Source organism: Amphibacillus xylanus NBRC 15112, from assembly GCF_000307165.1.
In the GTDB taxonomy this organism is placed as follows: Bacteria; Bacillota; Bacilli; order Bacillales; family Amphibacillaceae; genus Amphibacillus; species Amphibacillus xylanus.
Genome location: NC_018704.1, coordinates 403,700 through 519,042, shown reverse-complemented (window position 1 = coordinate 519,042; position 115,343 = coordinate 403,700). Strand labels below are relative to the sequence as shown.

Sequence of the window (115,343 nt, the reverse complement as noted above, 5' to 3'; positions counted from 1 at the left end):
TTCATGCCACCCACTCCTTCATAGCAACTTTTGTCAATTTTACTTTCACTAAAATTGTACCATAGTTTTCTTTAACCAATCATGGTCAACTCACAGTGATTAATCGTTACCGTTTCCCGAAGGTTAGCTATATCATACCAACCAATTCTTATAGATTAATCAATGAATTTCTTAAGAATTTCTTAACATTTAAATGGTGTCTAATCACAAAAAAAGCACCCATTATGATAAAATGAGTGCTTTCAACTGATACTGTTCTTGAGCTAGCAGTAGATTTATTATGAATAAACTGTTGCCAGCATTTATGCTTTTACTATCGGCAGCCAAATTTCACAATAAAACTCGTTACTGTCTACACCGGTAGTTGGTGCGTATAATTCTATATTATAGTTTCCACCAAGTTTATATTCCTTAACGTTCGGCAACCATTCCTGCCACATTTTCGTATTTACGTCCTGTAATGTCTCCAATGTACAAGGAAATACTGCCCATGTCCCTGCAGGAAGAGTTCTAGTTTCATAGCCCTCCGGAACTTCTTGCCACGGTAAATAATTATCTGCAATAAGATAATCAAAGTTCGATCCATCCGAATCGATACAAAGTCCAAACATACCAGCAACAAGCTCTTTTTCTTCACCACTTAAATGTTCTTCCCAAAACTTCGGAATCTCTTGATAAGAGGTTTCCATATTAAAGCTTCTTTTTCTCCCCAATACAGTAAATGCAGCTTTTTCTTCAATTCGATAATCCATTAGCGTTCCACCTTCCAATGATAATATTATTTTAAGCGGTGCAAAATCACGTAATAATACACCTTTTTCCTTTGCAGCAGATGGTGTGATACCATGAAACTTCGTAAAGGCCCTTGCAAAACTATCTGGTGAGTCGTAACCATATTTTATCGCAATATCAATGACTCTTGCATTACTTCCGATAAGATCTCTTGCTGCTAATGCTAATCTTCTGTTACGGATATATTCTGCAACGCTAAATCCACACAACATTGAAAAGATTCGCTGAAAATGGAACTCTGATACGTGGGCCTTATCAGCAATATCTTTTACTTTAATATTCTCAGTAAGATTGTTTTCCATATACTCAATAGCGTTTTGCAAGCCTTCTGTCCAAGTGCTCATATCATCACTCCTTATTGACTGCAAATCTATTTTAATACTACCACTCTTCGTCTTCCCGACTTTTCTTGCTTTGTTCTGTAGGATACGAATGATAACAGAATAATCTATGAACTTTGACTTGCTGGATTCAGATAAATTATCGCGAAGTCCACTATATTTTGCTATATTGCTATTCTCTTTATATCATTAATGAATTCTATCTGCAATCCACTATATTAAAAATAACAGGGGTAATCCGAAATTAACTGGATATCCCCTGTTATGACATCTTGTTGTTTTATTTAATTTAAATCTAGTTAATTGCGCAAACATCATCATTCAAATCACATACTATAGACCTATTAATACTTATATTTTAACAACTTCCTAATTGCGATTTCTATAATACACGAACTTCTCTAATACTATATTAACTTCCAGAATTGATTGTCTGGCATATCCATGACCGAACCAGATATACGTTCAATAACTTGACCTGAAGGGAACTTGCGGATAATAATCTCTTCTCGATAATCAGGATCTTCATACCAAGCACTAAAATATAATTTATCATCGACTCTACCACAAAAGCTTTCTGTTACACCTACTTCAAACGCTACTTTTTCCGGCCAAATAATTTGAAACAAATGATCACCTGGTTGTCTTGTCAACATTAAAGGTTTTGTGTGCAACAATAAGTTATAACAGTCTGCCACTTCTGAAAGCGGAATTAAAGCAACTCTAGAAACCTTATTTTTTGCGTCTTCGTATTGTAAGATCTCGATAATACCTTTTGGAAAATTCACTCGGATAAACTTGATTTTGCCGTTATAAAAGATTGGACTACCAAAATAGCATCCTTCTTTAGCTTCAACTGGTTCCACCACATTTCCATCAGGGTAATGAACGAAAATAAGGCGGTTACTTTTCACAGGATGATTCATGTAAAAGAGTTTCTCCGCTTCATACAAATCACCATGAGTATAATCATTGCCCCAATACCACTCACGTGTTCCACTTAATGGCTCAAGATAATATATTCCGTTTGTCTTTATTTCTTTCATACACTATAGCCCCCTAAAAAAGCTCCATACAGCAATCCACGATATCTGAATAATTTTTTGTCACTTTCATAAAATTCCTTTTTACTTCACCTATTATACAGTTGTATAATCATATTATCATTACTTTTTTAAAAAACAGGAGGTTAACGCATGTGGAAAAGTAAGCGATTGAAACAGTTTGGAGGAACATGTGGTTATTTTGCTCTCGCTAATGCGCTAAATCACGTCGCACCTAATGACAATCTACTTAAATTCAAAGATGTTGAAAAAATCATCAAAGCAACCATTCAAAAAGGCTATTCAAATATTGGTGAAATCTTTCGCTATGATGCATTTGAATCGATTATGCTAGAATTTAAGAATTATAACAAACAATTATGCTTTAACTATGAGTTTGTCGATTTTAACAAAGAATTAGTTGATTCACTAAGTGAAAACCAAGCCATTGTCGTTAATTACTGTTCTTTTCCACAAGAAAGAGGGGGAGCATTTGCCAACAGTCACTGGGTCGCTATAGTCAAAGCAAGAAAGTGGCGATTTATAGGTAAGAAAAATAAAATCATGATTATTAATAGCTCCAAAGCAAAAAAGAAAAAAATTGATGATATATATGTTAGCGCTGCTGAATTAAAAGGTAAGCAGTTTGATTGGATAGAATTTCTAGAATCAAAAGGTTTTAAGAAGTATTACTTGAAAAATAGAAAAATCAATAGACGGTTAAATCGATATATTTATCAGATAGGAATAGATTTTAAAACAAAAATGAATGACGAACAATATCAAAAAGATCATGCTATTATTCAACATGATCATTCTAAATGTTTACTAATAACTTTTTAACATCATAATGGGGAGCCAGTTTAAATTATCTGGCTCCCGACTACTTTATCCGCTTCAATTCTGATCACCCTAGATTTATAATTTGCGGCAAAATATAATCGAGTTTTTAGAGCAATCGATAGTCAAATTAGCAAGGATTAGAATATATATTCAGCCACTGAAAGTTTTAAATGATCTTCTCGTTGATACTCATACTCCTCAATGATAAGAAATTCATCATTCCCAATATAATTGTCCGTCATATTGATCCATTTCATGCTCACTTGTAAAGAGTGAAATAGAATCAACTAATTCTAGATCCTTATTAATCACGTAAATATTATAGTCAGAAACATCTACTAAATAAAAATAATCTTGATTTACTGGAATAAAGAAATCGAAAATATCCCTTTCAAATGGTAGATCTTTGTCATATGCACCATCATATAACGGTTCGCCAGTCTCAATATCTAAACGTTTATATCCGTCATCCTCGTAATCATAACTAAAATAATAGCCTTGTTTTAAATCGATATACTTACTATCATCTGAACCAAGTACAAGCTCATATGCATCTTTTATGATCATTTCTTCTCTGTATTATTATTTAATTGAATCACTTGATACTCACCAATATTTTCTGAATTCTCTTGAAAAACAAATGATGATCCCTCTGATGTATTGATGATTTCACCATAATCATATCTTTCTTCCTCAATAAATCCAATCATTTTATGAACAGCAATTTCTATTTCATATTCTTTATCTTCACCATTTAAAAGATTAGTCATATCTAATGTTTCAACCGTTACATATTTTGATTGATTATCATAGTCATCATTATATTCATACTTCAATACAAGTACATCATCAATGATCTCTCTAGTAACATAATAATCTGTACCTTCTGCAATTAAATCTTTATAAGTAGGAGAATAAACCTTACTTACAACCTCAGCACGGTTATTTTCATCAAAAGTAAATACTTCATAAATCATTCCAGCTTCTTTATGGTCAAAACTACTGAAATAATAAATCGTTCCATCCTCTGCTTTTATAGAGTGGGAAATATTCCCTAAACTCCAAGTTGATGGATCGTCCTCTTCATTATAACTATACTCATAATATACCGATGCAAAAGTTTCCTCATCCATCACAAAATCATTTATTTCTTCAAAAGGGGAAAAACCTGTTACCAAATCAAGCTCAGCTTCTACATCATTGGCTGAATCTACATCTTCAGTTATTTGCCTCTCAACCGAGTCAGTTGTCTCTGGCCTAGTTTCTTCTTGTTCTTGGCTACAACCGAAAAGTATTAATAGCAAAGTTGCAGTAATCATTAATAAATTATTCATATGTACGTCCTTCTGATGTCTGTTATTAATGTGTAAAAATTATATCTGTTTTTTTGTGTGTAGATGAGAGAATTGAGTGGTTGATAAGAAATAGTCAATAGAGGAAAATTAACAAGAAAAATTTTATATAGTTTTTGACTATTTTCTAAAAAATGATCTCGATAAAGAGTAGGAAAATCTTTACACTGCCAATTTAAAAGAGACCGGGACAAAACACGCTTCTGATCAAGATAAAATTACCACTTCTTTGTTCTATAAGAGGAAGTTGAGTGTATTTTTGAAAACTTGTGTGCATTTCGCAGAACTTGTGTGTATTTCGCAGAACTTGTGTGTATTTCCGAAAACTTGTGTGTATTTCGCGGAAGTTGTGTGCATTTCCGAAAACTTGTGTGTATTCTCGCGAACTTGTGTGCATTTCCTAAAACTTGTGTGTATTCTCGCGAACTTGTGTGCATTTTCGAAAACTTGTGTGTATTTCCGGGAACTTGTGTGTATTTCCGGGAACTTGTGTGCATTTCCGAAAACTTGTGTGTATTTCCGAGAACTTGTGTGCATTTCCGAAAACTTGTGTGTATTCTCGCGAACTTGTGTGCATTTCCTAAAACTTGTGTGTATTCTCGCGAACTTGTGTGCATTTTCGAAAACTTGTGTGTATTTCCGGGAACTTGTGTGTATTTCCGGGAACTTGTGTGCATTTCGCAAAACTTGTGTGTATTTTGCAAAACTTGTGTGTATTTCCGGGAACTTGTGTGCATTTCGCAGAACTTGTGTGTATTTCCGAAAACTTGTGTGTATTTTGCAAAACTTGTGTGTATTTCCGGGAACTTGTGTGTATTTCCGAAAACTTGTGTGTATTTCCGAGAACTTGTGTGCATTTCCGAGAACTTGTGTGCATTTCCGAGAACTTGTGTGCATTTCGCAAAACTTGTGTGTATTCTCGCGAACTTGTGTGTATTTTTTAAATGATAAATCAAACAAACAAAAATGGCTTTGAACACTTTTTTTGTTCAGAGCCATTTTTATACTTAATTGACTAGTTTTGTCCCAGCTTCTATTAAAATAGATGATTAGTTTACCAAAACATCTTTGCCAACTTATTTTTCATTCTTAAAATACTGTTTAACTAAAAACTTCATTAGATCATCAGGCTGTTCTTTAACGAATTCAGCTCGATCTCCAAATACCATTCCATATGGAGCGTCAGAACTATATGGCTCCCACTTCGGCATATCTTCGCCAGTAGAATCCTTTCCATTAGGATCTCCACTACTAATAAAGTTAGCTAAATAGTTTGTCATTTGACGGGCAAGATCATAATGTTTACCTACAAAAGGTCTCCAGCACTTGGCTAGTGTTTCAAAGAAGAACCATAGATCCGCCGAATGGAATGTTCCCGGGTTATCCCAACCAGGTATTTCCGGATCAAAGTTATAGTAATAAAGTGGCGTATTAGCTCCACTATCAGAATTTGCCTGTCCAGCAATTCGTATCGCATATTCAATCGTTCTTATAGAGGCATTTTTTATCACCTCTTCTAAACTATTTGATTCAACGTTACATAGTTTTAAAAATTCATCTGCATCTGAACCAAATAGCTGAACCGCCATTTGCTTAAACTCATCCAGATTAGAAACCTTCGGAACACTATAGAATTCATCTGATGTATGACCTAACATGACTGGAACCATCAAGCGCTTATTTTCCATAAACAGCTTAAGTGGATCTCCCATAACAAACTGGTTATCTACTACTGGACCCCAGAAGGCTTTATATTCTAGCATTTTTTGACGAACGAATTCACCATCTAGTGCACGGGCTTCCGTCAATGAAGATACTCCTAGAAAATCAAAAAACTTAACGCCAGCTTCTTCCACCTCTGCTAAAGTTCTACCGCCACCCGGTATCCTTTCATCTCTGTAAACGCTTGCAAAAACACCACTTAGAACGACAGCATTATTAAAGAGCCCTTCATTTTGAGGTGAGGTTAACTGGAACATGACACTTCCTCCACCTGCTGACTGACCACCAATCGTAATGTTGTCAGGGTCACCACCAAATGCTGCGATGTTACACTTAACCCATTTTATACCAGCCTGCTGATCTAGTAAACCAAAGTTTGTAGGTGCATGTGGTGCTTCAGCAGTTATCTCAGGGTGTCCGAGAAAACCGAATACATTCAGACGATAATTCACCGTAACAACAATTGCACCCCTACGAGCAATTCTCTCACCATCAAATTCCATTTCGGCTGTATAACCATACTGGAACCCACCACCAAAGAACCACACATAGACTGGTAGCTTTTCATCAGTGCTAGTTGCCGGTGTCCATACGTTAAGATATAGGTTATCCTCATCCATTGGAATCTCCGGATCCACATGCCATTCACGAGCATAAAAGTCTTCTTTATTTAAACCTGGAGTAGCCTGCATAGATATTGGCGCAAACTCAAAAGCATTTAGCGTACCTTCCCAATTAAGAGCTGGCTGTGGCGCACGCCAACGATTTTCCCCAACAGGCGGAGCTGCGAATGGTATACCTTTAAAAACTGTTATCCGAGGATCTGCCGCTGGTAAGCCTTTAATCAAACCGTTTTCTACTTTTACCTTTCTTAACATCATTCAGTTCTCCTCTCAATTGTTCCTTGTCTAAAAGCTCAGTTCACACCACAATCCCATGAGGAAAAAGTAAAGGACCATAGATTTTATCTTTGACTGGTTTTCTATTGCATACAAAGGTGTCAATATGGTATGACCCAAGAGCTACATAAGGATTTTCCTTAATGTCCTAAATGTAGCACTGGATTTATATTGAGTCAACAGGTTAAAGCTTATGTCTTTTAGTACTAATAGATTAATAAAACCAAGACATCTTATGATATGCTCCCCCTAAAGTAGACATCTAAAAAACAAAACTACTTTAGGGGGGTTTTTATGCGTTCTAATAGTAAATATTCTGTTGTTTTATACACCTAAAGTATAAATTTCCATAGTTCAATTAATAAATAATGCTAAAATCAATCTTTACTTTTCTTTGTTTTTTATTTTTGAACACACCTTATCTGTACTTTATAGAAATAATTAAAAAGTTTAGGCAAAAATAAAAGATATAAGTCTTTAATTTGAGTACTCTTCAACAATCTTTTCAACATAAGCTAACCTTCCACGACCTAGGGCGGCATAATAAGTAGCATGCTTTCTACAAGCATCAATAGCTTTTTTAAAAGCTAACTCTCCATAATCTTCATAAATCGCCTTTAAAAAATATCTAGTAGAGTATTCATTAAGAGTTCTTGTATATCTTTCGCCATTCATCATTGCATAAAAAGCTGAAATATAATCTCCAGCTGATCCAGAATTCATATTTACTCTATCTGCAATTTCATCTCTACCTTCCGTTCTTCCTAACTTTCCTTCAAATACCTTTTTAGAGATATCATAAGCGTAAGCTACCATTTCACTAGTAATGCTAGAATTATTGGCATTATCTACAGATAGAATAGAAGCTGTATCAATTTCTTCTAATGTCGATTTTAATTTATCATATTGGGAGATTAGCCAGTTGAAATTTTCTAAATATAGCTCTGGGTTAAACACATCTGTTTCTATAGAATGAAGTATCCTTTTTGCGGTGCTAGTTTTACGGCTTGTATACCACTCAAGTTCAGATCCATACATGCTTTCTATTTCATTCCTTAAGAGCTCTAGCCTTTTAAATGTCTCAGGTTGATGAACATAGATACCAATCCGTAAAATATTTTGTTTCATAATTTGAAAAAAGATATAGTATTCACTATTTCCAATAGCTACATCATACCAATTTACATGAGCGGGTTTTTGTGAGGCTATATCCTTCCCTCTATCAATTGACTTACAATAATCAACAAAGCTCCTCCAAAAATCGAGTCGTCGCTGTTGGAGATCTGTTAACCCCTCCTTTAAAAATGAAGAGCTACTATCTGTTTCAGGTAAATCATTTGTTGTAGGCTCTGGAATTTCTGGCACTTCATCTCTCTCTTCATTAACAAAGTCAATATGGAGCAACTCATTTTTTTGTTCTACTGTAAAGTCGAGACCCCACCTATTCTCCATAAATTCTAAAAGCTTTAAACCTCTATTTAAAATAGCTTTAGGAGTCCAGTCTTCTTCTATAGCCACTTCTATCTCTGAATGTGATCCATTAATGTAACCTCTTCTTTTTGATGAAGGATTCTTCTTATCGGGGAAACTATCATTTTGCAAAGAAGAATTTATGCTCTGTGCAAGAGGTAATAGATTACCTAAACTAGCAGACAAAATCTTTATTTCCTCTTCATTAAAATGACGGAATTGATTACGCCAATACCATTTAGTTGGTGTTTGAGGCAAAATATGTTCAATTGTAATTTTGTCTTTTTCAACCTTAGAAAACATCCGCCAGTCTATTTTTTGAATATTGTTTTTAGTAGATAAGTGGCTTTCATATTCGTATAAAAAATATCTTAAATCTCGCCAACCATAAAAGCCTAAACCCGAATCAAAGCGTCTATCTGTTCTAGCTATAAAGTTTGTTATAATTGGATTTAAATCATTATCTATTGTCTCCATTAAATCATCTGCCACAGATTTCAAACTTGTTTTTCTCTGTAAAACATCTCTTGCCTTATTATAATAATAGCTACTTTTATAGCTGGCATTATATCCCGCCATTCTAAAGCAAAGAAATATGAATCGTTCTATTTCTTTAAAAAGTAAAACACGTTCCTCCGCTTCAACTTCATTTTTGAGAGACAAAGATATAGCAACTAGTGGTCTAAAATATCCGATTCCAATTCTATTTAATTTATTTATCCATTGCTTTTCTTCAGCAGATAATTCATCACTATCATGAGGAAAATAAGTGTAATACCAGTATTCTGCGATTTCCTTAAGACTACTTACATAAGCATTTATCTCACTTGGAGATAATTTGCTTACTAGGATAGTTTCCTCTTCCGTAGATTCAATCACATCCTCATCATCAAAATCTTCATCCTCAGTTTGAGGTTCAGCTATTTCATTATCAATTGTAACAGGATGCTTATCAAATACATTTTTTGAAGAAAATTTATTCAATAAAAACTTAATATAGTCATCGCCTTTTCTTCGGGTATACTGAAAGTAAACTGTCCAATGAGCCCTTAAAAATTCATCATCAGCTAAGGGGTGGTTTTGATTTCTTCCTAGCTGATAATATACTTCTTTCCAAGCATCATTGATATTCTTTCTTAATTGTCCTTTATCCTTATCGTCTAACTGTTCATCATCAAACAAAGTTGTTAAATAGATAAGTCTGTTTTTTAAAAGTTCTAAGTTACTAAGTTTTTTTCCTCTATTATTCATTGTCTCAAAGGCCACAAAAACATCGTAATCATCCTCAATTTCATGTAGGTTAAACATTAGTTTTAATGTAAGCCTTTTGTATAGTTTTTCAATCCCATCCATGCCTTCTGCTTCAAATAAAGACTCAAGGTTTCTAGCAAAGAACTTTTTTGCATACATAAGATTTTGAGTATAATAAGTCTCAACAATTGTTCCACCAAATTGTTCTTCAAATATTTTATGTTTTAAGTAATTATAGCTAGGATTGTCTAGCTCATATCCAAACATATATGTTTTAATCATGTTTTCTGGTGGCCGACTCTTCATTATGTACTTTTCTGTAATCGCTTTGACGGATTCAAATCCTATGAATATCTTATCATCCGATTTTTCTTGATTTTCATCTAACCGCTTAATAAAAGATATTATCTCATACATAAGTATAGAAAACGTGGTTAATCTTTGCTGACCATCTACAACATGATATGCCTTATAGCCAATATCAATTAACCAGCTATCTTCTCCCCATAAGCGTAAACTTTCTTTATTAACAGCTTTTAAAGATAAAAGTCCAGTATAATGGTATCTATCTTCATGAAGATTTAATAAATCCTCCCAAAAATCTACTAGCTGTTCTTTCTTCCATGCATATCCCCTTTGATAATCTGGTATTCTAAATAGTCTATTTTGAAATAGTGTTGATAAAGAAATTAATTCATTTGACATTTAGGCACTTCCTCCTTCCAGAGACATTAATCTTCATTGCTTTCTATTTCTTTTAAAGTTCTTCCCTTTTTATCTAACCACATAATCATGCCATTAGCACTGGCATATGTTACAAAACCTGCTGCAGAAGGGCTTGTAAAAAGTATATCCTCTTGAAGCATGCCACATTTTATCCTATCACTATATCGCTCTCTCAAATTATTAATAGTCTCTGGGCAACTTTTAGTAGGATTAATAGAAACTAACGCACCTTTGTAAACAACAAATCCTTCATTAGTTCTTCGGCCTTTGGCTTCAGCTTTAGAAGTTTTCAAAAATAATAAAGGCTCATCATCAATTTCTACTTCCTTAATTTCTTTATTAGTTGGCTTTTCTTCAAGGGATTCAAATACTCGATGACCGAATGTCCCCATAACTATTTCAGCATACTCTATAAACTCCTCCAACTCACTTTCTTTTTCTTCAGTTACATTACCTGACGTTGGATCGCTATTGTTTTTAACACTATATCTTCTTGCGTTTTTAGCTAAATTAAAAAATCTATTTTCTAAATAGCTTATTTCAGTTGGCCCAAAAGAATTGTTTGAAGTAGTAAAGACAACTGCTTCTGTCCAATAATCTTTGCTATCATCTCTTTTATGTTCCTGCAGACGATAAAGTAAGCCCTCACCATTTTTTCTTGCCCCTGCTTGACCAATGTAGACAATATTTTCTCCCGTTTCATCAGATGTCCCAAATAAAAAGTAAACGCCACTTTGCTTAAGATCTTCCCGCTCTTTACATTTATCAAGTTCTGTTCTAGGTATTTTATAAGCAACACCCGTCCAATTAGCGAGAGTACATTTTATCCTCCCAACAGCTGTCCCATCCATCAGAAATAAATTTATGCTTTTACCCCGCACCGCCATCTTTCCACCCCCTCTTAATATATTGATATAAAAATCCTTTATATTAAATACTGATTGATCTATTGAAAAGGTTTATTCACCAAAAACTTCGAGTTCGAACATTCTTTTAGCATCTTCCCTTAGCGACTTAATATTTAACCTTAATCTCTTTATCTCTCTTTTCTTAGAAAATATTCTATCACATATTTCTTCTTGTTTTTTTATAGAAGGTAACGGAATAACAAAGTTTTCAAAGAAATTAGCACTTACTCTTTGTTGCCCTGCCGAACCAGTAAAATAATAGTGTGCCGTTTTCTTATACTGCGTGTTCTCAAGAGGCAATATCTATATTTAATAGTTTCTTGCTATCTGTTCTAATCACATGGTATTCTGTAGAGCCATAACCAAAGCCATTTTTCAATTTTTTTGCTACTGCACATTTTCCATTTTGCATAGACGGAGTAATTTTTGCCCAAAGTACATCATCTTCCATGAATCTAGTATAGCCCTTAGAAGCTGATACACTCCCTTCATATCTATGAATAATTTCACCATATATATCTGAAATACACTCCATTGGTAAAAATGAGATTAGAGATTCGTCACTAATGGTTTCATAATTAGTTCTTGGATTAATATGAGCAGCACTACTTAACCTAACATTTTCAAATAAATTTGATAAAATGATTTCATCTGGCCCACCTAGTGCTAAGTTAAATTCAACTCCCCATTTTATGAGCTTTTTAAAGTTGGTAAATTGAAGTTTACTTGTTGTCTTATTAGATTCTTCAATTTTCTTAATTCCCAATTCTTCAAATAGAGCACTGTCTAAACTATCTTCTAGCTCTTTAACATTGTTCTCTAATAATTTTGATTTATCAATTACGTTATTTAGGTTTTGCAATTTTTTCTTCCGGGTTTCTATATCGGGTATTGGGATTTCTATATCTGAAAGGTTTTTATGAAAGTGTTTGCCTTACAGAGCCCGTCGTTCTTGCTTTAATTAATTTTTAGTTTAGTCTGTCAAATTAAGCGAGACAACATACCTTTCTCAAATGCTTGATCAACAAGTTTCATGAAATACTCAATTGGTGTTAAGTATCCCAAGGACTTTCTTGGAATATTATTTCGCCAGTTGAAAACTTTGGATATATACGCCTGTGGAACTGGCTTGAAATCTATCTCTTTTGGTAATCCGTTCCGTCTCATTAGGCCATTTGAATGTTCATTTAATCCACGTTGAGACGGTGTGCCTGGATCCATAAAGTATATGTCAATACCTTGTTCATTGCTGACTGATTTTATGACACAATAAATTGCTTCATGACCACGTTTAAGTTTTTCAGCAGTCTTTCGGCCTGAAAGACTGAAAGACTGCTATTCCTCTATGAATACCAGTTCTGTTTTAGTAAGATGGGTGTAGGACATGTCAGATACACCCTCCTTAACTTTGGTAGGTTATAGATGAGTATATCATGACATGTCTTTTTTTGGTATCTCACTTAATATTACAATTCAAGATTGTAAATAATATGCTATACTTATATCTAACTACTGCTAGTTGCATATCAGCAGATAAATATTCAATTAAAACAAAAATATAATGGAGGCATAGATATGTGGTTAATATTAGGGCTTATTGCTATAGTAGCAACTTTTATAAATCTTTATATGTATAAAGTAGGAAAAGACTATAGACTTGCTATGGCAATGGGGTTATCATTTACGGCATTGACACTCTGTGCAGAACATAGCCTTATATCCAATTGGGTAAAAGGTGAAGATTGGTCGGCTTTATTAGATGTTGTACCTACTATGGAAAAGACGTTATGGATTCTAACAGTTGTTTGCATTTTACTAAATATAGCACCTATATTTTTAGAACTAAAAAATAAAAAAATAATTACTTAGTTTCGCTGAACTGAACCCTATTTTGTAGACAGTTTAATAAAAAGCGATAAGTTGCTCTTATGCTGCGATTAGATGACTTCGGTAGGTTGCCGGGGTCATCTTATTTAATGTCCATTACTTTCTTGTATGATTGTAATGATTCATATACTCTACGACTAGTGTATGGATAGGTTACACTTAGTTGGACAGATTCGTTAAGGTCATCTAAACTTAATACAATAAAAGTCGGAGGAGTGTCTAGAATGACCAGAAGACCAAGAAGATCATTTACAAAAGAATTTAAACAACAAGTTATCCAACTTTATTTGTCAGAAAAAACCACGAGCTGAAATGATAAAAGAATACGAATTAATGCCTTCGACGTTCGATAAATGGGTTCGCCAGCACAAAACAAGTGGATCTTTTGAAAAAAAAGATAATCGAACATCTGAACAGGAAGAGCTGATTCGTCTTCGTAAAGAAAACCAAAGACTTGCGATGGAAAATGATATGTTAAAGCAAGCCGCGCTGATAATAGATTGATGCGTAAATGTGATTCGAAATAACAAATACAAATACTCGATATCAGCAGTCTTTTTATGTACCGAGTAACCGCAGGTACAATGTGTGACGTCCTACAAATTCCACAAAGCACCTACTATTATGAAGCTAAAATACGTGATAATCAAGACGATGAATTATCCGAATTAATTGTTAAAATCTTTAAAGATAGTCGCGACATTTACGGTCAAAGAAAAATTAAAAAAGAACTATAAAAGCTAGGCTCTAAAGTTTCACGCCGCCGAATTGGTAGAATTATAAAAGCGCAGGGACTTGTCTCTAAATACACGGTAGCACAGTTTAAACCTAATAAATCATAAGTAAATGAATCTGAAATCGGAAATAAGTTGAACCATGAATTCACTCAAGATACAGAGTTAAAAGTTGTTGTCAGTGATTTAACATATGTGCGGACACAGAATAATTGGCATTATATTTGCGTGTTAGTCGATCTATTTAATCGAGAAATCATAGGTCAAAGTTCTGATCCACGAAAAAGATTTAGCTCTAGTTCAAAAAGCGTTCGCTTCGGTTAAATACAATCTAAATCACCTTCAATTATTTCACACAGATCGTGGGAGTGAGTTTAATAACCAGTTAATTGACCAAGCCTTAGAAGCATTTGGCATTGAACGATCATTAAGTGATAAAGGTTCTCCCTATGACAACGCAGTAGCTGAAGCAACATTTAAGACGATCAAAACAGAATTCGTGAATGGACGAATATTTACAAGTCAAGAAGAGCTAGAATTAGAATTATTTGATTACGTCAATTGGTTTAACAATATTCGCATCCATGGTTCACTAGATTATTTAACACCAACAGAAACCAAGCACAGTTACAAGCAAACTAATATGACAAGCACCACTTTACTTGGAGAGGCGGGCTGTGATAGCCTTTTACGCCATAGCCAGCGTTGTTTGTTTAGATTGGCTGACAAGGCTATCGAAATCATGCCCGCAGAGGCTCCGAGTCAAGTGATAAAATAAAATTACTATTTTCATGAAGAACACTAATCGTGCGCGGTAAAACAGATCAATACACCTTATAAAATTTGTTCAGTTTAGTGTTGACATACCAAACTCATTAAAAACTAAGTTATGGTTCAATTGAAATAATAAGGTCATCAATATTTGGTACCTCATCAATTAATCCATATTCTTTTAGCCATTTTGCTGTTACCTCCCACGATTCCTTTTCTTGGTTAGCAAAACCTGCTTCGGATTTCATTTTTGGGAGTAAAATGTTCATACTTTCAGTTTCGACCTCTTTATCCAGAGGGAAATTTGCCTTATCTTGGTTGCTTAATAAAATATCTAAAGCTTCTTCTGGATTATCTATCATATCGTCAAATCCTTTACGAGCAGCCCGCCAAAAGGCTTTGATTGTTTCTTGATTATTTTCCCACGTTTCGTCACTCGTTACCGCTACAACTTCATAGTAACTAGGCACTCCGTAATCTACTGGGTTTATATAATCAACCTCGTATCCTTGACTACGCAATAAAGGCACTTCATGGTTGACGAACATTCCACTAACGGCGTCGACTTGTTCAGAGATTAAAGAAGAACCTAATTCGAATTCAACGTTAATCATTTCAAGCTCATCATAGTTCCCACCATCATGTTCAACGATCGTTTTGACTAACGCTTCATTAATTGGAATACCAGGGTAACCAACTTTTTTATCGACTAATTCTTTTGGTGAATGAATTGGATTATCTTCTCGATATACGACGTGGTTTAATGGTTCACGAACGACTGCCGCAACAGCTTTAATTGGAATATCTTCATTCGCCTTCGCCATTATAACATCTGGCTGATAATAAAGGCCCATCGTTACTTTTCCAGAAGCGGCCAAGGTTAATGGATCTGTCGGATTCGCTGGGAATTGAAATGTAACAACGATATTTTCTTCCTCAAAATATCCTTTTTCCTGGGCTACATATAAATAACTATGTACAGCATTTGGATACCAATCTAACATAATCGAGACGGTTTCTTTTTCATCATTTGTTGTTGACTCTCTAGCATCCTTGCTCTCTGTTTCATCTTCAGTGCAAGCAACGAGCATCAATATTGTTATTAACATAAGGGAAAATAGCATCACTTTACTTCTCATCATAAACCCTCCATTTCATAAAAATTTTTTCTAAAAAAACGACAATAGCAAATAACAGCATACCTATTAATGATAAGATGACAATCGGAGCAAATACACCGGCTCCATCAAATTGAGCCATCATTCGACGGCTAAAATAACCTAACCCTGCTTGAGCTCCTAGCCATTCACCAATAGCAGCTCCAATCACACTCATCGGTACGGCAACTTTCATACCTGAGAAAAATGAAGGTAAAGCAGAAGGTACTTCAAGTTTAAAAAAGATTTGTCTTTTATTAGCTCCCATGGATTGTAATAATTCTTTTAATTGATAATTCGTTGAACGAAAGCCATCGAAAGTGCTGACTGTAATCGGGAAAAAGGTAATAATAATTGTGACGACTACTTTACTCCAAATCGAATAGCCAAACCATAAGACGAAAATTGGAGCAAGTGCAATGATCGGAATCGTCTGAGACGTTATTAAAATTGGATAAAACATTTTTTCTAAACTTTTAAATAGATTCATACTAATTGCTAAACTAATACCTAATACAATTGAAATAGATAGTCCGATTGCAATGACGCTTAATGTAATAGGCAGGTGATGTAACAATAATACTTCTTTCAGTTCCCACAAGGTCCATACAATATCTGTAGGTGTAGGTAAGATGAAACTTTTATCCACCATTCGTGCACCGATTTCCCAGATCGTTAGCAATATCAATATAAATATGAATGAACTGATATAATTTCGCATCATGACATCCTCGTTCTGAACTGTTCGATTAGTTGATTTTTTAATAATATGACTTCTCTTTTATCTAAATCATTCCTAGTGCGTGGTCTATTTAATGGAACTTCAATCGAGTGTAATGAAGTAATCGGGGTTTCTTTTACGATATAGACTCGATCTGATAAAAACAACGCTTCGGATATATCGTGTGTAATGAATAAGATGGTCGACTGTTGTTTTTCCCATTGTTCTAATAACCATTCTTGCATATACATCTTTGTCATTGCATCTAGGGCGGAAAATGGCTCATCGAGTAAAAGAATATCAGATCCAGATAAAGTTGCCCGCAAAAATGAAACCCGCTGTTTCATACCACCAGATAATTCGTGGGGGTATTTGTCTTCGTATCCTTCTAGTCCAAACTCTTTTAGAAGTATCTGCACTTGTTTATCGTCACGTTTCCTTTTAATTTCAGGAACGAGCTGGGCATTTTGTCTAATAGTTCTCCAAGGCATTAGCAAATCTTGTTGTGGCATATAGCCGACTTTTCCAAATCGAGATTGTTCAATACGTCCATTTAAGTAAATATCGCCCTCATTAGGTTGTTCAAGACCGACGATTAATCGGAAAATGGTGGACTTTCCTGAACCACTAGCTCCAACGATGCTGACGAACTCTCCTTTTGGAATCGAAAAAGTCAGTTTATTTAAAATAGGTCTTTCATCGTGTCCTCGTCCATATTGAAAAGATACTTCGTCAAATTTAATTGCAGTTTTATTTTCTTGAGACATATATTTACTCCTTACATGAAGGCGGAGATGTATTGAAGTCTTCTCCGCATCAATCGTTTATCAATTAAACGTTAGCTAATTTTGATACTGGCCACATCGAAATATTTTCTGCCATATCCCAAAACATATACTCAAAGTAGCTCGTTTTAATAAATATGTCTTCTAATTTATCTAACTCATGTTCGGGCTTACCTTTAGCAATTTCATTGATTAAATGGATACAATCATCAGCAATTTTCGTAAAGCCTTCTGATGAGTACATTTTTACCCAGTTGCCATACAATTCATGATCTAATGCATCTGGCCACTTAGCTAATTCCTTTCCGATCCAGTTGTAACTCCAAGCACACGCAAGGACTGCTGCGACTGCGTTTTCAACTCCACCGAGTTGTGCTTGGCTAATCATATAACTTGTATAAGCTGTCATCGTTGATGAGGGTTTCGTTGCTTCTAATGCTTCATTAGAAATACCAAATTTCTCAGCATATTCACGGTGTAAATCCATTTCAAAGTTCATTGTACCGTGTAGCAAATTAGCGAAAATTGTCATCGTTTTCAAATCGTTTGCTTTCGTAGCACCTATAGCAAAAACACGTGAATACTCGATTAAATAAACATAGTCTTGCTTCATATAATGAATAAACTTTCCTTTGTCTAACGTACCTTCTCCAATCCCTTTAACGAAAGGGTGCTCTAAATAACTGTCCCAAACGGGCTTTACTTTCTCAAATAAACGATCCGTAAATTGCATGTATATTCTCTCCCTATTTTATTATTTGAATAATGAACCAAAAAAACCATTCCTACAAGCGTAAGGAATGGTTTACAATACACAACAAAAATTAAGATAGTTGTTTTGTCCGCCATCACTTCCCTACGCTAGTATGACCTAGATCAGGTTCAAAGGGTCAAGACATGTCTTTCTCAGCAATATTGCTCCCCTAGTGATTCATTTATTCAGTTACTCATAGACAACCATAAAGTAAAGGTATTGTCAAGTGTCTATGTTTTTTAAGCGATCAAAATCACGGTTATTCATCAATGATTCGTCTATTTCCTCTAAAAATGAACATCAACACAGACAAATTGAAACGAATCCAAATGTGGCATCTGTTTCAGATCGCTCAATTCAATATACAGCTGAGTTTAAATTTAAGGCTGTTCAGGAAAATTTAGCAGGAAAAGGCCCAGTTCAAATCTTTAGAGTAGCTGGATTTGATTTAGAAATCATTGGATTAAAGAGAGCTCAGAGTGCATTGAACCGTTGGAGGTCTACCTATAAAACATTTGGTGAACAAGGTTTTCTAGAAGGGCGTCGTGGGAAAGGCAACACAGGTCGTCCGCGTGCTGAAAAACTATCAGCTTACAAAAAATTAGAGAAGGCTGAAGCACGTATTCGACTTTTAGAAGCTGAGTTAACACTTCTAAAAAAGCTCGACGAAATGGAAAGGGAGGCGAAGAAGAGACAGTTCTAACACCAAGAGAAAAATACCAAGCAATCAATGAAACAATTCGTCTGTATCAACTAAAAAATATGACACGCTATTTATGCCAAGTCGCGAATATCAGTCCAAGCGGCTATTATAAATGGCTTCAAAATGCAGAAAAATGATGCACTTCGTGAAGAATCAGATTATCAAGATTATTTATTACTGAAATCGATTTATGATAAAGCGAAAGAGAAAATTGGTTATCGAGGATTTTATATGGCGTTAGTTGATGTATTAGACCAACCCATGAATCATAAAAAGATTCTTCGTTTAATGCGTAAATTCAACTTATACGCAAAAGTACGTCGTGTGAATCCTTATCGCCATATAGCAAAAGCAACAGCGTCACACCGCCGTATACCAAATCATTTAAATCGCGAGTTTAACCAAGATGAGCCAGGGAAAGTATTCTTAACCGATATGACATACTTACAATATCGAGGTGGTCAAACAGCTTATTTATCTTGCGTAAAAAATGTCGCTACAAGAGAAATCGTCGCCTATGCACTATCAACAACACTTAAAATGTCGATTGTGTATGAGACACTTGAACAATTAAATATGCATCTAGATGGTAATCTTCATCTGGAAGCAACGATTCATTCCGATCAAGGGTTTCATTATACGCCTCCAGCAATTCAGTAACTTATAAAAGAATTGGAGCTAAAACAGTCGATGTCACGCCGAGGAAACTGCCTTGACAATGCGCCAATGGAGTCGTTCTTTGGTCATTTTGAAGATGAAGTGGATTATAAGGAAGCTGAAAACTTAGCTGAATTACATACGTTAGTCGTAGAGTATATGAATCATTACAACCATACAAGAAAGCAATGGACATTAAATAAGATGACCCCGGCAACCTACCGAAGTCATCTAATCGCAGCATAAGAGCAACTATATCCCTTTTTATTAAACTGTCTAGAAAATAGGGTTCAGTTCAAGTTACTGCTTTCAGTTTTTTTAAATAGAATTTCATTTATTCTGTCAACTCTCCAATTGGAAATCTATTCCATCAACTCAACCCCTATTTTTAGCACTTCTCACTCCAATAACAAAAAGGATTCCACCTGTTTATTCATATAAAATAAACATAGGTGAAACCATATAAACCTTATTCTATCAACACTTCAACTCTTCTTATCCGTCCACTCTTGACATCAATGCAACCAACTCGATGTGGGACGAGTTGATAGAATTGATGTATTTGCGTTTTTTAATGAAATAGTCGTATGCGGGAACATATCCACCATTTGTACCATTTACGAAGACTATTAACTTGGGTTTTATGGCATTTCAATCTCATTTATAAATTTATATTCTTGTGTGTATGCACCTTTGGCGAGTACTTTCAAGAGTGTACCTTCCTCAAGTCTAGTACTGGTCGTAAATACCACTTGTTTAGTCTCTCCTTTTTCAGTGACACCCTCCTCCTTATATTTATATCTTCCGTTATCATCTGCAGGTTCATTTTGAATCTCAATATAGACATATTCTTGTTCAAGCAATGGATTAAAACGATCGAATGGCTCGCGAAAGAAGAAATATAGGCTTCCAAAAACAACGACTACAACAATACAGGATATTAAGAACTTTTTCATAACTTTTCTTCCTTTCTATAGAGCATTTGTGACAATGCTTTTGTAATATTGAATAGTAAACACGGCAAACGTAAGATAGATGACAATATACGCTGCCATACTAATGATGATTGGGGTAATCATGCTTGCAGCCATGAGAACAGAACCTACGTTAAGAGCAAAAGCAGCATGAATTAACCCAATTCCCAGAGGAATTAAATAAACAAAGAGCTGTTTACGAATGATCCCTTTCATAATATCATTTACTCGAAATCCTAGTTGCCTTAGGGTTCGATAATGGTTCTTTTCTTGTTCAGCCTCTGTCATTTGTTTAAAGTACAAAATACTTCCTGTTGAAAGGATAAATACAAAGCCTAAAATACCGGCGATGAAAATAAGTATACCAAAGGTTTGACGGGATCCCTCGTATGTGGAATAAAAGTCAGTGATATATAGGTCACTATCCACATTCCTTAGAAAGATGTTAGAAGCCATATCTGATTTCTCAGTATCTAGTAAGTGAAACACATCAAATATCAACAGTTCTTTGTGCTCGTCCTCTAGGATGCTTTCCCTCATTTTCTCGAAGGTTTCATTAGAAACAAGTAATTGTTCGCCATAGAATCTGTAATTCATCACATTTTCAAGCCTAAACTTGGAGACTGTTAGTGAATTTGCTTGATGTTTTGATGCAAACTGCACTTTTTTTGGAAATGAGGTATCCATTCCCTCTATAATGGCTCGTGTATTATAGTAGATTGCTTCACCATCTTGGGGAATCTGAACATCTAATCCAGCCTGGTCCATTTGCTCTGCTGAAAAAAGCATAAACCTTCTATGGCGATTATCTACACTTGAATCCTGCTCTACCCATGTGCCATTAAATCGCATGGCTTCTAGTTGATAATGTTCGAATCCAATTTGCTCCTCCTCTAACCTACTTGATATAATAGCGGCTTCCTCCTGCATATTTTCCACTGCAAAGTCAAAAGGCATAGCCAATCTCACATCTTTTTCCGTTGAATAGTATAAGGAATATGAAAGTGAAATCATCGTAATGGTTGCAGCAGACAATACAGTGATTAAGGTTAAGGAATTGGCGTGACCTTTCATTCTGTGCATTAATGGGGCAACCGACAGGCTATTATACAAGCCCAGATTCCCATTTTTCTTTTTTCGAAAAACATTTAATATCCAGCTTATTGTCGTATGGAAGACTAAATAGGTTCCCAGTATGGTACTAGCTAGGACTACTAACATAAGAAACATCAGCAAATCTGCATGCTCTACAATCAAGGTAGACACATAATAGCCAAACCCTATTAAACTTAATCCTGCTATCCCTAAAATGCTTGAAAGGATAGTTGGACGCTTGACAAAGTAATCATTTTGATTATTTGCTTTAAACAATTGTATTAGTGTTCTGCGATAAACTGTCAATATAATTTGTAATGATGTGACAGCAATTAAGCAAGTAAAAACTGCAATTGTTTGGATGACTGCTTGGCAGGATAAGGTTAAACCAACCATAGCTTCAAGACCTATCAGGTTCATAAACAGTAAAAGAAAGAGTCGCGAGAGCAAAGCTCCAACGATCATTCCAATAAGTAAAGCTCCTAAAGCAAGAATAGTGTGCTCCAAGATTAGTACCCGAGCTACCCAAGCCTTAGACAAGCCAATTAACTGATACAATCCAATTTCTTGACTACGCCTTCTAATAAAGATGCTCGTAGCGTACATCGTAAAAACAATGGTAATGAAAATAAGTAATAATCCAGCCACTTGAAAGGCCGTAGAGAAGAGGGTACTATCATTGGCCATATTCATAATAGTTCGGTCATTCTGCAGGGTAGCAAAGATAAAATACAAACTTATACTGAAAATCATCGAGAAAAAATAGAGATAATACATTTTGATGTTCTTTCGCATGCTGCGAGTCACTAATTTTTTTATAGTCATTTCTAGCTACCCCCTCCAAGAACAGCTTGCATATCGAGAATATCCTTAAAGAAGTATTCTCTCGTTTTCTCTCCCCGATACAATTCAGAAAAAACTCTTCCATCCTTTAGAAAGATTACCCGATTACAATAGCTCGATGCCAACGGGTCATGAGTAACCATAACTATAGTGACTTGGCGTTTTTTATTAATCTCACATAACTTTTCTAATAAATTAGAAGCTGCTTTTGAGTCAAGGGCTCCAGTAGGTTCATCAGCAAAAACAATTGCAGGTGAGTGAATTAACGCTCGCGCTGCAGAAGTTCGTTGCTTTTCACCTCCTGAAATTTCGAAAGGGTATTTATTGGCCAACTGCTTGATTCCTAACATCCCCGAAATTGCATTAAACTCTTTTTCGGCCTCATCTTTACTTATTTTTGTTAGAGAAACAGGTAACAATATGTTTTCTTTTACCGTTAATGTATCAAGCAAATTGTAATCCTGAAAAATAAAGCCTAGATGCTTTCGCCTAATATTTGATAGTTGGGTATCTTTCATTTTTGAAATCTCTTGATCATTTATAAAAATATTTCCTCCTGTGGCACGATCAATTGTGGCTAAGGTGTTGAGTAGTGTTGTCTTACCAGAACCCGAAGGACCCATGACACCAACAAACTCACCTTCTATAACACGAAGATTTATTCCTTTTAAGACCTCTTGAGTATTTCCCTTTGTGCCATAAGATTTACGTACATCCTCAGCTAGTAAAACGGTCTGCAATGTATTTTGCTTTTTCATCATATCCACTCCAATAAAGTTATATGTATATTGTAGTATGTTTGTGGATCTATGTCGTAAGCTTTAGGTGATAAAACGAAAGCGAATGTGATATTTCTGTCACCTAATAAAATAAATAGTAGTTAGGTTTTCAATAACCTAACTACTTCAGTATGTCTGATTTATATGATCTCCTAATACGTTCAAATGGATTCTCACTAGTAAATATCATTGAAATAGATGTGCCTTCACCAACAACTGAATCAACCTCAAGTTGAATATTCAACTTCTTGCTAACTTCCTTTGCAAGGTAAAGCCCCATTCCAGTAGATGAGCGTTGGATTCTTCCCTGTTCTCCAGTAAAGCCTTTATCAAATATACGCGGCAGGTCATGTGCTTGAATACCAGGCCCTTCATCTTTAATTTTTACCATAACGAGTTCATTTTCATAGAGGCCAATGTTAATGAATATATTTCCATCTATTGGACTGTACTTAATTGCATTGGTTAAAAGCTGTCTTATAACAAACCCACACCACTTGTTATCAGTATACGTATACCTTTTATCACCTAGTAAATCAATGGCTATATTTTTTTCCATACACCAGGTTGATAGCTCACGAATCTCTTGTCTTATCAGAGCGTTGACTTCTAGTTTTTGTGGCAATAGGTCTGCTTCTAGGGTATCTAATCGTGAAATATAAAGCTGTCTATCTAGTAATAAGTGTAACTTTAACCAATTTGAATCAAGTCTTTGAGCTAATTCATTGGAAGGATGGGCATCTATGGTAATCTTCATGGCTGTAAGGGGAGTTTTCATTTCATGAACCCATGATGAAAGATCGTTATGGTCCATTTGTTGAGAGTAGTGATCCTCGAGACGTTTGTTTTGCTCAAACTCATGGATTGTTTGTAAAAGTGTATATACAATACTGTCTGGAAAATGGACATGAGGAGGAGAAATACTTTCAAACCAATCATCGTCCAAATCTCTAAAAAGTCTAAGCAGAGATTTATAATAGGAGGTCTCTTTTTTGTATCTCCAAATAAAAAAAACAGCAAAAATTATTAGAAACAACCCATTTAAATAAATAAGTGAAGAGGGCTCCACATTAATCCCCCCATCAAATATAATTAAAACATTAGTAAGTATAAGAAACAGCATAATTAGAGCAATCCAACTTTTTTTATAAATAAGATAAGTGATAAACAATTTGCACCCTCCTAGAGTGTAATGGCCATATACCCTTGTCCCTTTTTTGTCACAATTCCTTCTTCTAAATTAAGTGCAGAAAGCTTTTGTCGTAGTCTTGTGATATTAGCTGTTAGGGTATTATCATTAATAAATTGATCATCGTCCCAGAGTATTTTCATCAATTCATGACGGGAGATAATGTTATTATTTGATTTGACTAACACCGAGAGAATTAAAAATTCATTTTTCGTAAGTTCGACAGTTTTATCACCCTTACGAATTCCTCCACTCCTTAAATCAATAATTGCTTCATTCCATTCAATTATATCGAAGGATGCTTCTTCATAGGTATAGGTTCGGCGAAGAAGCGCCTGTACTTTTGCCAGAAGAACATCCATATTAAATGGCTTCTGTATGTAATCATCTGCTCCTAAATTCATGGCCATGACCATATCCATGGCATGATCTCTTGAAGAAAGAAAAATAATAGGAACTTTAGACACTTTACGTATCTCTCTACACCAGTGAAAGCCATCAAACTTAGGAAGTTGTATATCAATAATGACTAGATGGGGCCTGTGCGCTACAAAGTCTTCCAGTACATTAGAAAAATCACTTGGAAAACTTACCTCATATGCCCATTGGCTTAACCCCTCATTTAAAGCTTCTAACAGAAGAGGATCATCTTCAATAATAAAGATGTTCATATTCATTTGGATATCTCCTTCCTATTCACAAAAGTACCTTATTTTCATATTGAAGACATTATAAATTATAAACTTCAATATTAGTGTACATGATATACAAAAACTATTTAAGTATAAAAAATGAATTATTGATAAAGCATTCATTAAACCCTTATTTGATTTGCTGTGATTCTCTTTACTTTTCTTAAATATTTTTTTAAATAAACTCATAGTGTTTCTCCCCTAAAAATAAACTCGTCACCAAAAGTTCGTACGGTTAGCTTTCTTATTAAACAATTTTTCTTTTTCGTGTTCGGTTAACAACTCATCAGGATGTTTTTCTGAATCCCGAATCCAGTTAGCCTTTTCTATCGCCCATCTGTATTCCTCTGATTCTTCATCTATTTCAGCTGCAACATATTCCTGAACTAATTTAGAATAGAAGTAATTCAAGGAATTGTTTATGAGTTGCTGTGTTTTTGTGTATTCATTGTCTCGCTTTTCCTGTAAGATTAATCTTTCTTCTTCCTCTTTTAGCCTTTGCTTTTCTCTAATTATATAAGCCTTTTCTTCTTCATCTATTATCTTAGGCAAGGAGAATATATATACAAATACTTTTCTTAAAAGATCTTCTCTAGTCATTCTTTTTGTTTGATTTATATTTTTTTCACTTCTCCCCCAACTATACCAATATAACTTATAACCAACTTCTACATTTATTATTCCTTTAGTTTCATATTCAAATGTACGATATGTAGAATATCTTTCATCTTCTGGTGATAGGTTAATTTTTCTACATGGTAATTTAAAGTTCAAAGTAATAGTATATTTATCTTTCAATATAACTTCTGTTTCATCATATTTGGGGACAATCTTAGCATCTGCTTTTTCAAGGGCTTTAAATAAACTATCAATAAACGGTAAAACTTCTGGAAATATTTCTCCAGATGCCGATTTAATTCTCAATTTATCTTCTCGATAGGATTGAGCCTTTTTACGATACCCTACTATCGCCTTATGTGGTTTTGAGGATAGATTTTTATTTATTTTTAAATTATTATAAATATCTATTAACCTATCTTCATCTTGTTTAAAATAAGAAAAATAACTTTTTTCTTGTTCTGATAATTTGCCGTGATTTGTTTTTAATGGTGGTAATTCTTGTTTTTCTTTTGTGGACTTAACAATCTTTTTTGGAGCTAATTTAACTTGATTCTTTTTCGCTTTTTTAATTGTAATCACTACATTATCTTCCGCATTCGGTAATTTTGGCTGCGATGGCTTTTCATTCCCCATGTATAATTGACTCCAGTAAGATTGGGTCGGCAATGGTATGTCATAATCAACACAAGCCTTTTCAGATTATGATAAGGTATATCAAGTTTCTTAGCTGCCTTTGTCATTCCAACAGACCAAACTTCATCATATAAATCTTTCCTAAAAATTGATAACAAATATATCACCCCACCTAGTATCGTTTACTTTTATTCTATACTATTAAAGTTTTCAGTCAATTTAACACTAGTAAAAGCCCATGCCTTTTCCAGCATGAGCTCATTAAGTATTCATATTATATTTCTTTTGCAATTTCAATCCCTGACTTAAATTCAATTGTTAATTGTCTTTCATGAATCGCTATCTTTTCAACCAAGCGCCTCACAAGTAAATCGTCATACACTTCAAGTTTCTGCGGTTGCTCTTTTAAAAATTTTGTCATTTCTACAATCTACCGTATAAGTCCTTCCCTTGCTACATTTTTCATCATGACTTCCTGTTTCAATTCCCGTAACCGGTATATTTCTTCTGTCACGTCATCATAATCTTCTTTTGAATTTGCGAGCCTCAGCAGTTCCATTTGGAGTTCTTCTAACTTTTCGTCAATATCAGCTGTTGGTTTATCCGCATTTTCATTCAAAACTGTTTCAATATTTTCTATTAATATCTTCAAATAGTTATCCTTGTTTCCTAACACTTCATTAATGAAAAGCATCGAACATTCATCTCTGTTTTTGATCTGTGTTGAACAGCACCAAGCAATATATTTTCTATGCGTAGAAGTATGAATTCTCCTTTTAAATGTATCGCCACATTCTGCACATTCAATCTTTCCTGAGAAAGGATAACGATTTAAATATTTTCTACTCCCAACCGCTACATTCTTTTGACTTGCTTGATATTCTAGCATCCGATTAGCCGCTTCAAAATCAGCATGTGTGATAATCGCTTCATGGTGATTTTCAATTAAGTATTGATCAAGTTCACCTTGATTTACCTTTCGATTAAAATGCTCATCAGTAAAGGTTTTTTGAAGTAGCACATCTCCCTTATATTTTTCATTCTTAACAATTCCACGTATCGTAGAACCTGTTCAATTGCCATTTCGCTTTGTTGGTATTCTTTCTTCGTTTAGCTGCCTGGCAATTCGTTCTGTTCCTATTCCTTCAAGTACACTATTGAATATTCGCTTGACAACTTGTGCTTGTTCTTCATTTATAACAACTTGTTCATCCATATAATCGTAACCGTAAGGCGGATACGATAATTTGTACGTTCCACGTTTGAATCGTTGCCTAATCGACCACTTATTGTTCTCCGATAAAGATACGGACTCATTTTCCGCAAGGCTACTTAAGATTGAAAGCATAAGTTCACTTTCCATCGAATTCGTATTGATGTTTTCCTTTTCAAAATAAATGTGCACACCCAAGTCCATCAATTTTCTGACTAACTCCAAGCAGTCAATTGTGTTTCTCGCAAATCGACTAATGGATTTTGTTAAAATGAAATCAATTTTTCCTTTTTCGCAGTCGGATATTAAGCGAATCAGTTCAGGTCGTCTGTCTTTTTTCGTTCCTGTAATACCTTCGTGCTATAAATATCAATAAGTTGCCATTCATCATTCTTCTCAATTAAAGTTTTGTAGTGTCGTCTTTGCGCTTCTAAACTAATCAATTGATCCTCATTCGATGTTGACACTCGTATATAGGCAGCGACCTTTTGTTTCGGTTTTACTACTGAAAATGTTGTCATATCAAGTGTTGTTATCTTCCTCATCCACTCACCCCCATTTCTTGTATGTGACATATTAGCGTTAGACCACTGTTATATCAAGGTTTATCGCACACTAAAGGGCCTAATAAGGGATTGAATTTTTGACGATTTAATTTGCTTATTTGATTGAGTTCTTCATGGGAAATAAGCTCCTCTTCACGTAGTTTCATGAGCATATTTTCAGCAAGATGGAAATAAAGTTCATTTTGAAGTTGATCTTCAGTTGGTTTTGATTGTTTATGATTTGGTGTTTGATGATTAGGTGAGAGTTGTGTCATTCGCATATAGGTTTCCTCCTAAATAGTCTTCTACCTATATGCGAATAAAAAAACGGAGATTCGAACCCTTATTTCTGTAATATGTTGATTAATAGTTGATATGTAATTGAAGTTCTAGATATAATGAAAGTAGATTATTCAACAAACGGGCCATTATGTAGAATAGTTACCTAGTATGCAATTCGGATGGAGGATAAATATGCAAGTTATTATAAAGGAATACGATAAAACAGAAGAAGTGCAATTAAAAAATCTGTTAGATTTATCCTTTGAAGATAAAGGTTTATTAAATATTGTAAAGAATTCCAAGTCAGAATTTGCATACTCGGCATTTGTTGAAAATAAATTAGTAGGTGTAATATTTGGATGGGTAAGTAAATTTCATCCGCATTGTACTTACTTTCGAATTTTAAGCAATCCATTTTATGAGATGTATGGAGTAGAAGAAAACTTACTAGCCAAGGTTGAAAGCTTGGGAATTATCGAAAGTCCGTTGCAAACATCTATTTGGGAAACCGCGATTAACTTGAAAAATATTTATGAGAGAAATGGATTTAAGGAAATTAGAAGAACGTATATGCCGACGCTTCAGGTAACTGACATCAAAGAGGAAGTGCAATTTAGTGATAAAAACAATCATATAATCAAAACATTAGCGGATATCACATCAAACAATAGGCTGATGGAAAAATTATCGCTTCTTGTTAGAAGAAACTATGAAGAAACACATAAAGTGAATCCAGTAGTAGATGCAAACCTTGATGAATGGAAAAAGCTGATTTTAGCAAATGACACAGTCATTAATGGGAGTTATGTTTTTTTGGACAAAGATGGAAAAGAGATAATAGCATATTCTTTTCTTCACGAATCAGACAGTGAAAATACATATGAATTAGGCTGGTGTGGATGTTCGGATAAGCAATTCAAAAGATTAATTCCACGACTAATACTCCAACATATAAAATATTCTATTAATCAAAACGTAAGGGCTATTGTAGGTGAATTTGATACAACCGATATTTACGCAATGGAAGTATTAAAAAGATTCCCTTTTGCTCCTTGTCCAACTTGGATTACTTATCAAAAGAAGTAGAATCGAAGAAAGAGGTCTATTCCATTAACGGGCGCGATTGTGGAAGAACAAATAGTCATTTAAGTTACAACCGAAGAGTTTAACTACTCCTCGGTTGATTTTATTTATTCATACTTCACAAACGCATCTTTAAATCCAGCTTTCTTTGCTTTTTCCAGTTGCTTATCAGCATTCTTTTTAACACTATAGGCACCAATCTGTACACGATATAGTTTCTTTCCACCAGTTGATGGATTAGACGTTGAGGTACCTTTCGCTAATTCTTTCTTCACATCAGCTCTGAACGTATCCATAGATTTACCATGCTTTGAAAACCAATGACGTGGGTCACCATGATTACTAGCAATTTTCTTCTGATAGCCCTCATAATGGCCGATGATATTTTTCTCCGTCAGTTTGTATTGCCTACAAAGATAAGCAGCAAGTTCCACCGCTTCTTTATAAACTTTATTAAAGTAAGTTTTGTCGGTTAAATTATCTTCACAGATTTCAAAACCAATATGTGTATTATTCGCATCTCCACCCGCATGCCATCCACGGTGATTCCAGGGTAACGTTTGGTAAGTGGCAATCGATCCATCTTTTAACTTTCCGATAAAAGCATGAACACACACCTGTCTGCCATCTGGTCGTGGCTGATTCCAGTGATTGTTGTATTGATTCTTTCCTAATAAACCATCATCTGGACCAACGTAACGCTTTAAATTCGGATTGTTTGCCCCTGTGCTATGGACCATAATTCCTTTTGGAGTAATCTTTCTTCCCGCCTTATAGCACTCATCCTTTGTTAAATATAATTTTTTAATTCATGAATCATTTCTATTCCTTTGCGCTTCTCCATTCACAAGTAATGGAAAATATTCCGTCATGTAATTGCCCTCGGATGTTTCCATTCATTTTTTCCATTAAGCTCTTTGCAATCGATAGTCCTAATCCAGTACTTTTTCCGGAACGTGATTGATCCGCCATATAAAACCGATCGAAAATATGTTCAACATCTTTCTCTGTTAAAGTATTCGTATGATTTTCTACTTTCAGTTTGACTACATGATCTTTATCCTCGATCGACATTTTAATCTCCCCATCTGAATGGGTAAACGCATTAGCAAACAAATTTTCTAACACGCGTGTCAACGCAGACTTATCAGCAATAATATATATTGCTTCGTCTGGAATACGGGTGATTGGGGTAATCTCTTTTTCGTGAAATTGATCATAAAAACTCATTAACACTTCAATTGCGATATTTTTCAAATTGATTCGTTCCAATGTAACATGAAGTTCGTTCGACTCGATGATTGATAGTTCATAAAAATCATTTAATAAAGTTTCCAATCTTTTTGCTCGCTCGTACGCAATCGACAATAATTCTTTCCGTTCATCAGGTGGAATATCTTCTTTCTTAGCCATTTGGATATAGCCGACGATCGACGTCAACGGAGTTCTGAGATCGTGCGAAATATTAGCAATCGCTCGTTTATGCTCATCTTCAAAATGGACACGTTTCCTATTTTCGGCGATATGTAGATCAATTAATTTATTTATTTCCATTCCTAAGTTTTCCATATTTTTATCCATTAACACCATGTCGATCTTCTTATTCGTTTCTCGTTGATTGTACTTTTTCAATTGGTGAACTATTTTTCTCATCTCTTTATGTAAAGCAAAAAGGCGAGTGATTAAAAATATCGTCACAATAATGAACATGATGATAAACAAATATAACAATATTTTTCACCCGCCTTCCTGCTATTTCACTTCTTTTTTATGAAACGTGACTATTCCAAATAACATGATCAGTATGAAAGACACAACTCCGATGACGATCGATTTGACAATTTCATCATCCGTCATCGTATATTTAAACGATTCGGTGAACTGAGAGAAAAATGTATTTTCATAAATTGTTTTCACAAATTCGTTCGTAACAAACTTTTCCACTAAAAACATCGCAATGGATAGGACTAACGTGAATAAAATCGTCCTGCCACTATCTTCTGTCCATATCGCGAACAACAAGACGATCGCGGTAAAGCTTAAAAAATGAATCGTAAACAAACTGTATGATTTCCCTAAATATATCAAACTTTCTGCTGATAATACATCGTTCGTGCCGACTAATTTTACGACGACAATCGCTGAGACTAACGGAAGTACGATCGTCGTAATTAGTGCTCCAACAGTGAAAACGCAATATTTCGCAATAAATATTTGTGATCTTTTGTTTCCGCTAATCATTTCGTTTTTTATCGCATTGTTTTGGGTAAATTCAGTCGCGATAAAAAACCCAGCTAACGTGCTGACGATAAAGTTGAAAAACAGTGGAACAGTGAAAAAAATCAAGACATTCAATTCATTCAAATTCGCCAATTCAAATGGAGTTCCAGTCATATACCACCATTCTGTAACAATCAAAGAATGAAGCAATGTACTTAATCCGAAGATAAATAACATTAAAACGATAAACGTCTTATTTCGACGTAATTTAAAAAGTTCCGCTTTCATTAGATTACTCATTTTCAACGCCTCCTATGAGCTTCGTAAAATAATTTTCAAGACTGTCGCCATTTTGAGATAAATGTTCGATAACAAGGCCGTGTTCTGTCAAAGTGCGAGACACTAAGTGTACATCATCGAGATAACTGTAAAGTTTGATCGTCCCGTCTGATAAAATCTCGAAATCATGTGCAGATAATTTCTCTTCTAAAACATTTACGCCTTTTGCAGGTTCATCGACTTTAATGCGCAAGTATTGACGACATTTATCATTCAATTCACCGGCAGATATTTCTTCCAACAATTGCCCTTGATGAATGATGCCGAACTTCGTAGCCAATTGATAAAGTTCACTTAAAATATGACTCGAAATTAACACAGTGAGTCCTTTTTCACGATTTAATTTCTTCAACAATTCTCTCATTTCAACGATCCCCATCGGGTCGAGTCCGTTCGTTGGCTCATCAAGAATGATGAATTCGGGATCACTCAATAATGCGATCGCTAATCCGAGGCGTTGTTTCATTCCTAATGAAAAGTTTTTCACTTTTTTCTTACCAGTACCTTCAAGTCCGACAAGTTTCAAAGCTTTCTCGATACACTCTCTTCCTGGAATTCCTCTTTGCAGTCGCTGGACTTCTAAATTTTCATAGGCGGTCATATTCGGAAAAAGAGCCGGGTTTTCAATGATCGCTCCCATTCTTTTATGCGCTGCAGTCATTTCTCTTCGATCATTATTTTCGAACAATTCGATCGATCCGTTTGTAGGAAATGCTAGCCCGGTGATTAAACGTAGCATCGTCGTTTTACCTGCCCCATTTTGACCAATCAATCCATAAATTTCTCCTCTTTTGATCGTCACATCAACATTTTTTAATGCATAATCATTTTTATATTTTTTTGTTAATGCGTTCGTCCGTAAAATATATTCTGTCATACTAATGCTCTCCTTTCATCGTATTACCATTAGTATGATTCTTAAAGTATAAGAAAGGCTTAAGAAATACCTTAAGAAATCTTTAAGATTTCATCCGATACCCCATTCCCCAAATCGTTTCAATATACTCTTCATTCGGATTTGCTTGGGACAATTTATTTCGTAAGTTGCTTATATGAACGTTTACGGTGTTGTCATCCCCATAGAACAGTTCGTTCCACACACTTTCAAATACATTCGCTTTCGAAAATATCTTTTTAGGAGAAGACATGAACAGTTTTAAAATGTGATATTCTCGAACGGTTAATGAAATTTTTTGTCCATTTACATAAACGGTTTTTTCTTCCGAATTTAATTGAATATCTTTATGGGTAAGCACTCGTTCTGTAGCTTTATTCGTATAGCGATATCTACGAAGCAGTGAATCGATACGTGCAGAAACTTCATCGATATCGAACGGTTTCGTAATAAAATCATCTGCGCCAGATCGTAACGTACTTACTTTCGTTTCTTTTTCATTTTTTGCAGAAATAATAATGACCGGCATGACTCCTTGTTCTCTAATTTTTTCAAGAACTGCTTTCCCATCCATCCCTGGAAGCATTAAATCAAGTAAAATTAAATCCCAATTTTGTTTTTCTAAATACATGATCGCTTCTGTACCAGAGTATGCAGATTGCGGATAGTAGCCGCTCTTTTTAATAATTTTGCATAACAATTGATTAATGTCTTCGTCGTCTTCTACAACTAAAATATCGATTTTACCAGGCATTTTTATTCCTCCATCCTTTCGTATATTCATCCGCTTTAAACGAAAACAGAAGGAAGTGTCATTGAAATTTCACCACGATCATCTTGAAGATACGTGTTCAATTTTCCTTCATATACTAAATCCAATAGTGTTAGTCCCTGAAAGTCATGTGGAGCGGTTAACGCAAGAGGTTTATCGAATTCAATTACTTGATTTTTCTTTAATATCGTCGCGACAAATTGTGAACAGAAGTAAGCATTTTTTCTTTGAATAGGTTTATTTACAAGAAACCCGAACAAACCAAAAATGATAACGATAAATTTCTTTACTTCTTTTCATTGCAAATATATAACGTTTCAACTTTTTTAATTGACGTTCCGTTACGGTAAGAGAATAAATGACACAATCAGCATTTTTAAATAACCCTCGTTTCATATCTTCTCTTACGAATCCTCCACTAAATGAATTCCCAACTTTTTTCCTCCCAAAACTATAAGCTTCTAATAACTGAGAATCAAACGATATTGATACATAGATTATAGCGTTTTTTTGTATATAGTTTAATCAATTTAGAAACAATTGAACTTGTATCGGACAAAACGATATATACTTTTTCTTTTTTCATCATCATTCTCCTCTTATATCCTCGAAATGAATATACATCCGAAAACATAAGAAACACGTGAACTACCCTCCACTTATCAATCTTACGGTTTGATTAAAGTGGGGGCTTCTCGGGTAATCCCGTCTAATGACAGAAAATTGACCGAGCTAACCCTCTCGTTCCGAAAGTTATTATTCTTTATGCCAATAAGCGTAATCCCTCATTTTTGACATTGATTGCTGAATTGTGATCACGATCTAATACAAAGCCGCAAGAACATTTATATACACGTTCAGATAATGGGATTTCTTTTTCCTTGCCGCAACATGAACATTTCTTAGTAGAAGGAAACCACTTATCAATTTTCACAAGTTGCTTCCCTTGTTCTTTTAGCTTGTATTCTAAAAAATTCGTGAACATACCCCAGCCGTTATCATGAACGCTTTTTCCAAAATTGAGGGCTTGAGACATACCTTTCATGTCTAAATCCTCAATAATCACGGCGTCATAGTTTGTTGCTAATTCTTTTGACTTATGATGAAGAAAATTTCTGCGTTGATTCGCTGTCTTTTCATACAGCTTAGCTACTTTTAGACGTTGCTTTTCCCATCGTGCAGAACCTTTCTTCCTTCGAGAAAGAATTCGTTGTGCTTTTGCTAATTTGTCTAAAGCTTGCCGATAGTAACGTGGATAATTGGCTTTCTCACCCCGTTCACTCTCAACATATAGACCATCCATAGCAAAATCTAAGCCAGCAACTTTCTGGATTTTTATTGACTGAATATCTTTCTCGTATTCTGTCAAAATAGAAATATAGTATTTGCCTGTCTTTGTTTTAGAAATAGTACAAGATTTGATTTTATGATTAGCAGGTATTTCTCTATGCTGTTTTATTTTTATTGGCTTTTTGATTTTTGGCAGTTTGATATGACCATTTTCTAGCTTAATATTGCTATTAACCATGTTGGTTGTGTAAGATTGTTTCTTTTTCTTGCTTTTGAATTTAGGAAACTCCGCACGACCTTCAAAAAAGTTCTTATAAGCATTTTGCAAATGGATCTGTGCGTTTGCTAAAGCTAAAGAATCCACTTCTTTTAGGAATGGAAATTCATCTTTATACTTTGCTGGTGTCGGGAACTTTTGTTCTTTAAGCTGTTCTTTGTCGTCTTTGAATTTCTCGTACGTTTCTTTACGTTCTTCCAGCATCTTATTATAGACAAAGCGAACACAACCAAATGTTTTCGCTAAAAAACCTTGCTGTTCCTTATTTGGATATAGGCGAAATTTGAAAGCTTTATTTAGCTTGGTCATATCAATTCACCTCATTTTAATAACGAACACTAGTTCCCTTTTTTATTTATTGTACCATAAGTTTTGGCTATCTCCAACCGAAATTCATCGCCCACCTACTCATTTCATTCCTTGAGGATGGGAGACTTCTTTCGGAAAATACGTTAAAAAGTTCGCACAATTGCCCTAAATAAAAGAAGAGGACTCTCATATCAATAATATCCCGATATAAATGTCAAGATAAGAATGCTCACTTTTGATTGTTTAACGATGTACAAGTTTGGGCTATTGAGTATGGCGGAAGCCATACCTAATAGCTTTATGAACTTACGACTTATTCTCCGTTTGAATATGATCTTTGAGACGATAAGAATCTCCTACAATATTAACAACCGTCGCATGGTGAAGAATCCTATCCAAAATGGCATTTGCTAGTCTAGGATCTTGAAAAATTTCGCCCCATGATTTAAAGCTCGCATTCGTTGTAAAGATGGTGCTTTTCTTTTCATAACGCATATCAATTAATTGAAAGAAGAGCTTTGCGTCATCTTCATCAATTGGAAGATAACCGATTTCATCGATGATGAGTAATTTATATCTTGCGTAATGTTTTAAGCGTGTTTCTAATCGGTTTTCAAGTTTCGCTTTCTTTAAGTTTAATATTAAGTCATTGCACTTAATAAAATACGTACTGTTTCTCTTCTTTGCTGCTGCGATTCCTATCGATGTTGCTAAATGGGTTTTACCTACTCCACTTGAGCCTAAAAAGACGATGTTTTCCTTTTGTTCAATAAAACGTAGCGATGTAAAATCTAGTATTTGTTCTTTGTTAATCGATGGTTGAAAGGAGAAATCAAAGTCTTTTATTTCCTTTAAATGCGGGAAGGCTGCCACTTTTACCATCGATTTAATCATATTAAATTCTTTCATATCAATCTCATAATCCGTTAATTTAATGAGGGCATCTACAAAAGATAAATCATTGTTGTTCATAAAATCGATTGTTTCATCTAAATGAATCATCATTTGATTTAATTTTAGGTATTTTAGATTTTCCATAAGTTTCGTATAGCTACTATTCATTTTTATACACCTCACTAATTGCGGATAAATTTCTTATTGCTAGTTCTTCAATGTCATCCTTATAGTGAAGTTGCTTGGATAAACTTTCAATATAATGTGTTTCTTTGAAGTTCATCTTTTGATTACTTATGGGATGTTCCGCAATTAAATCCGTGTTATAATAAACATGAATTTTATTATCGTATACCTGTAAACCTACGGTTTTACCAACGTATCCTGGTGGTACAGAATACAAATTGGACTTAAATGAAACCATATTGGAAGTGTTTACTTTTACAGGTATGTGATCTATCTTATAGAAATCTCTTATTTTCCTATGTGGTAATGGGTTTAAGAGGTTTCTTTCTTTTTTAAGATGTAATATCGGTATTTTACCTGTTCCTTGATGATATTGACTGTTTACTCGATTGCTTAGTTCCTGTACAAAAGAGTGTAATTCCTCATAATTAAATTTCCCTTGATAGGCATGAATCTCATCTAATAGCTTCATAGGTGCTTCTACTTTAGCTTTTGTTCGTGGTCTTCCTGCTATACAAGGCCTAACTTCAAACCCACAATCTTTCGCGAATTGATAAAATCGCTCATTCACTTTACCTGGGTGATAAGCCGTTCTTGGCTCATCCATAACTGTTTTCATATTATCTACTAAAAGAGTTTTAGGCACACCACCGATAGATTCGAAACTTTCCGTAAGGAAAGATAATAGCACACTTTGTGATTTAGAAATCGACAATAGGTAAGTCCGGAATCGCGAGTAAGATAGAAGAAATACACAAACATTCACATACAATATTTCCCCATCTCTAGTGATGTACTTTATGTTTTCTTTCCAATCGACTTGAGCTTGTTCAGCCGGAGGAGTTTCAAAGCGGATGGTTTCCTGGTTGTCTGATCTCCCTTTATGAGAATCAAAGTATTGTTGGAATTCGGGCTTTCTCGAAATATACGCTCTGAAACTAGAATCCGCACAGTCTAGTCCATGATTATCTTTTAAATACTGCCAAAGTATTCGCTTATAGTAAAACTTCTGTGGTGATTCATCTGAGAGAAGCAATTTGATAACATCATAAAAATCATCGATTTTCGACTTTCTTTTCCTTGTATGACTTGGTTGAAAACCGTTTAAGTATTTATCGATTGTTCTACGATCAACATTCAGATCTCTCGCTAATTTACTTTTATTAATTTTCATGTTCAGACTCTCCATAAATAATTTTAATTTTGGTAAGTCTGTAAGCTCTTTTATTTCTATTTCGGTATTTACATCAATTTTTATATGCATCATATTCACCCCAGAATATTATGCAATAACCGAACGAAACTGTACATGCTTATCTAATCATTTCTGTACATTCTTAAGCTATCATTTATATCCCGACTATTAAAGAAATGGTACAAAATTTGTTTCAAGAGCTTCAAATTGTATATCAAAATATTTTCATTTCACTTTTAGATGAATTGGATGAGTGGCTGATGAATAACCGTGATTATAAACGATTCAAAAATAGGGAAATGCAGAAGTGTACAATTGCCACGATGTTTGGTGAGGTTACAATTAACAGAAGTAAATACTTTGATAGGGAAGCTGGTCACCGTGTCGCAACCAATCAACCAGCGAAACTGATAACCAAAAAAAGCCGAAAAAGTTTCCGTCCTTTGCGAAGTTGCCCACATAGAAGACAAGGGAGTCGATAGACGCCATTCAAGGACATTTACCAGCATTGACCAGAGATGAACAGCGAAAGCCTTATACAAGAACGTTGCGAGGATTGGTAGGCTTTTAAATGGTATGATGTGTTTTTTGAATGAAGTGGAGAGTAGTCCCATGCATCATCGTTTGAACTTTACATGGAGAAGGGAGCATGATATCCTGGCGAACTTAGCCAAGCCTTTCTATACTTGGCTCCTTGGCTGACTACTCGTGCTCCCAGAGGCTCCATGTCAACTTACAACAATACGAGGGAAAGGGGATTCCATTATTTAAAGAGGGAGATTATCAATTGGATCTTTCGTTGAAAGGAACTAGGGATTTCAATCAATTTGTTGAACTACACTACGATGTCAAAAATTAATGGAACACTCTTCAACTAAAGGGCGCAGTTGTTGAATAAACAGCGTGCTGTTAAAGGGCCGTATAGTGATAGAAATGCTTTACTGGTGGAATGAGTAAATAAAGAAAGGAGTGTCTGATATGACTATGACTCTTATTATAATTGCATCTATGTTTATATGGATTTATGCAATTAATGAGCTAATCAAGCCTTCAAAGAAGCAGAATAATCGTAAAATCATTACTTTAATTTCTTTTGGCTCGTTATCAACATTGATTATTACTGTTTCACTTTTTCAGAGTCTTCCATTTTTCAATTAACGGGTCAGATTGTGGCATAGCAAATACTAGTTAAAAAATAACCGAATCGAATAATCACTCCTCGGTTATTCTTGTTATTCTTACTTCACATAAGCACCCTTAAACCCAGACTTCTTTGCTTTTTCCAACTGCTTATCAGCATTCTTTTTAACACTATACGCACCAATCTGTACACGATATAGTTTCTTTCCACCTGTTGTTGGCTTTGATGTTGACGTACACCCATTTCACCGTGTAGACAAAATAGATGTTCCGTCCTAAACCCTTGTTGCATCAAAGCTTACTTTCTAGACATCAATGCTACCAACTCCACATGCAACGAGCGGGGTGGATTGATGTCTTTTACATTGTCGGTAGTCGGAAACAAGTCAAAGGCACTTTTTGCACTATCGGTAGGCGGGAACATATCGACATATATAATTATAACGCCAACTACTAGATTTGTAATTGGCGTTATAATTATTATGACTTTAGTTTTGCTTTTAACTCTTTTATTTTTGTTTCTATTGTTGATATTACTTTTTTAAATTCCTCATCACTCTTACCTGTAGGATCATCCAACCCCCAATCTTCCCTGTGTTTACATGGAAGGTAAGGGCATTCCACATTACACCCCATTGTAATAACAATATCTACTGGAGGTATTTCATCAAGCAACTTTGAATGTTGAGTTTTCTCCATATCTATATCATAAAGCTCTTTCATTAGGCGCACAGCATCCTGGTTAATTTGAGGTTTTGTTTCTGTGCCAGCAGAGTAGCTTTCAAATATATCTCCTGCAAAGTGCTTACCAAGTGCCTCGGCTATTTGGCTTCGACATGAATTATGAACACATATAAATGCGACCTTTAGTTTATTACTCATTGGCCATACCTACTTTCTTGATTTTTCTGGAAACCAGTGTCTTGTATTATTCGCTATCTTTACTAATATCAGCATAACAGGCACTTCTGTTAGAACTCCTACAATGGTAGCAAGTGCAGCTGGGCTTTGTGTTCCAAACAATGCAATCGCAACGGCAACTGCCAGTTCAAAAAAGTTAGAGGCGCCAATCATGCCAGCAGGCGCTGCTATCTCATGAGGTAGTTTTATAGCCTTGCTTGCTAGATATGCAATGAAAAAGATTAGGAAAGTCTGAATAATTAATGGTATAGCAATTAAAACAATATGCAGTGGATTATTCAGAATTACATCGCCCTGGAATGAAAAGATTATTATTAATGTTAGCAATAGACCTATGGTGGTGACATTCCCAAACTTCGGTATAAAGCTATTCTCAAAGTAATCGAGTCCTCGCTTTTTTGTGATGTAATTACGGGTAATTATACCACCAGCCAGCGGGATAACAACAAACAATACTACAGATAAAACAAGAGTGTCCCAGGGTATGGTTACACCGCCCACACCTAGAAGAAACGCAACTATAGGCGTGAAAGCTATGAGAATTATAAGATCATTTGTTGCCACTTGCACGACGGTATAAGCCGCGTTGCCTTTGGTCAAATAACTCCATACAAATACCATCGCTGTACACGGTGCAGCTCCAAGAAGTATTGCTCCCGCAAGATAGTCTTGTGCCAATTCTGCCGGAATTAGAGATTTGAAAATTACAAAGAAAAACAGCCATGCAATGCCGAACATGGTAAAAGGCTTTATCAACCAGTTGGTTATCCATGTAACAAAAAGCCCCTTAGGATTTTTGCCTACATTTCTTATGCTTTGAAAATCTACTTTTAACATCATTGGATATATCATAAGCCAGATTAAAATAGCCATAGGTATTGAAACATTTGCATATTCAAAACGCCCTAAAAACGCTGGGATTCCGGGTAAAAACTTTCCAATCAATACCCCTGCAAACATACATAAAATAACCCATACGGTTAAGTACTTTTCAAAAAATCCAATTCCACTATTTTGTTCCTTACTCATGTTAAATCAATCCTTCTTTCTTTTTAAGCTATCAAAAAATGTAATTAAGTTTTGTGGGATTTGTTGGGTAGCTTTTGGTTTTTACAATTTCACCATCTGCCAGTGTTACAGGAAGAATATCTGCTCCTTCCTTTTGTAGAATTTCACTTATAACTTTATTGGAGATAAAATCCTGAGGTTCACTTGACAAACCATGCCTTTCCTGAGGTTCACTTGACAAACCATGCCTTTTTATAATAATCCCTTTTTCTTTAAGCGAATTAATAACAGTTGCTACTCTTAACAGCTCTGGGTCAATAGATGGTCCACAAACTCCTGTCGAGCAACACATTGCTGGGTCAAAAATCTCAATATTTTTCATTACTAAATCCGCCTTAACAACATTGATTATCAGATTTTTTATTTTTGCTCTTTTTACAAATACAATCTTCTTTATCGTTTGTTATGCATGTAAAGAAAGCTATAACCTCATCCGTTTTTTCCTTGTTTAATGTATATCTCATCCAAGCCCCATCACGTACTGCATTTACAAGACCGCTTTCAGATAATATCTTCATATGATAACTAAGAGTGGATTGAGAAATACTGAATTCTTCTAATATATCGCATGCGCACATTTCTCCACACGATAGCATATCTATAATCTTTAACCGTGTTTCATCTGACATAGCCTTAATTGCAGGAACATAATCTGCATATGAATGTTTCATAAAATTACCTCCTATATATTCATATGTATCAATGACATCGAATGTTCTCGATATCTTATAACAAGAATATCCGGCATATCGATAGTTGTCAATATGGTTTTATAATAAGTTAACGACAAAAAGCGCCGACTAAGATGCCACTGCACCTCAATCGGCGGTCAAATTCGTTTTATTTTTCTATATCAATTTCTATACCAGATTTAAACTCAATAGTTAGTTTATCATCATAGACCGTTATTTTCTCTATAAGTCTCCTTACTAGTTGCTGATCATACTCCTCAAGGAGGATGGATTGTTCATTAATGAATTTTTCCATATCTTCTAGCCTTTGCTTGGAGCCCTTTTTGCCAGCTTCTTCTGCTAAAGCCTTATGCCTTTCTTCTCTGAGCCTATAAATCTCATCGGCAATGTCGTTATAATCCTCTTTGGAATTGGCCAGTCTCAAAAGATCTTTTTGTAATTCCTCTAGCTTTTTATCTATAAGGGCTTGCGGACAAAATCTTAGACCAAAATTGTTCAGGAGGAAAACAATGTTCGCCTATGAGGATAAATTAAAAGCGATAAAACTATACCTTAAATATGAATCTTATGCTGCCGCAATAAATGAATTAGGATATCCATCACGCGGAGCGCTTATAAAGTGGGTAAAAGAGTACAAAGATAACGGGGATATTAGAAAAGAAAATACTCGGAAATCCAAATATACAAATAATGAAAAACAACAAGCGGTCGACCATTATTTAGAATTTGGGAAGTGCTATTCTCGTACGTGTCGGATGTTAGGATATCCTAGTCGCGAATTATTAAGACAATGGGTAAAGGATTTGGCACCTGAGTCTCGTAGATTAAATAGAAATGGGTTAACATTAACTTCAGTTGAAAAGGTAGCTGCTGTTCTGTCCTTACTCACACGCGGTGACACATCTGCACAGAGTGTTGCTGATAAAGTCGGTGTTAGTTGGGAAGTTCTTTATAAACACAAAGATCAGTTGCTAGGTAAGGGAGTGCCCATAAATAAAATGAGTGAATCTACGAACACAGATATTAATAAGCTCAAGGATCAAGTCAAGCAACTCCAAGAAGAGGTATATTATCTTCAAATGCAAAAGGATATATTGGAAAAGGCGGGAGAAATCATAAAAGAAGACCAGGGCATCTTTCTGGAAAAACTCACAAATCGAGAAAAAACAATCCTGATTGATGCCATTCGCCCAAAGTATAAGCTATCCCAGTTATTGATAATCGTTGATAACCCTAAAAGTAGTTACTGTTATCATAAGAAGCAACTTGCTTTGCCTGATAAATACCAAGATGTACGTGCTAAAATTATTGATATCTTCGAAAGAAACAAACGTCGATACGGCTACCGCCGGTTACATGCATCACTGAAAAATAGTGGTATCCTTCTTTCAGAAAAAGTTGTTCGGCGCATTATGCGGGAAGAAACCCTTATTGTGAAAACTATTAAAATGAGAAAATATAATTCGTATCATGGCGAAATATCTCCGGCTGTACCTAATATTCTTCAAAGAGATTTTAAGGCGGATAAACCAAATGAAAAATGGGTTACAGATATAACAGAGTTTAGTATTCCCGCTGGAAAAGTTTATTTATCACCAATGGTTGATTGTTTTGATGATGCAGTCGTGAGTTGGACAATTAGCACTTCTCCCAATGCAGAGTTAGTGAACACGATGCTTGATCAGGCGGTATCTATATTGCAGAAAGATGAGCAAGCAATCATTCATACAGATCGTGGCGCGCATTATCGATGGCAAGGATGGATTGATCGAATGGATAACAATAATCTGATACGTTCGATGTCAAAGAAAGGTTGTATTCCCGATAATGCCGCATGCGAAGGTTTTTTTGGACGACTTAAAAATGAGTTCTTTTATGGTGAATCGTGGATAGATGTATCTATTGAAGACTTCATCGAACTATTGGATGAGTATCTTGAATGGTATAATAATAAAAGGATCAAGCTATCGCTAGGTGGAATTAGCATCATGAAATATCGAGAGTCATTGAAACTTATAGCATAACTTCGCTGACAAATATCATTTCAATATAAGACTAAAATGAGTTTTACTTAACTATTCAGAGTTGAAAATTCAATCTAAAAATGGTCCAAGAAAACATCCGCACCTCCAACTGACTACCTTAGTTTATCAGTTACAAATATTTTATTGAGGCATAATTTCTCGCTGATTGTCCTTGTAAAATTATATCTTTACTCATATTCCATACAGTTAATTTATTTTCACATTCAATAAATACATTTAAATACATTTGTGGTATATAGTGTTGATTTTTAATTTTACCTAACATTTTTCCCTTCCTCTCATATGTCTAGATTTACATAATTAATTTTTTTGCTATTTCTAACCTATTACGGTAAACCACCGTTTCAGCTTTTATCCCACTTTAAAAGAAATTTTTTCCCCTTTCTCCCCTTAATATAAATATAACTCTATCAATCTAACTAATCTCTATATAGTTAGGTTGTCTTTTTGACATGTCTAGACTTTTCCTTTTTGCCATTCTAGAATTATCAAAATCACCATTCTTGACTTGTCCTTTTAACAAGTCTGAAATCATAAATGCAAAAATCAGCAAGTTTTTTACTCCTTGCTGATTTTCACTTTTATCCTTATTTTCTTGTTTCTCCACTAACTAGGTCAACCATCACCAAAACCTTAAAATGTTTTTTCAGCACCTTTTTCTTGAATTTTTGCTCATCTTCTTCGAAGGCAAAATAGTCGTGAAAGTGCTTAAATCTCAGGATTTCTATATAATTTCCTTTTGTAGTAACGCAATAGTCTCCACATGGCTCGAGAGGACAGAATGAATGTCATTTGAGCGTATCCGTTCTCGGAAACATATCTACTGCGTTTTTGGGGCTATCGGTAGACGGAAACATATCAATATACCTCATGGATTATTATTTTCACTCCTTGGTGTGGAGTTATTTTCAGATAGCATCATATCGCACTCCTTTGCTGTTTATGTTGCGGGTGTTTCAATTTTATCTTTTCTCTTTTTTGTTGGCCGATACAATCAGCATCATGGGACGGCGCATTTCATCCTGCATCCCCGGAATATCCATCATGTTTTCCGGCGGCTGCGGCTCCACAATCTGATTTATTATAAAACCATTTGAAAGCAGTGTATTTAGATATGTGGTCAGTGTTCTATGATATTTTGTAACCTTTTCTCCCAAAAACACAGCTGTCCGTTTGCCCTCATAATAATAATTATCCACCGGAAAATGCAGTATTTCTCCTTTTTCGTTATAATGCCAGTCTTGTGTTCCATAGGCAGTAAAAACAGGATGTTCAACCGTAAAAACTAGCTTACCACCAGACTTCAGTATTCTATATATCTTTTTTACTAAAATCTCATAATCTGCTACATAGTGAAACGCAAGTGAACTTAATATTACATCAAAACTCTCCTCCGGGAATTCCACATCTTCTATAGCACAGCATTTATATTCAACCTGTGGAAAATGTGTTTTTTCTTTGGCTACCTCGAGCATTTTATGAGAAATATCAACACCTACAACAGAAGAAGCACCGTGTTCCATCGCATAAATACAGTGCCATCCATAGCCGCATCCTAAATCAAGCACACGCTTATCTTTAAAATCCGGCAGCAGCTTTCTCAATGTTTCCCATTCTCCTGCACCGGCTAGTCCCTGCTGTGAGCGACTCATTTGACTGTATTTTTCAAAAAATATACTATCATCATATTTGTTTTCTTTCATTTAAATTCTCCTCGTTCCAAAAGTTATCTATTTCCGATGTTAGCTCTTCAAGATTATTAAATATTTCCTCTTCGCTCCAATTCCACCATTGAAGCTTTAGCAAGAATTCAATCTTTTCGTCACTAAAGCGTTTTTTGATAAACTTAGCTGGATTCCCACCATATATTGTATATGGCTCAACACTTTTCACTACTGTTGAATTAGCGGCAATAATCGCGCCATCACCAATTACAACGCCTGGCATAATGGTTACATTTTGACCTATCCAGACATCATTGCCAATCACTGTGTCTCCTTTAAATGGTAGCTCTTCTATTGTAGGTGCTACCTTCTCCCATCCGCCACCAAAAATATTAAATGGGTAGGTTGTTATTCCATCCATTCTATGATTTGCGCCATTCATAATAAACTTAACACCCTCTGCAATTGCACAAAACTTACCTATTATCAGTTTGTCCCCTAGAAATTCGTAATGATGCTCTATATTATCATAAAACTTCTCTGGAGACTTTTTATTATCGCTGTAATAAGTGTATTCACCAATCTCAACATTTGGTCTTTTAGGTAGATTACTTATATAGCAAACCGTCTTTATATTTTCATTCGGATAAAGTTTTTTCTTATCTGGCCCCGTCATAGAATATTGGCTCCTTTCAGGTATTCAACCTCATTTACTAGTCTTTGAAGAATCTCTATTCCTTTTCTTGTACAATCTACATCAGTTGATATTAAGGAAATAACCTTATCGACCCTTTCCTTGTAATCGCTTGGCTTGATCTTAAAATCTTCAATCATCTTAACAGCCTTTTTTTCATTTATACAGTATTCTTTATTTGCTGCAAATAAGTCTTGATTAAGGGAAGATATGCTTCGAAAGCAATGTCGCGCAAATATTGGATACATCGTCTTTATCTATATTGTTCTCAGCAAACAAATATTTCTACGGAAAGGGGCCTTCATCTCCTATGACCCCTTATCTCTTTACTTGATATTCTGGTCTTATTTAGTCTGGATGGTATAGGAGGTGACTTCCTTTACCTTGGCATTTTTCCCAAACCCATTGAATCTATATATGTCACAATACTCAAAAGTAGACTCATCACTAAAGATAATACTTCCATTAACAGCAGCCACGTTGCCATGGGTTATTAGATTGCTTATTAGGATTTCTTTAATGCTCCTGCCCCTATAGTTCCTTAATCTTTCAAGTATTTTATCCTTATCAACTATTAATTCATTCCCTATAATCTTCCAAGTGATATTGTCAGATGTATTATCCTCTATATATCTATCATTTCCTGTGGCAAATGCAATATAAAAATCTAATAGCACAATTTTTTTAGGAGCATTACCACAATCCTTTGGATATGATATTCTTATTCCATCATAATAATCTACCTTCACAGCTTCATCTCCTTCCATATTCCCTAAGAAATATTATTACAATACTAGTCATAAATAAAGATTTCTTCAATAGGCACTTCTACAACCCTTGAAATATCAATGGCTAACTTAAGAGATGGGTTGTATTTACCCGCTTCAAGCCTGATGATGGTTTCCATACGGACTCCTACTAGCTGGGCAAGTTCCTCCTGGGTCAAGCCTTTTTCTAGACGATACTTCTTTAGGTTACAAGTAAACTTTTGGATAGGTCTCACCCCTTCTAATCTTGATCATAATGCCAGAAGAGATAGGCGTATGATATTAAGGTTCCAGCCCACCCAAGGGCACAGATTAGTATGATTAATTCTTTTGTTACAAAGGAAAACCCTGAGAAAAATCCAATAGTAAAGAGAGTGATTAAGGGGATCTTAGCAGTCTTCAACTTAGCCCTTTGACTATTTTCAAAATATCGTTCATCTTGCATTTCATCAGCCATCTTCCCTATAAAATAGTAGGCAAAAAAACTAAAGTAACTAAACCAGAATAGGGCCAGGGGCTCACCAGTTTTAAAATACTTGAAACCTTGAAAACCTAAGAATCCTAAGAGCCATAGGTATTTAATGGGTTTTTGGATCCTAATCTTCATCACTATAACAACCCCCATGTGACATATTTATATCTATGTTACAAATATTTCACCTCACTAAAAAATAATCAAGGGCGATGGGAGTTTTGAAGTCTCAATTGTAATCCCTTTGCACAATTTATTGGCATCATATGTTGAAAATGCTTTATTTAGCGACGGAAAGAGTTAGTAAGAAATGGACACGAGCATATCCAAACTGGGATTTAGTAATAAGTCAGTTAAAGATATTATTTGCTGAAGTATTAAACAAAGGAGCATACTTGGGGACTCTGTCCCCAAAACCCCTGAGGTTTATCGCTTTAGTTCTTCCAGGAACGGATGAAAAAACGGATAGCTAACTGCAACCATCCGTTCCTGTATAGAACTCTAATAACCGTTCAGGTTGCTCCTCAGCATAGCCTTATCCTGTTATTAGATAAGAATTAAGTATATTATTCCCAATTATAGGTACAATATACTTAATCAAATGACCTTTGAAAGATCAGTTTCTATATCAAATTACTTTATATTCTTTTACCAATTATTAATTAAAAGAATGAGATTACACAAAATTATTTACACCGCCAGTATATTCTTGTTCGGAATAAATTTGTCTAAAAAAGGGTTGCCTTTCCAGTATCACTTTTGTCTTGTAGCGAAAAATAGTAAAAAACTGCACCTATCGAAACAAATATAACAATAACTGTAAGAATATTTTTATAGTTTCTTTCAAACCAACTTGTTGCCTTAAAGTCTATAAATTTCCACCCTGCTCTCTTATATTGAGATTTAAATACACTTATTCCTAACATTCAACTTGACCACTCAACCTCGACTAAAACAGAAAAACATCTAAACTGTACTCTCTAATAATTTTTTCATCTAAACTGTACTCTCACTACTTATTTTTATGATTTTCCGCTCTACTATTTTCTCTCCTTCTTACAAGAATTTAGAAATAATCAAACAGTCTAAAGTCTTATATATAAGGGCTTTGCAGCCTTTTAATCTTCCATCCTTGACATCAAGGCAACACACTCAACGTGGCTCGTTTGCGGGAACATGTCGACTGGTTGTACTTTCTTCAGCTTATAGCCACCCTCTGTTAAAATCACGAGGTCACGTGCAAATGTTGATGGATTACATGATACGTAGACAATTCGCTTAGGGTTCATTTCAACCATCGCATGAAGCAGTGCTTCATCACATCCTTTTCTTGGTGGGTCAACAACGATAACATCAGGTTTTAGGCCGTTTTCTTTCCATGCAGGCATAACCTCTTCTGCTTGTCCGACAATAAATTCTGTATTATCCATGTCATTTAATTTAGCATTTTTCTTTGCGTCTTGAATCGCTTGTGGAACGATCTCTACGCCGTAAACTTTTTTCGCTTTTTGGGCAAGGAATAATGATATACTTCCAATTCCACAGTAAGCATCAATAACTGTTTCTCCACCTGTTAAATTGGCATATTCTAACGCTTTATCATAAAGTACTTTCGTCTGTTTTGGGTTGATTTGATAAAATGATAGTGCTGAAATAGCGAATTTAACATCACCAATGGTGTCATAAATATATGCTTCACCCCAAAGACATTTTATTTTTTTACCTAAGATTACATTTGTCCTATCTGGATTCACGTTGTGCATGATTGATGTTATGTTAGGCTGTTTTTCAAGAATACGTTGAATAAATTCATCCTGCTTTGGTATCTTATTTGTCCGAGTGATGATGACGAGCATTGTTTGTCCTGTATTTTCACCAGTTCGAACCATAATATGACGTAATACACCTCGGTGTGTCTCTTCATTATAGGCTGGTATCCCAAGTTCATTAGCGATTTCTCGAACAATATCAACTAAATCATCATTAACTTCAGAGGTAACGATACAACGCTCCATTTCATCGATAATGTCGTGACTGCGTGGTCGATAAAATCCTGTAATTAATTTACCATCCTTTTCACCGACTGGAATTTGCACTTTATTACGATAACGCCATGGATCTTCCATACCTAAAGTGGGCTCAACAGGGATATCTGTTATGTGGGCAAATTTTGCTAGTGCACTTTTAACTTGATTTTGTTTCACTTTTAACTGCATATCATAGCTCATGTGTTGTAATTGACAACCACCACACTTGTAAAAAACATTACATGGTGGTTCAACACGATCTGGGCTTGCTTCAATTAATTCAAGTCGGCGACCTACGGCAAAGTTTTTCTTAACTTTAATTACTTTTACCTTTGCCTTTTCACCTGGCAATACGTTAGTTACAAAAATGGGATAACCATTAATTTTCCCGACGCCATTGCCGTCGTGGGTTATGTCTTCAAAAGTTAATTCTATTGTTTGATTTTTATTAACTGGTGTTTGTTTTGTTGACACAAAGCTTACTTCCTTTCAATTTCGAATCACGTTTTAAATAACTCCTCTATCTTTAGTATATCATTATACCTGAACTTCCTTACCATCATTCGACTTATTTCCCGGGAAATAAGAAAAATTGTCGTGGTAATACTTTCCAAATGAAAAACTCTAGAAATTAATCTAGAGTTTCTTCAGTTTGTCGTTCACTTTTTAACTGATTAATGATTTCTTCTGATGGTAGGAAAAATTCAATATGTTGCTTTAGATTGATGAATGCGCCTGGTAAATCTCCTCCGTATTCACCGTCTATATTTAATTGCATTTTCTCATCTGTTTCTACTTTAATATTTTTTGCTTGGACATAAAATACATTTGGATCATCAAAATGTGCACCTCTTGTTGCTGCAGTAAGTGCTCTAATAAATTCTGCAATGTTACATTTTCTTAAAACGAGTAAATCAAATAGTCCATCGCTAAGATCTGCTTCTAGTGCTAATTTTTCAAATCCGCCTACAGAGTTAGTATTTGCAACAAGAAAGAGCATGATTTCATCTTCAAAAACTTGTCCATCGTATTCTATTCGTGTATGAATCGGGCGCAATCTTGGAAGTAACTCAGCCCCTTTGATTAAATAAGCCAGTTGACCTATCATCGTTTTTAATTTGCTTGGGACTTCGTATGATACTTCCGTAATTTTGCCTCCACCTGCTATGTTAGCAAAATAATGATTATTTACCTTCCCGATATCAAGTTTTCTTGTTTGTCCTGAAATGATTACATCAACGGCTTTCTCGACCGACTTTGGAATATGGAGTGCGCGAGCGAAATCATTAGTCGTTCCAGCAGGGATAATTCCTAGTCGAGGACGATATTCCTGTTCAGCAAGGCCTGTAACCACTTCGTTGATTGTACCATCACCACCAGCAGCAATAACGACATCAAATTTCCTTTCAGCAGCTGTACGTGCGGCTTCAATCGCATTACCCTTTTCTGTCGTTTCGTGAGCCGATGTTTCAAATCCTGCTTGTTCTAGCTTAACTAAAACATCTGCTAATTTGCTTTTGAATGATTCTCTTCCGGACGTTGGATTGTATATCACTCGACAACGTTTCATAATGATTCCTCCATATTTCTAATAGATTAATCTTTTTTAATCATATCATGATCAAAAAAGAAAGACTATCAATATGGTATGTATTGATAGTCCGTGTTATGACCTTTGAGTTAACGTTTGTTCATTTCTGCTAATAGAATTTTGTTAACCAATGGTGGGTTTGCTTGACCTTTAGTCTCTTTCATTACTTGACCAACTAGGAAACCAAGCGCACGATCTTTTCCATTTTTAAAGTCGATAATTGATTGCTCATTAGCATCAAGGATCTTCGTAATAATTTCAGTTAGTTGACCTTCATCAGAAATTTGTACTAAGCCCTTGTCTTTAATAATTTGTTCTGGATCGCCACCGTTTTCAACAAGTTCTGCAAAAACTTTCTTCGCCATTTTTGAAGATAGTGTGCCGTCTCCAATTAAATTAATCATTTTTGCTAAGCCTTCTGGTGTCAATGCTAGATCAGCTAAATCCTTTTGTACTTTATTCATGTAAGCAGATACTTCACCCATCAACCAGTTTGATGCTTGCTTAATATCGGCACCTAAAGCAATTGTTGCTTCAAAGAAATCTGACATTTCTTTAGTACTTGTTAAGACCATTGCATCATATGCAGGTAATTTATATTCTTCGATATAACGTTTTTTACGTGCATCTGGTAATTCTGGAATTTCAGCTCTAACTCGTTCTTTCCATGCTTCATCAATGTATAATGGCATGATGTCTGGCTCAGGGAAGTAACGATAATCATCTGCACCTTCTTTAACACGCATTAAAATTGTCTCTTTTGTCTGTTCATCGTAACGGCGTGTTTCTTGTAGGATTTCACCGCCAGCAAGTAGTACTTCTCTTTGACGCTTTTCCTCATACTCTAATCCTCTTTGAACAAATGAGAATGAGTTTAAGTTTTTCAATTCGGCTTTTGTTCCAAATTTCTTTTGTCCAATTGGACGTAATGAGATGTTTGCGTCACAGCGTAATGAACCTTCTTCCATTTTCACATCTGAGACACCTGTAAACTGAATGATGTTTCTTAGCTTCTCCAAGTATGCATAGGCTTCTTGTGGTGAGCGGATATCAGGCTCAGATACAATTTCAATTAATGGTGTACCTGCTCGGTTGTAATCAACCAATGAGTAGCCATCTTCACTGTGAATCAGTTTTCCTGCATCCTCTTCCATATGAATTCTAGTAATACCAATACGTTTAGTCTTACCATCTACTTCAATATCGATCCAACCATTTCTTCCAATTGGGTGGGTATCTTGAGTAATTTGATAAGCTTTCGGGTTGTCTGGATAGAAATAATTCTTCCGATCAAACTTTTGGTGCGTAGCAATCTCACAATTCAGTGCCATTGCTGCTTTCATCGCAGAGTTTATCACTTCTTCATTCAATAAAGGTAAAACTCCTGGATAGGCCAAGTCAATTGGGTTAACATTTTCGTTTGGATTAGCGCCAAAATGGTTTGGGCTTGGACTAAAAATCTTTGATTTTGTTTTAAGTTCAACGTGAACCTCTAAACCAATAATCGTTTCAAAATTCATTTACTTCGCACCTCCCAGGTCTGGTCGTTTCTTATGATGATCGGTTGCTTGTTCAAATGCATATGCAGCTCTAAAGACCGTTGCCTCATCAAAGTGTTTTCCAATAATTTGTAGACCAAATGGTAAGCCTGTGTCTTTTGAATAACCAGATGGGATTGAAATTGCAGGCACTCCAGCTAAATTCACTGGGATTGTTAACAAGTCATTTGCATACATTGTTAATGCGTCCTCAATTTTTTCTCCAATCTTGAATGCTGTTGTTGGAGTTGTTGGTCCCATTACAACATCATATTCTTCAAAAATCTTATCAAAATCTGCTTTAATTAAGCGACGTGCTTGTTGTGCTTTTTTATAATAGTCTTCGTAGTAGCCTGCACTTTGTGTCAGTGTTCCAAACATAATGCGTCGTTTTACTTCTGGACCGAAAGCTTCGCTACGTGATTTTTTAAATAGGTCAATCATGTTTGTCGCCTTTTCTGAGCGGTGACCATAACGAATACCGTCAAAGCGAGCTAGGTTAGCTGATGCTTCTCCTGATGAAATAATATAGTAAGTTGGAACGGCATATTTAGAATGTGGTAATGAAACTTCTTCCCATGTTGCGCCAAGGTCTTCATAAACTTTTAGCGCGTCCATGACTGATTGTCTCACTTCATCACTAATTCCTTCAGCTAGATATTCTTTTGGAACAGCAATTTTCATTCCTTTAACGCCATCTTTTAGTGTTGCTTGATAGTCAGGAATTTCTACTTTTACTGTTGTCTGATCCATTGGGTCATGTCCAGCGATCGCTTGTAGTAAATGAGCGTTATCTTCAACAGTCTTTGTAATCGTACCTACTTGATCAAGTGATGATGCAAAAGCAATTACACCAAAGCGTGAAACAAGTCCATAAGTAGGCTTTAATCCAACAACACCACAGTATGATGACGGACCACGAATTGAACCGCCTGTGTCTGATCCTAATGAGAAAAAGACTTCTCGTCCAGCTACTGCTGCTGCTGATCCACCACTAGAGCCACCAGGTACGTAATCAATATTCCATGGGTTGTGAGTTGTTGAAAAGGCTGAATTTTCTGTTGATGAGCCCATTGCAAATTCATCCATATTTAACTTACCGATCATGACTGTGTTTGCTTCATTTAATTTTTCAACAACAGTCGCGTCATAAAGGGGATCATCAAAATTACTGAGCATTTTACTTGCTCCAGTTGTTTTAATCCCTTTTGTTACAATATTATCTTTCAAACCAATTGGAATTCCAAAAAGTGGGTTATTTGTTTCGTTTGTTTCTTGATCAAGCTGCTTTGCTTTTTCTAAAGCTGCTTCTTTATTTAAACTGATAAATGATTTTAATTTATCTTCAACACGATCTATTTGATCATAAGAAGCTTGTACCAAATCAGTTACAGTCAACTCTTTGTTATGTAGCTTCTCTTGAATTTCTTTTAATGTATAATCAAATACTGACATGTGTGAACCGACCTCCTATTCTAAAATTGATGGTACTTGGAATTGTCCATCTTTGTGTACAGCTGCATTTTTTAGTGCCTCTTCTTGAGTAATCCACTCACGCGGTTCATCTTTTCTAAACACATTTGTATGGTCATGAACTTGATACAATGGTTCAATTCCTTCTGTATCTAATTCTTTTAACACATCTGCATAACCTAACATTTCACTTAATCGTTGGGCAAAAACGTCTGCTTCCTCATCACTTATATCTAAACGTGCAGTATCAGCAATTTGTTTCACTTGTTCTTTTGTAACTTTTGCCACTTCCTTCACCTCCACAAGATTTTACGATTTTACTATTTACGATCATAGCAAAAAATAACTCTATTGCGCAACTATTGGATTAGTATTCTCAAAATAATCACAACAGCTTACTATTATTGTCTTAGTTGACTCATTAGCGCTCATAAATATGGACATAAGCATCCTCATCGCCAGCTTTTCTGACGATTAGACTTTCTTGTCTTTGATTTGAGCGAATGTTAATTTCTAGATCAAAGTGTGCTTGAAAATTATCCATCATCAATCCGTATACATATTGTGTGAATCCAACGACCTCTGCTTGACCATAAAATTCAATTGGAATTTCTAGAGTCAAGTGTTGTAATTCACCATTTTGATAAAAACCTTCACCGATAACCCCGACAAAGTTAGGAAAGAATTTTTCAATTCCAGATTTAAACTCGTCGATAGTTGAAGATAAATTAGAATCAAGATTACGTGCTTCAGATGATGGGAATAAAACATAAGATTCATTGATTTTATCCCAGTTACCTACCGTTTGGCTTCCGCCTTGGACAAGTTTTTTTGCGACAAAATTTCCTGGTACGAGACCATCACGTGGTGCTTCTCTGTATATCGCTACAAATATCGGAATTTCCTGCAAGCCATCCTTTGCTCGTAGACGGCTAACAACTTGTTCAGCTACTTTTGTTGCTTGATTCATCATTTCATCATAATCGATTTCTTCATAATAAAACGGACCACCGATTTCTGTTTGGAAGCGATAAACTGATTTCATCGCAATCCCGATTGAAATTCCTGCAAGTTGAACAACGTTGTCTTCCGTTCGAACCAAGTAGTTCTGCTCAAGGATGTGCGATAGATATTTAGGGTTAGCTCGTTCAATTTCGATTTTTTCTTCTGTTGATGCATCTTCATCAATATCTACCGATGGATTTAAACCAAGCTCACTTGAATCTGATTGTCTTTCTAACCAACTAAATAGCTCACTATAACCGATTTGTTGACCTTCTTGAAAGAAGTATGTCTCTGGATCAAAAACTGATGCCGAGTGACGACGTAAATCATTTTCTAGTGCCGTAATATCTAGTCGATTGGCAACTTGGTTTGTCGTTACACCCCTTGATTGACTTAAACGATAAGGTAAGAGAACTTGATATTCAGATTCCGAGACACGATAATTCGGAATAATTGCCGTTTCATAGCCACTATCCTCCGGTAATGTATCATCAATAACCTCATTTGGAGAACTGAAATCAGGTGCACAACCAATTAGTATCACTGCGAAAAAAATAACGAGTAACTTACTGAAGTTTTTCATTGGCTTCCCCCCTCCCGTACTATTTGATCGCCTCGATAAATTGTTCCTCACTCCAGATTTCAATACCTAGCTGTTCTGCTTTCGTTAATTTTGAACCTGCATCAGCACCTGCAATTAAAAGGTCAGTCTTTTTACTCACGCTTCCTGTTACTTTTCCGCCAAGTGCTTCAATTTTTTCTTTTGCTTCATTTCGTGTAAGCTGCTCAAGTTTTCCTGTTAAAACAACTGTCTTCTCACTGAAAATCGCATCAATAGCTGTATCGGTTGGTTTTGCACCTAAATAACGTGTATTAACACCAAGTGCTTTTAACTGATCGATCATCTCAATCACGTCTTCATTGGTGAAAAACATAACAATTGATTCAGCCATTTTGTCACCAATTTCATCAACTGTGACAAGCTGATCATACGTTGCTTCTTTTAATTGATCAAGATCATTAAATGCCATTGCTAGAGTTCTTGCTGCGGTTACGCCAACAAATCGGATCCCAAAACCGAACAGAAGGCGTTCTAATGAATTTTGTTTCGATGCTTCTATTGCTGTTAATAAATTTTTTACTGATTTTTGACCCATTCGTTCAAGCTTAAGTAGCTCTTCTTCTTTTAATAAGTATAGATCAGTGATTTTCTGAACGAGTTTTTGTTGATACAATTGCTCAATAATTTTCTCACCTAGGCCTTCAATGTTCATCGCATTTCGGGACACAAAGTGAATTAATCCTTCCTTCAATTGTGCTGGACAATTCAAGTTCACACAACGTAATGCCACTTCATTGTCAAGTCGTTCTAAGGCTGACTGACATGACGGACAATGTGTTGGCATCTGAAAAGGCTGTGAGTCTTGACCCCGTTTTTCAGGAATGACACGGACGACTTCAGGAATGATGTCACCAGCTTTCTTAATCACAACGGTATCATTTATTCGAATATCCTTTTCTTCAATGTAGTCAGCATTATGAAGTGACGCTCTTTGAACGGTTGTTCCTGCTACTCGAACAGGCTCTAGTACAGCCGTTGGTGTCACTACGCCGGTTCTACCAACACTAAAGTCAACATCAATCAGCTTTGTGACAACTTCTTCTGCTGGAAATTTATATGCAATCGCCCATCTTGGGCTTTTAGCTGTTGTTTTTAATATATCTTGATACTCTAAGCGATCAACTTTAATCACAATACCATCAATATCATAGGCTAATTCATTTCGTCGATCAATCCATGATTCAACATATTGAATGACTTCATCTATGTTGTCACATTTTTTCCATTCTGGATTTGTTTTAAAACCGAGTTCACTTAAATATTGTAGATGTTCACTATGTGTAGCACTTGTTCCAGCTTGCCATTCGCCTACTGCGTAAATAAAAACATCTAAATTTCGTTCAGCAGCAATTTTAGGGTCTAATTGACGTAATGATCCCGCCGCAGCGTTTCTAGGATTGGCGAATAAGTCTAGTTCTTGCTCTTGTCGTTTTTCATTCAATTTTAAGAATGATTGTTTTGGCATGAACACTTCTCCACGTACTTCAATTGGATTTGTTTCATTAATTGCCAGTGGGATACTACGAACGGTTCTTAAATTTTGTGTAATATCTTCACCGACTGAGCCATCACCACGTGTCGCTCCTTGGACGAATACGCCATCTTGATAACGAAGCGAAACGGCTAAACCGTCGATTTTAAGTTCAGCTACATATTCAACTTGATCAACTGATAATGACTCACGAATTCGTCGATCAAAATCACGTAAGTCTTGAACATCAAATGCATTCGCTAAGCTCAGCATTGGGGTGGTATGCTCAACTTTTTCAAAAACATCTAATGGTTTAGCACCTACTCGTTGTGTCGGTGAATCAGGCGTAATTAGTTCAGGATGAGCCTCTTCAAGTTTAATTAATTCATTCATTAATCGATCATATTCAGCGTCAGGTACAGAAGGATTGTCTAACACATAGTATTGATGATTATAATGTTGAAGTTGTTTTCTTAATTCATTAATTTTTTTCTCTATTTGAGACATCATTGTCACCTCAATTTATGATTGTTTTGTTATCGGTGCAAATTTTGCCAGTAATCGTTTAATACCTGTAGGTGCTGGGAAAGCAACGTCTAACTCAAGCTCTTCACCTTTACCAGTCACCCTCACGATCGTACCGACTCCCCATTTTTTATGATGCGCTTTGTCTCCAACTTGCCAGTCTTCTTTCTCTCCACCAGTCGTAAGTTTCTGTGCAACACGTTTAGTTACTTGTTGTTTAGGTGTTGACTTAGGTGCGAAGAAGCTTCGATCATCATCCGAAATCGCAAATCTAGGTTGCTTTTTTGTACTTGTATAGCCGTCTAATAATTCTTCAGGGATTTCTCGAATAAAGCGGCTCATATTATTCCACTTTGTTTCACCGTATAATGTTCTCGTTACTGCGTGTGTTAGGTGAAGCTCTTTTTCTGCACGGGTGATCCCCACATAAGCAAGTCGTCGTTCTTCAGCCATTTCCTCATCATCCATAGCTGATCGACTATGTGGGAAAATGCCTTCCTCCATACCAACGAGAAACACAACAGGGAACTCAAGTCCTTTAGCCGCGTGAAGAGTCATCATTGTTACTTTATTATCAGCAAATGGATCATCATCCATACTATCAATATCGGAAATTAATGCCAAGTCAGTTAGAAATGCAAGTAATGTTTGATCATCACTATTTTTTTCAAAATGCTTCGTTACTGACTTAAATTCATTAATGTTCTCTAGTCTCGTTTTCGCTTCAATCGTTCGTTCATTTTCAAGCATTTCTTCGTAGCCTGATTTTTTTAGTACCTGTTCAACCATATCAGTTGCTGTAAGAAATTCCTGCTGTTGAATCCAATTGCTTACCATTTCACCGAACTCAGCTAGGGATTTGGTTGCTCGTGCGCCTAAACCGACAAAATCAATTTCTTTAATGGCTGTAAATAATGAAATCTCATTAGCCGTTGCATAGTTTTGTAGTTTTTCAATCGTCGTTGCACCTATTCCTCGTTTCGGCTCGTTAACGATACGGACAAAACTTACATCGTCATCAGGGTTTGATATTAGTCTTAAATAAGCAAGGATATCTTTAATTTCCTTACGATCGTAGAACTTAGTTCCACCTACCATTTGATAAGGAATATTTGCTTTGACAAATGTTTCTTCAATAACCCGTGATTGCGCGTTCGTTCGATATAAAATGGCAATATCTCGATAATTAAAACGCTGTTCGTGAATATATTTTTCAATTTGTTCAGCAACATATAAGCTTTCGTAGCGCTCTGTCTGTGCCTTATAATACTTTAGCTTAGATCCGCCTGCTTGGTCTGTCCAAAGTTTTTTCTCTTTATGGTCAGGGTTATTTTTGATCACCGCATTAGCAGCGTTTAAGATTGATTCAGTGGAGCGATAATTTTGCTCTAAAAATACGACTGTTGCATTTGGGTAATCTTTTTCAAATGATAAAATATTTTTTATATCAGCACCACGCCAACGGTAAATCGACTGGTCTGAATCACCTACAACACAGAGGTTTTGATACTTTTCTGCTAATTTTTTAACGAGATCATATTGCGCATAGTTGGTATCCTGATACTCATCGACATGAATATACTGGAATCTGCGTTGATAATATTCAAGGACTTCAGGAGCACGCTTAAATAAAAGTGCTGTTTGCATAATCAAGTCATCAAAATCCATTGAATGATTTCTGAGGAGAGTCGTTTGATAGTCTTGATAAACATCAGCGACCATTTTGTGAAAATAGTCACCAGCGACTTTCTGATATTGATCTGGTGTTTGGAGTTTATTTTTTGCAGAGCTAATCCCAGCTAAAAAGGATCGTGGTTGGTACTTTTTCGGATCAATATTTCTTTCTTTTAAGACATTTTTAATAACCGTTAATTGATCTGCTGTATCAAAAATCGTAAAGTTACGGTTAATTCCAATTTTATCTGCATCTCTTCGTAAAATTCGAACACACATCGAGTGGAAGGTTGATACCCACATTTGGTCTGCTTCTGGTCCGATTAAATTTGTCACTCGATCTTTCATTTCTCGTGCTGCTTTATTTGTAAATGTAATTGCCAAAATATTTCGTGGTGATACATCTTTTTCATCCAGTAAATACGCAATCCGGTGTGTGAGCACTCGTGTTTTTCCACTTCCGGCACCAGCCATAACTAAAAGCGGACCATCCGTATGCCGAACCGCTTCTTGCTGTCTGTTATTTAACCCTTTTAATAAAGGATGAATAGATTGATTCATCATGACACCGCCTTTAATTTATTTTTTTACGTGAACTGTCTCAATTGATTCAGCAAAATTATCATAAAGACTATTCCCAACGACTATCGTATCAGCATATTGAGCCATTTCCTTTGCTTGTTCAAGCGTTGTTATCCCGCCACCATAGACGAGCTGTGTTTTGTTTAAGTGTTGTTTTACCTGACGAACTAATTCTGGATCGCCATATGTACCACTATACTCTAAATATAAAATCGGTAAGTTAAACATCTGTTCAGCCATCTGAGCATAAGCGATCACATCTTCTCGATCTGGCAAGTAGCAATTTGTTAATTGATAGGCTTTTGCCTCAGGATTTAAAATAACATAACCTTCAGTTGTCAATTCAGACCAATCAATCATCGGGCCAAATTGTTTAATTGCCTGATGCTGAGCGTCAAGCACCCACTTTTTCTCCTGACTATTTAAAACTATCGGAATATCATAAAAATCAAATCCTGGTGTGATGGCATCTACAGTTGATACCTCAAGCACACAAGGTATTGAGTACATACGAATCTGACTGAGTAAATTAATAACGCCCTCTAGTGTAACATTATCCGTTCCTCCAACAACAATCGCATCAGTACCAGACTGACAAACTTCTCTAATTTGATCACTCGTTAGAGATTTAGCCGGATCTAATTTAAATACATGCTTCCATGCCTTTCGATTATACAACATGAAGCCCCCTAACCCTATCGTTCAGTTTTTATCTTAAAATGAATAATTTTTGTCGAAAAAATGTTCCACCTTAAATTATAACAAAAACCACGCATGTAAGGTAACTTTTTCATAAAGTTGTTTAGCTGTGATGCACCTACGCTTTAGCGGTTTTTTACTAAGTGTTGATGATTAGTAGGAAATCTTTAATGTTCAGTGGTATTTATCGGGCAAAAGTTAATGATTAGTGTACTATCTTTAATGTTTTGTGCTTATTTTCGGTTAAACGTTGATGATTAACCCGTTATCTTTAACGTTCTGACGTTTTTTTCGACCAAACGTTAACGATTACACCGTATCTTTAACGTTCTGACGATTTTTTCGACCAAATGTTAACGATTTACACATTATCATTAATGTTCTGACACTTTTTCCGACCAAACGTTTACGATTATCACGGTATCTTTAACGTTCTGACGATTTTTTCGACCAAACGTTTACGATAACAGAGTATCTTTAAAGTTCGGAGCTATTTTTCGGCCAAATGTTAACGATTAACCCCTTATCTTTAACGTTCAGCACTTTTTATCCACCAAACGTTAATGATTAACGCAAAATCTTCAACGTTCGGCGTATTTTTTCAACCATACGTTTATGATTATCAAAAAAACACAGCTCATCATTAATATTATCTAATGATGAGCCGTTTAATTTAGCTATATAAAAACTAATGTTGCTTGTTAAGCCTTATCGGCTGGGAAAACTAATCCAACTGATCTTCGAGCTTGATCAAGTACTTTGATTGTATTAAGCGAATGCTCAAATGAGTTAATTGGACTTTCTAATTGTCCACTCTTAATTAACTCAACAAAATGATTGATCTCATAGTACATCGTATTTTTTTCCTGATTAACAGAAATGTCTGTCGTGTTTCCATCGCGATCAATTTTTGTTAGTCGTTGCATGTCGCTCCATTTATCAATCACGATTGATCCATTCTCACCTTGAATTTCTGACGGTATATAAGAATTTGTAATTTTAGAGAACATTAAATCAGCAGTCAGCTCAGGATACTTAATCTCCATCGTGCCTAAGCCATCAACCCCTGAATCCAGCATAATCACATTTGCTGAAACCTGGTCCGGCATACCGAATAATGTGACCATTGGGTAAACTGTATAAACGCCAATATCCATTAATGCACCATTTGAAAATTCAGGTTTAAATGCATTTGCTACCTCACCTTCTTTGTAGCGATCGTATCGAGAAGAGTACTGGCAAAAATTCGCGACAAATCGGCGGACAGGTCCAATTTCATTTATCTGTTCTCTTAAAAGATTAAAATTAGGTAATAAAGTCGTCTTCATTCCTTCCATCAACAGCACTTGATGCTTCCGGGAGACTTCAATCATCTTTTCTACTTCACGTTGATTAGATGCAAAAGGTTTTTCAACAAAAGCGTGCTTACCATTTTCCATACAAAGGATCGCCTGTTCTGCATGGAATGAGGTCGGACTGGCAATATAGACGGCATCAAACTGGTCACTGCTTGCAAACTCTTGTAAATCAGAAAAAGTATATTCTGCCTGATGCTTAGTTGCGAACGCTTTAGCACGATCTAATGATCTTGAATATACTGCGGTTAACTTAACATCCTCAACTAAGCCCGCAGCCTCTAAAAAACGATCAGTTATCCAATTTGTCCCGATTACTCCAAAACGAATCATCTTATTTGTCCTCCTTCTGCTGACCACTTAAGCGATCAAGCACAATGCGGTAACCTCCGCTTCCATATTGCAAGCAACGTTTAACTCGAGATATTGTTGCTGTTGATGCCTTTGATTGATTTGCAATTTCTTGGTACGTTTCACCTTCATCTAGCATTTTGGCAACTGACAATCTTTGCGCTAGTGCTTGTACCTCATTCATTGTTGCCAAATCATCGAAAAATTGATAGCACTCTTCTCGATCCTTTAATGACAAAATTGCATCGAATAACTGATCGAGCTGCTCACCACGTAATTTATCAATTTGCACGTAAAAAAACCTCCTACTCTGTAACAGAGACACCTTCTAACCCTGGACTTGTCGGGATCACATTAACCCATGTTTTCCCCGGGACATATGGAACTACTTGACCATCCTTCATCGGTAAAAGGTACCCATCAACATTCTGCCATTCAAGTTTGTGGATTAAACCTTTTTGTAATAAATAAGCATTTCCACCTGTCTCTAAATCAATTTCACGCCTACCCTCATCATCAACTATCTTGTGATCTGTTTCTATAATAAAAATATTGCTAAGTTGAATCGGCGTTTGATCATTTAATTCAACAGTTTGTTCATCTCCATTGTATCGCGTATAAATCCCAGCTACATGATCATAGCGATAACGAACATCTTCTTTCCCGTAATAAAATATTACTTCAGTAGCACGATCTCCCGACAATTGTTCAATCTCTTCCTCAGATAAAAATGTATGTGGTGTATGTTCAAACTCGACTTCATACCCTTTTCCTTGAGCTACTTCCGCTACCGAGTCAAAAATTAAATATGAATTATGCGGTGCTTTTCGAAATGATTCTCGTTTAAATAAATGACCATCATTATCATAATATGAACCATTTAAATGATCAGCAGCACCAGCTTTAAGCATATCCTCGATAAAATTAGCTGCACCATGATAAACATATAGTGCATCGTAATCGTCAGCTATTTTAAAATAATACGGGCGCGCACTTCTAACTGGGCCAACAATTTCAGGCTTTTCACTGTGGAACATCGCTAAAAATCTCGTCGTTTGACCTTCTGCTAAAATCTCATAAACAATATCAGCCTGAGATAATCCCGTTTGTGGCCTTGCTGCAGGATGATTATTTACCATTACACTGATGATTCGATTTAGACTCGCTTCATCCGTGGCTTCACCAGTTAATGGATAGGTAAAGGCTGGCTCCTCTTCCTCTGGCTCTGGTTCAATTACTTCTTCTATCTCATCTTGATCTAATTCTTGACTTGACTCTTCAACGTCTTTCTTTGAACAGGCCGTAAAAAGTAAAATAAGTACGATAAAACTGAGTAAATATCTTTTCTTCATTCTGACACCATCCTTTAGTACGTTAATATGTTCATGTCCTACTATGATTCATTATAACAAAAATAATCTGTCAATCGGGTGATTGGTTAAAAAATATAAATTTATATTAACTAGCTTTTTTTATTAACAACAAAAACTAATTAAGCGTATGATAAAATTAATAACATTTAATTCAATTAAATAGTAAAAAATGTTTGCCGAATCTTTTTTCAAGGTGTAAAATAATTAAATGTTAAACGAAAGGAGAATTATATGGTGAATAACTTAATCTACACAATCAAACCAGAACAACACAATGAAGCTGACCTTAAAGCATTATTAGAACAGCATCCAGAGATTAAATTTGTCTCACTCGCTGGGATTGATTTAGTTGGTCATGAAACAGAAGAAAAAATTCCAATCAAAGCTTTTCTAAATGACATCACTAAGTTCTTGGAAGACGTCGCCATTCAAACCGACGGCTCATCTGTTTATCTTCCGCATATCGCTACAATTGACAATGCTAAGATCGATATGAAAGCTGATTTAGCTAGAATTTGGTTTGTTGATTACAATTTTGAAAATATTGATAGCCTGACAAAGTTACCTGTTGGAACATTAAAAATCCCCTGCTTTTTATTCCATGATGGCATAGCGGTCTGTTCAAGACATATCTTATTGAATGCCGTCAACTATTTTGAAAAACAGACACTTCATTTAATCGAAGCAAGCGATCATTTTACTAATGATTTCGGATTTGGTGCAAATGAAATTAATCAATTGTCGATTACAGCCGCTACTGAATTAGAGTTTTGGGTTAGAACACCTGGTGATAAACGAGAGATTGATGAACTATCGACATCGCAAGAGCTTCACGAACAATATTGGGCAGCGACACGAGGGACTGTTCGAACAGCTCTTGAACAAACATTAGATTGTCTCGACAAATACGGCTTTGAACCTGAGATGGGACATAAAGAAGTTGGTGGGGTAAAAGCAAATTTATCAAGTGCTGGTGCATTATCCGGCATCATGGAGCAATTAGAAATTGACTGGAAATACTCATCTGTTTTACAAGCCGCTGATAATGAATTAATGATTAAGAAAATTATTAAAGAAGTATTCAGGAAAAACGGCATGGATGTTACCTTCCTTGCTAAACCAATTCCAAATGTCGCCGGAAGTGGGGAGCATACGCACATTAGTGTATCTGCAAAATTACAATCAGGGGAACTTACTAATCTCCTTAATCCAAATCAAAACACATTTTTAAGTACGTTTGGCTATGGTGCCTTGATGGGAATGTTAAAAAATTATGAAGTTATAGATCCATTTATCACAGCATCAAATGAAGCGTTTAAAAGACTAAAAAAAGGCTTCGAAGCACCCATTTGTATCGTCGCTTCATTAGGGCTAGATATCAAAACACCTTCTCGAAACAGAACAGTATTACTAGGTTTGATAAGAGATGAAGACAATCCAATGAGTACGCGATTTGAACTAAGGTCACCAAACCCACATACCAATACATTTTTGTGTATAACAAGTATGCTGCTTTCAATGTTAGATGGAATCGAATATGCCTTGCAACATAACAAGTCAGAGCATCAATTGCTAGAAGAACTCTCTAAAGCTCCCGGTCAAGCTGCAGATTACCTAGAAACATCAAGAGCTTACCGCAGTGAAAAGAGTATTTTCGACTATTATACAGATGAAGAAAGAGTTATGTATTTCGGTCAATCACCGCAAACCGTTTACGAGAATCTTCAGTCATTTGAATGCTATCCAGATAAATTGAGCGTCTTGAAAAAAGGCAATGTCCTATCCGATAAGATTTTGTACAGTTATCAATCAGCACACTTGAATAAATGGGTAACAGAAATTGAACACCGCATTTTACCTGCTTTATTTAAAGAATTAATCGAAATGAAAAAAATTCATAACCCGAATGATACGAATGATTTAGACATTTCCAATTGGAATAAGATTGTTCAATTAAAGAAACAAATTGCCAAAGACAGTCATGACAAGAAGAGTTTATTTACTGAAATCAAGGAAGCGATTCATAAATCAAATTATCAATTAGTATCAGACTTACAAAAAGAGATTCATACTCAAATGGAAAAATTAAAAGCGTTATATACGTTATATGGTAATAACATAATAGATTAGTAAATTTACAAATAAGCTAGAGTGATAATATAAATATAAGCGCCAGACCATTACAGTGGTTGACGAGGATTGAGGTTATCGAAAATTCGGCGGATGCCTCAAGGGTTTCACAATCCAAGAATACTCTAAAAAATAGAAGTAATTCTATAACAACAGAGTATTCACGTGATATCACTCTTTAGCTTTAATAAGGAGGATTTGTATGTGTGGTATTGTAGGTTATATCGGTAAACATACAGCGTCATCAATATTATTAGCAGGCTTAGAAAAGCTAGAATACAGAGGCTACGATTCAGCAGGGATAACTTTAGTGAATGATCGTACATTGCAAACGAGAAAATTTGCCGGTAGGTTAGAACGTTTAGTTAACAATATCAATAAACAACCTATCGAAGGGACGATTGGGATTGGTCATACCAGATGGGCAACCCACGGCGAACCAACTGATAACAATGCGCATCCACACTTAAATAATAAGCAGACCATTGCTGTCGTGCACAATGGGATTATTGAAAACTATCTTTCATTAAAAAACTTTCTCATCGAACAAGGCTATACATTCTACTCTGAAACAGATACAGAAGTTATTTCAAATCTGATTGATTATTATTATGAAAATGAATTGCTTGCCGCTGTTAAAAAAGCAGTCAAACAATTAAAAGGTGCCTATGCGCTCGAAATTGTATCAAGTAAACATCCAGACGAAATGATTGCTGTCAGATATGAAAGTCCACTTGTTTTAGGTATTGGAGAAGATGGTTATTATCTTGCATCAGATATCCCAGCGATTTTAAATTATACGAAATCAGTTATCTATCTTGAAAATGGAGATATTGTTAGACTAACAAAAAATAATTATCAAATCTATAATCACAAACAGAGTCTTGTAAAGCGTGAGATAAAAGAAGTGTCTTGGGATATAGAAGCGGCCAGTAAAGAAGGTTTCGACCATTTTATGCTGAAGGAAATTTACCAGCAGCCAGAAGCAATCAGAAATACAATTGAACGTAGATTAGATGAAACAGGTCGTATTCAATTAAATGAGATTAACTTTACCAAGGCTGAAATAAATGCTATTGATAAAGTTTATATTGTCGCCTGTGGAACCGCGTACCATGCTGGATTAGTCGGAAAGCAAGTTTTAAAAAATGCCCTACAAGTAGAAGTCATTGCTGATATCGGTTCAGAATTCCGCTACAGTGATCCATTTATCGATCAAAATACATTAGTCATCATAGTTAGTCAATCTGGTGAAACGGCCGATACACTAGCTTCACTAAGAGAAGCAAAATCAAAAGGTGCGCGCATATTATCAATTACAAACGTTGTCGGTAGCTCGATTGCGCGTGAATCTGATCATCTTCTTTATACTTGGGCAGGACCAGAAATTGCAGTCGCGTCAACTAAGGCCTATACAACTCAGCTTGTAGCATTTTATCTGCTAGGCTTATATTTAGGAAGATTAAAAGAAACAATTGCTGACAACACTTATCAGGCAAGATTAAATGAACTAAAATCAATTGCCAAAAGTGTTGAGCATGTGATTGAAAATAGTATTGAACCTGCAAAAGCTATTGCAGAGAAAATAATCGACTGCAATTCTCTTTTCTATTTAGGTAGAGGTTTAGATTATTACAGTGCGCTTGAAGCATCATTAAAGTTAAAAGAATTATCTTATATTCATGCAGAGGCATTTGCAGCTGGCGAATTAAAGCATGGTACAATTGCTTTAATTGAAGCGGGTACACCTGTGATTGTTATCGCAACTCAATCAAAAACCTATGACAAAACGATTTCAAATATTAAGTCTGTCAAAGCAAGAGGTGCCTATGTAATTGGTATCACGACAAGCGATCACAAAGATATCGAGCAAGTATGTGATAAAGCGATTTACATTGATAACAAACAAGATATTTACATGCCGATCATAAGTGTCATCTTACCTCAATTGATTGCTTATTACACATCAATTTTTAAAGGTAATGACGTAGATAAACCTAGAAATCTAGCAAAATCAGTTACGGTTGAATAAAAAAATAAAGGATCATCATTTTTGATAATCCATTAGTTTAACCCCCGTATCTCCATGTATACGGGGGTATTTTTAGATTAAAACTAAATCACATCACTTACCTTTTGGGAAATATCACTTTCCAAACGAAGTAATTAATCACAAGTAACATCAGTAAATACACATACAGCAAATATGACACCGTACTGATGAAGTAGTGTAATATCGCAAATCCAGCTGTCAAAAACATCATCACAAATACAATGACTGTATTGGCTGACTCAACAAATGAAAATGATTCATTAAATGGATAGCGCCCATTATTAATCAATCGATAGCTAATCGGTGTTAGTATACAACCGATTAAAAATATGATCATAAAGTGAAGGAGAGCGCTTGGACCGATTAACACCAAGTAAATCACTAACAAAGCCATAATCACCGGAACAAATAACTGAATCAAAAACGCCTTCATTGTCGCACGATAAAAAATTGACTCATCCTGAACCGGCAGAACTTGATAAATATATGCGCCTTTTGATTTTGCTGAATACTTGAACATATAAACAGTAGTTGGGATCATCAGCAATGAAAAATAACCATATAAGTAATCAATCTCTGGAAATACATTAACACCATCAATAAAACCCATGATAATGATAAACAGTGGTAACGCAATTGAAATACCTAGCGAAGGATAGACTTTTAACTTAAATTCACGTTCCTGACTCATCATAATCCGCGCAAAGTCAATCGCAGCTTTCTCCTGATAATCACGGCTAATTAAAGCAGCAATTTTTCTTCTAAGTCTTTGTTTTCTTACCTTTTTCCCCGATGCTGCACTCATGAGCTTTGCTAGGTTTTGATGGAATGCAGGCATTAGCTTAAAGTAAATCCATACAGACATTATAGGGACAATGATAGCTAGACAAGCAGCCAGTAATACTAGATAACTAGTATTATTATTCAGTACTACTTCAAATAATGCGCTAAACCAGAATGGCGGTAAAAGTAAATGCCACCACTGAGCTGTATAGTCAAATGACGCTCCAATCAAGCCAAAGGAACGACCAATAAATTGATAGACAAATACTAAAGTAATTGATAAGAAAATTTGTACATAATTAATTAAATTTCGTAGCTTTTCTCCATCAAAAAACCTTAAGATGACGATATAGAATAGTGCTGTCACAACGATACATAACAAGCAAATTAAAATGATACTAACAAGTAAAACGATTGAAAATAACAGTCCGTGAACAACGCTACTGACGATAAATGGAATGAACCAAATCGCACCAGCCAACTGAGTCATATAAATTACAACATGGACGAATTTAGCAAATGCAATTGTCCGCTCGTCTATTGGCTTCGTATCCAAAACAACTTTATCACGAACATCAAGTAGTACAGAGGAAAAGTCTGAAATCATTGAAGTCGTTAAGATAAACATCGTGATAACAAATACAATTGCTAAAGAAATATAATAAGCCTCACCTATAACCAAAAATGGAATTAACAATAAGCCGATTACTCCATATAAAAGAAGTGAGCCTACAAAAGGTGTGAAAATAGAATCTCTTTTTCGAGCTTGATTAGCCATAATCGTTGGTACACGACGTTTATCCATTGTTAATTTAAATCCAACAATTAATCGCATTTTATTGTAATCAACGCCAAACATGCGAAACAGCCAACTAAAACGATCAAGAATTTTCAACGAAAATAATTTGTCCATGTTAGTCAGCTCCTTGAATGGTCTCAACTATATCGAGAGCTGTTTTCTCATGTTGATCAAAGCCAGTTAATTGATTGAAAATTTGTTCAAGCGTGCCATCTTTATTTTGCGCCTGTAAGTCATTAAAGGTTCCATCTGCAATAATTTCCCCCTTATTTAAAATAACGATACGATCACTGATCTTTTCTACGACGTCCATAATATGTGATGAATAGAAAATCGTCTTACCAGACTGAGCTAACTGATCCATTAGCTCTTTAATAACTATCACACTATTAGCATCAAGACCTGACAAAGGCTCGTCAAAGAAAAGTAGATCTGGATTATGTATTAAACTCGCAATAATTAATAATTTTTGCTTCATACCTTTGGAATAGCTTGCGATCTTTGTATGCTTAACTTTAGTTAGGTCGAATTTTTCTAATAAAGCATCTAGCTTACTGTCAATCTCTCTTTCTTCCATTCCATACATTTGACCGATAAACTGGATATATTCTAATGCGGTAAGATCATCATATATTTCTCCATTCTCAGGTACATAGCCAATTTTCCTTTTATAATCAACAGGCTCATCACGTGTGCTCTTACCAAAAATAAATACTTCACCGTGATATTGATTAAGTAAGCCGAGTATTATTTTAACGGTCGTACTTTTCCCTGCACCATTCGGGCCAATATAACCGATTATTTCACCACGATTTACTTTTAGATTAACTTGATTCAATACTTGTTGATTACCAAATCGAATTGACAAATCTCTTAGTTCTAAAATAGTTTCTTCTGACATGGATCATCCCTCCTCTATAGATATGTTAAGTTTAGCATATTTTGTTAAGTAGTTAAGATATTTTTGAAATTGTGCATAAAAAAATTGGGACATATATCCAGATCTTAAGTTATTTTAGTTAATATTTCTTTATCCATCTCACAAACCGTATCACAAAGAACTTCAACATCTTGAGCATAGTGGGAAGACATGATGATCGTGATTTCCTCTGCCTTTAATGATTTAAACACATCACGCATTTCCTCTACTTCAGAATTATCAAATCCATTCATAGGCTCGTCTAAGACAAGTAGGGCTGGTTTTTCCATAATTGCCTGGGCAATAGCAAGCCTATGTCTCATGCCAAGAGAATATATGCGTACGTGTTTTTTATCCTTATCGTAATTTAATTACAAAAAAACCGAACGGATTTTATACAGTAAATCGTTCGGCTATCTATATGGTTATATTGTCTTATAAACTAAAAGATTAATGATTTTGTCTATCAATTATACAACGCCTATATCTGTACGATAGTAGAATTTATCCGCTTTTTCGATTGTTTGCAAATATTGATAGACTTTTTCGTTTGCTTCAGCTAGCGTTTTTTGAACTGAACCAGCTAATAAAACACGGCCACCATTAGATACCAATTGTGCATGGCAGTTTAGTGTCGTTCCTGCATGAATCAAATATACATCATCCATTTCACACAGTTCAGGGACAAACAAGCCCTTGCGACAAGCATGTGGATAGCCACTTTCAGCAATAACTGCACCCACCGCATAGGCATCACGCCACTTAAGTTTAGGATCGACCCCTGAAGTGACCGCTTCTATGACATCGATTAAATCATTTTCTAACAATGGTAATACAACCTGTGTCTCAGGATCACCAAATCTCGCATTAAATTCAATTACCTTAATGCCTTCCTTCGTTTGAATTAAGCCTGCGTATAATACGCCAGTATAGGCACGACCTTCTTCAACCATTGCCTTTGCAACAGGTTTTAAGACAGCATTGACCGCAAAGTCATAATCTGCTTGAGACACATCTGGTACAGGTGCATAGGCGCCCATTCCACCTGTGTTCGGTCCTTGATCACCATCATAGGCTCGCTTATAATCTCGGGCCGGAATCATCGGGTATACCGCTTCACCCTCAACAAAGGCAAACAACGAGAATTCTTTACCTATTAAAAATTCCTCAATTACGACTTGCGCCCCCGCCTCTCCAAAGCGATTGCTCTCAAGCATCTCGTCGATTGCCTGATACGCTTCCTGCTCAGTCATGGCAACAACAACACCCTTACCGTTAGCCAATCCATCTGCTTTCACAACGATTGGTGCACCTTTAGATTTGATATAGGCTTTCGCCTTGACTGAGTCAGTAAATGTTTGAAAATCAGCTGTTGGAATTTGATACTTTTTCATTAATTTTTTTGAGAAATCTTTACTACTTTCAATTAAAGCTGCTTGTTTAGTCGGTCCGAATATTTTTAACCCTTCTGCTCTAAACCAGTCAACAATCCCTTTTGATAAAGGTAATTCGGGTCCAACAATCGTCCAATCAATTGCCTCTTGTTTAGCAAATTGAACAAGTCTTTCGATTTCATCAGCTTTGATATTGACACAAGTTGCTTCATTTTGCATACCTGCATTTCCTGGTGCGACAAATATATTAGCTACACGATCTGACTGCTTCAACTTCTTAACGAGCATATGCTCGCGTCCCCCACATCCAATCACCAGTACGTTCATTTGATTTCCCCCATTTTTTTAAATAGAATCAAACTGCTAGCAAACGTTCACCCTGTAGATTTAATGTTTAAAGTGTCGCATGCCTGTCATCACCATCGCGATACCATATTTGTTACACATATCAATTGAGTCTTGATCACGCTTTGAACCACCTGGTTGAATAATAGCTTTAATTCCTGCCTTAGCAGCATTTTCTACTGTGTCTGGCATTGGGAAGAAGGCATCTGATGCAAGTACTGCCCCTATTGCCTTATCACCCGCTTGTTCAAAAGCAATTTTGGCTGCTCCAACACGGTTCATCTGACCTGCGCCGACACCGACCGTCTGATTATCTTTAGCTACGACAATTGCATTTGACTTAACGTGCTTAACGACTTTCCAAGCAAATAATAGCTCTTCTAGCTGCTCAGCTGTTGGAGCGTTGTCTGTCACTACTTCTAAGTCATCTGCTTCTACGCGACCTAGATCACGATTCTGAACAAGTAAACCACCTCGAACACTAACGACCTTTTTCGAATCAAATTCATCTGGCTCAACAGATGTTTCTAACAATCTCAAATTTGGCTTTTCAGATAATAATGCTAATGCTTCTTCTGCAAAGCTAGGCGCAATTATTATTTCTAAGAAAATATCTTTTAACTTTTTAGCAGTCGCTAGATCAACTTCACGATTCAAAGCAATAATGCCACCAAAAATTGAAATCGGATCTGCATCATAAGCCTTTTGAAAAGCTTCTTCAATCGTAGCGCCAATCCCAACACCACATGGATTCATGTGTTTAACTGCAACAGCGGCTGGTTGTTCACTAAACTCCATAACAATTTCCAGTGCTGCATTGGCGTCTTGAATATTGTTATAAGAGAGTGCCTTACCATTTAATTGTTTAGCATGGGCAATTGACCCACCTTGTATCTCAGCTTCTTTATAGAACGATGCAGATTGATGCGGATTTTCACCGTAACGCAAAGTATCAACTTTCTCATAAGTAAGTGTTAAAACCTCTGGATCTATTTCATCAGTTAATTGTGTAAAATACTCAGCAATTAAAGCGTCATAATGAGCGGTGTGACGAAATACTTTCGCGGCAAGTTTTTTCCTTAGTTCAAGTGAATCTGCGCCTAAGTTATCGAGTACTTGTTGGTAATCAGCTGGATCAACGACAACAGTAACGGATTCAAAGTTTTTCGCTGCAGCACGAAGCATTGTCGGTCCGCCGATATCAATATTTTCTATTGCATCTTGTTCTGTTATATCCGGTTTAGCAATCGTCTCTTTAAACGGATATAGGTTAACAGCGACTAGATCTATTGGGGTAATATTAAATTGCTCCAATTGTTTTTGATGTTCAGGTAAGTGTCGACGTGCAAGAAGTCCGCCATGAATCATTGGATGTAAAGTCTTAACTCGCCCATCCAATATTTCTTCAAAGTTTGTCACTGCCGATACAGGTAATACTTCTAGACCAGCTTCTTGAAGCGTACTTAGTGTGCCTCCTGTAGAAATTAATTCAAAGCCTGCTTCAATTAATCCTTTGGCAAAGTCTATTAATCCTGTTTTATCTGATACACTTAGTAATGCTCTCTTTTTCAAATTGAATCCCCCTCTGATTAGAATAAATATAGTTTTATAGACGGATACTTTCAGGTAAAATGAGTTGTTGAATCGTTGATGGATAGAGCTTATGCTCAACTTTTTGGATTAAAGTCTGTAATTCTGCTTTTGTCATACCTGGTTTAACAGGCACCGCCTCTTGGGCAATAATTTCTCCAGTATCCATGCCTGAATCAACATAATGAATCGTTACCCCTGATACTTTAACCCCAGCATCAAGTGCCTGACCGACTGCATCTAAGCCTGGAAAAGCTGGTAAAAGTGACGGATGAATATTAATTATTCGTCTCTGGTATTGATTTAAAAGTGTTGGACCAATTAGTCGCATGTATCCTGCTAACACTATCCATTCGACTTGATATGCTTTAAGCTTGTGAACAATGTCTATTTCAAATGCTTGTTTATTTGGATAAGTTTTAGGATCAAAGACAAAACTAGCTAGCTGATTTTTCTTTGCTTTAGCAACGACTTTCGCTCCTGGACTGTCACAAACGAGTAAGACTATTTCCGCATCTAGGTCACCGGCTTGAATTGCACGATCAATCGCTTCGTAATTACTACCAGTTCCTGAGGCAAAAATCGCTATACGTGTTTTAGCGCTCAACTAGCTTCACCCCTGACTTGTCGGTAACTTCTCCAATTAGATAAGCGAGACTATCACACGCTTGTAAAGCTTCTAAAGCTTGATCAACCTCATCTTGTGCAACTACAACAACCATACCAATTCCCATATTAAAAACACCAAGTGCGGCTTGAATTGATAGGTCAGCTTGTGTTTGTAAAAACGTTAAAATCTCAGGAATTTCCCAGCTGTTTAGCCAAATGTCAGCACCTAATCCATTAGGTAAGATGCGTGGTAAATTTTCATAAAAACCACCACCTGTGATATGACTAATGCCTTTAACCTTAACAGTTTTCTTCAATTGACTGATTGACTGATAATAAATTTTTGTTGGCTTTAATAGAGCTTCACCAATTGTTGTCGTTAATTCACTTGGTTTATCTGTCAGTTTTAAATTTCGGTCTGATAAGATTTTTCTCACTAATGAAAAGCCATTTGAATGTACACCACTTGATGCTAAGCCAATTAAAGCATCACCTGCTTGAATTTGTGTGCCGGAAATTAAATCAGGCTTATTGGCAATCCCAACAACAAATCCAGCTAAATCATACTCGCCATCCTGATACATTCCTGGCATTTCTGCTGTTTCACCACCAATTAAAGCTGTACCGCTCTGAACGCACCCATCAGCAATTCCCTTAACAATTTGTTCAATTTTTTCAGGATAGGTTTTCCCACAGGCAATATAATCAAGGAAAAACAACGGGTCAGCTCCTTGAGCGACAATATCATTTACACACATGGCAACAAGATCAATCCCAACCGTATCGTGACGATCAAGTTCAAAAGCAATCTTAAGCTTAGTACCAACACCATCTGTTCCAGAAACAAGTACCGGCTCATCATAAGAGAAGCCTGTTAAATCAAATAAGCCTGCAAATGCACCAACACCACCGATTACTTCTGCTCGATTTGTTCGGGTTATGTGTTTTTTCATTAATTCAACAGCTTGATAGCCTGCTTCGACATCTACACCAGCTGTTTTATAAACATCACTCATGCTCCTGCTCCTTTTCGCTCACGTATATTTCTTTCGGATAAATTTCAGTTGGATAGCGACCAGTGAAACAAGCCTTACAAATTCCGACTTCATTTGAGTCTTCATGGACAAGTGACTTTTCTAGTCCTTCAACAGATAAAAATGCTAAACTATCCGCACCAATTTCTTTCGCCATCTCATCAATCGAATATTGTGCAGCAATTAGATCTTCCTTCACTGTCGTATCAACCCCGTAAAAACATGGGTGCTTAATTGGTGGAGATGCGATACGGACATGCACTTCAGTAGCACCCGCTTCTTTCAACAATCGTACAATTCGCATACTCGTTGTTCCCCTTACGATTGAGTCGTCGATCATCACAACCCGTTTTCCGTTAACAATCCCACGAACAGAGGACAATTTCATTTTTACGCCTTCTTCTCTTGATGATTGACTTGGTTCAATAAATGTTCGACCAATGTAACGATTTTTAATTAATCCAAGTTCATACGGAATGCCTGATTCTTCTGCGTAACCAATGGCAGCAGAAATACTTGAATCAGGAACGCCTGTTACGATGTCTGCTTCCACACCTGCTTCTTTTGCTAACTGTTTACCCATTAACTTTCGACTTGCATGCACATTAAGTCCATTTAAGTTGCTATCTGGTCGAGAGAAATAGACATATTCCATCGAGCAAAGCGCTCGTTGCATCGGTGAAGCAAACATTGTTGATTTCAAGCCATGCTTATCAATGATAAGCAGCTCACCTGGATGAACTTCTCGAACATATTTTGCTCCGACTAAGTCAAAGGCGCATGTTTCAGAAGCGACAACATAAGCATCATCAATTTTCCCAATTGACAGTGGGCGTAAGCCATATGGATCGAGTGCGATATATAATTGCTCTTCAGTTAATAACACAAAGGCATAAGCACCTTTAACCATCACTAGTGCTTGCTTAATTGCTTCTTCTAAGGGAAGATATCCGCCCCTTTTAATAAGATGGGCGATAATTTCTGTATCTGATGTTGTCTGTAAAATACTTCCCTGGGCTTCTAGTTGTGATCTTAACGCAAAAGCATTAACGATCTCCCCATTATGTGCTAGTGCCATGCTTGATATTTGGGAACGAAATAGGAGTGGCTGTACATTTTCAAAGCCACTATCTTGTTCTGCTGCATAACGGACATGCCCAATTGCACTCGTCCCTTTTAATGAAGACAAATGTTGCTGTTCAAAAACAGATCTGACAAGTCCAACACCCTTATGAATCGACAATTGCTTGCCATTACTCGTGACAATACCCGCTCCTTGTTGACCGCGATGCTGTAAGGCGTGCAAACCATAATAGGTAAGCTCAGCCGCACGTTCATGACCAAATATAGCAAACAGCCCACACTCCTCATTTAAACCTTTGAGTTCAGCAAGCATGGAATAGCTCCTTTCCAGGCTTTTTCTAGCTGATCAATTGATTGGTTGATCACCGTTTGTTCATCAATCGCAATATGAAGACGCGCCTCATTTGTGACACGGCCGATAATCGTTACATCATCTACTTCCTGTAAGAATGCTTCAACCTGATCTGATGAAACAGTGATGATAAAACGAGATTGTGATTCACTAAAAAGTAATGTTGTTGGATCACCTGATAGCTTCACATCAGCACCTAATCCATCAGTACCAAATAAGCTTTCAGCAATCGCAACAGCCAAGCCACCTTCTGATATATCATGAGCTGATTGCACATAGCGAGATTGGATTGCCGTTAGGATTTGGTCTAGTCGCTTTTTCTCAATATCAAGGTCAATACTTGGTGCTTTACCAAAATATTTTTCCTCTAATAGATTTTGAAGCTCACTACCACCAAACTCTGGCTTTGTCTCACCTACTAATAGAATGACATCATCAACTGCTTTGAACGGTACTGTAGTAATATCATCAAGCTTATGATGAAGCCCTACCATACCAACAATCGGTGTTGGGAAAATTGGTGAACCGGCTCGTTCGTTATATAGCGAGACATTACCGCTGACAACTGGTGTGGCTAATTTAACACTAGCTGCTGCCATTCCCTCAACACTTTTTTCCATCGCCCAATAGATTTCTGGTTTATCTGGACTACCAAAATTAAGCCCATCTGTTAAGGCAAGTGGCTTTGCACCAGAAGCAACTATATTTCTTGCTGCTTCAGCAACTGCTATCTTGCCGCCGATTTCTGGATCCAAATAAATATATCTTGAATTACAATCTGTTGTTAGCGCAATCGCCTTATTATAACCACGAATTCGCAATACAGCTGCATCTGAACCTGGCCCAACTACAGTATTAACCTGTGCAGTTGTATCAAACTGTTGATAGACATACTCTTTACTTGCTACCGTTGGTTGCTGTAATAATTTAATTAAAGTTTGTTCAAAATCAGTTACCTTTGGTTCGTAATTCGGTAGCTCTTGAAACTCTTGATAATAGTCAGGAACTTTTGATTCCTTCATGTAAACAGGTGCATCCTCTGCTAATGGATCAACAGGAATATCACAAACAATCTGGCCGTTGTGTAATAGTCTAAATTGTTTATCATCCGTTACTTTACCAATAGCAACTGCTTCGAGATCATATTTTGCGAATAAGTCATAGATTTCCTGTTCTCGGCCTTGTTTTACAACAAGTAGCATCCGTTCCTGTGATTCAGATAGCATCATTTCATAAGCTGTCATGCCGGGTTCACGTTGAGGCACTAAATCTAAATTAAGCTCCATTCCCATACCAGCCTTACTAGCCATCTCGCTCGCTGATGATGTCAATCCAGCTGCACCCATATCCTGCATGCCGATTAATGCATCAGAGTGAATCACTTCTAGACAAGCATCAATTAATAGCTTCTCGACAAATGGATCACCAGCTTGGATATCTGAGCCTTGACCAGCGTTATCCTCAGACAGCTCTACTGATGAAAAAGTAGCACCATGAATACCATCACGACCGGTCTTTGATCCGACGTATATAACAGTGTTCCCGACACCTGTTGCAACACCTCTTTGAATATCCCTCTGATCAATTAAACCTACACCCATTGCATTAACTAAAGGATTACCTTCGTAGCAATCATCAAATTGGATCTCACCACCGACTGTTGGAACGCCTAGCCGGTTACCATAGCCAGCAATCCCACGAACAACCTCTTTAAATAAATATTGCGTCCGTTCTGAGTCAAGGCGACCAAAGCGAAGCGAGTTAAGTGCTGCAATTGGCTTAGCACCCATAGAAAAAATATCTCGCATGATGCCACCAACACCTGTCGCTGCACCTTGATATGGTTCAATCGCAGATGGAGAGTTATGACTTTCAATTTTAAAGACTAAGCCCTGACCATCACCAATATCAACTATCCCAGCACCTTCACCTGGACCTTGGATAACTTGAGGACCTTCACTAGAGAATTTACGTAATAATGGTTTTGAAGTTTTATAGCTACAATGTTCAGACCACATCACTGAAAATATTCCTGTCTCAGTATAATTGGGATTTCTCCCGAGTATAGTTACAATTGATTGATACTCTTCATCTGTTAAACCCATATCTACATATAATCGTTCTTTTTCGATCATCTCTGGTGTCGGTTCATGAGTTGTTGACATGGTCTTCCCTCCATTTTTCTATGATTGATTGGAACAACTTTAATCCAGCTTCACTACCTAAAAGTGCTGACGTAGCACGTTCAGGGTGTGGCATCATACCAAGCACATTACCAGCCTGATTAATAATGCCTGCAATATTTCCAATCGATCCATTTGGATTATCCTGATATGAAAATACGATTTGCTGATTTGCTTGTAGCTGTTCAAGCGTTTGATTATCACAATAATAACGACCTGACCCATGAGCAATCGGCATCGTGATCACTTCATTTTCCTGATAGTTACACGTAAAAGTCGTTTGATTATTGCGAACAATCAGATTATTATTTTTACAAACAAAGTCTAGTCCTTCATTTTGCAACATCACACCAGGTAATAGACCTGATTCTAATAAAATTTGAAAACCATTTCCAACACCGAGAACCAACTGTCCCGATTCAGCTCTCTCTTTTAGAGCTGTTACAATCTCTGTCCTAGCGGCAATTGCACCCGCTCTTAAATAATCACCGTAAGAAAAACCACCAGAAAGCATAATTAAATCATAGTCTTTTAGATTGCTATCTTTATACCAGATACGGTCAACTTGACCTGGTAATATTTCACTTGTAATCTCATATAAGTCATCTGTTGAGCCCGGAAATACGATTACTGCAGATTTCACTCATCACCACACTCCTCAATCGTGTAATGATAGTCCTCCATCTCATGGTTGACAAGTAATTTTTCACATAACGTTTCCACTTGTGCTTCGATATCTTTATCCGTCGCAAATCTTAATTCAACTAATTTACCAACCCGAACCTGCTCAATCCCCTCAACATCATATTGATCTAGCACTCCTTCGATTGCTTTTCCTTGTGCATCAAGCACACCTGGCTTTAATCTAATCTCGACAACTGCTTTAATCATTTGATCTCCCCCAATCGATTTAATATCTCTTGATAAACTGACAGTAAATCACCAGTTCCTTGACGAAACACATCTTTATCTAAGCTGGAATTTGTTTCAACGTCCCAAAATCTACACGTATCTGGTGATATTTCATCAGCTAAAACAATCTTCCCACTTTGATTTCTACCAAACTCAAGCTTAAAATCTACTAACTTAACACCAACTTGCTCGAAATACGGAATCAGAAGCTGATTTATTTTTAACGCAAGACCTTTAATCAATTCAATTTCTTCTTCTGTCGTATTTGTCAGTAAAGTAGCATGTTGATCATTAATGATTGGATCATCTAAATCATCATTTTTATAATACAGCTCAACTAATGCAGGCGCGAAAGTAGTCTTTTCTTCAAACCCTAATCGCTTAACAATGCTGCCTGTCGCTAGATTTCTTACAACAACTTCAAGTGGAATAATCATCGTCTTTTCCACGAGCTGTTCAGTGTCATTTATTAATTCAATAAAGTGGCTTGGGATTTTTTTGTCATGTAAAAATTGAAAAACTTTGGCAGAGATCAAATTATTAAAACGGCCTTTTCCGATAATTGTTTCTTTCTTTTTACCATTAAAGGCTGTCGCTTGATCCTTGTAAGCTAAAATCAATTGATTTGGCTTATCTGTCTGATACACATATTTTGCCTTACCTTGATAGAGAAGTTCTTTTTTCACCGGAATGCACCCCTTATATGATATGGACAAGGGATCAGCACTCATTTGAATGAGTGCTACCCTAAATTAAACCAAACCCATTCTCGCAAATATTTGATCAACATTTTTTAAGTGATATGTGTAATCAAAACAGTCATCAATTTGTTCCTTTGATAAAACTTCTGTAATTCGAGGTTCCTGTTCAATCAATGTTCTAAAATGCGTTTCAGTTTCCCATGCTTTCATTGCATTTGGTTGAACTAAATCATACGCTTCCTCACGGCTCATCCCTTGATCGATGAGTGATAATAGCACTCGCTGTGAGAAAATAACGCCATGTGTCCGATCAATATTGCGCTTCATATTCTCAGGGAAAACAGTTAAATTATCGACAATTCGGCAAAAACGATTGAGCATGTAGTTAATCACAATTGTCGCATCTGGTAAAATCACCCGTTCTGCAGATGAGTGCGAGATGTCACGCTCATGCCATAAAGCAACATTTTCATAAGCTGTCATCATATAGCCTCGAACTAAACGTGCCATACCCGCCATATTCTCAGATCCAATTGGGTTTCGTTTATGCGGCATTGCTGATGATCCTTTTTGTCCTTTCGCAAAGAACTCCTCTACTTCTCTCGTCTCTGTTTTTTGGAGTCCACGAATTTCTGTTGCAAACTTTTCAATTGATGTCGCAATTAAAGCAAGTACAGATAAATATTGCGCATGACGATCACGCTGTAACGTTTGTGTTGATACTGGGGCAGGCTTTAATCCTAGCTTTTCACATACATACGCTTCAACTTCAGGGTCAATATTTGCATAAGTTCCAACCGCGCCAGATAATTTACCTGTTTCAATAACATCAGCAGCAGCGTTAAATCGGTCTAAATTTCTAAGCATTTCCTGATACCATAGTGATAGCTTCAAACCAAATGTAGTTGGTTCTGCATGCACACCATGCGTCCGTCCCATCATGACCGTATGTTTATGTTCAATTGCCTTATTTTTCAACACCTCAATAAAGCGTTCGAGATCATTGCGAATAATTGTGTTAGCTTGTTTTAGTAAATATGATAGTGCGGTATCAACAACATCTGTTGATGTTAAACCATAATGAACCCACTTCTTCTCATCACCTAGTGTTTCAGATACTGCACGGGTAAAAGCTACAACATCATGACGTGTTTCTTGTTCAATTTCTAAGATTCGGTCAACATCAAATGATGCATTTTCCCGAATTTCCTTAACATCTTCAGCTGGAATGACACCTAACTTACTCCATGCTTCACAGGCAAGAATTTCAACCTCTAACCACGCCTTGTATTTATTCTCTTCAGTCCAAATGGCACCCATTTCTGGACGCGTATAACGTTCAATCATTTTTTGTCCTCCTATATGAATTGCTGTTTTTTTAATGTTTCGATAAGCTGATCCCGATTATGAGCAACGCAAGTGATATGGCCCATCTTCCGTTTAGGCTCAATATCCTTCTTCCCATAATAGTGAAAATGTGCTTGTTTGAATTGATTGATTCTAGTTAAATATACTTCAAGGTTATCTCCGAGTAAATTAATCATAACTGCCCCACCATGAAACAGAACTGGAATCAGCGGTAAATCACAAATCGCACGAATATGTTGCTCAAATTGCGAGACATTACACGCTTCAATCGTAAAATGACCTGAATTATGTGGTCGAGGCGCCAATTCGTTGATGTAAATCTCATCACCTTTAACAAAGAATTCAATCGCAAATGTACCAACTACATTAAGTGCTGTTGCAATTGCTTCAGCCGCTTGCTTTATTTTCTTCATAACAGACGCACTAATACGTGCTGGCGCAATTGTCATATGTAAAATATGATCACGATGATGATTTTCTGCAACTGGGAAATAGAGAATATCTCCTGTCTTTGATCGCGTCAAAACAATTGACACTTCACAATCAAACTTGATCAATTGCTCGTAAATCAGGCGTTGGCTTTTTTCCAACAAAGCTTCTGCTGCTTGTAAATCATCAGCTGATTTTAACATTAGCTGACCCTTTCCGTCATAACCACCTCGACAGGTTTTCACAACAGCAGGAAATCCAATTCGTTCCATTGCCGATGTGAAATCTTGCTTTTGCTTAATCATTTGAAACTTCGCAACTGGCTGATTCAGTTCAACCATAAGGCTTTTTTCTATTTCACGATCTTGTGTTACCTCAAGTGCTTTTGTTCCTTGGGGAAGAAGTCCTCTAGCTTCTAAATAACGAGCAGTATTAAGGTCAACATTTTCAAATTCGTATGTAACAAGATCTACTTGTTCGGCTAGCTGTTTAATGGCATTTAGGTCATCATAGGGCGCAACTATTTGGTGATCAGCTAATTGCGCTGCTGGACAATCTGGTGTTGGATCTAGAATTATAAGCCGATAGCCCATATGCCTTGCTGTTGTTGCCATCATTCGTCCAAGCTGGCCACCACCAATGATACCGATAGTCTTTCCAATCCTTTGGCTACTCGTTAGCAAGCTGATCCCTCATTTCGGCTACTTTTCCTTTTAAGGATTGTTCGTATTTAGTAAGTTTTTCTGCAATGACTTGATCATTTGTCGCTAAAATTTGAGCAGCGAGTATACCTGCATTCGTCGCACCTGCACGACCAATTGCAACAGTTGCAACAGGTACACCAGCAGGCATTTGCACAATTGAGAGTAATGAATCTAATCCGTTTAACGCCTTCGATTGAATCGGTACACCAATCACAGGCAACATTGTCTTAGAGGCTACCATTCCTGGTAAGTGAGCTGCACCACCTGCACCAGCAATAATAACCTTTATGCCTCTGTCAGCAGCTGTTTTGGCATAGGTAAATAAATCATCAGGCGTTCGATGTGCTGATATAATATCTTTTTCATACAAAACTCCAAAGTCATCTAGAATTTTGCAAGCGTGAATCATCGTATCCCAATCAGAAATGCTTCCCATAATGACGCCAACCTGAACCATGCAATCCCTCTTTCCTTAACTGGTTATATTATGTAGATAAAAAAACCTATTCATATCTCTCCTTTTTGGCGAGAGAAGATGAATAGGTGGTTTACGTTCACCGCTAAATCCTTAGCTCAAGTAAATTATAAACAAAGACACAAGAACTTGAGTCAAAGCCACATCTAAGTAAACATACCATCACGAGTCATTGGTCTGTTCCATCTTCCCTCATAGTCCGTTATTTACGGTAACGGGTAGAGACTTTTGAGCCATATTCTCAAATTTATATGAGGTGATTTAATATAAATTGTCATTTGTTTCTATGACAGTATCATAGCAATATTTTATTGATTCGTCAATGTAAATTCGAACGATAATTAAAAGATAGCCTTTAACGTTCGTCTTTGTTCATAATAACTTCAAAAATTATCTGTTGTTTGATAGGAATGATCCTTTTTTCTCCGTTTTCAATTATTTCTTCAAAAATTGGTTTTTCCATTCTCCTGATCGGTATGTATCCCGCTTGCTTAATCCTTTCAAGACATTGATCAAGCGTCTCTCCATCCAAAAGCTCAAACTGTTTCTTTTGAGCTCTTGATTCAGTTGCTTTAGCCCGCTTTTGATTGCGCTTATTTTTCTTCGAGAGTCTCGACATGATGCTGTATCTTTCCTTTCTTAATATTGTCGTTTTAGAATATCAACGTCTTGCACAATTGAGTCATCAAACATTCCAATTAATAGCCATGTAGTTATAAAACAATTTTAACATAGTTTGAATCATTCTTAGTCAGATATGTAAACCACTTATTTCTCAAAGATGATTTAGTATAGGCTGACGCATAGAGAAATTTACATTATAATTTCGTGGTATAAAAAAGCGTGTCAGCTCAAATTGAGTGACACGCTCTATATATTCAAAATTATTTATGATAAGAAAATTAGATATAGAACAAATACTATTGATAACCCCCACATAATTGGGTGAATCTTCTTACCTTTTCCTGTGATTAGCATTGTAATTGGATAGAATGTGAATCCTACCGCAATACCTGTTGCAATACTGTATGCTAACGGCATGATAATAACAGTTAAAAATGCAGGGATAGCATCTTCAATTTGATCCCACGCAATATCTTTTAAGCTTGATGCCATTAAAACTCCAACAATAATTAGAGCAGGAGCAGTAACAGATGATGTTACTACTGATAATAATGGTGAGAAAAATAATGCTAAGAAAAAGAACAATGATGTAAATACAGACGTTAAACCTGTCTTACCACCAACACCAACACCTGTTGCAGATTCAACGAAAGCAGTTGTTGTTGAAGTTCCTAGCACAGCACCTACAACCGTAGCACTTGAATCAGCAAGCAATGCTCTACCAGCACGAGGTAATTCATTATCTTTCATCAATCCAGCTTTGCTAGCAACAGCCACTAATGTACCTGCTGTATCAAAGAAGTCAACAAATAGGAAAGTTAAAATAATACCAGCCATTTCCCATGTGAAAATATCGCCAAAATGGGCAAAGGCTTTTCCAAAAGTAGGCTCAAGACTTGGTACTTTCGATACAACTTGAGTTGGTAATTCAACTTCGCCAAAAATAACACCAACAACCGCAGTAATTACCATTCCATAGAATACGCCGCCTTTTACTTTGAAAGCCATTAAAATAACTGTAACAAGTAGTCCAAAAATAGCTAAAGCAGTTGGACCATGAGTGAAGTCTCCAAGCTTAACTAATGTAGCTTCATCAGCTACAATAATTTCCGCACTTTGAAAACCAACAAAAGCAATAAATAAACCAATACCAGCTGCAACAGCTAACTTCAGAGTCGCTGGAATCCCGTTAATAATCTTTTCGCGTACCCCAGTCAGTGATAGCACTAAGAAAAGAATTCCTGAAACTAAAACTGCAGTTAACGCTGTTTCCCACTGTATGCCCGCACCGATAACAACTGTAAAGGCAAAGAATGCGTTAATCCCCATACCTGGCGCTAAAGCAACTGGATAATTAGCAAATATCCCCATAACCAAAGTACCAATAATTGCTGATAACGCAGTTGCAGTGAAAACTGCACCTTTATCCATACCAGCAGCGCCTAAAATATCTGGGTTAACAAATAAAATGTACGCCATTGCCAAGAATGTAGTTAGACCCGCAGTAAACTCAGTTCTTACATTTGTACCTAACTCTTCCAACTTAAAAAATTTGTTTAACATTTTTCTTCTCCCCTTCTAAATTTTTCGCCGCGCAAAAAAAGGCACACTCATAAGTTTAATTTGTCCTAGAGTGTGTCTAAATATGCCAGAGAAGATAATAATAAAAAAATTATAATTGCTATTCCTTATCTCTTCTGCGTAGACAGACCATTTACGGTGGTCGGTAGAAACTCTAGAGCCATATCCTCAAGATTATACGACGAATTTATTTAATTGCTATGGATATCATACTAAGAAAAAAAACATTCGTCAATAGAAAAAACGAATAATTTTTAAAAAAAGCATATCCATTGTTCGGATATGCCTTTTATATTAGTCGATATACGGTTATTCATTTGATTTTAGTGCCTCAATCATATCAATTCGTTTTAACTTATGATGCATCATCCACATGACAAACGTTGAGAAGAAAAATGTCAGTAATCCTGCATATAAATAACTGGTCCAATGTAAGCTCGGATCAAACATCTGACCATCTTGGGTGATTGTGTCTAACACAAATGTGAACAATAGTCGGCCAAATATACTTCCTGTTAAAATACCCATCACAGTCAGCATTATATTTTCACGATAAATATACATCGTCACTTCATTATCATAAAAACCTAATACTTTAATTGTCGAAAGTTCTCGAATTCGTTCTGATATATTAATATTAGTTAAATTATATAAAACGACGAAAGCAAGGCCAGCTGCTGCAAAGATTAAGACAACTACAACAACATTTAAACTTTCCATTGAATCTCGAAAAGCTTCGGTCATAGATGCAATAAATGTTACATTTATAACTTGATCTTCTTTCATCAATTGCTCTGAAAATGCTTCTTCCCAATTTTCGTCTTGATTGTGTTTTAACAAGTTAACGTTATAATTTAATTCGTCATCGATTGCTGATCGATACACTGCTTCATTCATAAATAAATAATGACCAACATAGTTCTCGGTAATTGCAGAGATTTCCAATTCATATGATTGATTACCGCTGTCAGTGATCGTGATTATATCACCTACGACAATGTCGAACAAATCAGCTAATCGCTCGGTAACAATTGCTCCATCATCAGTTAATTGATACGTTTGATCAGAGGTACGGTCTTTTAATTGAATGAAATCAGTGAATGATTTTTCATCTTCCGGAACCATGACTGTAATATCTTGTGTAAGTTGATCGGGATGACTGATTTCAAATTGTTGTTGAAATACGGTTGAGATTTGTTCAATCCCTTTATATGAATCAACAAATGCCTGATAAGATATTTCAGCTTCCTCATCAGCGCCATCGTCAAGAATGATCACCGCATCGTATTTCATCACGCGACCAAATTGTAAATCAACCAATCCTTCCACTGCACCTTTAATCCCAAAGCCAGTAATGATTAAGGCAGCACAACCCGCTATTCCTAAGATTGTCATAAGCATTCTTTGCTTATATCTAAACAAATTTCGTGCTGTTACTTTCTTAATAAAATCAAGTCGGTTCCAAATTGGTGTTATACGCTCAAGTAAAATTCTCTTTCCAATTTTCGGAGCCTTAGGTCTCATTAATACTGCTGCCTGACTTTTCAGATCAGAACGTAAAACAAACCACGCTGTCACAACGGTTGACAGCAATGCAATGGCCGCTGCTATTAAAGTATATAACCAATAGTTTGTTAAAATGAGCTCTGGCAAGTTATACATAATACCATAAGCATCAAAGATAATAATTGGCAATGCAGTATAGCCAATCACTAAACCGAAAACAACCCCTAATAAACTTGCACTCAATGCATAAACGTAATACTTAAGTGAAATTTCTAGGTTGCTGTAACCTAGTGCTTTTAATATTCCAATTTCTCCTCGTTGCTCTTCAATCATCCGTGTAATTGTGGTTAGTGTAACTAATGCTGCAACAGCAAAGAATACAGCTGGGAAAATTTTTGCTAATTTACTTAATAATGAGGCATTTTCTTCAAACTGAACAAACTGCGTCTGATCTTCCCGAATAAATGGGTAATACGTTGGTTCTTCTAAATCGGCCAATTCCTCACGTGCTTTTGCTATATCGGCCTCAGCTTCTTCAATTTCTTCTAGTGCGTCTTTATTTTCTTTTTCAAATGTCGTTAGTCCGTCCGCATACTCTGCTTCAGCTTCAGCCAATTGATTTGCTTGCTCCTCAAGTAGATCAACCGCTTCATTATATTCCTGCCAGCCCTGATCTAGATCCCGTCTAGCTTGAGCTAACTCTGCCTCGGCATTTGCTCGTTCTTGAGCTAATAAATCTGTTTGTTTATCTAGCTCTGCTCGAGCTTCATCAAACTTCATTTGGCCTGCTTCAAGTTCAGCTTTTCCTACCTCAAGTTCAGATCTTCGTTTTTCAATCTCTTGCTCAGCTTCATTTAATTGCTGTAATCCTGCTTCAAGCTCTGCTTCAAGTTGATCAAGTGTTTGTCTGATTGTATCAGCGGGTACTTCACCAGCAATATAGCCAGAAAGTAAGTCTGCTAATGTCTGACCATTTAGATCAATCGCCTCTGTTTCAGATAAAAGTTGGGCGAGCTCTTTCTCTGGGATAAACACTGAAATTAATTGTCTTGGTATTTTTAATAGATCAGCTATCCCCTCAGAAAGTTTTGTAAAATCCGTTTGTTTACCTATTAATGATTCACGTTGATTGGCAATTTCTTCAGCAGATCGATTAAGTTCTACTTCGCCTGCTTCAAGCTCAGCGAAACCTTTTTCAAGCTGATCCGCTTCTACCTCGAGCTGTTTACGTCCTGCTTCAAGTTGTGCTTCTGCATCAGCAATCTCTGCTTCGAATTTTGCTAAGCCTTTTTTATACTCGGACTCGCCATCAATCAGCTCTTGATAACCTTTTTCAAGCTTTCTTCTGGCATCTCTAATCGCCTCTTGCCCATCATCTAATTCAGCACGTGCTTTATCAAGTTTTTCCCTAGCTTCGTTTAACTCTTCACGGCCATCAGCGATTTTAACCTCGGCATCACTAATTTCTTCTTCAGCTTCACTACGAATTGAACTTAATCGTTCTGGCCCATAATCGTTTAAAATTTGCTCGATATTTGCTTTGTGCTCACGACTTTTATGCTGATATTCATCATTAAAAGTATCTAGCTCTCTCAAACCTTGAAATGTTGCAAATACATCCGTATAAACTGGTAAATTAAAGTCTTCCTCCAATATGACGCCAAAAGCATCCAGCTGCCCACCTGCTATTGATGTCTGTCCCCGCGATTCATTGGTAAAGAAACGTGGACTGTTAACAAAGCCAACAACTTCAAATTCTATTTCGTTAAATTGATCGGACAAATCTGTGTCATCACGATCTGCAAAAAGCGTCACTTTGTCACCAATTTGGTAATGATTTTTGATCATCTCACGTGCATCTAATGCAATCTCACCACTTTTTTCTGGCAAGCGACCACTTTCAATTAAGTATTGATTTAATTTGTGATCAGGATGATAACTAATCAATTTAACCACATGGCGCGCATCTCCAATTAACACATCCTGACTATAACCCGGCTCGATAAGCTCAACATCAGAATAGTTAGTTAAAAGCGCTACTTCTTCATCTTCAATACCTAATGTCGATTGAACGTGAATATCGTATAGTTTTTGACGATCAAAATAATCATCAACAGTTGTTAACATATTAGGCCCTGTCGCCTGCAAGCCCACAAAAAATCCTACTCCTAAAAAGATTAGGATAAATATTGATAAAAAGCGGGCTTTTGAATTTAATATTTCCCTGAAAACTAATTTATTCAAAGCTGTTTTCTTCACTACTTAAGCCCCCCTACCACTCAATTTCATCTACAGAGCGAGGACGTGGATTTTCAACTATTTCTCGTACCTTAGCATCGTGAATATAAATAACTCGATCAGCCATTGAGGCAATAGAAGTGTTATGGGTTATAACAATAACCGTGGTTTTAGTTTCATGTGCAGTGTTTTGGAGAAGTCTTAAAATTTGCTTACCTGTTTCTAAGTCAAGTGCACCAGTCGGTTCATCACACAAAAGAAGTTTTGGATTTTTTGCTAGTGCCCGTGCAATAGCAACCCGTTGCTGTTCTCCTCCTGATAATTGAGCAGGAAAATTATCTCGCCTGTGAGATAAACCAACACTTTCTAATACTTCATCAATATCTAACGCATTCGGTGAAATTTGTGTTGCTAACTCAAGATTTTCTCTCGCAGTTAAGTTAGGCACTAAATTATAAAACTGAAATACAAACCCGATGTCCTCACGGCGATATTGGGTTAATTCATGCGTTGAATATGCGGCAATATTTTTACCATCAACCCAAATCTCCCCTTCATCAGGTTTATCCATCCCACCTAAGATATTCAATACCGTTGATTTTCCCGCACCACTCGGTCCTAAAATAACTGCAAATTCACCTTCATTGATGTCAAAGGAGATACCGTTATTTGCCACAATTTTGTTTTCTCCCATTTGATATCGTTTATATTCATTGACAACCCTCACAAAAGCCATCGCTACATCCCCTTTATCTTTATTTATATATTTTTTCTAAACTAAATGATATTCATACTGCTTAACATGGATCATTAAGATTGTGGATATTCGTTTCCGATGATACAATTGTTGCATCGATATAATTGTAGTACCCTTTTTGGCAATTTACAATAATTTCGCCCTCGGGCTAGACAAAAAAGGAGGAATTGTAATGGCGGAAAAGCAGCATCGAAAAAATAAAGAGATCCTTCGCTTATCAAATGAAGAATCAAATCGCTTTACAAAAGAATGTATTGAAACAGCTTTATTAGAGCTAATGAACGAAAAAGAATTTAAAGAAATCTCTATTACGGATATTGTGACTCGTGCTGGCGTTTCAAGATCAGCATACTACCGTAATTACTCTTCAAAAAAAGATATTTTAAATAAATATTTAAATACAATTGTAGAAACGATCACTGATTCACTAGAGTCCCACAGAAATGATGATAATGATTTTAATTTCTGGCTGTCTCTATTCACGCGTGCTCGTACTTATGCAGATAAATTTCTCATTTTGTTAAAAGCGGGGTTTGACGGGATCATTCTTTCAAGCGCTAATGAAACTGTGTTAGATCGGATCCCTAAAGAAAACGATTTAGCAAGTGAGAAATATGAGATCTATTTTTGGATTGGTGCATTTTACAATTTACTAAGAGAATGGGTTCTGTCTGGTATGAAGGAATCAGATGAGGAGATGGCAGCAATCGGACAGAGAATGTCTGCTAACTTTAGTTTACAAGCTCACTATCATTTGAATTTAGATGACTCAAGATAAAGTATTAATACATTGTATTAAATAAGGAACTTGAGTGTATTTTCGTGAACTTGTGTGCATTCTCGCGAACTTGTGTGTATTTTCGAGAACTTGTGTGCATTTTCGAGAACTTGTGTGTATTTCCGAAAACTTGTGTGCATTTTCGAGAACTTGTGTGTATTTCCGAAAACTTGTGTGCATTCTCGCGAACTTGTGTGCATTTTATATAGTTGAAAATAGAAATAGACAAATAAAAAATGGCTTTGAGTAATTTTTTTACTCAGAGCCATTTCTTATACTTAGTTGGCTAGTTTTGTCCTAGCCTATTACTTCTATCTTATTAATGATTTGAAATTATTTTGCGCTGACTAGAATCTTAGATTGGCTCTTGTCATTTAGTAATAATTCAAATCCATCTTCAACAATATTATCTAAATTGATCTTATTTGTAATAATTTTTTCTGCTGGAACTTGTCCGCTTGCAATTAAATCAATTACCTTATCGTAGTTGTGTGCATACGCTAAGCTTGATACAACTTTTGCTTCCTTAACGAGCGCTTGGAATGTAGGTAATTTTGGATCTTCAGCAAAGATTGCCACTAGACAAACTGTTCCAGTGATTTTTACCGCTTGCATACATGTATCAAATGTAGCTTGTACACCCGCACACTCAATTGCTACGTCTACACCAGTGTTATTTGTATCTTTCATAATTCGTTCTACAACGTCTACTTCTGTCGGATTTAATGTTGTTGCAAATCCGAAACTATCTGCTAGTGCTAAACGCTCTTTAGAAACATCAGTAATATAAACAGAAGTCGCACCAGCTGCACGTGCACATAATGCTGTTAATAGTCCAATTGGGCCTGCACCTGTAATTAATACTTTATCACCTGATTTAACTCCACCTACTTCAACACCTCTATGTGTAACTGCAGTTGGCTCAACAAGTGCTGCTTGCTCAAGTGTCATATTTTCAGGAATTCGATAAACATGTTTTTGATCTAATACACAATATTCTGCAAAACCACCATCATCAGATAAACCAATAAAGGCAGCACCGCTATTGCGGCAAATATGGTAATTTCCTTCACGACACTCTTTACATTTTTCACAGCGTAGGTTTGGCTCTACACAAACACGATCGCCAACCTTAAGGTCTGTGACATTACTTCCTACTTCAGTAATCGTCCCACTGAATTCATGACCTAATGTTAAAGGCATTTTTCGGTTTGATAATGGGTGAACTTCATTTGTTGGTAATAGACCCTCTGGTTGTGAATAAGCATGTAAATCAGAACCACAAATACCAGCCCAAGCTACTTCAATTTTTACATCATTTTCACCTACTGCTTTAACCGCTACATCTTCAACTCGAACATCTTTTGCTCCGTAAATAATAGCTGCTTTCATTTCATACACTCTCCCAATTATGTAGTCTATTATTATTAGATAATGTTTGTGTTATTCACTAATTAACAAATTAGTTAATTAGTGAATAACTTCACAAACATTATGAATATATAATACCATTAATTTATTAAAATATCAAAATTAACTTTGCATTTTGTCGATTCTTTTGTGACTTATTTGTGAATGTAAAAAAACCAGTCATCACGACTGGTTTAATTACATATTTCACTTTTTACATAGGGCTATTCCGATCGGAAAATATTGATTTATTTTATACTCGGCAGGTACAATTAATCCACCTTTTTGATTAAAGAATTCAACTGATTGATAGTCAAAACCATCAAATAAATGCTTAAATTCATCAACAGTAAATTGATGGACATGGAAAGGCTCTCCTGACGGTTTATTGCGCCCTTCTCCAAATGGTGTTGATAAAATTAAACTCCCACCTGGTTTTAGTAATTGATAAATATTTGATAAAAATTGTTTCTCTTCTCGAATGTGCTCAATTGTCTCAAAGCTTAAAACCCAATCAAATTGACCTAATTGGTCTGGCAACTTAGGATCGGCTACATCGCCTTGAATGAATTTTGACAATGGATGGTAGTAGCGATATTGCGCATAGGCTAGTGCATCTGGATTTATATCTACTCCAATAATCGAGTCGATTTTCCCTTTACATGATTTAGCAAGCATATGCGTGCCAAAACCACTTCCACAAGCAAAGTCCAGCACTCTCCCCTCAACAAAGGCTGTTGCAAGCTGATAACGTGCAACATGCTCAATTAATAGCTGATTGGTTGGTTCCATTTTATCAGGAATCACGCGTTCACCAGTATCTTCTAACAACTTGTTTCACCACTTTCGTCTTTACGCTCCTTCGAGCATGTCTCGTCTTTTGTAACCAATGAAGCCTATCATCATCATTACTATACCTAATACTGTTAATGTGATAAAAATGGCTATATCAAAGTCCTCCATTGGTATCATCGGTATCCAGCTTTGGATCGCTGTTTTCAAAAACCAATTCGGTAAATCTAAAATACCCGCAAAATAATTTAACATAAAAGAATAGCAAAGGTAAACATAAATAATCTTCCCAGCTCTCGGAATCCAACCTAGTGTAAATGCAGCAAGACCAATAAAGAATAACATTGATGGCAAATGATTAAACCCAGCCGTTAAAAATGTAGCAATGTCGATCGACGCACTTTCTCCCATAGCTACAATTGCCGATCCACCTAAGCTCAGTGTAGATAATAATATTCCGACTAAACCTGAAAATATTGCTATCCAAATACTCGTCCAATACAACTCTCTTCTCGTCATCTTAGTTGCAAGAAGTTGATTGATATGTGATCGAGTTTCTTCAACATATAGTTTATTGACTATTGCAATTGGTAAAATGATTACTAAACTAGTCATGACCATCATAATAGTCCCTGTAAATGATTCTTCAATTGAGACACCTGCATGTAAAAACATGCGCTCGACTAGTTCATTACTTGATAAAAATGTTTGCATATCACCATAAATAGACCCATAAGCAAGCCCTATGACTGAAAAGCCAACTAACCAGCTCATTATTGTCCCTCTGTTTAGTCTAATAAATAGACCTGGAACAGATAATAATGACTTTTTAGCGCTTGCTCTTCCTTCTCTAACCGGCAAATAACCTGAGCCCATATCACGAGCGCCTTCTAACATAAACGCTATGATAACCATTAATAAACATAAACCTAATGAAAAAATCAAATATACCCAATTGTTCTCTGTATAAGGATAAGTTAAATAGTGCCACCCCATGGGATTTAACTTAGATAGATTTACATTTGAGCTATCTGTCCCTGCACGCACAATATATAACAATCCAATTATTCCAAGAGAAGCACCAGTTGCTCCTGATGATGTGGGCATGATTTGCGCCATGAATAATGCGATCACAGCACATAGAACACCAGCCATCCCTACTGATGCTCCAAACAAAAATGAACCTTGGACAGTGATCGTTTCCGTTCCGTAACTAATCATTATGATCCCAATTAAAAATGCGATCAAAAGATTTATCATGACAGTTTGAATCAAGACAGCTAAAGAATTAGCTTGACGACCAATTTGAAATGAGCGAACTAATTCAGTTAGACCAAGCTCCTCTTCTTTACGTGTATGACCAACTACATGCAGAATAGAGACAATCATGGCAAACAAACCACAAAATAACAACATTTCGTGAGCGTACATTGCTCCTAGTGTATAATCCAATGCAGAATCGATTGGTGTTGGACCGACCATTGCTGTCATAGCAGGATTTTGCATCGTTTCAAATAAACCTATCGCACCATCACCTTTTGCGATTTCTTCAAAAGCAGGAATAAAACCAGCTGAGAATAGTGTAATGCCTAGTACCCAGATCATTGTCTTTTTCCAATCACGCTTTAGGTACTGTCTAAATAATATACCCCAACGTGCAAATTTCTCCTTCACGTCATTACCTCCAATCTATTATTTACCTTGATAATGCCTCATAAACAAATCCTCAAGCGTAGGTGGAACGACCTCAAGCTTTTTAACTCCTAATTCAACCGCCTTCGTTAAAATACCATCTAGATATTGATGATCAGCAGAAAATGTTACTTGATTATCTATTTGTTTTAAGTCAAATACACCATTTACTTCAGCCATTTCAGCTACATTACCTTTTGTGATTAATGTAACCGTTGATCGCGTTAAATGGCGTAATTCTTCTAAACTTCCAGATTCAACAATTTCACCTTGTCTAATAATAACAACCTTATCAGCTAAACGTTCTACCTCACTTAATACATGAGATGACAACAATATTGACTTACCTGCTCGCTTTAATTTTTCAACCTCTTCTTGAAAAATCGCCTCCATTAGTGGATCTAGACCGGAAGTAGGCTCATCAAAAATATATACATCTGAATTTACAGATAATGCTGAAATCAAACCAACCTTTTGGCGATTTCCTTTTGAATAACCTTTAGCCTTTTTCTTTGGATCTAATTCAAAACGTTCTATTAATTGATCACGTTTTTGCTTATCTCCACCACCATGTAACTTAATAAATAAATCAATAATTTCGCCACCAGTTAAGTTGCCCCATAAAGTCACATCCCCAGGTACATAGGAAATCCGTTTGTGAATCTCGAAGCTGTCTTTCCAAACATCTTTACCGAAAATCTCTGCCTGACCACCATCACGTTTAATGATGCCTAATAAAATCCGAATTGTGGTCGTTTTACCAGCCCCATTTGGACCGATAAAGCCGACTACCTCACCTGGTTCCACAGTAAATGAAACATCTTTTAAGGCTTGGGTCTTGCCGAAGTTTTTTTGCAAGCCTAGCACTTTGATCATTTCCGTCATAGCATGAGCACCTCTTTTTAGTTTTTTTAATAAAAATTAACCTTTCATCTGAGATTAAATAAAAAAACTCTAATCAAATACGACTAGAGTAAATTCTTCTTATATCATAACATTTTCTAATATCAATTTGCTTTAATATACAAGAATGATCATTGAATATCACTAACACTAATTAAAAACAAACAAACTAAAAGTAGAATAAAGTAGCCGATTGACCAATAACCATTAATTATATAGTGCTTACTTTCTTTTTCATATTTGTACTCCATATATGTTCTGAACAATTCAAATGCAGATGAATATGCAAAGAAAAAAATATATACTGCTAGATAGTTTAGGAAAAGACCAATAAAAATAATTGAAACACAAAATACGATGAAACCAATCAATTCAATACGTTTTTGCAGAGGAGTTTGATGACGATAAACAAATAAGGTCGTCATAATACCGTATTTTCTCCGAACGATTAAATGACCAATTAATAATAAAGGCACAATGATTAATATTAACTCAAACACCCTAAACCTCCTCAAGTTATTTCTTACAAAAAAACCCATTACCTTAAATAAAATATAACATTACTGAATAGTGTCGTCAATGCGGAGTGAGAAATAATGAGGCTATATAAATAGTTAATCCTGCACCTTGTACTTTTTATGTATTTACGATACCTTTAAGAAGTACTCTTATAAATAGTATGACAATAGCAAACTAGCTTTTCTAGTTTATATCAGTTCGCTAAGGAGCTTATTATGAATCATTTAATCTTTCAACAGGGCATTAGCTTAGCCTTTCCTATATTAATCATATATATCATTAATAAATTATTTCGTAAAAGTTTTAAGTCGATTGATAAAGAAATTATTAATATCCTCATGTTAATCTATACGACTGCACTAAGTTACTTTATCTGGTTTCAACCAGTTGCTGTATTAGATCAGCAACCCTATAATTTCACACTCTTTTCAACGATTGTGTTTTATTATAACCATATAAAAATGGATTACCTTTCATTAAATAATATCATCATCAATTTGTTGGGAAATCTATTAATTACAACACCTATTGGCATCTGGTTTAGCTACAAAGGCTTTAGTAAGAAGCTAGCATTACCGCTTGCTTTAGTCATTCCAGTATTATTTGAGTTAGGTCAGTTTATCTTGCATCAGTTAAATTATGCAACAAGAATTGTCGATATTGATGATTGGCTTTTAAATTCACTCGGTATTTTACTTGCCTATTGGCTGGCACAATCAATTAAAACAAAGCACAATTAATCATTTCAAAAGCCAATCTAATTCATATAGATTGGCTTTCTTTGGATGGATAACTGTACTTAATATCATCTAATTTTATTGACTGTCTATACAGTAAACTCTCCAATTAATTGATTTAGTTGTTTCACTAGTCCTGCAAGGTCTGATGAACTTGTCGATATTTCTTCCATTGAGCTTGTCATTTCTTCTGCAGATGCAGAGGTTTCTTCAATCCCTGCTGCGGATTGTTCCGAAATAGAGGCGACTTCTTCGACCGATCCAGATAATGTTTGGCTTGTCATTAAAATATTTGTCAGTTGCTCATTAATTTGTTGAATATTGTTTGTTGTATTAATTACTGCTCGTCCGATACTATTAAAAGTTTTTCCTGTCTCTTCAATCATCTCTGTTCCTTGTTGGACTTCCTGATAACTATTTTCTAGCGACGATTTAACTGATTCAGACTCAACTTGTATCATTGTTGTAATTTCCGTAATTTCTTGAATCGAGCTTCTAACCTGTTCAGCAAGTTTTCTTACTTCATCAGCAACAACGGCAAACCCTTGACCATGCTCACCCGCACGTGCTGCCTCAATTGATGCATTTAATGCTAGTAAATTTGTTTGTTCAGCGATATCTTGAATAACCGATACAATATTTGAAATTTCCCTTGATTGATTATTTAAATGAACAACTTTTCCTACCGAATCTTTTACAATCGAGTCAATCGTGCGCATTTTACCTACGGACTCCTCCATTAAGTCAACACCATTAACCGACAGATCTCGTGCAGCTTGTGACTCACTTGTTACAGTTTCACCTAATTGTTGAGCATTAGAGACTGCTAAAACAAATGTATTCATGCCACTTGATAAGTCTGATGCATGAGATGCTTGCGTCTCTGAACCAGATGCTAATTCCTGCATCGTGTAAGAAATTTGCTCAACACCTTCAGATACCTCTGTTGTCGTCTGATTTAAGGCTACACTATGATTATTTACTGTTGTAGCTACTTCGTGTATTTGTTTAACTAATTCTCTCATATTTGAAGCAGCTTGCTGAACCGCTTGATTTAACTGGCCAATCTCATCACGCCGAGTAATAGTATCCACTTCAAATGAGAGATCACCCTTAGCAAATTTCAGCATCCGTTCTGTTATATGTCTTATTGGACCTGAAATCACTCGTGTCGTTATAATTGCTGTCACTATCCCAATAATTATAATCATAACCGATACAATTGAACTGGCGGATAAAGTCAGAGCCCCTGCACGTGAAATTTGATTACTTAACATGAGGATCTGTTCTTCTCGATAGCGAACTAATTCTTCAAATTCATCTATTAAACCAATACTCAATGGCAGAATTTGTTCTTCCAATATTCTTAATGCTTCAGTTTCTTTACCTTCATTATACAATCTGAAAAATTGATCCGTCAGTAATCCCCATCGTGTTTTTTGTTCTATTGCCGTCATCAATAGATCTGATGAACTATTTGCTAATGCCTCTTCTTCTAAGGCAATACTTTCGGGTGTTCCATCAACAAAAGAAGCATAATATGATTCATTACCTGTTAGTGCATATGCTTGTAATAAATTTGTTCGCTCTAGCATATTAGTAGATAATTTCTCATTTAACATTAATAATTTCATTTCTTGTTCAGTCAACTCATCAGTATTGTTATTAATATGATTAACAGACATAATATTAACAACAGTTAAAGCAACAACTAAGAAAATAATTACCCCAAACCCTAATACCAATCTCGTCCCAATTCGTTTGAAATTACTAAATTTCCGCATTTATAAGTGCTCCCTTCGTTACAGGTTTCTCCACTTGCGCTAATTTGCTCATCATATATTAGTGTCTGTCAATTACTAAAGCTAAAAATGATTCAATTGTTGTTTAATTACATATTTTTATTCAAGATCTTTGGATGAATTATTTTGATAAATATCCTCCGCACGATGAAAGCCATCAGCGATAACTGTTTCTTCGATGTTGTCCTTGGTAACAGCGATTGGCGTTAATAACACCGTTGGTACGTCTTTCTTCCCATTATTAATCGTTCGATCTGTTTCAATTTCTTCTCCTTTAGCCATCCGAACCGCAATGTCTGCAGCTTGGCTGGCTAAATCTTTTATTGATTTATATACAGTCATTGCTTGATCACCTGAAATAATACGATGCAATCCAAGTAATTCTGCATCTTGTCCAACTATTGGCACCTGTCCTGATAAACCATATTCAACCAACGCTTCGTGGACAGCCCCTGCAGTAGCATCGTTTGCTGCAATGACTGCATCAATTTGATTGTGATTAGCCTCTAATGCTGCCATCATATTATTTTTCGCATTTACCGTTAACCAGCCGTCTGTCCATTGATCGTATACAACTGTAATATCCCCTTGCGCAATATACGGTTGCAAAACACTATAGACACCGTTTCTCATTAAGTGCGCATTATTATCCGTTGCTGGGCCGCCGATATAAACATAATTTCCTTTTGGAACTAGCTCTACCATCGTTTCAGCTTGTAAAATACCAATTTTCTCGTTATCAAAAGATATATACAAATCAATATTTGCATTTTTTACTAAGCGATCATAAGAAATCACTGGAATTTCAGCCATCTGCGCTTTACCTACAATTGTCGCGGCGGCCTCAGCATTATGAGGAACGAGGACTAAAAGATCAATTCCCTGACTAATTAATGTTTCAGCTTGTGATATTTGAAGCGCATCATTACCGTTGGCAGTTTTCACTTCAATTTTAGCACCTAGTGCTTCAATAGCTTCTACAAACATATCTCGATCTTTTTCCCAGCGCTCTTCTTCTAAAGTATCCATTGATAAGCCAATTTTCAGGCGCTCATTTCCTTCATTCTCGTGATTTTCATCGTCCGCTTCTACTATGTTTGTTTGTTGATTTGCTTGATCTTGTTCCTCGCTTGATGGCGTACAACCAATAAACCAAGTACAACATAACAATATGATGATCATTACATGACGGTTTTTCACTAACATCAGCCGATTCCTCCATTAGGTACCGTAATTATTCATACTTAACTATTAATCCGAACGTCGCTTTTTCCGATAAGTCATTGGTGATACTTCTGTCAGTTTTTTAAATACTTTACTAAAATAATTCGGATCACGATAACCAACTTCTAATGCAATTTCTTTAATGCTTTTCTCACTCGTTTGGATTAGCGCTTTAGCTTTATCGATCCGACACTCTGTCAAAAAATCAATATAGTTCATGCCTAATTTTTCTTTAAACATTTTACTTATATAAATCGTACTAAGATCAAATCGTTCTGATAAAAATTCCAATGAGATATCTTCGTGTGAATGGTCAATAATATACTTTTTCATTTGCTTAATGCTATCTACTTCCAATTGCTGATGATAGTCAACATATTTCTGCTTAAGTCGATTAAAGAATAACCGAATTTCTTCAATAAAAGCTGGATAGTCTTGGCTATGAACTTTAATAGCTTCCCACTTGATTTTAAGATTCATCTCGTCTAAGATTCGGCCAATTATCCAAATTAATTCTAGGATTCGGCCTTGAGTCACTCTAAGTGGTGTCGATTCTTTTTGATAACATTGAATTAAATTAATACACGTTTCTAAAATTTTATCCCATTCTCCTAATCGAACTTGGTCAAAGAAATACTTGTGACGGTACTTTTCAAATTGTTGATCACAACCATTTGCACCGATTGGGATATCTTGATAAAAACGGAAGTGATCTGATCTGTCCATATCAATTAGTGCAATGAGAGCTTCATGATACGACGATTGAATTTGATCTAATGAATCATAAGGATTACCGATCCCAATTATCCAACCTTGACCAACTGTCTGTCGATTCTTTTTGAATGTCCGACGAATAAGTTCAGTCGCTTGGCTTCTAAATGATTGTGTTTGATCACGAAAGACTATTACCGGGAACTGCCTACCATATAAAGCACCAATTAACACATTGCCATCTTTACGCATGAGATTAACTAATGCAGGATATTGACTCTCAAAACCTTCTGGAAGTAATACAACAAACGCAAATACTTGTTTTGTAGGTTTAATTTCTAGTATTTCTAACGCCATATCAATGTGAACATCATGGACATGATCAAATAATAACTGAGTAACTATATCTGTTTCGATCACGCGTTTTGTTTTCTCAAAATAATGATTTTGCTTCAATTGCTTTGCTTTCATAGCATTTTCTTGCTTAATTTGCTCAATTACTTGCCCAACGATAGATATAATCTCATTAATCTTACTTGGCTTTAAAATGTAATCTTTAACGCCCAATCTTATCGCTTCTTTGGCATAAGCAAATGTATCATATGCTGTTACCATAATAAATTTAGGTTGTTTCGGTTGCTTTTTTATATGTTTAATAGCTTCTAATCCATCCATTCCAGGCATTTTAATATCCATTAACACAAGATCTGGCTCAAATGTCTTGGCGTATTCTACTGCCAATCTCCCATTCCTCGCTTCTTTAATCTCAATATTTGAAAATGCCTGTTCAAGCGTCACTTGCATACTCTTACGTTCAATTTCTTCATCATCAACAATTAGTAGTTTAAACATTTCGGGTACCCCCTTTTTGTTTAGGAAGAATTAAACTTACTTTAGTTCCACGATTTATTTGGCTGTCAATTGTGACTAAATTATTTGAGCCATAAAATATACGAAGTCGTTTTATGACATTGGTGAAGCCGATTCCGGTTGAGTGACCTTCTTTTGGGATGAGCAGTCCTTCGATTAACTCTATCTTTTTCTCTTCTGTCATCCCGGGTCCATCATCTTCAATCTCAATAAGAACATGATCCTCTAAATCACTCACTCTAAACATAATCTTGCCGCCTGATTCTCGTGGTTCAATCGCATGAATTACTGCATTCTCGATAATCGGCTGTAATGTTAATGCTGGCATATCAAGACCTAAAAGATCAAAATCAATTGATTCCGTAAACTGCAATCGATCAGTAAGTAGAGCTTTTTGAATATCAATGTAATGCCTCAATACTGTTACCTCATCATATAATGTGACCGAACGATCTAATTGTTTGAGGTTGTAACGCAGTAGCCCAGCAACATCAACTAGTAAGTCACTTGTTTCTATTGATCCTTCTAAGTAAGCTTTCTTTGAGATCGTGTTCAATGTATTAAAAAGAAAGTGTGGATTTATTTGACTTTGTAAGCTACGAAGCTGACTTTCTTGCAATAGTAATTTACTTTCTTGAAGTTCCTTTTCTAGTTGTGCTTTTAATTGAATTTCTGAAATCAAGTTATTAATATTTAATCGCATACGATTAAATGTTTTTGCCAAAAACGCCATCTCGTCATTTGAATCAACATGTACTTCTGTATCAAAATGCCCTTGAGAAAGTTGATTGGCTGCTTCTGTCAACTGATAAATGGGGCGTGTAATACTACGTGCTATTAGATAAGTTAAGACAATTAAAATAAAACTTAAAAATAAAAACAGCCAAACTCCTAGTTGATTAATATTCACAGATTGCTCGATAATATGGCGATAAAAGCTATCGTACGTTTTTAATTCTTTATCTACCAGCGCTAACGTTGTATCAGAGATATAATTAGCAATTCGAGTTGCATCATTAAATTCATTAGCTGCCGCTTCTGTATCCTCTTGTAAATGTAGACTGATTGACCGATCAACGGTTTCTATTAAGCTATCTGTTAAATGAACATAATTTACAATCTCAAACTCATTTTCCTGATAACCTAACGACCAAACGTCAGCTTCCTTCTCTCGAAGACTATCCTTAATTTGATCAATCTTCTGATATTGATCTGGATCGGATGTTGATAAATACAGATTTAAATCTGTAATTAACTGTTGACTAGCTACATTGACTTCATTTAGCAGCAAATATCGTTGTAAGATTTCATTATATTGTTCTTGCGTTTGGCGATTATAAATCGTAAATGAAAACCAAATCACCAACATCATCACGACTGTCACAGAGGTTAATATTAGTATTTTTCGTCTAACACTATTCATCGAAATCAGTCGCTTTCACAAGTTCTATTTCTGTTAAATAGCCATCAAAGTCAAGTGGAACTGTCTCTCCATTTAACCATTCAATAACGAGTTGGACGCTCAAACGTCCCATCTCTTGAGGGGATTGCTTAATAACTGCATCTAGCTTACCGTCTATTAATAATTGTTCTAAATCATCATGATCATCAAATGTGTAAATAGCTAATGATTCAACCTGTCTTCTCCGGCTTATCTCTTCGACCATACCTGAAGCTATCGTTGATTTAATTGCAATAAACCCATCAACATCAGGATGCTGATTTAATAAATCTTGAGTTGTTGAAGTGATATCTTCCTTTTGATCAATCGTTTCAACAGGGACAATTGTAATCTCTGGATATTTTTTAAGTACCGATTCAATCCCTGCCTGCCGTTCTAATTGGTAAAAGTATTGCTCTTGATCATAAAACAATACAACTTTCCCTACCTCGCCCATATCTTCAACAAGTTGCTCAGCTAGCTTCACGCCTGATTCATAATGATTAGAACCAACGTAAGTACGACGCAAACTCTCTTCCATTGGGACATCTATTGCAATTGTTATGATAGGAATACTATAAAAAGCGGCTTTGATCTTAGTCAATTCTTTAAATTCATCTGTATCCAAACCTTGAATAATAATCCCATCAACCTTTGAATGAATTGCTAACTCAAGATTTTGCAAAAAGGCTTCTTCATTCGAGCCATAGTTACCGAGCACTTCAAGCATTGCCTGATCTTTTTCAGCTTGCTCCTTAGCACCTTCAATAACGGATTCCCAAAATGGTGTGTCTATATCTTGCGTAATGAGGACGAGGCGATACTTTTGATCTGCTTGATTAATTGGCAGAGGCTCTTGCCAATCTGAGCGAACAACTCGAGCCAAAGAGGTAATTGTAAAATAACCAAGAATAACAAAGAGAAAAATTATGAAAGCGATGACATTTTTACGCACCTAGATGACCTCCATCTATTAAATTAATCCCCCTGTTGGAGCTAATTATGCTTTATTGCAACATTTGAAAACTAGCACTTATTTTAAAAGTCTAGTAGGGTTAACTTCATCTTACCTTTTGGTTAACAAATCCGCAATACACTTCCATATATTAACACGACATTCACACGACTTTATCAAGCTATCAATTTAACTTGTAAAACGTAAAAAGGGACAGAATAAATGTTGTCCCTTTTCTCTCTTTATTTTCCTTTTTTACGTGTTAGTACGTCAAATATTACCGCACCAGCTAGAACACCACCTCTGATCATATACTGATAAGAGATGCCAACTCCTAATAAGTTCATACCATTTGTTAGTGATGCCATAACAATCGCACCGACAATTGCACCTGTTACTTTCCCAACACCACCAGCTGATGACACTCCACCAACATATGATGCGGCAATTGCATCTAGCTCAAACAGCATACCTGCTGTCGTCGTCGCTGATTGAAGACGAGCCGTATATAAAATACCCGATAAAGCAGCTAGCATTGACATTGAAGCCATGACAATATAAGTTACTTTTTTAACGTTAATTCCACTTAAGTGTGCTGCCTCTGCATTACTACCAACAGCATATATTTGACGACCTAATACTGTTTTCGTCGTAATAAAGTGATAAATAATTGTGACAATCAAGACAATAACAACTGTCCATGAAATACCATTATATCCGGCTAGAATCCAAGTAATGTAACCAATAATTAATGAAACAAATAGTAGTTTTAGAGCAAAAATACTTGGTGAAACTACTTCAAATGAGTATTTTAACTTATCATGTCTTGTTTTAAATTCACCATAAATGTAGAAGCAAATCCCGACTAATCCGACAATCAGTGTCAATAAGTGACGATCATTAACTAGGGTTATTGCTGGGATAAAACCATTTCCAAGAGCATTAAAACTTGCATTTTGAACAATGATCGTTCCTGTTCCTTCTGTAACCTGTAATAACGCACCTCGGAAGATTAACATACCAGCTAATGAAGCAACGAAAGCTGGAATACCAAGCTGTGCAATCAGTAAACCATTAAATAAACCAATGACAATCCCTAAGATTAAGATGATTGGGATCACAATATAAACAGGTACACCATGTCGCATCAATAGAATGGCTGCAATCGCTCCGAGAAAACCAGCGACATATCCAACAGATAAATCGATATGACGAATCACAATGACTAATGTCATTCCAACTGCTAACACTGCAATATAACCAGCTGAATCTAAAAGGTTACTAATATTTCTAGATGACATAAACATGCCATTTGTCATAAAATTAAAGGTAAGCATGATTACAAATAAAGCAATATACATCCCATAATCTCGAATATTTTCTTTTACTAATGTGCCTAATTCATTAAAAAATTTCATCCTTTAAACCTCCTCCTTGAGTCGCAAGCTCCATAATCTTTTCTTGATCAGCTTCTCCTTTAGCAAGCTCCCCTTTTATTTCTCCTTCTGCCATGACATAAATCCGATCACTCATCCCTAACACTTCACCTAACTCTGATGAAATAACAATAATGCTTAAGCCTTGTTTAATAAGTTCATTCATTACCGTATATATTTCAAATTTTGCACCAACGTCAATTCCTCGTGTTGGCTCATCCAAAATTAGTATTTCTGGTCCAGCAAATAACCATTTTGCTAATGAAACCTTTTGTTGATTTCCACCACTTAATTTTCCAACTAATTGTTCAATTGAAGAGGCTTTAATTTGAAGAGATTTTTTATATTGTTCGGCTACTTTTATTTCTTCATTATCATTGATGATGCCTTGATTTGAAATGCCTGATAGCTTAGCTATTGAAACATTATTCGTAATATTTTGTGCTAAAAACAAACCATTTTCTTTTCTATCTTCCGTTACATATGCAATCCCTTCGGCTATTGCGTCACTCGTATGTTTAAATTTTTTGACTTCGCCATTAATGAGTAGTTCGCCGCCCAATTTATATTGTGGTTGATTTCCAAAGATACTAAGGGCTAATTCTGTTCGACCCGAACCCATTAAACCAGCAATACCAACAATTTCTCCTTTGTTTAAATGAAGGTTTGCGTTTTTTACGACATAACGACCTAATTGTGAGTCATATGCCGACCAATTACGTATTTCTAAAACGCGTTCACCAATTTTCTTATCTGGAATTTCTGGATAAATCGCATTTAATTCACGGCCAACCATGTGCTTAATAATGGCTCGTTCTTCAATTTCACCTTTACTTGCATCTAGCGTACAAATCGTCTCTCCATCACGAAGGATTGTGGCTTTATCTGCAATGGCAACGACTTCCTTTAATTTGTGAGATATCATAATGCATGTTATCCCTTGATCTCTAAGTGCTTTGATTAGTTCTAAGAGGTTTTCACTATCATCTTCATTTAACGCTGCTGTTGGTTCATCTAAAATAAGTAATTTTACGTTTTTACTAATTGCCTTAGCTATTTCAACGAGCTGTTGCTTCCCAACACCTAAATCTTTAATTAATGTTTCAGGATTTACTTTTAAATTGACTTTCTCCAAGACTTCCTTTGCCTTGACGATCGTTTCATTCCAATTAATAATTCCACGGTCTTTTACTTCATTACCGATATAAATATTTTCATATACAGATAAATCAGGAAATAGTGCTAACTCTTGATATATAATGGCAATTCCAGCATCAACACTGTCACTAATTTTATTAAACTGTTGAACCTTACCTTCGTAGACAATATCTCCTTCATAATTACCATATGGGTAGACACCACTTAATACTTTCATTAACGTTGATTTCCCAGCACCGTTTTCACCGACTAAACAATGAATTTCTCCTTTCTCAACTTTGAAATTCACCTCACTTAATGCTTTAACGCCTGGAAATGATTTGCTAATATTGTGCATTTCAAGAATATATTTAGACACTTTCTCACCCACCTTTGACACTTTATTAAAAGGGCGAAATAGTGGCTATTGATGACCACTATTCCGCATCATTCTGGTAAACAACTTTTCTTTATTAATGCTAAATTAGTTTTCTATTAATCTAACCCTGTAAATTCACTAGCTTCGTAGTATCCAGAGTCAATTAATACAGATTGAACATTTGCTTGATCAACAACGATAACCTCAGATTGCATAGCTGGAACTTCTTTTGAACCATTATCATAAGAACCTGTTGTATCTGGTGTTGCTCCATCTAATAAAGTAATTGCCATACCCATCGCATCTTTAACTAGTTGACGCACGTCCTTAAATACTGTCATTGATTGCTTTCCATCAATAATGTATTGAATTGACGCCTTCTCTGCGTCTTGACCAGTAATCACATAACTTGTAATATCACTATCTGTTGCAAACGTATCAGCTATTGATCTTGATGTACCATCGTTTGGAGCTAAAATTAACACCTCTCCTTTAAGGTCATCACCTGCTGCTGTTAAGTGCGTCTGAGCTTTATTAATTGCTTCATTCGGATCCCAGTTTGTCGTAACTTGACCTAAAATACGGCCCATTTCGTCACGCGTTAATTCTGGTTTGTCAGCTAAAGCTTCTGCCTCACTAGAGTTGGCAACAACAAACGTACCGTCGGCAATTTTCGGTTGTAATACTGACCATGCACCTTCAAAGAACAGAAATGCATTATTGTCAGATGCCGCACCAGCATATAGATATAGAGGGATATTCGTACCATTTGCATGCTCAATTAAATAGTTCCCTTGAGCTGCTCCCACTGCAAAACTATCAAACGTAACATAATAATCAACTGCATCGGTGTTCGTAATTAAACGATCGTATGCAATTACCGTTACACCTTCATTAGCTGCCGCTTGAGCTGCAGCACCAGCAGCATCCCCGTCATGAGGACTAATAATCAAGACATCTATTCCACGACTAATTAATGTCTCAACGTTTTGTAATTCATTTGCCGAAGAACCTTGGCTAAATAATATTTCAGTTGTATACTCTGAATCAGCTAAAGCATCCTTAAATCTTTGCTCGTCTTGTACCCAACGTGGCTCATCACGTGTTGGTAAGACAATCCCTACGTTAATGTCTCCACTTGATGTATCATTATCTTCTGATTCAACCTCATCTGTCGTATCAACGTTAGAATCATTTGAGTCATCTGCATTTCCACCTGTGTCATCTGCACAACCTACAAGCACAAAAGCAAACAACAATGAAACGATTAAAAACAATAAACCTTTTTTCTTATTAAGCATTACTATACCCCTTTCCATAGCTTGTTTTACTTGCACCTTAAGTATAGTAAGCGCTATCAACCGTCCGCAATTGCATTCAATGGTGTTTTTTTAGCATTAGTAGTAATAATTTAATATTTCTAGAAAAATAATTAATCATTTAATCTATTGTTAATTTATTGAAGTATGCTATTGATCAATTTTTGTTGAAGTAAATCTCTCATATACTCAGTCACTCTAATTACAAAAAAGCAATTTGAGCGTTTTTGATTGCTTTTGAATGTATATGATTGATTTTGAGCGTTTTTTAATATATACTTGACTTATCAAGAAAACGGTACCAGGGAATGATGTCAATGTTATTTGAACACAGAAAAGAAAAAATCTTAAGCCTATTATTAGAAAACAACACCGTTACGATTCATGATTTAGTAATTCATACTGGTGTGAGCGAATCGACATTAAGACGTGATTTGATTGCACTTGAAGAAGAGGGATTATTAACACGTATTCATGGTGGGGCAACAAAAGTAAAAAATATTAATCCAGAATTAAAAATGGTTCAAAAACAAACAATTAATCATGATAAGAAAGTCAAAATCGCTCAGTACTGTAGCACTTTAATAAAACCTAATAATCAGGTTTACGTTGATGCAGGAACGGCAACATTAGAAGTAGTTAGATTCATGCCTACTGATAAAAATATTCAAATTGTCACAAATGGCGTTGATCAAGCTCTACTTGCTTTGCAACGAGGGATTAAGGTTACATTGTTAGGTGGTCCGGTGAAGCAAAGTACTCATGCCATCGTTGGTATCACTGCTTATCAGCAACTAGAAAGAATGAATTTTTCAATGTCCTTTATTGGGATGAATGGAATCAGTTTAGAAAGTGGACTCACAACGACTAACTTAGACGAGGCCGCCTTGAAGGAATGTGCGATGCAGCAAAGTCATAAAATTAGGATTCTAATGGATGACAGTAAAATTAATCAAGTTTATGAATTCAAGGTAAAGGCACCATCACAGGCTATCATCGTACTAAACGAAGAAGCGAAAAAACAGTCACCAAATACGATTGAAAAATTAAGTGATCAGTTTGATTTTCACTTTATCAAAGGTTAATGACGTGATATTAACTTAATGAAAAAGGAGATGATAGGATGCTCTATACGTTAACATTAAATCCATCAATTGATTACATTATGCACATTAGTAATGTCAAAGTCGGGGAAACAAACTATGCAGATAAAGAAAAAATGTTACCTGGCGGAAAAGGAATTAATGTGTCACGTGTATTAAATCGATTAGGTGTGACGAACAAAGCACTAGGCTTTATTGGTGGCCACTCTGGGCATTTTATTGAGGAATGGCTTACAAATGAAGGAGCAAAGCATGAATTCATTAAAGTGAATGGCGATACAAGGATAAACGTCAAGCTAAAAGATGAAGCCGAAACTGAACTAAATGGAAAAGGGCCAATCATTACCGAGAAGGAAAGTGAAGCGCTATTAAATCAGATTCTCAAGCTTACTTCTGCAGATACAATCATTTTGTCAGGCAGTAAAAGTAGAGGTCTATCCGAAACATTTTACAATGAAATAATTGACATTTGTCAAAAACAACAGATCAATTTTGTTATTGATACAAATAGTAAGGAGCTTTTAGATATTTTAAAAGCAAAACCATTTTTAGTGAAGCCAAATCAAGCAGAACTTAGTCAACTGTTTAATCAGCCGATTCAATCAAAAACAGATGCAATCTACTACGGTAAAAAACTTCAGGAAGGTGGTGCGCAAAACGTCATTGTTTCACTAGGTGGAGATGGTGCGATTTTTATTGACGATCAAGAGACTTACATCGCAGCTTCACCTAGAGGAAAAGTTATCAATACGGTCGGATCAGGTGACTCGATGATTGCTGGATTTATGGCAGGTATTGAAAAAGGACTATCAAAGTTAGAAGCATTTAAACTTAGTGTTCAGTGTGGAAGCGCAACTGCATTTAGTGAAGATTTAGCAACAAAAGATGCTATTTTAGCATTAAGCAATCATGTCGAAATAGAAAGGGTTGAAGACAATGAAAATGACTGACGTATTGCGAGAGGAATTAATGATATTATCTCCTAAAGCAACAACAAAAGAAGCCATTCTTGATGAAATGGTAAGAAAACTCGTTGACACAGGAGCTGTAGATGATTTCGATACATTTAGAGAGGCAATTGCAGAACGTGAAAAAAGTATGAGTACAGGACTTGGTGATGGTATTGCTATGCCACACGCCAAAAATAAAGCAGTCAAACAAACTTCTGTCGTATTTGCCAAACATCCTACTGGAATTGACTTTGACAGTTTGGACGGACAACCAGCTCGATTATTCTTTATGATCGCGGCGAAAGATAGCGCCAATGAAACACACTTATCGATCTTATCAAATTTATCAAAGCTCTTAATGAACAACGATTTTATTCAAGCACTTGATGCCGCTAACACGCCACAAAGTGTAACAGCTGTCATTAATTTAGCTGAGGCTAGTTTAGAACAAGATCAGCCTCAAACGAGTGTTCCAGCTGATAAAAATAATCAAGCAGATCAACCTTATATTATCGCTGTAACCGCTTGTCCAACAGGTATCGCTCATACGTATATGGCAGAAGATGCTCTGAAAAAGACAGCACAAGAAATGGGTGTCAACATCAAAGTTGAAACACACGGATCAGACGGTGTTAAGAATCACCTTACAGCTGATGACATTGAACGCGCAGACGGTGTCATAGTTGCAGTTGGTAAAAATGTTCCGATGGCCCGTTTCAATGGCAAACCAACTGTTGAACGACCAGTAGCCGATGGAATTAAGAAAAGTAAAGAATTAATCAATGAAGTATTATCAGGTGAAGCACCAGTTTATCGTGCTAGTCGTAGTGATCAAGAAAAAGATTCAGCAACAAATGACGACCAAGACGTAAATCCATTTTCTTTAAAATCAATTTATAACAATTTAATGAATGGTGTCTCAAGTATGCTACCATTTGTTATTGCTGGTGGAATTATTCTAGCAATTGCATTTATGCTAGAACGACTTTTAGGCAGCGACTCGGGAACTTTCCTAGGTATCAAACAAGTGGGCGAGGCAGCATTCAACTTATTAATACCTGTTCTATCCGGTTATATTGCCATGAGTATTGGTGGAAAACCCGCGATGGTCAGTGGGTTTACCGCTGGCGCATTAGCCTTTAGTGCAAATGCTGGATTCTTAGGTGGAATTATGGCCGGGTTCTTAGCTGGATATGTCACACTTCTGATTATCAATTTATTAAAGAACATGCCAAAGAGCTTATCTGGAATTAGAACAATTTTATTTTATCCAATTCTGACGTTATTTGTCACAGGTTTGTTAATGTACTTTGTTTTCGGTCCAATTTTTGCAAATATTAACATTGCCATGATTAACGTATTAGAAAATCTTGGCACTGGTAACAAGGTACTCTTAGGTGCAACTCTAGGTGCGATGATGGCAACAGATATGGGTGGACCGATTAATAAAGCGGCTTATGCCTTCTCTATTGGGATTTACAACGATACTGGTGACGGAAGCTTAATGGCTGCTGTCATGGTTGGTGGAATGATTCCGCCATTGGCAATTGCATTAGCAACAATGATTTTTAGAAATAAATTTACTAAAGTTCAGCAAGAATCTGCCTTAACGAACATTGTATTAGGTCTATCATTCATTACTGAAGGTGCAATTCCATTCGCAGCTGCTGATCCAATTCGTGTGATTGTTTCAAGCATGATCGGAAGTGCTATCGGGGGTGGATTAACTCAATTATGGTTAACGAGTGTTCCAGCACCACATGGTGGTCTGTTTACTATCATTCCATTAGGTGAAAATCGATTATTACTATTCCTATCGATTATCATCGGTACGCTGATAAGTACATTTATTCTAGGTCTTTGGAAAAAACCACTTGAAGAGCAAATTGTTTCTGAACAATTATCATAAATAAAAATACCTAGTACGCACAATTAAAGATTGCGTACTAGGTATTTTTATCTCTTGTATTATTTTCGTCTCATCTGTCTAATTTGCATTTTTGTCTCTTGATCGACACGATGCGATTCAGTAATTTTTTGTAACGCTTTATGATAAGTAAAATCATCTAATGTGTTATCTTTTAAAAAGACGATCGTCTGGTCAGGAAACTTTATAAAACACATCGATATTGCCCAGGCAATAGCCATCTTAACGTAATACGCCTCATGCTTTATCCTGTCTAAAATCGACAATACTTGATCAATATATTCACGATCTAAGTAATAGTTTAACATCATCACAACCGCAAATCGCAGATCATATTCTTGATCTGAAGCAATGTACGGCTGAATAAATTCCCAGACTCGTTCCTTATACTTATTAGTCACCTTTAAACTTGAACAAAAGCTATCACAAACCGACCAATTATTTATTTTCGGAATAAACTTTGCCGCTTCTGATAAAATCTCTTCAATATCTGCCTTGATCGATCCGATAACCAATCCCTGCAACATGACTTCTTCAAAATAATCATCCTTTGCAGTCGCAAGATATCGTCTCCAATCATCCTTAGCAATTTGTTTTGCTAATTTACGAAGATGCGGCAGGCGAACACCTAAAATATTTGAAGCTGTCGGGTTAAGCTTTGCTGAAAACTTCTGATAATCAGGGTCAATTAAACTAAAAATTTGTTGTCTCACTTGATCTTGCATCACGATCCTCCAATATAAACTTATTTCTACCTCACGCTATCATGATTTTGTGCTAAGTGCATTAATCAGCATAGAACTTCTCCGTATAAAATGGTTGATTGCTTTCATTAAAATCAACACCTATGCCAAGCTTAGTAAAATCATTATAGAGAATATTTTCCCGATGGCCTGGCGAATTCATTAATCCTTGGTGAGCGAAAATACTACTAAATTGTCCATATGCTAGATTTTCCCCAGCAACAGTGAATCTAATCCCATCATTTATTAACCGATCGGAAAATGTCTCGTTTTGTAAGTTTGTATGATTAAAGAATTCATTTTCCGCCATATCTGTACTATGCTTTCTCGCAGTCTTACGGACCGCCTCCTCCCATTCTAATACAGGCAGCCCTTGTTTTACACGACTCGCATTTGTTAAATCAAATAATTGATATTCAAAGCCTTCTCTCAATGCTTCATTATGCGCCGGATAAAGCGCTTCTTTTGTTAACTCTAATTTCTGATCGATTAATTGTATCGCTGTCACCTGATCATCTGCTTGAGTGTCATAAAATATCGTGAGATAGCTACCATCAATCTGATAGATATCATATTCATTATCACTATCAACTTGATAAATAAATTGTCTATAGTGAATCAGTTCTTCAGGTTCACCTAAAATATTGTTAACGGTAGTTTTTGAATCTCCTAGCTTAATCCCTAAAGTAGAGGAAATTAAGTCTTGGTTCGTGTATAGCCCTCTTACAATTTCTTCATCATCAAACGCAATCATAATAAAATTTTGATAATTCTCATGATAAGTGAACCAAGCTAATCCATATTCATTCATGCTTTCTCTAACTGGATCACCATATATTTTAGCCACCTCTTCATAAGTATCGCCTAATTCAACATTCCCAATTGAAAAGGTTTGTCTTTTGGGGGCAAAGAGCTCGATCTTTTCATCAGTTTCTTGTTCCGATCGATCATTTGCGTGAGGCGCCAGAAGTTCAGGTGATGATAGATGACCACGCAGCTTTTTAAGATAATCATTTTTCTCTAGTAATTCCCCTGTATGCTCACTAATTGAGTCAATCAAGTTATTTAAACGGACAGGAAGGACTTCACGAATTGGCTCTTCCCATAGTGGGTATGTCCACCATAATATCAAAACTATGATTAACGAATAAAAGAATCGTTTCAAAAGATCATCCCTCTCAAGTGATAAGCCTTCCCACGTTAGCTATCACAGTACTATCCATTATATAACTACATTTCATTCTTTTATTCATTTTAACATAATCGATTATTTCAGCTCATATATATTTTCCAGCTTTTATGAACCATAAGGATTGACTGCGCATATACATAGTATTACAATGTATATAGTAATAAAATATATGAAGTTAGGTGATGAACTTGGTTGAAGGCGAAATGTTGAAAGGTGTGCTTAAGATCCTTGTTCTAAAGCTAATAAGTAATGAAGATTTATATGGGTATGCCTTAGTGAAAAAGCTTACCCAACAGTCAGACGGGTTAGTTACAATCAAGGAAGGAACACTCTATCCAATTCTCCATAGCTTTGAACAATCAAAAGACGTAAGCAGCTACTGGCAGGAAAGTGAGACAGGGAGAAAACGAAAATATTATCAGATTACAGAACAGGGTAAAGAAACTTTAAAAGAACTTATCACAAAGTGGCGTCAGCTTGAAACAGCGACAAATAACGTGCTGGGAGGCTAAACGATGAGAGCGTTAAAACAGTATGCTAAACATGTTGCTCGTTCCATTACTGATCCAATTGAACGCAAAGAAGCTAGGAATGAAATCTATAGTCACTTATTAGAATCATATGAAGAAATTCGTAAAACAAGCTCTAGTGATGAAGAAGCAATCGAGTTAGCCATTGAATATTTCGGCAATACACATGAAATGGCTAGTGACTTAAAAAAGGCACACATTAAAAAATTAAGTAACTCGTCTTTTGTTGTAATCCTTAGTTCGACATTGTTTTTACTAATCTTATTGTATGTCTTGTTGCTAATGGTTTTTAATTAAACTGTGAGAGGAGTATGATTATGGATTTTGTAAAAAAATATTGGGTTCCTGTTGTTCTTTATTTAGTGGCATTTTTTATCCTTCCGCCGATAATGATCAGGCAAATTGACGACGGATTCGGGCTTGTGATTATTAATTTAATCTTTATTAATTCAATTACGGTGTTTTTCAGTACATGTTATGTAACATACAAGTTCGGTTTAGATTGGTTGCATTTGATCATGATGGCACTACTATTTCTAATCTCATGCTTTGTCGTTTGGAACTCTTCTGCGATAGGATATCTGATTCTTTATACGATTGTTTACGGTCTTGCGTTATTAATCGGTTACTTTT

Annotated in this window: 104 protein-coding genes, 7 pseudogenes and 3 riboswitches (2 of these 114 running past the window's edge); of the genes and pseudogenes, 18 read left to right on the top strand and 93 right to left on the bottom strand. The window is 36.0% G+C overall.

The features are described 5' to 3' along the window. From AXY_RS02725 to AXY_RS02715, 3 genes are all read right to left on the bottom strand, one after another. Nucleotides 1-5 carry the beginning of a response regulator transcription factor gene (locus AXY_RS02725; RefSeq protein WP_015009253.1) on the bottom strand. Its footprint begins 682 nt before the window's first position, so the window shows 5 of its 687 coding nt (coding positions 1-5); its start codon is at nucleotides 3-5; its stop codon lies beyond the left edge, outside the window. A gap of 297 nt (nucleotides 6-302) precedes the next feature. Beyond that, nucleotides 303-1,136 carry an AraC family transcriptional regulator gene (locus AXY_RS02720; RefSeq protein WP_015009252.1) on the bottom strand — a complete coding sequence of 278 codons (834 nt, stop codon included), beginning with the start codon at nucleotides 1,134-1,136 and terminating at the stop codon, nucleotides 303-305. Nucleotides 1,137-1,540: 404 nt separating this feature from the next. Continuing rightward, nucleotides 1,541-2,179, bottom strand: a complete 639-nt coding sequence (locus AXY_RS02715) for a hypothetical protein (protein ID WP_015009251.1) — start codon at nucleotides 2,177-2,179, stop codon at nucleotides 1,541-1,543. 150 nt (nucleotides 2,180-2,329) lie between these two features. On the opposite strand from AXY_RS02715, the gene AXY_RS02710 reads away from it, so the two are divergent. Further along, complete coding sequence (locus AXY_RS02710) at nucleotides 2,330-3,019, top strand: hypothetical protein (RefSeq protein ID WP_015009250.1); 690 nt, start codon at nucleotides 2,330-2,332, stop codon at nucleotides 3,017-3,019. 216 nt (nucleotides 3,020-3,235) lie between these two features. Here AXY_RS02710 and AXY_RS02705 read toward each other — a convergent pair whose 3' ends face one another. The 8 genes and pseudogenes from AXY_RS02705 to AXY_RS02670 all read right to left on the bottom strand — a co-directional run. After that, nucleotides 3,236-3,586, bottom strand: a complete 351-nt coding sequence (locus tag AXY_RS02705) for a hypothetical protein (RefSeq protein ID WP_015009249.1) — start codon at nucleotides 3,584-3,586, stop codon at nucleotides 3,236-3,238. After that, a complete protein-coding gene (locus AXY_RS02700; protein WP_015009248.1) occupies nucleotides 3,583-4,353 on the bottom strand; it encodes a hypothetical protein in 771 nt (256 codons plus the stop codon). Before AXY_RS02700 ends, AXY_RS02705 begins: the two co-directional genes overlap by 4 nt. Before the next feature lie 1,094 nt (nucleotides 4,354-5,447). Continuing rightward, nucleotides 5,448-6,971 carry a carboxylesterase/lipase family protein gene (locus AXY_RS02695; RefSeq protein ID WP_015009247.1) on the bottom strand — a complete coding sequence of 508 codons (1,524 nt, stop codon included), beginning with the start codon at nucleotides 6,969-6,971 and terminating at the stop codon, nucleotides 5,448-5,450. Between the two features lie 498 nt (nucleotides 6,972-7,469). Further along, nucleotides 7,470-10,418, bottom strand: a complete 2,949-nt coding sequence (locus AXY_RS02690; protein WP_015009246.1) for a DUF4268 domain-containing protein — start codon at nucleotides 10,416-10,418, stop codon at nucleotides 7,470-7,472. A 26-nt stretch (nucleotides 10,419-10,444) separates the two neighbouring features. Then, nucleotides 10,445-11,326 carry a GIY-YIG nuclease family protein gene (locus AXY_RS02685; protein WP_015009245.1) on the bottom strand — a complete coding sequence of 294 codons (882 nt, stop codon included), beginning with the start codon at nucleotides 11,324-11,326 and terminating at the stop codon, nucleotides 10,445-10,447. A gap of 72 nt (nucleotides 11,327-11,398) precedes the next feature. Further along, nucleotides 11,399-11,647 carry a restriction endonuclease subunit S gene (locus AXY_RS13155; RefSeq protein ID WP_041450085.1) on the bottom strand — a complete coding sequence of 83 codons (249 nt, stop codon included), beginning with the start codon at nucleotides 11,645-11,647 and terminating at the stop codon, nucleotides 11,399-11,401. Further along, nucleotides 11,637-12,209, bottom strand: coding sequence for a restriction endonuclease subunit S domain-containing protein (locus AXY_RS02675; protein ID WP_015009244.1), 573 nt, complete (start codon nucleotides 12,207-12,209; stop codon nucleotides 11,637-11,639). Before AXY_RS02675 ends, AXY_RS13155 begins: the two co-directional genes overlap by 11 nt. Nucleotides 12,210-12,328: 119 nt before the next feature. After that, a pseudogene (locus tag AXY_RS02670) lies at nucleotides 12,329-12,607 on the bottom strand (transposase); the annotation flags it as partial. A 315-nt stretch (nucleotides 12,608-12,922) separates the two neighbouring features. On the opposite strand from AXY_RS02670, the gene AXY_RS02665 reads away from it, so the two are divergent. Further along, nucleotides 12,923-13,216: a hypothetical protein gene (locus tag AXY_RS02665; RefSeq protein WP_015009242.1), complete on the top strand. Its 294-nt coding sequence runs from the start codon at nucleotides 12,923-12,925 to the stop codon at nucleotides 13,214-13,216. 57 nt (nucleotides 13,217-13,273) lie between these two features. Here the strand turns inward: AXY_RS02665 and AXY_RS13130 are convergent. Continuing rightward, nucleotides 13,274-13,363, bottom strand: a pseudogene (locus tag AXY_RS13130) (IS3 family transposase); the annotation flags it as partial. Between the two features lie 95 nt (nucleotides 13,364-13,458). Between AXY_RS13130 and AXY_RS12480 the strand changes: the two are divergent. Further along, nucleotides 13,459-14,578, top strand: a pseudogene (locus tag AXY_RS12480) (IS3 family transposase); the annotation flags it as partial. Nucleotides 14,579-14,855: 277 nt separating this feature from the next. Here AXY_RS12480 and AXY_RS02650 read toward each other — a convergent pair. The 4 genes from AXY_RS02650 to tenA all read right to left on the bottom strand — a co-directional run bounded on the left by AXY_RS02650 (nucleotide 14,856) and on the right by tenA (nucleotide 18,135). Next, a complete protein-coding gene (locus AXY_RS02650; protein ID WP_015009237.1) occupies nucleotides 14,856-15,878 on the bottom strand; it encodes an ABC transporter substrate-binding protein in 1,023 nt (340 codons plus the stop codon). Then, the gene (locus tag AXY_RS02645) at nucleotides 15,868-16,617 is read right to left on the bottom strand and encodes an ABC transporter permease (RefSeq protein ID WP_015009236.1); all 750 of its coding nucleotides are present in this window, start codon (nucleotides 16,615-16,617) and stop codon (nucleotides 15,868-15,870) included. Before AXY_RS02645 ends, AXY_RS02650 begins: the two co-directional genes overlap by 11 nt. Further along, nucleotides 16,617-17,384, bottom strand: a complete 768-nt coding sequence (locus AXY_RS02640) for an ABC transporter ATP-binding protein (RefSeq protein WP_015009235.1) — start codon at nucleotides 17,382-17,384, stop codon at nucleotides 16,617-16,619. Before AXY_RS02640 ends, AXY_RS02645 begins: the two co-directional genes overlap by 1 nt. 64 nt (nucleotides 17,385-17,448) lie before the next feature. Further along, the gene (tenA, locus tag AXY_RS02635; protein WP_015009234.1) at nucleotides 17,449-18,135 is read right to left on the bottom strand and encodes a thiaminase II; all 687 of its coding nucleotides are present in this window, start codon (nucleotides 18,133-18,135) and stop codon (nucleotides 17,449-17,451) included. Between the two features lie 103 nt (nucleotides 18,136-18,238). After that, nucleotides 18,239-18,337, bottom strand: a riboswitch (TPP riboswitch). A 51-nt stretch (nucleotides 18,338-18,388) separates the two neighbouring features. Here tenA and AXY_RS12475 point away from each other — a divergent pair. Beyond that, a pseudogene (locus AXY_RS12475) lies at nucleotides 18,389-19,762 on the top strand (IS3 family transposase). Between the two features lie 395 nt (nucleotides 19,763-20,157). Here the strand turns inward: AXY_RS12475 and AXY_RS02620 are convergent. The 11 genes and pseudogenes from AXY_RS02620 to AXY_RS02580 all read right to left on the bottom strand — a co-directional run bounded on the left by AXY_RS02620 (nucleotide 20,158) and on the right by AXY_RS02580 (nucleotide 28,381). Then, nucleotides 20,158-20,472: a YxeA family protein gene (locus tag AXY_RS02620; protein ID WP_015009230.1), complete on the bottom strand. Its 315-nt coding sequence runs from the start codon at nucleotides 20,470-20,472 to the stop codon at nucleotides 20,158-20,160. A 15-nt stretch (nucleotides 20,473-20,487) separates the two neighbouring features. After that, nucleotides 20,488-22,410: an FtsX-like permease family protein gene (locus AXY_RS02615; RefSeq protein WP_015009229.1), complete on the bottom strand. Its 1,923-nt coding sequence runs from the start codon at nucleotides 22,408-22,410 to the stop codon at nucleotides 20,488-20,490. Nucleotides 22,411-22,412: 2 nt separating this feature from the next. Next, the gene (locus AXY_RS02610; RefSeq protein WP_015009228.1) at nucleotides 22,413-23,189 is read right to left on the bottom strand and encodes an ABC transporter ATP-binding protein; all 777 of its coding nucleotides are present in this window, start codon (nucleotides 23,187-23,189) and stop codon (nucleotides 22,413-22,415) included. 139 nt (nucleotides 23,190-23,328) lie between these two features. Continuing rightward, complete coding sequence (locus tag AXY_RS02605) at nucleotides 23,329-24,378, bottom strand: sensor histidine kinase (protein WP_015009227.1); 1,050 nt, start codon at nucleotides 24,376-24,378, stop codon at nucleotides 23,329-23,331. Between the two features lie 11 nt (nucleotides 24,379-24,389). Further along, entirely contained in the window at nucleotides 24,390-25,073 is a 684-nt protein-coding gene (locus AXY_RS02600) for a response regulator transcription factor (protein ID WP_015009226.1), read from the bottom strand. Between the two features lie 231 nt (nucleotides 25,074-25,304). Then, complete coding sequence (locus tag AXY_RS02595) at nucleotides 25,305-26,342, bottom strand: hypothetical protein (protein ID WP_015009225.1); 1,038 nt, start codon at nucleotides 26,340-26,342, stop codon at nucleotides 25,305-25,307. A 274-nt stretch (nucleotides 26,343-26,616) separates the two neighbouring features. Continuing rightward, complete coding sequence (locus AXY_RS12705) at nucleotides 26,617-26,763, bottom strand: hypothetical protein (RefSeq protein WP_015009224.1); 147 nt, start codon at nucleotides 26,761-26,763, stop codon at nucleotides 26,617-26,619. A 9-nt stretch (nucleotides 26,764-26,772) separates the two neighbouring features. Then, nucleotides 26,773-27,231 carry a zinc ribbon domain-containing protein gene (locus AXY_RS13000; RefSeq protein ID WP_231841424.1) on the bottom strand — a complete coding sequence of 153 codons (459 nt, stop codon included), beginning with the start codon at nucleotides 27,229-27,231 and terminating at the stop codon, nucleotides 26,773-26,775. A gap of 51 nt (nucleotides 27,232-27,282) precedes the next feature. Further along, nucleotides 27,283-27,861, bottom strand: a pseudogene (locus AXY_RS12995) (recombinase family protein); the annotation flags it as partial. An 8-nt stretch (nucleotides 27,862-27,869) separates the two neighbouring features. Then, nucleotides 27,870-28,100, bottom strand: coding sequence for a recombinase family protein (locus tag AXY_RS12990; protein ID WP_015009221.1), 231 nt, complete (start codon nucleotides 28,098-28,100; stop codon nucleotides 27,870-27,872). Nucleotides 28,101-28,153: 53 nt separating this feature from the next. Continuing rightward, nucleotides 28,154-28,381: an SHOCT domain-containing protein gene (locus AXY_RS02580; protein ID WP_015009220.1), complete on the bottom strand. Its 228-nt coding sequence runs from the start codon at nucleotides 28,379-28,381 to the stop codon at nucleotides 28,154-28,156. Nucleotides 28,382-28,574: 193 nt separating this feature from the next. Here AXY_RS02580 and AXY_RS02575 point away from each other — a divergent pair, with 193 nt between their 5' ends. After that, on the top strand, nucleotides 28,575-29,468 hold the full coding sequence (locus tag AXY_RS02575; RefSeq protein WP_155835448.1) for a hypothetical protein: 894 nt from the start codon (nucleotides 28,575-28,577) through the stop codon (nucleotides 29,466-29,468). Nucleotides 29,469-29,572: 104 nt separating this feature from the next. On the opposite strand, the gene AXY_RS02570 is transcribed toward AXY_RS02575, so the two are convergent. The 8 genes from AXY_RS02570 to istA all read right to left on the bottom strand — a co-directional run bounded on the left by AXY_RS02570 (nucleotide 29,573) and on the right by istA (nucleotide 37,911). Further along, a complete protein-coding gene (locus AXY_RS02570) occupies nucleotides 29,573-30,223 on the bottom strand; it encodes an N-acetylmuramoyl-L-alanine amidase (protein ID WP_269447590.1) in 651 nt (216 codons plus the stop codon). A 64-nt stretch (nucleotides 30,224-30,287) separates the two neighbouring features. Continuing rightward, entirely contained in the window at nucleotides 30,288-31,118 is an 831-nt protein-coding gene (locus AXY_RS02565; RefSeq protein WP_231841361.1) for a sensor histidine kinase, read from the bottom strand. Nucleotides 31,119-31,217: 99 nt separating this feature from the next. After that, entirely contained in the window at nucleotides 31,218-31,985 is a 768-nt protein-coding gene (locus tag AXY_RS02560) for an ABC transporter permease (protein WP_015009216.1), read from the bottom strand. After that, the gene (locus AXY_RS02555; protein WP_015009215.1) at nucleotides 31,978-32,901 is read right to left on the bottom strand and encodes an ABC transporter ATP-binding protein; all 924 of its coding nucleotides are present in this window, start codon (nucleotides 32,899-32,901) and stop codon (nucleotides 31,978-31,980) included. Before AXY_RS02555 ends, AXY_RS02560 begins: the two co-directional genes overlap by 8 nt. Nucleotides 32,902-32,983: 82 nt before the next feature. Continuing rightward, nucleotides 32,984-33,673 (bottom strand): response regulator transcription factor, encoded by a 690-nt coding sequence (locus AXY_RS02550; protein WP_015009214.1) that lies wholly within the window; start codon nucleotides 33,671-33,673, stop codon nucleotides 32,984-32,986. 781 nt (nucleotides 33,674-34,454) lie between these two features. Continuing rightward, nucleotides 34,455-35,567: an RNA-guided endonuclease InsQ/TnpB family protein gene (locus AXY_RS02540; protein WP_015009211.1), complete on the bottom strand. Its 1,113-nt coding sequence runs from the start codon at nucleotides 35,565-35,567 to the stop codon at nucleotides 34,455-34,457. A gap of 306 nt (nucleotides 35,568-35,873) precedes the next feature. Then, complete coding sequence (gene istB, locus AXY_RS02535; RefSeq protein ID WP_015009210.1) at nucleotides 35,874-36,629, bottom strand: IS21-like element helper ATPase IstB; 756 nt, start codon at nucleotides 36,627-36,629, stop codon at nucleotides 35,874-35,876. Then, complete coding sequence (gene istA / locus AXY_RS02530) at nucleotides 36,622-37,911, bottom strand: IS21 family transposase (RefSeq protein ID WP_015009209.1); 1,290 nt, start codon at nucleotides 37,909-37,911, stop codon at nucleotides 36,622-36,624. The genes istB and istA overlap by 8 nt, the downstream gene beginning before the upstream one ends. A 107-nt stretch (nucleotides 37,912-38,018) precedes the next feature. Between istA and AXY_RS02525 the strand changes: the two genes are divergently transcribed. Both AXY_RS02525 and AXY_RS02520 read left to right on the top strand, forming a co-directional pair. Continuing rightward, nucleotides 38,019-38,324: a UPF0236 family transposase-like protein gene (locus AXY_RS02525; protein WP_015009208.1), complete on the top strand. Its 306-nt coding sequence runs from the start codon at nucleotides 38,019-38,021 to the stop codon at nucleotides 38,322-38,324. Between the two features lie 496 nt (nucleotides 38,325-38,820). Continuing rightward, nucleotides 38,821-39,000 (top strand): hypothetical protein, encoded by a 180-nt coding sequence (locus tag AXY_RS02520; protein ID WP_015009207.1) that lies wholly within the window; start codon nucleotides 38,821-38,823, stop codon nucleotides 38,998-39,000. A gap of 80 nt (nucleotides 39,001-39,080) precedes the next feature. Here AXY_RS02520 and AXY_RS12465 read toward each other — a convergent pair. The 6 genes and pseudogenes from AXY_RS12465 to AXY_RS02495 all read right to left on the bottom strand — a co-directional run. Continuing rightward, a pseudogene (locus AXY_RS12465) lies at nucleotides 39,081-39,194 on the bottom strand (SPOR domain-containing protein); the annotation flags it as partial. A gap of 268 nt (nucleotides 39,195-39,462) precedes the next feature. Further along, nucleotides 39,463-39,864 (bottom strand): arsenate reductase ArsC, encoded by a 402-nt coding sequence (locus AXY_RS02515; protein WP_014097261.1) that lies wholly within the window; start codon nucleotides 39,862-39,864, stop codon nucleotides 39,463-39,465. Nucleotides 39,865-39,873: 9 nt separating this feature from the next. Next, nucleotides 39,874-40,932, bottom strand: coding sequence for an ACR3 family arsenite efflux transporter (gene arsB, locus AXY_RS02510; RefSeq protein WP_015009206.1), 1,059 nt, complete (start codon nucleotides 40,930-40,932; stop codon nucleotides 39,874-39,876). 31 nt (nucleotides 40,933-40,963) lie between these two features. Then, nucleotides 40,964-41,293: an arsenic metallochaperone ArsD family protein gene (locus AXY_RS02505; RefSeq protein ID WP_015009205.1), complete on the bottom strand. Its 330-nt coding sequence runs from the start codon at nucleotides 41,291-41,293 to the stop codon at nucleotides 40,964-40,966. Between the two features lie 13 nt (nucleotides 41,294-41,306). Then, nucleotides 41,307-41,642: an ArsR/SmtB family transcription factor gene (locus AXY_RS02500; RefSeq protein ID WP_015009204.1), complete on the bottom strand. Its 336-nt coding sequence runs from the start codon at nucleotides 41,640-41,642 to the stop codon at nucleotides 41,307-41,309. Between the two features lie 169 nt (nucleotides 41,643-41,811). Further along, nucleotides 41,812-42,087: a hypothetical protein gene (locus tag AXY_RS02495; RefSeq protein WP_015009203.1), complete on the bottom strand. Its 276-nt coding sequence runs from the start codon at nucleotides 42,085-42,087 to the stop codon at nucleotides 41,812-41,814. An 85-nt stretch (nucleotides 42,088-42,172) separates the two neighbouring features. Here AXY_RS02495 and AXY_RS02490 point away from each other — a divergent pair, with 85 nt between their 5' ends. Further along, a complete protein-coding gene (locus tag AXY_RS02490; protein ID WP_015009202.1) occupies nucleotides 42,173-43,687 on the top strand; it encodes an IS3 family transposase in 1,515 nt (504 codons plus the stop codon). 436 nt (nucleotides 43,688-44,123) lie between these two features. On the opposite strand, the gene AXY_RS02485 is transcribed toward AXY_RS02490, so the two are convergent. The 18 genes from AXY_RS02485 to AXY_RS02390 form a co-directional block, all read right to left on the bottom strand. Next, the gene (locus tag AXY_RS02485) at nucleotides 44,124-44,315 is read right to left on the bottom strand and encodes a hypothetical protein (protein ID WP_015009200.1); all 192 of its coding nucleotides are present in this window, start codon (nucleotides 44,313-44,315) and stop codon (nucleotides 44,124-44,126) included. Between the two features lie 355 nt (nucleotides 44,316-44,670). Beyond that, entirely contained in the window at nucleotides 44,671-45,411 is a 741-nt protein-coding gene (locus AXY_RS02480; RefSeq protein ID WP_015009199.1) for a class I SAM-dependent methyltransferase, read from the bottom strand. Then, nucleotides 45,392-46,048 carry a Vat family streptogramin A O-acetyltransferase gene (locus AXY_RS02475; RefSeq protein ID WP_015009198.1) on the bottom strand — a complete coding sequence of 219 codons (657 nt, stop codon included), beginning with the start codon at nucleotides 46,046-46,048 and terminating at the stop codon, nucleotides 45,392-45,394. Before AXY_RS02475 ends, AXY_RS02480 begins: the two co-directional genes overlap by 20 nt. 362 nt (nucleotides 46,049-46,410) lie before the next feature. Continuing rightward, entirely contained in the window at nucleotides 46,411-46,833 is a 423-nt protein-coding gene (locus AXY_RS02465) for a hypothetical protein (protein ID WP_015009196.1), read from the bottom strand. Nucleotides 46,834-46,859: 26 nt separating this feature from the next. Beyond that, nucleotides 46,860-47,069 (bottom strand): helix-turn-helix transcriptional regulator, encoded by a 210-nt coding sequence (locus AXY_RS02460; RefSeq protein ID WP_015009195.1) that lies wholly within the window; start codon nucleotides 47,067-47,069, stop codon nucleotides 46,860-46,862. Between the two features lie 5 nt (nucleotides 47,070-47,074). After that, entirely contained in the window at nucleotides 47,075-47,440 is a 366-nt protein-coding gene (locus AXY_RS02455) for a DUF3796 domain-containing protein (protein WP_015009194.1), read from the bottom strand. Nucleotides 47,441-48,423: 983 nt separating this feature from the next. Beyond that, a complete protein-coding gene (gene rlmD / locus AXY_RS02445) occupies nucleotides 48,424-49,806 on the bottom strand; it encodes a 23S rRNA (uracil(1939)-C(5))-methyltransferase RlmD (protein ID WP_015009192.1) in 1,383 nt (460 codons plus the stop codon). A 157-nt stretch (nucleotides 49,807-49,963) separates the two neighbouring features. Then, the gene (locus tag AXY_RS02440; protein ID WP_015009191.1) at nucleotides 49,964-50,902 is read right to left on the bottom strand and encodes a diacylglycerol kinase; all 939 of its coding nucleotides are present in this window, start codon (nucleotides 50,900-50,902) and stop codon (nucleotides 49,964-49,966) included. 110 nt (nucleotides 50,903-51,012) lie between these two features. Further along, complete coding sequence (gatB, locus tag AXY_RS02435) at nucleotides 51,013-52,443, bottom strand: Asp-tRNA(Asn)/Glu-tRNA(Gln) amidotransferase subunit GatB (RefSeq protein ID WP_015009190.1); 1,431 nt, start codon at nucleotides 52,441-52,443, stop codon at nucleotides 51,013-51,015. After that, the gene (gatA, locus tag AXY_RS02430) at nucleotides 52,444-53,916 is read right to left on the bottom strand and encodes an Asp-tRNA(Asn)/Glu-tRNA(Gln) amidotransferase subunit GatA (protein ID WP_015009189.1); all 1,473 of its coding nucleotides are present in this window, start codon (nucleotides 53,914-53,916) and stop codon (nucleotides 52,444-52,446) included. A gap of 15 nt (nucleotides 53,917-53,931) precedes the next feature. Further along, complete coding sequence (gene gatC / locus AXY_RS02425; protein ID WP_015009188.1) at nucleotides 53,932-54,222, bottom strand: Asp-tRNA(Asn)/Glu-tRNA(Gln) amidotransferase subunit GatC; 291 nt, start codon at nucleotides 54,220-54,222, stop codon at nucleotides 53,932-53,934. Between the two features lie 133 nt (nucleotides 54,223-54,355). Beyond that, complete coding sequence (locus AXY_RS02420) at nucleotides 54,356-55,522, bottom strand: CamS family sex pheromone protein (protein ID WP_015009187.1); 1,167 nt, start codon at nucleotides 55,520-55,522, stop codon at nucleotides 54,356-54,358. A gap of 19 nt (nucleotides 55,523-55,541) precedes the next feature. Then, on the bottom strand, nucleotides 55,542-57,539 hold the full coding sequence (gene ligA, locus AXY_RS02415) for an NAD-dependent DNA ligase LigA (protein ID WP_015009186.1): 1,998 nt from the start codon (nucleotides 57,537-57,539) through the stop codon (nucleotides 55,542-55,544). Nucleotides 57,540-57,554: 15 nt separating this feature from the next. Beyond that, on the bottom strand, nucleotides 57,555-59,792 hold the full coding sequence (gene pcrA / locus AXY_RS02410) for a DNA helicase PcrA (RefSeq protein WP_041450079.1): 2,238 nt from the start codon (nucleotides 59,790-59,792) through the stop codon (nucleotides 57,555-57,557). A gap of 18 nt (nucleotides 59,793-59,810) precedes the next feature. Further along, nucleotides 59,811-60,491, bottom strand: a complete 681-nt coding sequence (gene pcrB / locus AXY_RS02405; RefSeq protein ID WP_041450078.1) for a heptaprenylglyceryl phosphate synthase — start codon at nucleotides 60,489-60,491, stop codon at nucleotides 59,811-59,813. Nucleotides 60,492-61,213: 722 nt separating this feature from the next. After that, the gene (locus AXY_RS02400) at nucleotides 61,214-62,200 is read right to left on the bottom strand and encodes a Gfo/Idh/MocA family protein (protein ID WP_015009183.1); all 987 of its coding nucleotides are present in this window, start codon (nucleotides 62,198-62,200) and stop codon (nucleotides 61,214-61,216) included. Between the two features lies 1 nt (nucleotide 62,201). Then, nucleotides 62,202-62,510, bottom strand: a complete 309-nt coding sequence (locus tag AXY_RS02395; protein WP_015009182.1) for a YerC/YecD family TrpR-related protein — start codon at nucleotides 62,508-62,510, stop codon at nucleotides 62,202-62,204. Nucleotides 62,511-62,523: 13 nt separating this feature from the next. Next, the gene (locus AXY_RS02390) at nucleotides 62,524-63,570 is read right to left on the bottom strand and encodes a DUF3048 domain-containing protein (protein ID WP_015009181.1); all 1,047 of its coding nucleotides are present in this window, start codon (nucleotides 63,568-63,570) and stop codon (nucleotides 62,524-62,526) included. A 252-nt stretch (nucleotides 63,571-63,822) separates the two neighbouring features. Here AXY_RS02390 and AXY_RS02385 point away from each other — a divergent pair, with 252 nt between their 5' ends. Together AXY_RS02385 and glmS are read left to right on the top strand one after the other, a co-directional pair. Next, complete coding sequence (locus tag AXY_RS02385; protein WP_015009180.1) at nucleotides 63,823-65,721, top strand: type I glutamate--ammonia ligase; 1,899 nt, start codon at nucleotides 63,823-63,825, stop codon at nucleotides 65,719-65,721. Between the two features lie 202 nt (nucleotides 65,722-65,923). Beyond that, entirely contained in the window at nucleotides 65,924-67,753 is a 1,830-nt protein-coding gene (gene glmS, locus AXY_RS02380) for a glutamine--fructose-6-phosphate transaminase (isomerizing) (RefSeq protein ID WP_015009179.1), read from the top strand. A gap of 97 nt (nucleotides 67,754-67,850) precedes the next feature. Here glmS and AXY_RS02375 read toward each other — a convergent pair whose 3' ends face one another. The 19 genes and pseudogenes from AXY_RS02375 to AXY_RS02285 all read right to left on the bottom strand — a co-directional run bounded on the left by AXY_RS02375 (nucleotide 67,851) and on the right by AXY_RS02285 (nucleotide 90,139). Beyond that, complete coding sequence (locus tag AXY_RS02375) at nucleotides 67,851-69,470, bottom strand: hypothetical protein (RefSeq protein ID WP_015009178.1); 1,620 nt, start codon at nucleotides 69,468-69,470, stop codon at nucleotides 67,851-67,853. Between the two features lies 1 nt (nucleotide 69,471). Then, entirely contained in the window at nucleotides 69,472-70,257 is a 786-nt protein-coding gene (locus AXY_RS02370) for an ABC transporter ATP-binding protein (protein WP_015009177.1), read from the bottom strand. A 104-nt stretch (nucleotides 70,258-70,361) separates the two neighbouring features. Next, a pseudogene (locus tag AXY_RS02365) lies at nucleotides 70,362-70,616 on the bottom strand (ATP-binding cassette domain-containing protein); the annotation flags it as partial. Nucleotides 70,617-70,745: 129 nt separating this feature from the next. Beyond that, on the bottom strand, nucleotides 70,746-71,996 hold the full coding sequence (gene purD, locus AXY_RS02360; protein ID WP_015009175.1) for a phosphoribosylamine--glycine ligase: 1,251 nt from the start codon (nucleotides 71,994-71,996) through the stop codon (nucleotides 70,746-70,748). A 60-nt stretch (nucleotides 71,997-72,056) separates the two neighbouring features. Next, a complete protein-coding gene (purH, locus tag AXY_RS02355) occupies nucleotides 72,057-73,586 on the bottom strand; it encodes a bifunctional phosphoribosylaminoimidazolecarboxamide formyltransferase/IMP cyclohydrolase (protein WP_015009174.1) in 1,530 nt (509 codons plus the stop codon). Nucleotides 73,587-73,620: 34 nt separating this feature from the next. Further along, entirely contained in the window at nucleotides 73,621-74,211 is a 591-nt protein-coding gene (purN, locus tag AXY_RS02350) for a phosphoribosylglycinamide formyltransferase (RefSeq protein ID WP_015009173.1), read from the bottom strand. Further along, a complete protein-coding gene (gene purM / locus AXY_RS02345; protein ID WP_015009172.1) occupies nucleotides 74,201-75,229 on the bottom strand; it encodes a phosphoribosylformylglycinamidine cyclo-ligase in 1,029 nt (342 codons plus the stop codon). The genes purN and purM overlap by 11 nt, the downstream gene beginning before the upstream one ends. Continuing rightward, a complete protein-coding gene (purF, locus tag AXY_RS02340; RefSeq protein WP_015009171.1) occupies nucleotides 75,222-76,643 on the bottom strand; it encodes an amidophosphoribosyltransferase in 1,422 nt (473 codons plus the stop codon). The genes purM and purF overlap by 8 nt, the downstream gene beginning before the upstream one ends. Beyond that, complete coding sequence (purL, locus tag AXY_RS02335; RefSeq protein ID WP_015009170.1) at nucleotides 76,619-78,847, bottom strand: phosphoribosylformylglycinamidine synthase subunit PurL; 2,229 nt, start codon at nucleotides 78,845-78,847, stop codon at nucleotides 76,619-76,621. Before purL ends, purF begins: the two co-directional genes overlap by 25 nt. Then, nucleotides 78,831-79,508 carry a phosphoribosylformylglycinamidine synthase subunit PurQ gene (purQ, locus tag AXY_RS02330; protein ID WP_015009169.1) on the bottom strand — a complete coding sequence of 226 codons (678 nt, stop codon included), beginning with the start codon at nucleotides 79,506-79,508 and terminating at the stop codon, nucleotides 78,831-78,833. Before purQ ends, purL begins: the two co-directional genes overlap by 17 nt. Next, nucleotides 79,505-79,756 carry a phosphoribosylformylglycinamidine synthase subunit PurS gene (gene purS / locus AXY_RS02325; RefSeq protein WP_015009168.1) on the bottom strand — a complete coding sequence of 84 codons (252 nt, stop codon included), beginning with the start codon at nucleotides 79,754-79,756 and terminating at the stop codon, nucleotides 79,505-79,507. Before purS ends, purQ begins: the two co-directional genes overlap by 4 nt. Beyond that, entirely contained in the window at nucleotides 79,753-80,463 is a 711-nt protein-coding gene (gene purC, locus AXY_RS02320; protein ID WP_015009167.1) for a phosphoribosylaminoimidazolesuccinocarboxamide synthase, read from the bottom strand. Before purC ends, purS begins: the two co-directional genes overlap by 4 nt. A 66-nt stretch (nucleotides 80,464-80,529) precedes the next feature. After that, on the bottom strand, nucleotides 80,530-81,825 hold the full coding sequence (gene purB, locus AXY_RS02315; RefSeq protein ID WP_015009166.1) for an adenylosuccinate lyase: 1,296 nt from the start codon (nucleotides 81,823-81,825) through the stop codon (nucleotides 80,530-80,532). A gap of 11 nt (nucleotides 81,826-81,836) precedes the next feature. Continuing rightward, nucleotides 81,837-82,958, bottom strand: a complete 1,122-nt coding sequence (purK, locus tag AXY_RS02310) for a 5-(carboxyamino)imidazole ribonucleotide synthase (RefSeq protein WP_015009165.1) — start codon at nucleotides 82,956-82,958, stop codon at nucleotides 81,837-81,839. Beyond that, nucleotides 82,945-83,436: a 5-(carboxyamino)imidazole ribonucleotide mutase gene (purE, locus tag AXY_RS02305; RefSeq protein WP_015009164.1), complete on the bottom strand. Its 492-nt coding sequence runs from the start codon at nucleotides 83,434-83,436 to the stop codon at nucleotides 82,945-82,947. Before purE ends, purK begins: the two co-directional genes overlap by 14 nt. Nucleotides 83,437-83,629: 193 nt before the next feature. Beyond that, nucleotides 83,630-83,729: riboswitch (purine riboswitch) on the bottom strand. A gap of 80 nt (nucleotides 83,730-83,809) precedes the next feature. Beyond that, a complete protein-coding gene (locus tag AXY_RS02300) occupies nucleotides 83,810-84,073 on the bottom strand; it encodes an NETI motif-containing protein (RefSeq protein ID WP_015009163.1) in 264 nt (87 codons plus the stop codon). Nucleotides 84,074-84,342: 269 nt separating this feature from the next. After that, nucleotides 84,343-85,641: an NCS2 family permease gene (locus AXY_RS02295; RefSeq protein WP_015009162.1), complete on the bottom strand. Its 1,299-nt coding sequence runs from the start codon at nucleotides 85,639-85,641 to the stop codon at nucleotides 84,343-84,345. A 119-nt stretch (nucleotides 85,642-85,760) separates the two neighbouring features. Next, a riboswitch (purine riboswitch) is annotated at nucleotides 85,761-85,861 on the bottom strand. Between the two features lie 107 nt (nucleotides 85,862-85,968). After that, nucleotides 85,969-89,424 (bottom strand): FtsX-like permease family protein, encoded by a 3,456-nt coding sequence (locus AXY_RS02290; protein WP_041450077.1) that lies wholly within the window; start codon nucleotides 89,422-89,424, stop codon nucleotides 85,969-85,971. Nucleotides 89,425-89,437: 13 nt separating this feature from the next. Continuing rightward, nucleotides 89,438-90,139 carry an ABC transporter ATP-binding protein gene (locus AXY_RS02285; RefSeq protein WP_015009160.1) on the bottom strand — a complete coding sequence of 234 codons (702 nt, stop codon included), beginning with the start codon at nucleotides 90,137-90,139 and terminating at the stop codon, nucleotides 89,438-89,440. A gap of 193 nt (nucleotides 90,140-90,332) precedes the next feature. On the opposite strand from AXY_RS02285, the gene AXY_RS02280 reads away from it, so the two are divergent. Next, nucleotides 90,333-90,938 carry a TetR/AcrR family transcriptional regulator gene (locus AXY_RS02280; protein ID WP_015009159.1) on the top strand — a complete coding sequence of 202 codons (606 nt, stop codon included), beginning with the start codon at nucleotides 90,333-90,335 and terminating at the stop codon, nucleotides 90,936-90,938. A gap of 333 nt (nucleotides 90,939-91,271) precedes the next feature. On the opposite strand, the gene AXY_RS02275 is transcribed toward AXY_RS02280, so the two are convergent. The 5 genes from AXY_RS02275 to AXY_RS02255 form a co-directional block, all read right to left on the bottom strand. Beyond that, nucleotides 91,272-92,330, bottom strand: coding sequence for a 2,3-butanediol dehydrogenase (locus tag AXY_RS02275; protein ID WP_015009158.1), 1,059 nt, complete (start codon nucleotides 92,328-92,330; stop codon nucleotides 91,272-91,274). Nucleotides 92,331-92,555: 225 nt separating this feature from the next. Then, nucleotides 92,556-93,179 (bottom strand): class I SAM-dependent methyltransferase, encoded by a 624-nt coding sequence (locus AXY_RS02270; RefSeq protein ID WP_015009157.1) that lies wholly within the window; start codon nucleotides 93,177-93,179, stop codon nucleotides 92,556-92,558. A gap of 21 nt (nucleotides 93,180-93,200) precedes the next feature. Next, nucleotides 93,201-94,814 (bottom strand): ABC transporter permease, encoded by a 1,614-nt coding sequence (locus AXY_RS02265; protein ID WP_015009156.1) that lies wholly within the window; start codon nucleotides 94,812-94,814, stop codon nucleotides 93,201-93,203. An 18-nt stretch (nucleotides 94,815-94,832) separates the two neighbouring features. Continuing rightward, nucleotides 94,833-95,717, bottom strand: a complete 885-nt coding sequence (locus AXY_RS02260) for an ABC transporter ATP-binding protein (protein WP_015009155.1) — start codon at nucleotides 95,715-95,717, stop codon at nucleotides 94,833-94,835. A 149-nt stretch (nucleotides 95,718-95,866) separates the two neighbouring features. Then, nucleotides 95,867-96,235, bottom strand: a complete 369-nt coding sequence (locus AXY_RS02255) for a DUF4181 domain-containing protein (RefSeq protein ID WP_041450076.1) — start codon at nucleotides 96,233-96,235, stop codon at nucleotides 95,867-95,869. 234 nt (nucleotides 96,236-96,469) lie between these two features. On the opposite strand from AXY_RS02255, the gene AXY_RS02250 reads away from it, so the two are divergent. Further along, nucleotides 96,470-96,994: a VanZ family protein gene (locus AXY_RS02250; protein ID WP_015009153.1), complete on the top strand. Its 525-nt coding sequence runs from the start codon at nucleotides 96,470-96,472 to the stop codon at nucleotides 96,992-96,994. An 86-nt stretch (nucleotides 96,995-97,080) separates the two neighbouring features. Here AXY_RS02250 and AXY_RS02245 read toward each other — a convergent pair whose 3' ends face one another. From AXY_RS02245 to AXY_RS02210, 8 genes are all read right to left on the bottom strand, one after another. Next, complete coding sequence (locus AXY_RS02245) at nucleotides 97,081-98,775, bottom strand: methyl-accepting chemotaxis protein (RefSeq protein WP_015009152.1); 1,695 nt, start codon at nucleotides 98,773-98,775, stop codon at nucleotides 97,081-97,083. Between the two features lie 117 nt (nucleotides 98,776-98,892). Beyond that, nucleotides 98,893-99,999: a sugar ABC transporter substrate-binding protein gene (locus AXY_RS02240; RefSeq protein WP_015009151.1), complete on the bottom strand. Its 1,107-nt coding sequence runs from the start codon at nucleotides 99,997-99,999 to the stop codon at nucleotides 98,893-98,895. Between the two features lie 45 nt (nucleotides 100,000-100,044). After that, nucleotides 100,045-101,580 (bottom strand): response regulator, encoded by a 1,536-nt coding sequence (locus AXY_RS02235; RefSeq protein WP_015009150.1) that lies wholly within the window; start codon nucleotides 101,578-101,580, stop codon nucleotides 100,045-100,047. Next, nucleotides 101,573-103,021 (bottom strand): sensor histidine kinase, encoded by a 1,449-nt coding sequence (locus tag AXY_RS02230; protein ID WP_015009149.1) that lies wholly within the window; start codon nucleotides 103,019-103,021, stop codon nucleotides 101,573-101,575. The genes AXY_RS02235 and AXY_RS02230 overlap by 8 nt, the downstream gene beginning before the upstream one ends. Beyond that, nucleotides 103,014-103,994 carry a sugar ABC transporter substrate-binding protein gene (locus AXY_RS02225; protein ID WP_015009148.1) on the bottom strand — a complete coding sequence of 327 codons (981 nt, stop codon included), beginning with the start codon at nucleotides 103,992-103,994 and terminating at the stop codon, nucleotides 103,014-103,016. Before AXY_RS02225 ends, AXY_RS02230 begins: the two co-directional genes overlap by 8 nt. Nucleotides 103,995-104,236: 242 nt before the next feature. Further along, complete coding sequence (locus AXY_RS02220; RefSeq protein WP_015009147.1) at nucleotides 104,237-105,412, bottom strand: sugar ABC transporter permease; 1,176 nt, start codon at nucleotides 105,410-105,412, stop codon at nucleotides 104,237-104,239. Continuing rightward, nucleotides 105,399-106,946, bottom strand: a complete 1,548-nt coding sequence (locus tag AXY_RS02215) for a sugar ABC transporter ATP-binding protein (protein ID WP_015009146.1) — start codon at nucleotides 106,944-106,946, stop codon at nucleotides 105,399-105,401. The genes AXY_RS02220 and AXY_RS02215 overlap by 14 nt, the downstream gene beginning before the upstream one ends. Nucleotides 106,947-107,062: 116 nt before the next feature. Next, nucleotides 107,063-108,247 (bottom strand): sugar ABC transporter substrate-binding protein, encoded by a 1,185-nt coding sequence (locus AXY_RS02210; RefSeq protein WP_015009145.1) that lies wholly within the window; start codon nucleotides 108,245-108,247, stop codon nucleotides 107,063-107,065. 335 nt (nucleotides 108,248-108,582) lie between these two features. On the opposite strand from AXY_RS02210, the gene AXY_RS02205 reads away from it, so the two are divergent. Genes AXY_RS02205 through AXY_RS02195 form a run of 3 tightly spaced genes read left to right on the top strand, consistent with a single transcriptional unit; the run spans nucleotide 108,583 to nucleotide 112,227 of the window. Next, a complete protein-coding gene (locus AXY_RS02205; RefSeq protein WP_041450075.1) occupies nucleotides 108,583-109,350 on the top strand; it encodes a DeoR/GlpR family DNA-binding transcription regulator in 768 nt (255 codons plus the stop codon). A gap of 38 nt (nucleotides 109,351-109,388) precedes the next feature. Then, nucleotides 109,389-110,318, top strand: coding sequence for a 1-phosphofructokinase (gene pfkB, locus AXY_RS02200; RefSeq protein ID WP_015009143.1), 930 nt, complete (start codon nucleotides 109,389-109,391; stop codon nucleotides 110,316-110,318). Beyond that, nucleotides 110,305-112,227: a PTS fructose transporter subunit IIABC gene (locus AXY_RS02195; RefSeq protein WP_015009142.1), complete on the top strand. Its 1,923-nt coding sequence runs from the start codon at nucleotides 110,305-110,307 to the stop codon at nucleotides 112,225-112,227. The genes pfkB and AXY_RS02195 overlap by 14 nt, the downstream gene beginning before the upstream one ends. A gap of 59 nt (nucleotides 112,228-112,286) precedes the next feature. On the opposite strand, the gene AXY_RS02190 is transcribed toward AXY_RS02195, so the two are convergent. Beyond that, a complete protein-coding gene (locus tag AXY_RS02190; RefSeq protein ID WP_015009141.1) occupies nucleotides 112,287-112,970 on the bottom strand; it encodes a DNA alkylation repair protein in 684 nt (227 codons plus the stop codon). A gap of 61 nt (nucleotides 112,971-113,031) precedes the next feature. Then, complete coding sequence (locus AXY_RS02185) at nucleotides 113,032-114,120, bottom strand: CAP domain-containing protein (protein WP_231841360.1); 1,089 nt, start codon at nucleotides 114,118-114,120, stop codon at nucleotides 113,032-113,034. A 242-nt stretch (nucleotides 114,121-114,362) separates the two neighbouring features. On the opposite strand from AXY_RS02185, the gene AXY_RS02180 reads away from it, so the two are divergent. The 3 genes in view from AXY_RS02180 to AXY_RS02170 are tightly spaced (at most 20 nt apart) and all read left to right on the top strand, a layout consistent with a single transcriptional unit that may run on beyond the window. Then, nucleotides 114,363-114,692 carry a PadR family transcriptional regulator gene (locus AXY_RS02180; RefSeq protein WP_041450074.1) on the top strand — a complete coding sequence of 110 codons (330 nt, stop codon included), beginning with the start codon at nucleotides 114,363-114,365 and terminating at the stop codon, nucleotides 114,690-114,692. 3 nt (nucleotides 114,693-114,695) lie between these two features. Further along, the gene (locus AXY_RS02175; RefSeq protein ID WP_015009138.1) at nucleotides 114,696-115,007 is read left to right on the top strand and encodes a hypothetical protein; all 312 of its coding nucleotides are present in this window, start codon (nucleotides 114,696-114,698) and stop codon (nucleotides 115,005-115,007) included. A 20-nt stretch (nucleotides 115,008-115,027) separates the two neighbouring features. Beyond that, nucleotides 115,028-115,343 carry the 5' portion of a hypothetical protein gene (locus AXY_RS02170; protein ID WP_015009137.1) on the top strand. Its footprint extends 29 nt past the window's final position, so 316 of the gene's 345 nt are visible here — the first part of the coding sequence; the start codon lies at nucleotides 115,028-115,030; the stop codon falls past the right edge of the window.

Bases quoted from the DNA above. Each gene is read 5' to 3' on its own strand.
- AXY_RS02720 (WP_015009252.1), bottom strand. From the start codon at position 1,136: ATGAGCACTTGGACAGAAGGCTTGCAAAACGCTATTGAGTATATGGAA.
- AXY_RS02715 (WP_015009251.1), bottom strand. From the start codon at position 2,179: ATGAAAGAAATAAAGACAAACGGAATATATTATCTTGAGCCATTAAGT.
- AXY_RS02710 (WP_015009250.1), top strand. From the start codon at position 2,330: ATGTGGAAAAGTAAGCGATTGAAACAGTTTGGAGGAACATGTGGTTAT.
- AXY_RS02705 (WP_015009249.1), bottom strand. From the start codon at position 3,586: ATGATCATAAAAGATGCATATGAGCTTGTACTTGGTTCAGATGATAGT.
- AXY_RS02700 (WP_015009248.1), bottom strand. From the start codon at position 4,353: ATGAATAATTTATTAATGATTACTGCAACTTTGCTATTAATACTTTTC.
- AXY_RS02695 (WP_015009247.1), bottom strand. From the start codon at position 6,971: ATGTTAAGAAAGGTAAAAGTAGAAAACGGTTTGATTAAAGGCTTACCA.
- AXY_RS02690 (WP_015009246.1), bottom strand. From the start codon at position 10,418: ATGTCAAATGAATTAATTTCTTTATCAACACTATTTCAAAATAGACTA.
- AXY_RS02685 (WP_015009245.1), bottom strand. From the start codon at position 11,326: ATGGCGGTGCGGGGTAAAAGCATAAATTTATTTCTGATGGATGGGACA.
- AXY_RS02665 (WP_015009242.1), top strand. From the start codon at position 12,923: ATGTGGTTAATATTAGGGCTTATTGCTATAGTAGCAACTTTTATAAAT.
- AXY_RS02650 (WP_015009237.1), bottom strand. From the start codon at position 15,878: ATGAGAAGTAAAGTGATGCTATTTTCCCTTATGTTAATAACAATATTG.
- AXY_RS02645 (WP_015009236.1), bottom strand. From the start codon at position 16,617: ATGCGAAATTATATCAGTTCATTCATATTTATATTGATATTGCTAACG.
- AXY_RS02640 (WP_015009235.1), bottom strand. From the start codon at position 17,384: ATGTCTCAAGAAAATAAAACTGCAATTAAATTTGACGAAGTATCTTTT.
- tenA (WP_015009234.1), bottom strand. From the start codon at position 18,135: ATGCAATTTACGGATCGTTTATTTGAGAAAGTAAAGCCCGTTTGGGAC.
- AXY_RS02620 (WP_015009230.1), bottom strand. From the start codon at position 20,472: ATGAAAAAGTTCTTAATATCCTGTATTGTTGTAGTCGTTGTTTTTGGA.
- AXY_RS02615 (WP_015009229.1), bottom strand. From the start codon at position 22,410: ATGACTATAAAAAAATTAGTGACTCGCAGCATGCGAAAGAACATCAAA.
- AXY_RS02610 (WP_015009228.1), bottom strand. From the start codon at position 23,189: ATGATGAAAAAGCAAAATACATTGCAGACCGTTTTACTAGCTGAGGAT.
- AXY_RS02600 (WP_015009226.1), bottom strand. From the start codon at position 25,073: ATGAATATGAACATCTTTATTATTGAAGATGATCCTCTTCTGTTAGAA.
- AXY_RS02595 (WP_015009225.1), bottom strand. From the start codon at position 26,342: ATGGGGAATGAAAAGCCATCGCAGCCAAAATTACCGAATGCGGAAGAT.
- AXY_RS12705 (WP_015009224.1), bottom strand. From the start codon at position 26,763: ATGACAAAATTTTTAAAAGAGCAACCGCAGAAACTTGAAGTGTATGAC.
- AXY_RS13000 (WP_231841424.1), bottom strand. From the start codon at position 27,231: ATGCTAGAATATCAAGCAAGTCAAAAGAATGTAGCGGTTGGGAGTAGA.
- AXY_RS12990 (WP_015009221.1), bottom strand. From the start codon at position 28,100: ATGAGGAAGATAACAACACTTGATATGACAACATTTTCAGTAGTAAAA.
- AXY_RS02580 (WP_015009220.1), bottom strand. From the start codon at position 28,381: ATGCGAATGACACAACTCTCACCTAATCATCAAACACCAAATCATAAA.
- AXY_RS02575 (WP_155835448.1), top strand. From the start codon at position 28,575: ATGCAAGTTATTATAAAGGAATACGATAAAACAGAAGAAGTGCAATTA.
- AXY_RS02565 (WP_231841361.1), bottom strand. From the start codon at position 31,118: ATGAGAAAAATAGTTCACCAATTGAAAAAGTACAATCAACGAGAAACG.
- AXY_RS02560 (WP_015009216.1), bottom strand. From the start codon at position 31,985: ATGAGTAATCTAATGAAAGCGGAACTTTTTAAATTACGTCGAAATAAG.
- AXY_RS02555 (WP_015009215.1), bottom strand. From the start codon at position 32,901: ATGACAGAATATATTTTACGGACGAACGCATTAACAAAAAAATATAAA.
- AXY_RS02550 (WP_015009214.1), bottom strand. From the start codon at position 33,673: ATGCCTGGTAAAATCGATATTTTAGTTGTAGAAGACGACGAAGACATT.
- AXY_RS02540 (WP_015009211.1), bottom strand. From the start codon at position 35,567: ATGACCAAGCTAAATAAAGCTTTCAAATTTCGCCTATATCCAAATAAG.
- istB (WP_015009210.1), bottom strand. From the start codon at position 36,629: ATGAATAGTAGCTATACGAAACTTATGGAAAATCTAAAATACCTAAAA.
- istA (WP_015009209.1), bottom strand. From the start codon at position 37,911: ATGCATATAAAAATTGATGTAAATACCGAAATAGAAATAAAAGAGCTT.
- AXY_RS02525 (WP_015009208.1), top strand. From the start codon at position 38,019: ATGGTACAAAATTTGTTTCAAGAGCTTCAAATTGTATATCAAAATATT.
- AXY_RS02520 (WP_015009207.1), top strand. From the start codon at position 38,821: ATGACTATGACTCTTATTATAATTGCATCTATGTTTATATGGATTTAT.
- AXY_RS02515 (WP_014097261.1), bottom strand. From the start codon at position 39,864: ATGAGTAATAAACTAAAGGTCGCATTTATATGTGTTCATAATTCATGT.
- arsB (WP_015009206.1), bottom strand. From the start codon at position 40,932: ATGAGTAAGGAACAAAATAGTGGAATTGGATTTTTTGAAAAGTACTTA.
- AXY_RS02505 (WP_015009205.1), bottom strand. From the start codon at position 41,293: ATGAAAAATATTGAGATTTTTGACCCAGCAATGTGTTGCTCGACAGGA.
- AXY_RS02500 (WP_015009204.1), bottom strand. From the start codon at position 41,642: ATGAAACATTCATATGCAGATTATGTTCCTGCAATTAAGGCTATGTCA.
- AXY_RS02490 (WP_015009202.1), top strand. From the start codon at position 42,173: ATGTTCGCCTATGAGGATAAATTAAAAGCGATAAAACTATACCTTAAA.
- AXY_RS02480 (WP_015009199.1), bottom strand. From the start codon at position 45,411: ATGAAAGAAAACAAATATGATGATAGTATATTTTTTGAAAAATACAGT.
- AXY_RS02475 (WP_015009198.1), bottom strand. From the start codon at position 46,048: ATGACGGGGCCAGATAAGAAAAAACTTTATCCGAATGAAAATATAAAG.
- AXY_RS02465 (WP_015009196.1), bottom strand. From the start codon at position 46,833: ATGGAAGGAGATGAAGCTGTGAAGGTAGATTATTATGATGGAATAAGA.
- AXY_RS02455 (WP_015009194.1), bottom strand. From the start codon at position 47,440: ATGAAGATTAGGATCCAAAAACCCATTAAATACCTATGGCTCTTAGGA.
- AXY_RS02440 (WP_015009191.1), bottom strand. From the start codon at position 50,902: ATGAAACGTTGTCGAGTGATATACAATCCAACGTCCGGAAGAGAATCA.
- gatB (WP_015009190.1), bottom strand. From the start codon at position 52,443: ATGAATTTTGAAACGATTATTGGTTTAGAGGTTCACGTTGAACTTAAA.
- gatA (WP_015009189.1), bottom strand. From the start codon at position 53,916: ATGTCAGTATTTGATTATACATTAAAAGAAATTCAAGAGAAGCTACAT.
- AXY_RS02420 (WP_015009187.1), bottom strand. From the start codon at position 55,522: ATGAAAAACTTCAGTAAGTTACTCGTTATTTTTTTCGCAGTGATACTA.
- ligA (WP_015009186.1), bottom strand. From the start codon at position 57,539: ATGTCTCAAATAGAGAAAAAAATTAATGAATTAAGAAAACAACTTCAA.
- pcrA (WP_041450079.1), bottom strand. From the start codon at position 59,792: ATGAATCAATCTATTCATCCTTTATTAAAAGGGTTAAATAACAGACAG.
- AXY_RS02400 (WP_015009183.1), bottom strand. From the start codon at position 62,200: ATGATTCGTTTTGGAGTAATCGGGACAAATTGGATAACTGATCGTTTT.
- AXY_RS02390 (WP_015009181.1), bottom strand. From the start codon at position 63,570: ATGAAGAAAAGATATTTACTCAGTTTTATCGTACTTATTTTACTTTTT.
- AXY_RS02385 (WP_015009180.1), top strand. From the start codon at position 63,823: ATGGTGAATAACTTAATCTACACAATCAAACCAGAACAACACAATGAA.
- glmS (WP_015009179.1), top strand. From the start codon at position 65,924: ATGTGTGGTATTGTAGGTTATATCGGTAAACATACAGCGTCATCAATA.
- AXY_RS02375 (WP_015009178.1), bottom strand. From the start codon at position 69,470: ATGGACAAATTATTTTCGTTGAAAATTCTTGATCGTTTTAGTTGGCTG.
- AXY_RS02370 (WP_015009177.1), bottom strand. From the start codon at position 70,257: ATGTCAGAAGAAACTATTTTAGAACTAAGAGATTTGTCAATTCGATTT.
- purD (WP_015009175.1), bottom strand. From the start codon at position 71,996: ATGAACGTACTGGTGATTGGATGTGGGGGACGCGAGCATATGCTCGTT.
- purM (WP_015009172.1), bottom strand. From the start codon at position 75,229: ATGAGTGATGTTTATAAAACAGCTGGTGTAGATGTCGAAGCAGGCTAT.
- purF (WP_015009171.1), bottom strand. From the start codon at position 76,643: ATGCTTGCTGAACTCAAAGGTTTAAATGAGGAGTGTGGGCTGTTTGCT.
- purL (WP_015009170.1), bottom strand. From the start codon at position 78,847: ATGTCAACAACTCATGAACCGACACCAGAGATGATCGAAAAAGAACGA.
- purS (WP_015009168.1), bottom strand. From the start codon at position 79,756: ATGATTAAAGCAGTTGTCGAGATTAGATTAAAGCCAGGTGTGCTTGAT.
- purB (WP_015009166.1), bottom strand. From the start codon at position 81,825: ATGATTGAACGTTATACGCGTCCAGAAATGGGTGCCATTTGGACTGAA.
- purE (WP_015009164.1), bottom strand. From the start codon at position 83,436: ATGGTTCAGGTTGGCGTCATTATGGGAAGCATTTCTGATTGGGATACG.
- AXY_RS02300 (WP_015009163.1), bottom strand. From the start codon at position 84,073: ATGTCGAGACTCTCGAAGAAAAATAAGCGCAATCAAAAGCGGGCTAAA.
- AXY_RS02295 (WP_015009162.1), bottom strand. From the start codon at position 85,641: ATGTTAAACAAATTTTTTAAGTTGGAAGAGTTAGGTACAAATGTAAGA.
- AXY_RS02285 (WP_015009160.1), bottom strand. From the start codon at position 90,139: ATGGCTTTTGTGAGGGTTGTCAATGAATATAAACGATATCAAATGGGA.
- AXY_RS02280 (WP_015009159.1), top strand. From the start codon at position 90,333: ATGGCGGAAAAGCAGCATCGAAAAAATAAAGAGATCCTTCGCTTATCA.
- AXY_RS02275 (WP_015009158.1), bottom strand. From the start codon at position 92,330: ATGAAAGCAGCTATTATTTACGGAGCAAAAGATGTTCGAGTTGAAGAT.
- AXY_RS02260 (WP_015009155.1), bottom strand. From the start codon at position 95,717: ATGACGGAAATGATCAAAGTGCTAGGCTTGCAAAAAAACTTCGGCAAG.
- AXY_RS02250 (WP_015009153.1), top strand. From the start codon at position 96,470: ATGAATCATTTAATCTTTCAACAGGGCATTAGCTTAGCCTTTCCTATA.
- AXY_RS02245 (WP_015009152.1), bottom strand. From the start codon at position 98,775: ATGCGGAAATTTAGTAATTTCAAACGAATTGGGACGAGATTGGTATTA.
- AXY_RS02240 (WP_015009151.1), bottom strand. From the start codon at position 99,999: ATGTTAGTGAAAAACCGTCATGTAATGATCATCATATTGTTATGTTGT.
- AXY_RS02235 (WP_015009150.1), bottom strand. From the start codon at position 101,580: ATGTTTAAACTACTAATTGTTGATGATGAAGAAATTGAACGTAAGAGT.
- AXY_RS02230 (WP_015009149.1), bottom strand. From the start codon at position 103,021: ATGAATAGTGTTAGACGAAAAATACTAATATTAACCTCTGTGACAGTC.
- AXY_RS02220 (WP_015009147.1), bottom strand. From the start codon at position 105,412: ATGAAATTTTTTAATGAATTAGGCACATTAGTAAAAGAAAATATTCGA.
- AXY_RS02210 (WP_015009145.1), bottom strand. From the start codon at position 108,247: ATGCTTAATAAGAAAAAAGGTTTATTGTTTTTAATCGTTTCATTGTTG.
- AXY_RS02205 (WP_041450075.1), top strand. From the start codon at position 108,583: ATGTTATTTGAACACAGAAAAGAAAAAATCTTAAGCCTATTATTAGAA.
- pfkB (WP_015009143.1), top strand. From the start codon at position 109,389: ATGCTCTATACGTTAACATTAAATCCATCAATTGATTACATTATGCAC.
- AXY_RS02195 (WP_015009142.1), top strand. From the start codon at position 110,305: ATGAAAATGACTGACGTATTGCGAGAGGAATTAATGATATTATCTCCT.
- AXY_RS02190 (WP_015009141.1), bottom strand. From the start codon at position 112,970: ATGCAAGATCAAGTGAGACAACAAATTTTTAGTTTAATTGACCCTGAT.
- AXY_RS02180 (WP_041450074.1), top strand. From the start codon at position 114,363: ATGAACTTGGTTGAAGGCGAAATGTTGAAAGGTGTGCTTAAGATCCTT.
- AXY_RS02175 (WP_015009138.1), top strand. From the start codon at position 114,696: ATGAGAGCGTTAAAACAGTATGCTAAACATGTTGCTCGTTCCATTACT.